Source organism: Kribbella sp. NBC_01484, from assembly GCF_036227145.1.
Lineage (GTDB): Bacteria > Actinomycetota > Actinomycetes > Propionibacteriales > Kribbellaceae > Kribbella.
Genome location: NZ_CP109437.1, coordinates 4415066 through 4525734, shown reverse-complemented (window position 1 = coordinate 4525734; position 110669 = coordinate 4415066). Strand labels below are relative to the sequence as shown.

The 110669-nt window shown below is 69.0% G+C and carries 118 protein-coding genes, 1 other RNA gene and 1 pseudogene (2 of these 120 running past the window's edge); 36 read left to right on the top strand and 84 right to left on the bottom strand.

What is annotated here, in order from left to right:
- Positions 1-449, bottom strand: partial view of a DapH/DapD/GlmU-related protein gene (locus OG555_RS22215; RefSeq protein ID WP_329474437.1) — the 5' portion only. It extends 340 nt beyond the left edge of the window; 449 of the gene's 789 nt are visible here — the first part of the coding sequence; it begins with the start codon at positions 447-449; the stop codon falls past the left edge of the window.
- Between the two features lie 94 nt (positions 450-543).
- Here OG555_RS22215 and OG555_RS22210 point away from each other — a divergent pair, with 94 nt between their 5' ends.
- Positions 544-1941 (top strand): helix-turn-helix domain-containing protein, encoded by a 1398-nt coding sequence (locus tag OG555_RS22210; RefSeq protein WP_329474436.1) that lies wholly within the window; start codon positions 544-546, stop codon positions 1939-1941.
- Between the two features lie 534 nt (positions 1942-2475).
- On the opposite strand, the gene ssrA is transcribed toward OG555_RS22210, so the two are convergent.
- From ssrA to OG555_RS22165, 9 genes are all read right to left on the bottom strand, one after another.
- Positions 2476-2850, bottom strand: a transfer-messenger RNA (tmRNA) gene (gene ssrA / locus OG555_RS22205).
- A gap of 100 nt (positions 2851-2950) precedes the next feature.
- On the bottom strand, positions 2951-3637 hold the full coding sequence (locus OG555_RS22200) for a YoaK family protein (protein ID WP_329474435.1): 687 nt from the start codon (positions 3635-3637) through the stop codon (positions 2951-2953).
- A 22-nt stretch (positions 3638-3659) separates the two neighbouring features.
- On the bottom strand, positions 3660-4220 hold the full coding sequence (locus tag OG555_RS22195) for a DUF1707 and DUF4870 domain-containing protein (RefSeq protein ID WP_329474434.1): 561 nt from the start codon (positions 4218-4220) through the stop codon (positions 3660-3662).
- Between the two features lie 113 nt (positions 4221-4333).
- Positions 4334-4810, bottom strand: a complete 477-nt coding sequence (gene smpB, locus OG555_RS22190; RefSeq protein ID WP_328523458.1) for an SsrA-binding protein SmpB — start codon at positions 4808-4810, stop codon at positions 4334-4336.
- Between the two features lie 187 nt (positions 4811-4997).
- Complete coding sequence (locus OG555_RS22185; RefSeq protein ID WP_329474433.1) at positions 4998-6431, bottom strand: M23 family metallopeptidase; 1434 nt, start codon at positions 6429-6431, stop codon at positions 4998-5000.
- Between the two features lie 87 nt (positions 6432-6518).
- Positions 6519-7430, bottom strand: a complete 912-nt coding sequence (gene ftsX, locus OG555_RS22180; protein ID WP_329474432.1) for a permease-like cell division protein FtsX — start codon at positions 7428-7430, stop codon at positions 6519-6521.
- Positions 7431-7473: 43 nt separating this feature from the next.
- Entirely contained in the window at positions 7474-8163 is a 690-nt protein-coding gene (gene ftsE / locus OG555_RS22175; RefSeq protein WP_328523461.1) for a cell division ATP-binding protein FtsE, read from the bottom strand.
- A gap of 184 nt (positions 8164-8347) precedes the next feature.
- Positions 8348-8506: a hypothetical protein gene (locus OG555_RS22170; RefSeq protein WP_329474431.1), complete on the bottom strand. Its 159-nt coding sequence runs from the start codon at positions 8504-8506 to the stop codon at positions 8348-8350.
- Entirely contained in the window at positions 8499-8879 is a 381-nt protein-coding gene (locus OG555_RS22165; RefSeq protein WP_329474430.1) for a hypothetical protein, read from the bottom strand. Before OG555_RS22165 ends, OG555_RS22170 begins: the two co-directional genes overlap by 8 nt.
- Before the next feature lie 102 nt (positions 8880-8981).
- On the opposite strand from OG555_RS22165, the gene OG555_RS22160 reads away from it, so the two are divergent.
- Complete coding sequence (locus OG555_RS22160) at positions 8982-10052, top strand: carbohydrate kinase family protein (protein WP_329474429.1); 1071 nt, start codon at positions 8982-8984, stop codon at positions 10050-10052.
- On the opposite strand, the gene OG555_RS22155 is transcribed toward OG555_RS22160, so the two are convergent.
- Entirely contained in the window at positions 10020-11198 is a 1179-nt protein-coding gene (locus OG555_RS22155) for an MFS transporter (protein ID WP_329474428.1), read from the bottom strand. The two genes, OG555_RS22160 and OG555_RS22155, sit on opposite strands and share 33 nt — an antisense overlap.
- A gap of 206 nt (positions 11199-11404) precedes the next feature.
- Here OG555_RS22155 and OG555_RS22150 point away from each other — a divergent pair, with 206 nt between their 5' ends.
- Positions 11405-12682, top strand: coding sequence for an ABC transporter substrate-binding protein (locus OG555_RS22150; RefSeq protein WP_329474427.1), 1278 nt, complete (start codon positions 11405-11407; stop codon positions 12680-12682).
- Complete coding sequence (locus tag OG555_RS22145) at positions 12682-13092, top strand: cytidine deaminase family protein (RefSeq protein WP_329474426.1); 411 nt, start codon at positions 12682-12684, stop codon at positions 13090-13092. Before OG555_RS22150 ends, OG555_RS22145 begins: the two co-directional genes overlap by 1 nt.
- A gap of 50 nt (positions 13093-13142) precedes the next feature.
- On the opposite strand, the pseudogene OG555_RS22140 reads toward OG555_RS22145, so the two are convergent.
- Positions 13143-13326 (bottom strand): annotated as a pseudogene (locus tag OG555_RS22140) (cold-shock protein); the annotation flags it as partial.
- Between the two features lie 433 nt (positions 13327-13759).
- Here OG555_RS22140 and OG555_RS22135 point away from each other — a divergent pair.
- On the top strand, positions 13760-14173 hold the full coding sequence (locus tag OG555_RS22135) for a cytidine deaminase family protein (protein ID WP_329474425.1): 414 nt from the start codon (positions 13760-13762) through the stop codon (positions 14171-14173).
- A gap of 35 nt (positions 14174-14208) precedes the next feature.
- Here the strand turns inward: OG555_RS22135 and OG555_RS22130 are convergent, their stop codons facing one another.
- Positions 14209-14541, bottom strand: coding sequence for a YciI family protein (locus OG555_RS22130; RefSeq protein WP_329474424.1), 333 nt, complete (start codon positions 14539-14541; stop codon positions 14209-14211).
- A 91-nt stretch (positions 14542-14632) separates the two neighbouring features.
- Positions 14633-15034: a VOC family protein gene (locus tag OG555_RS22125; RefSeq protein ID WP_329474423.1), complete on the bottom strand. Its 402-nt coding sequence runs from the start codon at positions 15032-15034 to the stop codon at positions 14633-14635.
- 29 nt (positions 15035-15063) lie between these two features.
- On the opposite strand from OG555_RS22125, the gene OG555_RS22120 reads away from it, so the two are divergent.
- A complete protein-coding gene (locus OG555_RS22120) occupies positions 15064-15609 on the top strand; it encodes a winged helix-turn-helix transcriptional regulator (RefSeq protein ID WP_329474422.1) in 546 nt (181 codons plus the stop codon).
- Here OG555_RS22120 and OG555_RS22115 read toward each other — a convergent pair.
- From OG555_RS22115 to OG555_RS22095, 5 genes are all read right to left on the bottom strand, one after another.
- Complete coding sequence (locus OG555_RS22115) at positions 15593-16585, bottom strand: TIGR03842 family LLM class F420-dependent oxidoreductase (protein WP_329474421.1); 993 nt, start codon at positions 16583-16585, stop codon at positions 15593-15595. The genes OG555_RS22120 and OG555_RS22115 overlap by 17 nt on opposite strands.
- Positions 16586-16594: 9 nt before the next feature.
- Complete coding sequence (gene hydA, locus OG555_RS22110) at positions 16595-18001, bottom strand: dihydropyrimidinase (RefSeq protein ID WP_329474420.1); 1407 nt, start codon at positions 17999-18001, stop codon at positions 16595-16597.
- A 76-nt stretch (positions 18002-18077) separates the two neighbouring features.
- Entirely contained in the window at positions 18078-18920 is an 843-nt protein-coding gene (locus tag OG555_RS22105; protein ID WP_329474419.1) for a nitrilase-related carbon-nitrogen hydrolase, read from the bottom strand.
- A gap of 79 nt (positions 18921-18999) precedes the next feature.
- Positions 19000-19677, bottom strand: coding sequence for a PhzF family phenazine biosynthesis protein (locus OG555_RS22100; RefSeq protein WP_329474418.1), 678 nt, complete (start codon positions 19675-19677; stop codon positions 19000-19002).
- A gap of 2 nt (positions 19678-19679) precedes the next feature.
- Positions 19680-19862, bottom strand: a complete 183-nt coding sequence (locus OG555_RS22095; protein ID WP_328523480.1) for a hypothetical protein — start codon at positions 19860-19862, stop codon at positions 19680-19682.
- An 83-nt stretch (positions 19863-19945) separates the two neighbouring features.
- Here OG555_RS22095 and OG555_RS22090 point away from each other — a divergent pair, with 83 nt between their 5' ends.
- Together OG555_RS22090 and OG555_RS22085 are read left to right on the top strand one after the other, a co-directional pair.
- Positions 19946-20365: an SRPBCC family protein gene (locus OG555_RS22090; RefSeq protein WP_329474417.1), complete on the top strand. Its 420-nt coding sequence runs from the start codon at positions 19946-19948 to the stop codon at positions 20363-20365.
- Positions 20366-20379: 14 nt separating this feature from the next.
- Entirely contained in the window at positions 20380-20910 is a 531-nt protein-coding gene (locus OG555_RS22085) for a TetR/AcrR family transcriptional regulator (protein ID WP_328523482.1), read from the top strand.
- On the opposite strand, the gene OG555_RS22080 is transcribed toward OG555_RS22085, so the two are convergent.
- Both OG555_RS22080 and OG555_RS22075 read right to left on the bottom strand, forming a co-directional pair.
- A complete protein-coding gene (locus tag OG555_RS22080) occupies positions 20891-22057 on the bottom strand; it encodes a serpin family protein (RefSeq protein ID WP_329474416.1) in 1167 nt (388 codons plus the stop codon). The genes OG555_RS22085 and OG555_RS22080 overlap by 20 nt on opposite strands.
- A gap of 136 nt (positions 22058-22193) precedes the next feature.
- Entirely contained in the window at positions 22194-23249 is a 1056-nt protein-coding gene (locus OG555_RS22075) for a serpin family protein (RefSeq protein WP_329474415.1), read from the bottom strand.
- Between the two features lie 33 nt (positions 23250-23282).
- Here OG555_RS22075 and OG555_RS22070 point away from each other — a divergent pair, with 33 nt between their 5' ends.
- The gene (locus tag OG555_RS22070; protein ID WP_329474414.1) at positions 23283-23927 is read left to right on the top strand and encodes a flavin reductase family protein; all 645 of its coding nucleotides are present in this window, start codon (positions 23283-23285) and stop codon (positions 23925-23927) included.
- Here OG555_RS22070 and OG555_RS22065 read toward each other — a convergent pair.
- Positions 23916-24821 (bottom strand): EamA family transporter, encoded by a 906-nt coding sequence (locus tag OG555_RS22065; RefSeq protein ID WP_329474413.1) that lies wholly within the window; start codon positions 24819-24821, stop codon positions 23916-23918. The genes OG555_RS22070 and OG555_RS22065 overlap by 12 nt on opposite strands.
- A 73-nt stretch (positions 24822-24894) precedes the next feature.
- Here OG555_RS22065 and OG555_RS22060 point away from each other — a divergent pair, with 73 nt between their 5' ends.
- Positions 24895-25803, top strand: a complete 909-nt coding sequence (locus OG555_RS22060; RefSeq protein WP_329474412.1) for a LysR family transcriptional regulator — start codon at positions 24895-24897, stop codon at positions 25801-25803.
- Between the two features lie 10 nt (positions 25804-25813).
- Here the strand turns inward: OG555_RS22060 and OG555_RS22055 are convergent, their stop codons facing one another.
- Positions 25814-26710: a helix-turn-helix transcriptional regulator gene (locus tag OG555_RS22055; RefSeq protein ID WP_329474411.1), complete on the bottom strand. Its 897-nt coding sequence runs from the start codon at positions 26708-26710 to the stop codon at positions 25814-25816.
- Positions 26711-26811: 101 nt separating this feature from the next.
- Between OG555_RS22055 and OG555_RS22050 the strand changes: the two genes are divergently transcribed.
- Positions 26812-28251: an MFS transporter gene (locus tag OG555_RS22050; protein WP_329474410.1), complete on the top strand. Its 1440-nt coding sequence runs from the start codon at positions 26812-26814 to the stop codon at positions 28249-28251.
- A gap of 66 nt (positions 28252-28317) precedes the next feature.
- Here OG555_RS22050 and OG555_RS22045 read toward each other — a convergent pair whose 3' ends face one another.
- From OG555_RS22045 to OG555_RS22035, 3 genes are read right to left on the bottom strand one after another with little or no spacing between them, the layout of a single operon-like run.
- Positions 28318-29034, bottom strand: a complete 717-nt coding sequence (locus OG555_RS22045) for a pentapeptide repeat-containing protein (protein WP_329474409.1) — start codon at positions 29032-29034, stop codon at positions 28318-28320.
- Between the two features lie 40 nt (positions 29035-29074).
- Positions 29075-30196 carry a peptide chain release factor 2 gene (prfB, locus tag OG555_RS22040; protein ID WP_329474408.1) on the bottom strand — a complete coding sequence of 374 codons (1122 nt, stop codon included), beginning with the start codon at positions 30194-30196 and terminating at the stop codon, positions 29075-29077.
- 18 nt (positions 30197-30214) lie between these two features.
- A complete protein-coding gene (locus OG555_RS22035) occupies positions 30215-30847 on the bottom strand; it encodes a TetR/AcrR family transcriptional regulator (RefSeq protein ID WP_329474407.1) in 633 nt (210 codons plus the stop codon).
- Between the two features lie 70 nt (positions 30848-30917).
- Here OG555_RS22035 and OG555_RS22030 point away from each other — a divergent pair, with 70 nt between their 5' ends.
- Complete coding sequence (locus tag OG555_RS22030; protein ID WP_329474406.1) at positions 30918-31721, top strand: SDR family oxidoreductase; 804 nt, start codon at positions 30918-30920, stop codon at positions 31719-31721.
- Positions 31722-31752: 31 nt separating this feature from the next.
- On the opposite strand, the gene OG555_RS22025 is transcribed toward OG555_RS22030, so the two are convergent.
- The 10 genes from OG555_RS22025 to OG555_RS21980 all read right to left on the bottom strand — a co-directional run bounded on the left by OG555_RS22025 (position 31753) and on the right by OG555_RS21980 (position 39125).
- A complete protein-coding gene (locus OG555_RS22025) occupies positions 31753-32151 on the bottom strand; it encodes a Tad domain-containing protein (protein WP_328523496.1) in 399 nt (132 codons plus the stop codon).
- 23 nt (positions 32152-32174) lie between these two features.
- Complete coding sequence (locus OG555_RS22020) at positions 32175-32639, bottom strand: TadE/TadG family type IV pilus assembly protein (RefSeq protein WP_329474405.1); 465 nt, start codon at positions 32637-32639, stop codon at positions 32175-32177.
- Positions 32636-32965 carry a TadE family protein gene (locus OG555_RS22015; RefSeq protein WP_329474404.1) on the bottom strand — a complete coding sequence of 110 codons (330 nt, stop codon included), beginning with the start codon at positions 32963-32965 and terminating at the stop codon, positions 32636-32638. Before OG555_RS22015 ends, OG555_RS22020 begins: the two co-directional genes overlap by 4 nt.
- Positions 32966-33060: 95 nt before the next feature.
- A complete protein-coding gene (locus tag OG555_RS22010) occupies positions 33061-33258 on the bottom strand; it encodes a hypothetical protein (RefSeq protein WP_329474403.1) in 198 nt (65 codons plus the stop codon).
- 14 nt (positions 33259-33272) lie between these two features.
- Positions 33273-34211, bottom strand: coding sequence for a type II secretion system F family protein (locus tag OG555_RS22005; RefSeq protein WP_329474402.1), 939 nt, complete (start codon positions 34209-34211; stop codon positions 33273-33275).
- Positions 34208-35068, bottom strand: a complete 861-nt coding sequence (locus OG555_RS22000) for a type II secretion system F family protein (protein ID WP_329474401.1) — start codon at positions 35066-35068, stop codon at positions 34208-34210. Before OG555_RS22000 ends, OG555_RS22005 begins: the two co-directional genes overlap by 4 nt.
- Entirely contained in the window at positions 35068-36345 is a 1278-nt protein-coding gene (locus OG555_RS21995) for a CpaF family protein (RefSeq protein WP_329474400.1), read from the bottom strand. The genes OG555_RS22000 and OG555_RS21995 overlap by 1 nt, the downstream gene beginning before the upstream one ends.
- 190 nt (positions 36346-36535) lie before the next feature.
- Complete coding sequence (locus tag OG555_RS21990) at positions 36536-37279, bottom strand: GntR family transcriptional regulator (RefSeq protein WP_329474399.1); 744 nt, start codon at positions 37277-37279, stop codon at positions 36536-36538.
- Positions 37280-37332: 53 nt separating this feature from the next.
- Positions 37333-38106 carry a TIM barrel protein gene (locus tag OG555_RS21985; protein ID WP_329474398.1) on the bottom strand — a complete coding sequence of 258 codons (774 nt, stop codon included), beginning with the start codon at positions 38104-38106 and terminating at the stop codon, positions 37333-37335.
- Positions 38103-39125, bottom strand: coding sequence for a Gfo/Idh/MocA family oxidoreductase (locus tag OG555_RS21980; protein WP_329474397.1), 1023 nt, complete (start codon positions 39123-39125; stop codon positions 38103-38105). The genes OG555_RS21985 and OG555_RS21980 overlap by 4 nt, the downstream gene beginning before the upstream one ends.
- A 97-nt stretch (positions 39126-39222) precedes the next feature.
- Between OG555_RS21980 and OG555_RS21975 the strand changes: the two genes are divergently transcribed.
- Positions 39223-40170 (top strand): LacI family DNA-binding transcriptional regulator, encoded by a 948-nt coding sequence (locus tag OG555_RS21975; RefSeq protein ID WP_329474396.1) that lies wholly within the window; start codon positions 39223-39225, stop codon positions 40168-40170.
- Between the two features lie 6 nt (positions 40171-40176).
- On the opposite strand, the gene OG555_RS21970 is transcribed toward OG555_RS21975, so the two are convergent.
- Positions 40177-41193 carry a LacI family DNA-binding transcriptional regulator gene (locus OG555_RS21970; protein ID WP_329474395.1) on the bottom strand — a complete coding sequence of 339 codons (1017 nt, stop codon included), beginning with the start codon at positions 41191-41193 and terminating at the stop codon, positions 40177-40179.
- Between the two features lie 103 nt (positions 41194-41296).
- Here OG555_RS21970 and OG555_RS21965 point away from each other — a divergent pair, with 103 nt between their 5' ends.
- Positions 41297-42421, top strand: a complete 1125-nt coding sequence (locus OG555_RS21965) for a phytanoyl-CoA dioxygenase family protein (RefSeq protein WP_329474394.1) — start codon at positions 41297-41299, stop codon at positions 42419-42421.
- Positions 42422-42600: 179 nt separating this feature from the next.
- Positions 42601-43602 (top strand): Gfo/Idh/MocA family protein, encoded by a 1002-nt coding sequence (locus OG555_RS21960; protein ID WP_329474393.1) that lies wholly within the window; start codon positions 42601-42603, stop codon positions 43600-43602.
- 19 nt (positions 43603-43621) lie between these two features.
- On the opposite strand, the gene OG555_RS21955 is transcribed toward OG555_RS21960, so the two are convergent.
- The gene (locus OG555_RS21955; RefSeq protein ID WP_329474392.1) at positions 43622-44317 is read right to left on the bottom strand and encodes a CTP synthase C-terminal region-related (seleno)protein; all 696 of its coding nucleotides are present in this window, start codon (positions 44315-44317) and stop codon (positions 43622-43624) included.
- Between the two features lie 77 nt (positions 44318-44394).
- On the opposite strand from OG555_RS21955, the gene OG555_RS21950 reads away from it, so the two are divergent.
- Positions 44395-45306, top strand: a complete 912-nt coding sequence (locus OG555_RS21950; RefSeq protein ID WP_329474391.1) for a LysR family transcriptional regulator — start codon at positions 44395-44397, stop codon at positions 45304-45306.
- Positions 45307-45473: 167 nt separating this feature from the next.
- Here OG555_RS21950 and OG555_RS21945 read toward each other — a convergent pair whose 3' ends face one another.
- The 3 genes from OG555_RS21945 to OG555_RS21935 all read right to left on the bottom strand — a co-directional run bounded on the left by OG555_RS21945 (position 45474) and on the right by OG555_RS21935 (position 48693).
- Positions 45474-46088, bottom strand: a complete 615-nt coding sequence (locus OG555_RS21945; RefSeq protein WP_329474390.1) for a hypothetical protein — start codon at positions 46086-46088, stop codon at positions 45474-45476.
- A 415-nt stretch (positions 46089-46503) separates the two neighbouring features.
- Positions 46504-47496 carry a sugar phosphate isomerase/epimerase family protein gene (locus OG555_RS21940; RefSeq protein WP_329474389.1) on the bottom strand — a complete coding sequence of 331 codons (993 nt, stop codon included), beginning with the start codon at positions 47494-47496 and terminating at the stop codon, positions 46504-46506.
- A gap of 18 nt (positions 47497-47514) precedes the next feature.
- Entirely contained in the window at positions 47515-48693 is a 1179-nt protein-coding gene (locus OG555_RS21935) for a Gfo/Idh/MocA family protein (protein WP_329474388.1), read from the bottom strand.
- A 122-nt stretch (positions 48694-48815) separates the two neighbouring features.
- On the opposite strand from OG555_RS21935, the gene OG555_RS21930 reads away from it, so the two are divergent.
- Entirely contained in the window at positions 48816-49850 is a 1035-nt protein-coding gene (locus OG555_RS21930) for a LacI family DNA-binding transcriptional regulator (RefSeq protein WP_329474387.1), read from the top strand.
- A 3-nt stretch (positions 49851-49853) separates the two neighbouring features.
- Here the strand turns inward: OG555_RS21930 and OG555_RS21925 are convergent, their stop codons facing one another.
- The 13 genes from OG555_RS21925 to OG555_RS21865 form a co-directional block, all read right to left on the bottom strand.
- The gene (locus tag OG555_RS21925; protein WP_329474386.1) at positions 49854-51350 is read right to left on the bottom strand and encodes a CoA-acylating methylmalonate-semialdehyde dehydrogenase; all 1497 of its coding nucleotides are present in this window, start codon (positions 51348-51350) and stop codon (positions 49854-49856) included.
- Positions 51347-52213, bottom strand: a complete 867-nt coding sequence (locus tag OG555_RS21920; RefSeq protein ID WP_329474385.1) for a sugar phosphate isomerase/epimerase family protein — start codon at positions 52211-52213, stop codon at positions 51347-51349. Before OG555_RS21920 ends, OG555_RS21925 begins: the two co-directional genes overlap by 4 nt.
- A gap of 3 nt (positions 52214-52216) precedes the next feature.
- The gene (locus tag OG555_RS21915; RefSeq protein ID WP_329474384.1) at positions 52217-53233 is read right to left on the bottom strand and encodes a Gfo/Idh/MocA family oxidoreductase; all 1017 of its coding nucleotides are present in this window, start codon (positions 53231-53233) and stop codon (positions 52217-52219) included.
- Positions 53233-54156 (bottom strand): sugar phosphate isomerase/epimerase family protein, encoded by a 924-nt coding sequence (locus tag OG555_RS21910; protein ID WP_329474383.1) that lies wholly within the window; start codon positions 54154-54156, stop codon positions 53233-53235. Before OG555_RS21910 ends, OG555_RS21915 begins: the two co-directional genes overlap by 1 nt.
- Positions 54157-54232: 76 nt before the next feature.
- Positions 54233-55114: an ATP-binding cassette domain-containing protein gene (locus tag OG555_RS21905; protein WP_328523522.1), complete on the bottom strand. Its 882-nt coding sequence runs from the start codon at positions 55112-55114 to the stop codon at positions 54233-54235.
- Entirely contained in the window at positions 55111-56166 is a 1056-nt protein-coding gene (locus OG555_RS21900; RefSeq protein WP_329474382.1) for an ABC transporter permease, read from the bottom strand. The genes OG555_RS21905 and OG555_RS21900 overlap by 4 nt, the downstream gene beginning before the upstream one ends.
- A gap of 56 nt (positions 56167-56222) precedes the next feature.
- Entirely contained in the window at positions 56223-57227 is a 1005-nt protein-coding gene (locus OG555_RS21895) for a sugar ABC transporter substrate-binding protein (RefSeq protein WP_329474381.1), read from the bottom strand.
- A 101-nt stretch (positions 57228-57328) separates the two neighbouring features.
- Entirely contained in the window at positions 57329-59272 is a 1944-nt protein-coding gene (gene iolD / locus OG555_RS21890; RefSeq protein ID WP_329474380.1) for a 3D-(3,5/4)-trihydroxycyclohexane-1,2-dione acylhydrolase (decyclizing), read from the bottom strand.
- Positions 59269-60159: a 5-deoxy-glucuronate isomerase gene (gene iolB / locus OG555_RS21885; RefSeq protein WP_329474379.1), complete on the bottom strand. Its 891-nt coding sequence runs from the start codon at positions 60157-60159 to the stop codon at positions 59269-59271. The genes iolD and iolB overlap by 4 nt, the downstream gene beginning before the upstream one ends.
- Before the next feature lie 76 nt (positions 60160-60235).
- Entirely contained in the window at positions 60236-61105 is an 870-nt protein-coding gene (locus OG555_RS21880; protein ID WP_442914535.1) for a Cgl0159 family (beta/alpha)8-fold protein, read from the bottom strand.
- Positions 61106-61491: 386 nt separating this feature from the next.
- Positions 61492-62433, bottom strand: coding sequence for a 5-dehydro-2-deoxygluconokinase (gene iolC / locus OG555_RS21875; protein ID WP_329474377.1), 942 nt, complete (start codon positions 62431-62433; stop codon positions 61492-61494).
- Positions 62433-63314 carry a sugar phosphate isomerase/epimerase family protein gene (locus OG555_RS21870; protein ID WP_329474376.1) on the bottom strand — a complete coding sequence of 294 codons (882 nt, stop codon included), beginning with the start codon at positions 63312-63314 and terminating at the stop codon, positions 62433-62435. The genes iolC and OG555_RS21870 overlap by 1 nt, the downstream gene beginning before the upstream one ends.
- A 46-nt stretch (positions 63315-63360) precedes the next feature.
- On the bottom strand, positions 63361-64359 hold the full coding sequence (locus OG555_RS21865; protein WP_329474375.1) for a Gfo/Idh/MocA family protein: 999 nt from the start codon (positions 64357-64359) through the stop codon (positions 63361-63363).
- A 145-nt stretch (positions 64360-64504) separates the two neighbouring features.
- Here OG555_RS21865 and OG555_RS21860 point away from each other — a divergent pair, with 145 nt between their 5' ends.
- Positions 64505-65242 (top strand): GntR family transcriptional regulator, encoded by a 738-nt coding sequence (locus OG555_RS21860; protein WP_329474374.1) that lies wholly within the window; start codon positions 64505-64507, stop codon positions 65240-65242.
- A 12-nt stretch (positions 65243-65254) separates the two neighbouring features.
- Here OG555_RS21860 and OG555_RS21855 read toward each other — a convergent pair whose 3' ends face one another.
- The 5 genes from OG555_RS21855 to OG555_RS21835 all read right to left on the bottom strand — a co-directional run bounded on the left by OG555_RS21855 (position 65255) and on the right by OG555_RS21835 (position 69944).
- Positions 65255-65719: a hypothetical protein gene (locus OG555_RS21855; RefSeq protein WP_329474373.1), complete on the bottom strand. Its 465-nt coding sequence runs from the start codon at positions 65717-65719 to the stop codon at positions 65255-65257.
- A 407-nt stretch (positions 65720-66126) separates the two neighbouring features.
- Positions 66127-68349 (bottom strand): HNH endonuclease signature motif containing protein, encoded by a 2223-nt coding sequence (locus OG555_RS21850; protein ID WP_329474372.1) that lies wholly within the window; start codon positions 68347-68349, stop codon positions 66127-66129.
- 516 nt (positions 68350-68865) lie between these two features.
- Positions 68866-69105, bottom strand: coding sequence for a hypothetical protein (locus OG555_RS21845; RefSeq protein ID WP_329474371.1), 240 nt, complete (start codon positions 69103-69105; stop codon positions 68866-68868).
- A gap of 60 nt (positions 69106-69165) precedes the next feature.
- The gene (locus OG555_RS21840; protein WP_329474370.1) at positions 69166-69540 is read right to left on the bottom strand and encodes an IMP cyclohydrolase; all 375 of its coding nucleotides are present in this window, start codon (positions 69538-69540) and stop codon (positions 69166-69168) included.
- Positions 69541-69602: 62 nt separating this feature from the next.
- Entirely contained in the window at positions 69603-69944 is a 342-nt protein-coding gene (locus OG555_RS21835; protein ID WP_329474369.1) for a hypothetical protein, read from the bottom strand.
- A gap of 94 nt (positions 69945-70038) precedes the next feature.
- Here OG555_RS21835 and OG555_RS21830 point away from each other — a divergent pair, with 94 nt between their 5' ends.
- Positions 70039-70698 carry a TMEM175 family protein gene (locus OG555_RS21830; RefSeq protein WP_329474368.1) on the top strand — a complete coding sequence of 220 codons (660 nt, stop codon included), beginning with the start codon at positions 70039-70041 and terminating at the stop codon, positions 70696-70698.
- Between the two features lie 47 nt (positions 70699-70745).
- Here the strand turns inward: OG555_RS21830 and OG555_RS21825 are convergent, their stop codons facing one another.
- The 7 genes from OG555_RS21825 to OG555_RS21795 form a co-directional block, all read right to left on the bottom strand.
- Positions 70746-75608: an NAD-glutamate dehydrogenase gene (locus OG555_RS21825; protein WP_329474367.1), complete on the bottom strand. Its 4863-nt coding sequence runs from the start codon at positions 75606-75608 to the stop codon at positions 70746-70748.
- A 116-nt stretch (positions 75609-75724) separates the two neighbouring features.
- A complete protein-coding gene (locus OG555_RS21820; protein ID WP_329474366.1) occupies positions 75725-75934 on the bottom strand; it encodes a ferredoxin in 210 nt (69 codons plus the stop codon).
- A complete protein-coding gene (locus tag OG555_RS21815) occupies positions 75931-77130 on the bottom strand; it encodes an NADH-ubiquinone oxidoreductase-F iron-sulfur binding region domain-containing protein (RefSeq protein WP_329474365.1) in 1200 nt (399 codons plus the stop codon). The genes OG555_RS21820 and OG555_RS21815 overlap by 4 nt, the downstream gene beginning before the upstream one ends.
- 8 nt (positions 77131-77138) lie before the next feature.
- Entirely contained in the window at positions 77139-77696 is a 558-nt protein-coding gene (locus OG555_RS21810) for a hypothetical protein (RefSeq protein WP_329474364.1), read from the bottom strand.
- Positions 77696-78604 (bottom strand): FAD:protein FMN transferase, encoded by a 909-nt coding sequence (locus tag OG555_RS21805; RefSeq protein WP_329474363.1) that lies wholly within the window; start codon positions 78602-78604, stop codon positions 77696-77698. Before OG555_RS21805 ends, OG555_RS21810 begins: the two co-directional genes overlap by 1 nt.
- Positions 78601-78915, bottom strand: coding sequence for a hypothetical protein (locus tag OG555_RS21800; RefSeq protein ID WP_329474362.1), 315 nt, complete (start codon positions 78913-78915; stop codon positions 78601-78603). Before OG555_RS21800 ends, OG555_RS21805 begins: the two co-directional genes overlap by 4 nt.
- A gap of 91 nt (positions 78916-79006) precedes the next feature.
- Positions 79007-79504: a MarR family winged helix-turn-helix transcriptional regulator gene (locus OG555_RS21795; RefSeq protein WP_329474361.1), complete on the bottom strand. Its 498-nt coding sequence runs from the start codon at positions 79502-79504 to the stop codon at positions 79007-79009.
- A gap of 95 nt (positions 79505-79599) precedes the next feature.
- Between OG555_RS21795 and OG555_RS21790 the strand changes: the two genes are divergently transcribed.
- Positions 79600-80595: an NmrA/HSCARG family protein gene (locus OG555_RS21790; protein ID WP_329474360.1), complete on the top strand. Its 996-nt coding sequence runs from the start codon at positions 79600-79602 to the stop codon at positions 80593-80595.
- 190 nt (positions 80596-80785) lie between these two features.
- Here OG555_RS21790 and OG555_RS21785 read toward each other — a convergent pair whose 3' ends face one another.
- The gene (locus tag OG555_RS21785; RefSeq protein WP_329474359.1) at positions 80786-81595 is read right to left on the bottom strand and encodes a hypothetical protein; all 810 of its coding nucleotides are present in this window, start codon (positions 81593-81595) and stop codon (positions 80786-80788) included.
- Positions 81596-81937: 342 nt separating this feature from the next.
- Between OG555_RS21785 and OG555_RS21780 the strand changes: the two genes are divergently transcribed.
- The 3 genes from OG555_RS21780 (at position 81938) to OG555_RS21770 (ending at position 84011) form a co-directional block, all read left to right on the top strand.
- Positions 81938-82897 (top strand): sigma-70 family RNA polymerase sigma factor, encoded by a 960-nt coding sequence (locus OG555_RS21780; protein ID WP_329474358.1) that lies wholly within the window; start codon positions 81938-81940, stop codon positions 82895-82897.
- Positions 82898-82992: 95 nt separating this feature from the next.
- On the top strand, positions 82993-83571 hold the full coding sequence (locus OG555_RS21775) for a dihydrofolate reductase family protein (RefSeq protein WP_329474357.1): 579 nt from the start codon (positions 82993-82995) through the stop codon (positions 83569-83571).
- On the top strand, positions 83568-84011 hold the full coding sequence (locus OG555_RS21770; RefSeq protein ID WP_329474356.1) for a nitroreductase family deazaflavin-dependent oxidoreductase: 444 nt from the start codon (positions 83568-83570) through the stop codon (positions 84009-84011). The genes OG555_RS21775 and OG555_RS21770 overlap by 4 nt, the downstream gene beginning before the upstream one ends.
- Before the next feature lie 9 nt (positions 84012-84020).
- Here the strand turns inward: OG555_RS21770 and OG555_RS21765 are convergent, their stop codons facing one another.
- The 3 genes from OG555_RS21765 to OG555_RS21755 all read right to left on the bottom strand — a co-directional run bounded on the left by OG555_RS21765 (position 84021) and on the right by OG555_RS21755 (position 86120).
- On the bottom strand, positions 84021-84314 hold the full coding sequence (locus tag OG555_RS21765) for a hypothetical protein (RefSeq protein WP_329474355.1): 294 nt from the start codon (positions 84312-84314) through the stop codon (positions 84021-84023).
- Positions 84315-84989: 675 nt separating this feature from the next.
- The gene (locus OG555_RS21760; protein WP_329474354.1) at positions 84990-85484 is read right to left on the bottom strand and encodes a DUF4265 domain-containing protein; all 495 of its coding nucleotides are present in this window, start codon (positions 85482-85484) and stop codon (positions 84990-84992) included.
- A gap of 213 nt (positions 85485-85697) precedes the next feature.
- On the bottom strand, positions 85698-86120 hold the full coding sequence (locus tag OG555_RS21755) for a hypothetical protein (protein ID WP_329474353.1): 423 nt from the start codon (positions 86118-86120) through the stop codon (positions 85698-85700).
- Positions 86121-86251: 131 nt separating this feature from the next.
- Here OG555_RS21755 and OG555_RS21750 point away from each other — a divergent pair, with 131 nt between their 5' ends.
- The gene (locus tag OG555_RS21750; RefSeq protein WP_329474352.1) at positions 86252-87160 is read left to right on the top strand and encodes an alpha/beta fold hydrolase; all 909 of its coding nucleotides are present in this window, start codon (positions 86252-86254) and stop codon (positions 87158-87160) included.
- Between the two features lie 9 nt (positions 87161-87169).
- Here OG555_RS21750 and OG555_RS21745 read toward each other — a convergent pair whose 3' ends face one another.
- Positions 87170-87862, bottom strand: a complete 693-nt coding sequence (locus OG555_RS21745) for a TetR/AcrR family transcriptional regulator (protein WP_329474351.1) — start codon at positions 87860-87862, stop codon at positions 87170-87172.
- A 130-nt stretch (positions 87863-87992) separates the two neighbouring features.
- On the opposite strand from OG555_RS21745, the gene OG555_RS21740 reads away from it, so the two are divergent.
- The 4 genes from OG555_RS21740 (at position 87993) to OG555_RS21725 (ending at position 90594) form a co-directional block, all read left to right on the top strand.
- On the top strand, positions 87993-88367 hold the full coding sequence (locus OG555_RS21740; protein ID WP_329474350.1) for a YrdB family protein: 375 nt from the start codon (positions 87993-87995) through the stop codon (positions 88365-88367).
- Between the two features lie 165 nt (positions 88368-88532).
- The gene (locus OG555_RS21735) at positions 88533-88805 is read left to right on the top strand and encodes a twin-arginine translocation signal domain-containing protein (RefSeq protein ID WP_329474349.1); all 273 of its coding nucleotides are present in this window, start codon (positions 88533-88535) and stop codon (positions 88803-88805) included.
- 14 nt (positions 88806-88819) lie between these two features.
- On the top strand, positions 88820-90199 hold the full coding sequence (locus OG555_RS21730) for a DUF4331 domain-containing protein (RefSeq protein ID WP_329474347.1): 1380 nt from the start codon (positions 88820-88822) through the stop codon (positions 90197-90199).
- A complete protein-coding gene (locus tag OG555_RS21725) occupies positions 90196-90594 on the top strand; it encodes a hypothetical protein (protein ID WP_329474346.1) in 399 nt (132 codons plus the stop codon). The genes OG555_RS21730 and OG555_RS21725 overlap by 4 nt, the downstream gene beginning before the upstream one ends.
- Before the next feature lie 12 nt (positions 90595-90606).
- Here OG555_RS21725 and OG555_RS21720 read toward each other — a convergent pair whose 3' ends face one another.
- Positions 90607-91380, bottom strand: coding sequence for an SDR family oxidoreductase (locus OG555_RS21720; RefSeq protein ID WP_329474345.1), 774 nt, complete (start codon positions 91378-91380; stop codon positions 90607-90609).
- A 146-nt stretch (positions 91381-91526) separates the two neighbouring features.
- Here OG555_RS21720 and OG555_RS21715 point away from each other — a divergent pair, with 146 nt between their 5' ends.
- Both OG555_RS21715 and OG555_RS21710 read left to right on the top strand, forming a co-directional pair.
- Entirely contained in the window at positions 91527-92771 is a 1245-nt protein-coding gene (locus tag OG555_RS21715) for an ATP-grasp domain-containing protein (protein ID WP_329474344.1), read from the top strand.
- Positions 92768-94000: an MDR family MFS transporter gene (locus tag OG555_RS21710; protein ID WP_329474343.1), complete on the top strand. Its 1233-nt coding sequence runs from the start codon at positions 92768-92770 to the stop codon at positions 93998-94000. The genes OG555_RS21715 and OG555_RS21710 overlap by 4 nt, the downstream gene beginning before the upstream one ends.
- A 12-nt stretch (positions 94001-94012) precedes the next feature.
- Here the strand turns inward: OG555_RS21710 and OG555_RS21705 are convergent, their stop codons facing one another.
- The 3 genes from OG555_RS21705 to OG555_RS21695 all read right to left on the bottom strand — a co-directional run bounded on the left by OG555_RS21705 (position 94013) and on the right by OG555_RS21695 (position 97012).
- A complete protein-coding gene (locus OG555_RS21705) occupies positions 94013-94936 on the bottom strand; it encodes an aminoglycoside phosphotransferase family protein (protein WP_329474342.1) in 924 nt (307 codons plus the stop codon).
- Positions 94937-95001: 65 nt separating this feature from the next.
- On the bottom strand, positions 95002-95775 hold the full coding sequence (locus OG555_RS21700) for a CoA transferase subunit A (protein ID WP_442914437.1): 774 nt from the start codon (positions 95773-95775) through the stop codon (positions 95002-95004).
- Between the two features lie 28 nt (positions 95776-95803).
- Complete coding sequence (locus tag OG555_RS21695; RefSeq protein ID WP_329474341.1) at positions 95804-97012, bottom strand: acetyl-CoA C-acetyltransferase; 1209 nt, start codon at positions 97010-97012, stop codon at positions 95804-95806.
- 71 nt (positions 97013-97083) lie between these two features.
- Between OG555_RS21695 and OG555_RS21690 the strand changes: the two genes are divergently transcribed.
- The gene (locus tag OG555_RS21690; RefSeq protein ID WP_329474340.1) at positions 97084-97977 is read left to right on the top strand and encodes a LysR substrate-binding domain-containing protein; all 894 of its coding nucleotides are present in this window, start codon (positions 97084-97086) and stop codon (positions 97975-97977) included.
- A 10-nt stretch (positions 97978-97987) separates the two neighbouring features.
- On the opposite strand, the gene OG555_RS21685 is transcribed toward OG555_RS21690, so the two are convergent.
- The 4 genes from OG555_RS21685 to OG555_RS21670 form a co-directional block, all read right to left on the bottom strand.
- The gene (locus tag OG555_RS21685; RefSeq protein WP_329484756.1) at positions 97988-99295 is read right to left on the bottom strand and encodes a sensor histidine kinase; all 1308 of its coding nucleotides are present in this window, start codon (positions 99293-99295) and stop codon (positions 97988-97990) included.
- Positions 99296-99297: 2 nt separating this feature from the next.
- Complete coding sequence (locus OG555_RS21680) at positions 99298-99987, bottom strand: response regulator transcription factor (protein WP_329484755.1); 690 nt, start codon at positions 99985-99987, stop codon at positions 99298-99300.
- Positions 99988-100003: 16 nt separating this feature from the next.
- Positions 100004-100615 (bottom strand): hypothetical protein, encoded by a 612-nt coding sequence (locus OG555_RS21675; RefSeq protein ID WP_329484754.1) that lies wholly within the window; start codon positions 100613-100615, stop codon positions 100004-100006.
- Between the two features lie 141 nt (positions 100616-100756).
- The gene (locus OG555_RS21670; protein ID WP_329484753.1) at positions 100757-101578 is read right to left on the bottom strand and encodes a tryptophan 2,3-dioxygenase; all 822 of its coding nucleotides are present in this window, start codon (positions 101576-101578) and stop codon (positions 100757-100759) included.
- Between the two features lie 81 nt (positions 101579-101659).
- Here OG555_RS21670 and OG555_RS21665 point away from each other — a divergent pair, with 81 nt between their 5' ends.
- Together OG555_RS21665 and OG555_RS21660 are read left to right on the top strand one after the other, a co-directional pair.
- Positions 101660-102121 (top strand): hypothetical protein, encoded by a 462-nt coding sequence (locus tag OG555_RS21665; protein ID WP_329484752.1) that lies wholly within the window; start codon positions 101660-101662, stop codon positions 102119-102121.
- A 68-nt stretch (positions 102122-102189) separates the two neighbouring features.
- Positions 102190-103653 carry a glycoside hydrolase family 76 protein gene (locus OG555_RS21660; RefSeq protein WP_329484751.1) on the top strand — a complete coding sequence of 488 codons (1464 nt, stop codon included), beginning with the start codon at positions 102190-102192 and terminating at the stop codon, positions 103651-103653.
- Between the two features lie 7 nt (positions 103654-103660).
- Here OG555_RS21660 and OG555_RS21655 read toward each other — a convergent pair whose 3' ends face one another.
- Positions 103661-105478, bottom strand: a complete 1818-nt coding sequence (locus OG555_RS21655) for a heparinase II/III domain-containing protein (RefSeq protein ID WP_329484750.1) — start codon at positions 105476-105478, stop codon at positions 103661-103663.
- Between the two features lie 117 nt (positions 105479-105595).
- Between OG555_RS21655 and OG555_RS21650 the strand changes: the two genes are divergently transcribed.
- Together OG555_RS21650 and OG555_RS21645 are read left to right on the top strand one after the other, a co-directional pair.
- Complete coding sequence (locus tag OG555_RS21650) at positions 105596-106081, top strand: DUF2505 domain-containing protein (RefSeq protein ID WP_329484749.1); 486 nt, start codon at positions 105596-105598, stop codon at positions 106079-106081.
- An 86-nt stretch (positions 106082-106167) separates the two neighbouring features.
- Positions 106168-106365, top strand: a complete 198-nt coding sequence (locus tag OG555_RS21645) for a hypothetical protein (RefSeq protein ID WP_329484748.1) — start codon at positions 106168-106170, stop codon at positions 106363-106365.
- A 1-nt stretch (position 106366) separates the two neighbouring features.
- Here the strand turns inward: OG555_RS21645 and OG555_RS21640 are convergent, their stop codons facing one another.
- Positions 106367-107233: an alpha/beta fold hydrolase gene (locus OG555_RS21640; protein ID WP_329484747.1), complete on the bottom strand. Its 867-nt coding sequence runs from the start codon at positions 107231-107233 to the stop codon at positions 106367-106369.
- 173 nt (positions 107234-107406) lie between these two features.
- Between OG555_RS21640 and OG555_RS21635 the strand changes: the two genes are divergently transcribed.
- Entirely contained in the window at positions 107407-108039 is a 633-nt protein-coding gene (locus OG555_RS21635; RefSeq protein WP_329484746.1) for a TetR/AcrR family transcriptional regulator, read from the top strand.
- 56 nt (positions 108040-108095) lie between these two features.
- Here the strand turns inward: OG555_RS21635 and pruA are convergent, their stop codons facing one another.
- The 3 genes from pruA to ku all read right to left on the bottom strand — a co-directional run.
- A complete protein-coding gene (gene pruA, locus OG555_RS21630) occupies positions 108096-109724 on the bottom strand; it encodes an L-glutamate gamma-semialdehyde dehydrogenase (RefSeq protein WP_329484745.1) in 1629 nt (542 codons plus the stop codon).
- Positions 109725-109918: 194 nt separating this feature from the next.
- Positions 109919-110395, bottom strand: coding sequence for a VOC family protein (locus OG555_RS21625; protein WP_329484744.1), 477 nt, complete (start codon positions 110393-110395; stop codon positions 109919-109921).
- A protein-coding gene (ku, locus tag OG555_RS21620; protein ID WP_329484743.1) for a non-homologous end joining protein Ku crosses the window boundary here: on the bottom strand, positions 110392-110669 show its final stretch. It continues 652 nt past the right edge of the window; 278 of the gene's 930 nt are visible here — the last part of the coding sequence; the start codon falls outside the window, past its right edge; the stop codon is at positions 110392-110394. Before ku ends, OG555_RS21625 begins: the two co-directional genes overlap by 4 nt.

The window sequence follows — 110669 nt, the reverse complement described above, 5'->3', positions numbered from 1 at the left end:
GTCAGGTTCGCCGCTAGCTGGCTGCCGGCGCCGACCCTGACGTTGGTACGTAGCAGTGTGTTATGCCCGATTGTGGTGTCATCACCGATGGCGGCGCCCGCATAGATCACGGCCCCGGCGCGCAGCACCACCCCAGCGCCAACCGCCGTAGGTGCGCCAGCGCCCTGGTAGACCCGGCGTACGGCGTATCCGTACTCTGGCTCGCCTACCACGGCCCGGTGCCCGATGCGGGTATCCCGGCCGATCGTGACGCCGCCGTGCACGATCGCGAAGGCGCCGACGGTGACGCGGTCGCCAAGCACGCTCGGGCGGATGGTGCCGAGCATGTCGGTCGGGAGGAACACTGCCGACGGATGAATCTGGCAGCCGTCGCCAAGCTCCAGCAGCCCGGCCCGGACCAAGTCGGTGACGGTGGCCGGGGTGGCGCTCGGTGTGGTGAGGTGCATCATCGCGGGACTCCCCTGTCTTCGGCGGTTTCGATGCCTCCAGCACACCGGCAAGTGAGCCCGGATCGAAGACATGACTACTCGGGGTGCAACCGGCTTGCACAACCTGCAAACATCGGTCACGCTCAAACTCCCGCCATCGTGGATGGAGGTGACCATGAGCACCCACCCCGCCTGGACCACGATGCCGTCCATCATGCAGGCGGCCACCAGCGGCGACTTCGGCAAAGTGCTGCGCACCGCCAGGGTGGCCGCCGGGCTGAACCTGCAGGACGCCGCCAGCCTCGCTGGCGTATCCGCCTCGACATTGAGCCGGATGGAGACCAAACCCCACCGCGCCTGGGACGTGCGCGACCTTCGCCGTCTCGCCGAGGTGTTCGCCATCCCCGCGCACTTGTTCGGACTGTCGCGACCGATCTTCGACTCCCGCACCGCTAGCCTGAGCACAGGTGCCGATGAGGATGGTGATCCGATGCGCCGACGCGACCTGCTCGCGACGACCGCCGCCGTGGTGACCGGAGCAACGGTGCTTCCCCTAGACCAGGCAGCCGCTGCGAGGGGGATGGCTGACACCATTGAGGACGTGCTCTTCGGCCGCGGCAGTGCCGCGCCTATTCTGGGACACCAGCTCGCCGCGCAGCTCGCCGCCGCGCGGGCTGACTTCCGCGCGACCCGCTACAGCCAACTCGCCCGCCGCCTGCCCCGGCTGCTCGCCCAAGCTGTTGCCGGCCGCGATGCCGCCACCATCAGTGATGCGCCGCTGGCGGCTGCCCGGCTGGCGCAGACCTACAGCCTTGCCACCGAACTGCTGGTCAAGCTGCATGATAACGGGATGGCATGGGCCACTGCGGACCGCGCGGTCCAGGCCGCCCGTACCGGCGACGACCCGGTGGTCCTTGCCGAGGCCCGTCGCCTCGCGGCCACCGTAATGCGACGTACCCACCACCGGGACGGCGCGCAGCGGCTCATGCTTGATGCCGCCAGCCGACTGCACGCCGACACCGCCCTCGCTAACACGGCCGCGGCCGCGATGTACGGACAGCTCCTCGCAGCCGCCTCCTACACCGCTGCGCTGCGCGATGACCGCGACAGCGCTTGGACGCTGCTCGGCGAGGCCGAGGACGCCGCGCGCCGTATCGGCGCCACCAAGAATGACCGGTTCAACATGCTCGAACTGGCCGTCTACAAAATCAGCGTGTCACGAGTACTCGGCGACTTCGGTGCCGCCGTCGACTACGCCCGACTGGTCGACCCGACCCTTATCACCTCCCCTGAACGCCGCGCCCGCTACTGGGAAGACACCGCCCTCGCCCTACACGGTCGCGGCCGCTCACAAGCTGCATTCCAGGCACTCGTCGCCGCCGAACGCGACACACCACAGGAAGTCCGATTCCGGCCCTGGGCGCAGCAACTGACCCGCGACCTGCTAACCGGAGATCGCCGCAACAGCCTGCCTGGGGTGCGGGAGTTCGCCGGCCGCGTCGGCACCCTCTGAACCAGGCGAAGCCGTGCAGCGCGCCGGCGTCACAGTCCGAGCGACGTACACGCGCCGGGCGTCAACCAAGGGATCGGGTCTTCATGTAGTCGACGGCGAGCGCCTGCAGCCTGCTCCCTCGGACAGGTCCTCCATCGCGGCGTTCACGGTAGGTCGGCGTGAGGTCGTCGGGCGTCGGGCGTCGGAGAACCTCGTGCGGTTCCCCAGTGCTGGCGCCCACCAGGACATGCAGCGCTGCCATCAGAGCGGCGTCCGGACCGGCGAAGGAGCCGGTAGCGGCGCGGACTTGACCGACTGAAGCAGGGATCCGACGTCGGAGGGGGCGCTGGTACTCCCGGCTAGATTCACGCTCAGCACCGCGCATCGGTCGATACGTGCCCTGAACACTCGCCGACACCTCCAGAGTCGGCCGGCTGATGTTCGGAGGTCCCGGGTGCGGGCAGACACAGAGAAACCTCCCTGCGGATGACACTAGGCAGGGAGGCCTCATTGTGACGGACCGACACACCTCGCATGAGGGGTATCGAATCCGGCGTGTGGAGGTGGCGGGAATCGAACCCGCGTCCTTCAGCGTTGCTCCAAGACTTCTCCGGGCGCAGTCTGTTAGGCGATTTTCTCGGCCCCAGCGCTCTCACAGACACGTCGCTGACAGGCTCAGTCACTGTAAATGTCCCGTACTAACCCCGTGACCGGGCTAGCACAGCAAGCTTCCTAGCTGAGGCCAGGAACCGGGTCGGAAGCATCCCCGGGCTGACCCTTCGTTTACCTCAGGCCGTCAGGCGGCGAGAGCGAAGTTAGTGCGCGTGTTATTGGCACTTATTGGTTTCCAGAGATCGTTAACGAGATAACCCTGGATCCTCGGCCCGCTTCCCTTGGAACTAACGTCCAAAGTCGAAACCGTTCACCCCCTGTTGAGTTGTCAAACTCCCACCAGCCCCGAAGGGTGGTGGAAGATCCACACTACCAAGTCCAACAGACCGCCCGCACCTCACATTCCCGGCGGCAGCGCTCACGCGGCCGGATCCGGGGCCGGGGCGGGCGCGAACAGGAAGACGAGCGCCGCGGCGGCCACCACAGCGCCGGCCAGAGCGATGACACCGGAGACGGTCTTCTGGAGCAGCAACGCCCCGATCGCCGCACCCACGAACATGGCCGCGATGGAGCCCAGCCGACGGTGCGGCTTGGCCGAGCGACCGGTGCCCAGCACGCTGTCCGCCGCCAGCCCGGTCAGGGTCAGCGTCAGCACAGTCGTGGTCAGATCCCGCGGCGCCGCATGCCGCACCGTCGCGTTCTGCAACCCGAAACAGCTCGCCAGCGCCACGATCAGCACGTACGACGTCCCGCCCGTCTCCCGCAGTACGCCGACACCCACCAGCAGCGCGCACACCCACAGCACCACCGCCTGCGCCCCGAAAGCAGTCCCCAGCCACCGCCGCGGCCGTCCATCCAGCACACGAGCCGCCCGCCCGCCACCAAGTGACCCGAGCACGAACCCGAGCACCGCCGCCACCGGCGGCCCGAAGCGAAACCCTGACGCCGGCACCACGGCGAACCCCAGGAACACGACGTTCCCCGTCATGTTCGCCACGAACGTGTGTCCGAGCGACAGATAGCTCACCGCATCGATCAGCCCCGTGGCCCCGGTCAACCCCAGGAACCCGGCAACCTCCCAGCGTGCCGTGACTGGAACAGCCATGCCGCCTAGCGTAAGAGACGAGCTACTTGATCAGCCGCAGCGTGAACGGGTAGCGGAAGTTCGCGCCGACCGCGGTAGCGAGGCCGCCGATCCCCGTGAGGACGAACCACAGGATGCCGAGCAGCGGGAAGAGGAATCCCAGGAACCCGTGGGTCACGCCGGTCGCGATGCCCAGCAGCGCGAACGCGCCGAACGCGCTCAGCTGGAAGTTCAACGCCTCGACCGCATGCTTACGCACCGCCGGGTTCTTCTGACCCGTCGTCGCGACCACGATCGCCGGCCCGACGAAGAACGTCGGGTACCCGAGCCAGTGCGCCACCGTCCCCATCCCGCGGCCGCTCGAGTCGTACCGCTGGAGCTGCGCAGGCCGGGTGAAGGCGGCGGGTGCGTACGTCGGGACCGGCCGGGAGACGAGTCCGTCGAACGTGCTGTTCAGCTCGGCTCGGGTGCGGGCCTTCAGCGCCAGCTCGAGCCGGGTGTCGAACTCGAAGTGGTCCAGCCGGCCGTCGGCGTACATCTCTTTCAGGATCTCGACTGCGCGGTCCCGTTGGGCCGGCGTCACCAGCAGGTCTGAAGTGCTCATGCCTCCACTCTGCGCGCCGGACGCCGCTCGCCCCATCGGGTTCAGCCCCCAGCCACCCCTGACCGGACCCCAGGCAGCACTCGGGTACGCCGGTCAGCGGCAACGCGACCGGATCAGCGGCCGCGGGTCCGCTCCGACAGGGCGCGCCGGGCCTCGCGGTCGGCCTGGCGCTCGGCCAGGGCGTGCCGCTTGTCGTAGTCCTTCTTGCCGCGCCCGGTGGCGAGTTCGACCTTCGCGTAGCCGTCCTTGAAGTACAGCGACAGCGGGATCAGCGAAACCCCCTGCTGCTCGACGGCCTTGATCAGCTTCTGCACCTCGTCCTTGTGCAGCAGCAGCTTGCGGGTCCGCCGCGGCTCGTGGTTGGTCCACGTCCCGTGCTTGTACTCGGGGATGTGCATCCCCTGGAGCCAGAGCTCGTTCCCCCGGACCGCGGCGAACGCGTCGACGAGGGAGGCCCGGCCCTGCCGCAGGGACTTGACCTCGGTCCCCGTCAGCACCAGCCCGGCCTCCACCACGTCCTCGATGTGGTAGTCGTGTCGCGCCTTCCGGTTCTGCGCGATCGGCTTCTGCTGGCCGGTCTGTTTCACCATCCGACCAGTATCTCAGACTGCCAGGCGGTCGGCGTTGCCATTTCCTTCAGTGCCAGCGGCGTCCAGGTGGGTGCATCGCAAGGCGGAGGCCGGGCCTCGATGCGGTGTTCATCGTGGCCCGGCCTCCAACGCCGCGAGGTGCCCGCCTGGACGCCGCTGGTGCGAAGGAAATGGCAACGCCGACCGCTTACAACCACTTCATGGGATTAACCACGTTGCCGTCCTGGTAGACCATGAAATGCAGGTGGCAGCCGGTGGAGTAGCCCGTGGTGCCGACGTACCCGATGATCTCGCCCCGGGAGACGCGCTCGCCGACGTGGGCCTTGTACTTCGACAAGTGGTTGTAGACGGTGGTGATGGAGGAGCCGTCGATCACTCCGTGTGAGACGAACAGCCGGTTCCCGTAACCACCGTTGTAGTACTTGTCCGTGACGACCCCGCTGGCGGCCGCGCGGATCGGCGTACCGCAGCCGGCGCCGAAGTCGGTGCCGTCGTGCAGCTTCCAGTAGTGCAGGATCGGGTGGAAACGCATCCCGAACGGCGACGTGATGTAGGTGTCGATCGGCTTGCTCAGCCGCCCACCGTTGTCGGACGGCTCGTCCGGTACGTTGCGCGGCGCCCGGTGCTCCTTGCGCGCCCGCTCCCGCTCGGCCTTCTCCCGGGCCGCCTTGCGGCGCGCGGCAGCCGCCTTCTCGGCGCGAGCCCGGGCGATCAGGATCTGCTGGACCCGGGTCCGCTCGCGCAGCAGCGAGTTGTACTGCGCCAGTTCGGAGTTCTTCTCCTTCTCGGCGGCCTTGAAGGCGACCAGCTTGACCTGCGCGACCGCGGCGGCCTCGGCCTTGTCGGCCGCGACCTGCTGGGTCAGCTCGGTGACCTGCCGGACCGTCTGGGCCGCCTCGGCCCGCGCGGCCGCGGCGGCCTGCTCGGCCACCGCCACCTTGGCGCGCTTGCTCGCGAGTTGCGCCTGCGCGTTGTTCAGGTTGGTGATCGCGTTGCCCTGGATGCCGAACACGTTCCGCTGCACCTGCATCCCGGTGGCGATGTCGGCCGGCGCCGCGCCACGCAGCGCGATCGACAGCCCGACCAGGCTGTTCTGCTGCTGGTACGCCGATCGCACCGCCCGGCCGGCCACTGCCCGCTTCTCCGTGATCAGCTGCTCACCCGCCGCGACATCGGAGATCGCTGTACGCAAGGCTTGTTCGGCGCTCGCGAGCTTGCTCGCGGCAACCACATCGGCGGCCTTCGCGGCGGCCAGCCTGCCCTGGGCGGCGGCGTACCGGACCTGGACGGCCTGGTATTTCACCTCCGCCTGGTTGTAGGCGGCAACGGACTTGCCGAGCTGGTCGGACGCCTCGGCGAGATCAGCCTTCTGCTGGTTGATCTGCGAGTCGAGTTGTTTCTTCTTGGCGGCTGGATCGGGCGGGTCCGCCTGGGCGGACGGGACCGCCGCCAGGACTCCGGCGGACAGGGACAGGACAAGGCAGCAAGCGGCGACCACCGTCGGCCGGCCCCGCGGTCCGGTACGTGATCGCGGGTACGGCGGTGCGGAGGTGCCGGTGCTGTCGTCTCGCTTGATGCTCCCCCGCGGACGCGGGTTCGCACCGGGGAAGTGCGGGACCACAGGTCGACCCCTTGCTCTGGATGAAGTTGTCGCGCGGTACAGGAGTTACTGCTGTGACTCCTGATACTGCACGATAAGTCACCCGGGTCAGACTTTGAGGTATTTCCGCGTTGTCAGGAATGTCGGGACCACGGCCAGGATCAGGCCGACCACGACCATGATCAGCGTGGCCCGGAAGGTTTCGCTCGCGCCGACCCACTGCCAGACCCGGAAGGTCTCCTGGGCCCGCTGCATCACCACGAAGTAGACGCCGACCCACAAGGTGCCGCAGGCGAGGACCGCGCCGATCAGGGCTGCCAGCACCGCCTCGAGCAGGAACGGTAGCTGGATATAGAAGTTCGACGCGCCCACCAGGCGCATGATGCCGATCTCCCGTCTCCGCGCGTACGCCGCCAATCGGATCGTGTTCGAGATCTGCATCAGCGCGGCGACCAGCAGCAACCCTGCGGCGACCAGGGCGCCGACTTGCAACCCGTTGAGTGCCTTGAACAGCGGATCGAGGTACTGGCGCAGGTCCTGGACCGTGTCCACGCCGGGCAGGCCGGCGACCGCGCTGACCAGATTCTGATAGCGCTGTGGATCGCGCAGTTTGACCCGGAAGGACTCCTGCATCTGGTCCTCGGTGACCGTGCTGACGATCGGCGAGTCCTTGTACAGCTTCTTGAACGAGTCGAACGCTTCCTGCTTCGACTCCGAGAACACCCCGTCGGGCGCGGTGTCCGGGTTCGCGGAGATCACCTGCTGGATCCGGTTCTTCTGCTCCTGCGTCACCTCGGCGCCGGTGCAGCCGCGGCCGCCGGAGTCCTTGGTGCACAAGAAGACCGAGATCTGGATCTTGTCGTACCAGTTCCCCTTCATCAGGTCGACCTGCTCGCGGGCGAGCAGCGCGCTGCCGAACAGCGACAGCGAGACCCAGATGGTGACGACGACCGCGATCGTCATCGAGAGGTTCCGCTTCAGCCCGATGCCGAGGTCGGAGAGGATGTAGTTCAAGCGCATTCTTCAGTCAGTCCCTGTGTCAGCCCGGTGTCAGGCAGCCGTCTCAGTGCTGGTAGCCGTAGACGCCGCGCGACTCGTCGCGGACGACATGACCGTTCTCCAGCTCGATCACGCGCTTGCGCATCTGGTCGACGATCGACACGTCGTGAGTGGCCATCACGACGGTCGTTCCGGTCCGGTTGATCCGGTCCAGCAGCTTCATGATGCCGACCGACGTCCCCGGGTCGAGGTTTCCGGTCGGCTCGTCGGCGATCAGGATCATCGGCCGGTTCACGAACGCGCGGGCGATCGCCACCCGCTGCTGCTCGCCGCCGGACAGCTCGTCCGGCATCCGGTCCTCCTTGCCGTCCAGGCCGACCAGCTCCAGCACCTCGGGCACCGTCTTGCGGATGTGCGAGCGGGGCTTGCCGATCACCTGCAGCGCGAACGCCACATTCTCCGCGACGGTCTTGTTCGGCAGCAGCCGGAAGTCCTGGAACACGGTTCCGATCTGCCGCCGCATCTGCGGGATCCGCCAGCTGGCCAGCCGGTTCAGATCCTTGCCGGCGACCATGATGTGACCCTTGGTCGTCCGGTGCTCACGCAGGACCAGGCGAAGGAACGTCGACTTGCCGGACCCGGAGGTGCCGACCAGGAAGACGAACTCGCCCTTCTCGATCTCGACGTTGACGTTCAGCAGAGCGGCCTTGGACTGGCCCTCGTACGTCTTGGACACATTCTCGAAGCGGATCACGGGATCATCCGGCCGTGGTCGGGAACAGGGAGCGACGCGACGGTAACCACGTTGTGCACCGTACGCCACCGGAGCGGCCGTCGATCAGTGTAGGTGCTCCACGGCGTGCCGCCGACCTGACGGGCCGGTCCGTACGCGCGCGTCCGATAGACGGTGCACGACGTACGACGAACGACGCCTGGGATCAGGCCGGGCTGGGAGCCGCGCCGTTGTCCGGGCGGGCGTCGGCGATGCGGGCCAGGACCGGCTCGGGTTTGCGGCCGGCACGGCGGGCCGCCTCGACGTGCAGCCGGGCCAGCTCGACGGCCTGGCGGGAGACCTTCAAGGTCCTCTTCTCAGCCATTCTCACCGTCTCCCTCGACGATCTCGACGTCCAAGTCCGCAATATCAGCGTACGCGGCCGGGCCGACCCGGTCGATCGCAACGGCGCCGGTCAGCGCGGCGACCAGTTCGTAGTCCTCGGGTTGTAGCAGTTCGGATCGCATGAGCGAACGCAGCGTGACCACGCCCGCGTCCGTGCCCGCGTCCGAACCCTCGAGGATCTGCTCGACCGCCCACCGGACCATGCGCATGGTCTCCTCGCGATGCCGCCAGGTGTTCAGCTCGCGATCGGACTTGCGGACCATGTACGAACCCAACGCGACGCCACCGAGGACGAGCAGCGGACTGAGGGCGGCCATGATGATACCCACCACACCGATCCAGGTCGGAATCACGGACACACCCCGGCACTCATCAATGTTCTCCCAATTCCGTGGTGCTGACCGGTCGATGATGCTACGAAGGAGCATCCCACCGGCCACCGACAGAACCGCAGCATGACAAGGAGCAGTGTCATCGTGATGGACAAGTCCGACGCCTACGACGTGTTCGTGCAGGGGACCGTGTTCCTCGACATCGTGATGACCGGTCTGGAGTCCGCCCCGACCACCGGCACCGAGATCTTCGCCGAGGGGATGGGCTCGTGCCCCGGCGGCGTCGCGAACTTCGCCATCGCGGCCGCGCGGCTCGGCCTGAAGAGCGGCCTGGCCGCGGTCTTCGGCGACGATGTGTACGCCGACTTCTGCTGGCGGACCCTGGCCGACCAGGAAGGGGTGGACCTGTCCCACTCCCGCCGGATCGGCCACTGGCACTCCCCGGTGACGGTGTCGATGTCGATCGACCGGGACCGGGCCATGGTCACCCACGCCCACGAGGCGCCCGGCGATCCGAGCAAACTGGTGGGTCCCGGCCTGAAGACCCGCTCGGCGATCGTCCCGGTCGCCGACGAACTGCCCGACTGGACCATCGAGGCGATGCAGTCCGGCACCCTGCTGTTCGGCGACGTCGGCTGGGACCCGACCGACGAGTGGTCGCCCGCGGTGCTCGACGTCCTCGAGGGCTTTCACGCCTTCACGCCGAACGCGACCGAAGCGATGGCCTACACCCGCACCGACACGCCGAAGGCCGCGCTGCACAAGCTGGCCGAGCGTGTCCCGCTGGCGGTCGTCACCAACGGCGCCGACGGCGTACTCGCGATCGACTCCGCGACCGGCGAAGAGGAGCAGGTGCCGGCCCTGCCGGTCCGCTCCTACGACCCGACCGGCGCCGGCGACGTCTTCCTCGCCTCGCTCGTCCTCGGGACGCTCCGCGGCTGGCCGCTCGCTCACCGACTCGCCTTCGGCAATCTCTGCGCGGGACTGTCCGTCCAGCACTTCGGTGGCTCGCTCGCGGCCCCCGGCTGGGGCGACATCATCGACTGGGTCCGCGACCACAGCCGCCACCGGCCCGGCGGCATCGATCCCGACATCCTCCGGCACTACACCTTCATCGGCGACGTCCTTCCCGAAGGCCCTGTCCCGATCGTCCGCCGAGCCTCAGCCACCATCGCCCGCCTGTCGGACGCCTGACACCCACACGATCGCGGCGACGAGGGTAAGCAGTACGCCGCCCGCCAGGAACCCGTGCGACGGCGTGGTCCGCTGGATCAGCAGCCCGGCCAGCGCGGAGCCGGCCGACGAGCCGAGGTTGTTGGCGGTGTTGATCCACGTGCTCGCCTCGGTGCGCTGGTGCGGCGGAGTGACGTTGTCCGCAGCCAGGTAGGACACCACGAACAGCGGCGCCACGGCGACACCGGCCGCACCCATCACCACTCCGAGCACGAGCAGATTGGTCGCGAACGAGGCCGCGAGCAGACCGGCAGCCAGTACGGCGATCAGCCCGCCGAGGTGTGTCGACCACGAGCGGGTGTGGCTGCGACGAGCCCACAGCAGCCCACCGGTGACACTGCCGAGCGCGATCGCGGCCTCGACGTACCCCGCCGCGCCGGGACGGCCCGCGCGCTGAGCGACTCCGGCCACGCAGAGGTAGGCGAGACTGACCCCGGACGCCGTGACCATGATGACGACCAGGATCCGTCGCAGGCCCGGGATGACCAGCGGTCCCAGCGGATGGCGGGTCGCTGGTGCCACTGTGGTGTGTCGCGTGACCGGACTGGTCACCATGGCGATGGTGCCGACGACCATCAGGCCCGCAGAGCAGCCGAGCGCGGCGGGCGCGGACGCCACACTGATCAGCGCGCCGGCGAGCAACGGACCGCCGAGGAAGAGGCATTCCTCGCTGACCGCGTCCAACGCATAGGCCCGTTCTTTGAGGGCCGATCCGTCGGTGAGCAGTCGCCAGTTGGACCGCATCGACGGTCCCAGCGGGGGTGCGAGCAGTCCTGCCGCAGCCACGAGTACGAGGTTGCTCGTCGTACTCGCAATGACAACCAGAGCGGCGGAACAGCCGACGGCGAGGGGCGGGAGCACCCGGCGCTGGCTGAAGCGGTCGACGAGCCGTGCCTTGTAGGGCATCGACAGCGACGCGAGCCCGAAGATCGCGACCGCGGCACCCGCGGTGGCGAAAGAGTTGGTGGACTGCTGGACGGTGAAAAGCAACGACAGCGGGAGCAGACCGTACGACAGTCGGCCGAGCAGCGCCGGCACGAACGTGCGCAGCGCGAACGGCAACAACAGCACATCACGGTAGCTCCCAGCACGAACTGTGCCGGACAAGAGAACACTCCTGGAGATCGACGACGCCCCAACCGGACGCCGCACCACGAATTCGGCCTCGACCGCGCAAACCACGCGCAGGAGCGATCCCTAGTCACAGAAGCAGAACATGCCGGCCAGCATACGTGATCCGACGACCCTCCGGAGTTCGTAGGGTCTGGGTGGTGCGCGGGCTGTGGGACTGCGCGGGATGGAGGTACGGCGGGATGACTGGGGTTACCAGGCGGCGGTTGCTCGCGATGGGTGGCGGGCTCGCGGCGATGGCGGTGGCTGGGTGTGGATCGAACACCGGGCGGGCGGACGCGGGGTCGGGCGGCTCGTCGGGAGACAAGCCGGCGTTGGCGCAGTGGTATCACCAGTACGGCGAAGCCGGCACGCAGCAGGCGGTCGAGAGGTATGCGAAGGCCTACCCGGACGCGACCGTGACCGTGCAGTGGTCGCCGGGCGACTACGACAAGAAAATGTCGACCGCGCTGCTCACCGACCAGGGTCCGGACGTGTTCGAGTCCGTCAACGGGCCGACCATCGACATGATCAAGGCCAACCAGGTGGTCGAGCTGACCGATTTGCTCGGTGACGCCAAGTCCGACTTCACGCCGTCGCTGATCGACCGGATGACGTACCGAGGCAAGCTGTACGCGGTCCCGCAGGTCACCGACATGCAGCTGCTCGTCTACCGCAAGAGCCTGCTCAGCGCGGCCGGCGTCCAGCCGCCCGAGACCGTCGACGACCTGCTCGCGGCCGCTCACAAGCTGACCACCGACAAGGTGAAGGGCCTGTTCGTCGGCAACGACGGCGGCGTCGGCGTCCTCGGCGGACCGGCGCTGTGGTCGGCCGGGCTGGACTACCTGACCGAGGACAACCAGTTCGGCTTCGACGACCCGGCCGCGATCGAGTCGCTGCACAAGCTGCGCGAGCTGTTCACCTCGAAGACTCTGTTGCTCGGGGCACCGACCGACTGGTCCGACCCGTCCGCGTTCACGCAGGGCCTGACGGCGATGCAGTTCACCGGCCTGTGGACGCTGCCGGCCATCCAGAAGGCGTTCCCCGACGACTTCGGCGTACTCCCCTGGCCGAAGCTGAACGCGACCACCGGCAAGCCGAGTGTCCCGGTCGGCGCCTACGGTTCGTGCGTGAACGCCAAGTCGAAGAACGTCGACGCGGCGAAGAAGTTCGTCAAGTGGCTGTGGGTCGACCAGACCGACGACCAGCTCGACTTCGCGCAGTCGTACGGCTTCCACATCCCGGCCCGCAAGAGCCTGGCCGCGAAGGCGGACAAGCTCAAGTCCGGCCCGGCCGCCGACGCGGTCGAGTTCGTCAACGAGAACGGCCACGCGCAGACGCCGATCCTCTGGTCGCCGAAGTCCAGTACGGCGTACTCCGACGCACTCAACCGGATCATCCGCAGCGGCGCCGACCCCGCCACCGAGATCAAGACCGTCAAGACCGCAGTTGACGCCGAGCTGAAACGGATCAACAACTGATGGACATCCAGCCCTTGACCGACGACGACCGCGAGCTGATCGAACTGGCCCGCCGGACCGTGGACGCGAACACCGACGGACCGGACGGCGTCCACACGATGGGCGCCGCCGTACGCGGTGTGGACGGCCGGATGTACGCCGGAATCAACCTCGCCCACTTCACCGGCGGACCCTGCGCCGAACTGGTCGCCCTCGGCCGCGCCCGCGCCGAAGGAGCCCGCGACCTCACCACAATCGTGGCCGTAGGCAACGAAGGTCGCGGCGTGGTCGGCCCGTGCGGACGCGACCGGCAGATCCTCGTCGAATACCACCCGACGATCCGCGTCATCCTCCCCACCCCGGACGGCCCCGGCTCAGTCCTCGCCACCGACCTACTCCCAGGCCCCTACCGCTGGACCCCCAACCCGTAGACCTCGCTGCCCGACCGCCGCCGCTCGGCTCCGGTCAGGCCAGGTGGATACTCCGTCTGCTGACCCTTCGGGCCCTGGGCGATGTCGAACTCGACGCGCTGATTCTCTTCGAGCCTACGGAAGCCGTCGGACTGGATGGCGGAGAGTGCACGAACACGTCCGCGCCGCCCCGTCCACAGTGATGAAGTTGAAGCCCTTGTCAGCGTTGAACCATTTCACAGTTCCCTGTGCCATGTTGTTGCTCCTTTGTCGGAGATGGGGCACGCCGCGGACGGCGCTTCTGCTGGATGTGTTGGCGAAGTGAGCGAGGTCGGCTGGTGTGCAGCTCGACAGGAAGTGTCGGTCCAGGGGTACTGGTCGGGCGAGGCATTCACGCCTGGCCCGGCCGGCTCGTCCGGGGCCAAGGCGGACACCTCCTGTCGAGCTGCCCCCCAGCCACCGTCCGCACCCGAGCGGCCCGCACCGGCGGGCAGGCGCGGTGACAGGACGCGCTCGTCTTGCCGGTCGGCGGGGGTACCGAACCCGCGACCTCGGACACCATCTGGGGATCTCGGACAGGCTGTGGCGTGTCCGAGGTCTCCACTACCTGTCCGGGGTCGCGGGCTCGCCAGCGCCTGCACCAGGTCCCGTCAACCAGTTGGGCTACTGCGCGTGACAGGCTAAGGGGGTGATCACTGTGCAGCCCTTGACCGACGACGACCGCGAGCTGATCGAATTGGCCCGCCGGACCGTGGACGCGAACACCGACGGACCGGACGGCGTCCACACGATGGGCGCCGCCGTACGAGGTGTGGACGGCCGGATGTACGCCGGGATCAATCTGTACCACTTCACCGGCGGCCCCTGCGCCGAGCTGGTCGCACTCGGCCGCGCCCGCGCCGAAGGAGCCCGCGAGCTCACCACGATCGTGGCCGTAGGCAACGAAGGCCGCGGCGTCGTCGGCCCCTGCGGCCGCGACCGCCAGATCCTCGTCGACTACCACCCAACCATCCGCGTCATCCTGCCGACCCCCGACGGCGTCGGCTCGGTCCTCGCCACCGATCTACTACCGGGGGCCTACCGCTGGACTCCCAACCCGTAGACCTTGGCTGCCCGACCGCCGCCGCTCGGCTCCGGTCAGGCCAGGTGGATTTCGCCGGTGCGGAACCACCAGGTGATTGGTTCGGCCTCGAGGAGGCCTGCCTGGACGGCCGGGTCGTCCGAGGCGTGGCGGCGGGCTTCTTCGATGCCGGTTCGGTAGACGCACAGGCCGCGGAGGGTCTCGTCGGCGTGGTCGCGGAACGGGCCGGCCGCCCCCATCACGCCTTCCTTGCGGAGTCTGTCGAGGAAGGCGAGGTGGGCTTCCTGGACCCGGTCCTGCTCGTCGTCGGGCAGGATCGGCTGCTCGGCCAGGCGGCGGAGCAGGACGAGGGTCAGGCTCTCCATCCCCGGCCGCGGCGGCGTGCTCACGACTCCCCGTCGAGCGGCCGGGATCTCATGATCCATTGGCCGTCGGGGCGCCGTGTGCTCACGACTCCGTGGCCGTCGGGCGGGCGGGGGCTCATGACTCTCTGGCCGTCGGGCGTGGCACTTCGACGAGCCGCTGGGCGAGCATGAACGTGTTGCCGTCCGGGTCGTAGAACGTGGCGAGGCGCACCTCGTCCGCGATCTGGCGGGTCTCCCCGTCGAAGCGCGTGCCGACCGACTCGAGGTGCGCGCGGGCCTTGTCGATGTCGTGGACCCCGAACGTGACGACGACCCCGCCCTCGGTCTTCGGCTTCTCGGTCTGGCCGATCCCGATCGAGATCCCGGGTAGCGGCGTACTCAGCTCGGCCCAGCCCCAGGACTCCAGCCGGTGGACGACCTCGAATCCCAGCGCCTGCTCGTACCACCGGAGCGACTGCTCCAGGTCGGCGACCTCGAGCGCGCAGACGGCGCGCCCGTCGTACTCGATCCCACTCATGGTCCTGTTTTTATACTAAGCTTACTTTCGTGTCAACGCTGGCGACCCTGGTCCACCTCCGCTGGGCCGTCCCGGTGCTCGCCGAACTGCACCGCGGCTACGGCGGGCGCTTCGTGAACCTGACCCACAACCTCGGCGTCGGCCGCGAGTCCCTCAGCCGGACGCTCGCCTTCCTGACCGAGGCCGGCCTCATCCGGCGCAACCCCGGACACGGTCACCCGCTGCGACCGGAGTACCTGCTGACCGAGGCAGGTGCGCAACTCGCCGAGCCTGCCGCCGCGCTGACGGACCTGCTGCACGAGCTCGGCGCAAGCGAGGTCGGCCTGAAGAAGTGGTCCCTGCCGATCCTCGTGCTGCTCACGGCCGGCGAGCGCCGTTTCTCCGAGCTGCGCAACGCCTTGCCCGGCACCTCGAACCGCGCGCTGACGCTGGCCTTGAAGGACCTCGAGTCCGCCGAACTGGTCACCCGGACCGTGACCACGGGCTACCCGCCCACGACGTCGTACGGCGCGACGCGGACCGGACTGCGGTTGGCACACGCCGCCGAGCAGCTCCAGCTCAGAACGCCGGGATGATGTCCTTGCCGTAGGCGGCCAACGTCTCTTCCTTCGCGTCGTGCTGCAGGTACAGCGCGAACTGGTCGACGCCGAGCGCCTTCAGCTCCGCCAGCCGGGCCAGGTGATTCTCGACCGGGCCGAGGATGCAGAACCGGTCGACGACCTCATCCGGGACGAAGGCGGTGTGGGTGTTGCCCGCCCGCCCGTGCTCGGCGTAGTCGTAGCCCTTGCGGCCCTCGATGTAGTCCGTGAGCGCCTTCGGCACCGCACCGGAAGTCCCGTACCGCCCGACGATGTCGGCCACGTGGTTGCCGACCATCCCGCCGAACCACCGGGTCTGCTCGCGCTGATGGTCCAGGTCGTCCCCGACGTACGCCGGTGCCGCGACGCAGAACTTGATCGCCGCCGGATCACGGCCGGCCTGCTCGGCAGAACGCCGTACGGCGGTGATCATCCACTCGGCGATGTCAGGGTCGGCCAGCTGCAGGATGTAGCCGTCACCGACCTCGCCGGTCGCGGCCAGCGCCTTCGGTCCGTACGCCGCGACCCAGACGTCCAGCGCACCATGGTCGACCCAGGCGAACTTGAGCTGCTGACCGCGGTACTCGACCGTTTCGCCGCGGGCCAGCGAGCGGACGATCTCGACGCACTGCTTCAGCTCGTCGATCGTGCCGGGTTTGGCGCCGAGCGTCCGCAGCGCGGAGTCGCCGCGGCCGATGCCGCAGATCGTCCGGTTGCCGAACATCTCGTTCAGGGTGGCGAACTGGGACGCGATCACGGTCCAGTCCCGGGTGCCCGGGTTCGTCACCATCGGGCCGACGATCACCCGTTGCGTCGCGGCCAGGATCTGGCTGTAGATGACGAACGGCTCCTGCCAGAGCAGGTGCGAGTCGAACGTCCACACGTAGCCGAACCCGGCGTCCTCGGCCTTCCGCGCCAAGTCCACGACCGTGGACGCGGGCGGATCGCACTGGAACACCACACCGAAGTCCACGATCTCCCCCTACATCAAGTACGACGACAGGCCACGCTTCAGGAACTTCCCCCGGCCCTTGCGGCCATGGTAGTTGCCGTCAGCCACGATCACCTCGCCGCGCGAGATCACGGTGCCCACCCGGCCCTGGATCTCGACCCCTTCGTACGCCGAGTAGTCCATGTTCATGTGATGCGTCTCGACACCGATCCGCGTCGTACCGTCCGGGTCGTAGACGACCAGGTCGGCGTCCGAGCCGGGCTGGACGATCCCCTTCTGCGGGTAGAGCCCGAACATCCGGGCCGGCGTGGTCGAGATCGTCTCGACCCAGCGCTCCAGCGAGAGCTTGCCGTCCACGACGCCTTGGTAGATGAGATCGACGCGGTGCTCGACACCGCCGATCCCGTTCGGGATCTTGGAGAAGTCGCCGATGCCCAGCTCCTTCTGGTCCTTCATGCAGAACGGGCAGTGGTCGGTCGACACGATCGCCAGATCGTTGCTCCGCAGGCCCTTCCACAGATCCTTGGCGTGCGACTCGTGCTTGCTGCGCAACGGTGTCGAGCAGACCCATTTGGCGCCCTCGAAGCCGGGCGCGCCGAGCTGGTCCTCCAACGTCAGATAGAGGTACTGCGGGCAGGTCTCGGCGAACACGTTCCGGCCGTTGTCACGCGCCTGGGCGACAGCCTCCAGGGCCCCGCTCGCCGACAGGTGGACGATGTAGAGCGGGCAGTCCTGGGCGACCTCCGCCAGCGCGATCGCCCTGCTGGTCGCCTCGGTCTCGAGCGCCGGCGGGCGCGTGATGCCGTGATAGATCGGGTCGGTCTCGCCGCGAGCCAGCGCCTGCTGCACGAGGACGTCGATCGCGATGCCGTTCTCCGCGTGCATCATGATCATCGCGCCGTTCTCCCGCGCGGTCTGCATCGCCCGCAGGATCTGCCCGTCGTCGGAGTAGAAGACGCCCGGGTAGGCCATGAACAGCTTGAAGCTGGTGATGCCCTCGTCGGCGACCAACTGGTCCATCGCCTTCAGCGCGTCGGTGTCGACGCCGCCGAGGATCATGTGGAACGCGTAGTCGATGTGACAGTTGCCTTCGGCCTTGGTATGCCAGGCGGCGAGTCCGTCCTGCACCACTTCACCGGTCCGCTGGACGGCGAAGTCGATGATGGTCGTCGTACCGCCCCAGGCGGCCGCCCGGGTGCCGGTGTCGAAGGTGTCACTCGCCGCGGTGCCGCCGAACGGCAGCTCCATGTGCGTGTGCGCGTCGATCCCGCCCGGGATCACGTACTTGCCGGTGGCATCGATCACCTCGTCCGCGGTGACCGCCGGGGTGAACGACGGGTCCAGTACGGCGACGATCTTCTCGCCCTCGACCAGGACATCCGCGACCCTCGTCCCGGTCGGTCCGATGACAGTTCCACCCTTGACCAGCAAAGACATCTATGCCACTCCTCGTTGAGCGGAAAGAAGGAAGATTGACCCTTAGAGGTACGGAAGGGGTTCGAGCGGTTGGGTTCTACGGTTTCGTCACGTCTCCGTAGGCGTCGGGGCGGCGGTCGCGGTAGAACTGCCAGCGGTCGCGGACCGTGTCCAGCAGGCCGAGGTCCAGGTCGCGGACGATCAGTTCCGGATCGTGGTCGTGGCCGACGTCCCCGACGAACTTCCCCTCCGGGTCGACGAAGTACGACGTACCGTAGAAGTCGTTGTCACCGAAGTCGGACTCGATCCCGACCCGGTTGATCGCGCCGATGAAGTACTCGTTGGCCACCGCACTCGCGGGCTGCTCCAGCTTCCAGAGGTACGCCGAGAGCCCACGGCTGGTCGCGGACGGGTTGAACACGATCTTCGCGCCGGCCAGGCCGAGCGCGCGCCAGCCCTCGGGGAAGTGCCGGTCGTAGCAGATGTAGACGCCGATCCGGCCGACCGCGGTGTCGAAGATCGGGTAGCCGAGGTTCCCGGGACGGAAGTAGAACTTCTCCCAGAACCCCTTCACCTGCGGGATGTGGTTCTTCCGGTACTTGCCGAGGTACTTGCCATCGGCATCAATGACGGCGGCGGTGTTGTACAGCACGCCCGGCTGCTCCTGCTCGTACACCGGGAGCACCATCACCATCCCGAGTTCCTTGGCCAGCGCGGCGAACCGCTCGGTCGTCGGCCCCGGCACGGACTCGGCGTACTCGTAGTACTCGGTGTCCTGGAGCTGGCAGAAATACGGCCCGTAGAACAGTTCCTGGAAACAGATCACCCGCGCTCCGGCGGCCGCCGCCTGCCGCGCGTACTCCTCATGCGCCTTGATCATGGACTCTTTGTCGCCGGTCCACGACGTCTGCACCAGCGCCGCCCTGACAACCTCAGCCACCAGAACCTCCCCAACTAGCCGAGCACCCATCCTTCATCCGCTCCCCCACACCCGTCAACGGATGCCGGATTCCGTGCGGTCAGATCGTGATGGTGCGCGGCTCGGCGGGGTGGACGTGGCCGCCTACGGTGGCGTGGGTGGGGGGATCGTAGGTGGTGTGGAGGTGGGAGCCTGCGCCTTGGACGACCAGGAGGTTGCGGGCCAGGTGGGCGGTTAGCTGGGTGACGGCGGAGCCGGTGGCTTGGTCTTCCTCGATGCCCATGGCGGGGGCGAAGGCTCGGGCTCGGATGATGCCGTTGGGTTCGTCTTGCCAGGACCAGATGAACGTATGGCCGGCCGAGTAGGACGTGAAGGTGGCGGCGAGGACGTCCTCGGGGGTCGACAGTTGGCGCCAGTCCCAGTCGCTGCCCCAGGTGGTGTTGGCGCGGACTGAGATCAGGTCGCCGTCTCGCGTGACGGGGATGTCGCCGGCCGGGACGCGGAGGGTGTCGACGGAGTGACCCTGGGAGTGGAGCCACCAGGCGACACCGACGGTGGGGTGGCCGGCGAAGGGCATTTCGGTAGTGCCGGAGAAGATCCGGATCGTGCCGGTTGCCGCGTCGTCGACGTACACGGTCTCACTGAAGCCCAGCGCGGCGGCCACGCGCAGCCGGTCGGCGGGCGGGACGAGAGCGCCGTCGATGATGCCGAGGGGGTTGCCGAACCGGCCGTCAGGGTCGGTGAAGACCCGGACGACCGCGACCTGAACCTCGGTCAAGCTCAGAAGACGGCGATCGCGGCGATGACCGCGATCAGGACCACCGCGGCGCCGACGACGGCCAGGACGCGGCCGTTCAGCTTGGGTTCGGCGGTGGCCTCGGTCTGGCCCTCGTTCACGAAGGCGCGGAACATCTGCGTGTTCGCGCCCGGGTCCTGCTCGTTCTGCACGTTCTGGTCAGCCATGGCCCCAGACCCTACCTGGCCCCTGCGGACACCCGACGGACACCCAGGGAAGCCTGACGAAGACCTGATGTACCATTTGGTACATGCGCTTCGATCATTCCAGTACGATTCAGGCCCCACCCGAGCGGGTGTGGCAGGTGTTCAGCGACGTCGAGCGGTGGCCCGAGTGGACCCCGACCGTCGATTCGGTCGAGCGGCTCGACGCCGGCCGGATCCACATCGGCGCCAAGACCCGCATCCGCCAGCCGAAGCTCCCGGTCGCGATCTGGGAGGTGACGGAACTCAAAGAGGGCGAGTACTTCGAGTGGGTCTCCAAAGCTCCCGGCATCAAGACCACCGGCGTCCACCGGGTCACCAGCACGCCGGAAGGCACGGTAGCGACGGCGACGATCATCCAGGAGGGCCCGCTCGGCTGGCTGTTCGGCAGGCTGTACGCCGGTCTCACCAAGCGGTACATCGCCACCGAGACGGAGAAGCTGAAGCAGGTCAGCGAAGGCCAGTGAGCCGCCAGAGCCTCTTGACGGATGCCGTTGAGCACTTTGCGAAGAACGGCATCGGAGACGCCAGCCTGCGGAGCATCGCCGGCTCGATCGGCACCAGCCACCGGATGCTGATCTACCACTTCGGCTCCCGGGAGGGACTGCTCGCCGAGGTGGTCCGCACCGTCGAGCAGCAACAACGCGACCTGCTTGCCACGCTCAGCCGGACCGACCGGCCGATCGCGGAGCAGGCCGACGAGTTCTGGCGCCGCGTCACCGAGGCCGCGTTGATCTACGGCCCACTGTTCTTCGAACTGAGCGCCCACGCGATGCAGGACCTTCCGCACACCGAGGCACTCAAGGGCGACCTGATCAGCGTCTGGCTGCCGCCGCTCATCGATTTGTGCGTCCGAGCGGGCATCCCGCCCGACGAGGCCCCGGCGTACGCGCGGCTCGGTCTGGCAGCCTCACGCGGCCTGCTGTTCGACCTGCTCCTCACCGGCGACCGCGTAGGGGTCGACGAGGCGTCCGCGCTGCTCAACCGGCTGTTCAGTCTCCCGGCACAGTAGGTGTCGCGACCCAGCCGGCCACGATCGGCAGGCGTGACTCCCGCAGTACGGCGGCGAACGCGAACGGCTGGTCCAGCGCGACCTCGAGCCGGCGCGCCTGCCGCGTCGGCATCGAGGTCCGCATCAGCGCCATCGAGGTGACCGCCGCGGCCTCGAACCCGGTCGCGTAGAACCGCGCGAGCACCTTCTGCTTGGCCTGCCCAACCGCGAGCGGCGTCGGACTGATCGCACTGAAGTGACCGTGCTCGCCGGGATCCGTGGTGACAGCGCTCAGCCCGAACAGCTCACGCAACGCCAGCAGATCGTGCTCCGCCTCGACGTTGAACGCCGGCAACGTCAGCTTCAGGTCCTGTCGCAGCGCCGTGGTCTGCCCGACCTTCACCCCGGGCGCGAGCTGCGTGCCGGGCTGACCCTCGTCGATCAGCTGACTTCCGGGTACGCCGTCAGCCGGCCGAGCCGCGGCCCCGAGCAAACCCGTGAGTACGTCGGCCTGCCCACCCGAGCCGACTCCGAGCAGTACGTCGACATCCGCGTCGCCGCGCACCGTGATCACGGTCAGGTCGTCGTAGCGCCGTACGGCGTCGAGGTCGTTGTCGACGCGCTCCAGCCAGTGCCACGAGCCGCCGGACCACGGACCATTGTGCACACGCTTGATCTGCTCGGTGAACGGGCGGACCCAGGTCGTGCGCAGCGACAGGGCCGACGCGAGGACGAGCATGACGTCGGGGGTGATCTCGAGCGGCATCTCGCGGATCAGGTCGTTGGTGTGCTCCGCGGCCCAGGCGTCCAGCTTCGGCTTGTCGACCGCGGACTTCCCGGTGAGCATGCCGACCAGAGGAGCCGGCAGCACGCTGTCGAAGGACTCGGCGAGCTTGAGGTGCTCGCTCACCCACACGGCCAGCGCCGCATGGAGATCGGCCGACCCGTCGATCGCCTGGATCAGTGCCAGCGCCTGCGCGGAACCCTGGTCAGCGGGTAGACCAGCGGCTGCGGCGAGCTCGGCGCGGCCTGGTTCGTCGGCGGCTGTCGCCAGGATCGCGAGCAGCGGCCAGAGGCCGAGCCCCGACACGACGGTGTTCCCCGCCGGGAGTTCCCGAGCCCAGCGGGTGGTGAGGTCGTTGACTGCGCGCACCACGTCGGCATCCATACCGTCCACCCTGCCACCTGGCTGGCTGCAGCGCGGACGCGCAGGCCATCACAATCTCCCCAACGTTCGCCAGTCCCGCCTGGAGCCTCGGGACACCAGGCCTTTGTGATGGCCTGGCGGTCCGAGCCACCTGTCGTCATGCACCGGCGACCCACCCGGCGACCACGGGGATTCCGGTCGGCCGATGGACCGCGATGAAGCCAAACGGTCCCTCCAAGGAGACGAGTAGGGCCTTGGCGCCTGGTGTTGGGGCGGACCCGGCGGCCATGGCCATTGCGGTGACGGCGGCTGCCTCGAAGCCGGTGGCGGAGAAGCGTGCCATGACGGCCTGCTTGGCCTGGTCGACGGCGAGGGGCTGCGGACTCAGCCCAGGGAAATGTCCTTGGCTGCTGTCCATCGCCGTTCGCAGACCGAACACCCCGGGATGCTCGAGCAAATCGTGCTCCGCGTCGACCTCGAAGTACGGCAGCGACAGGATGACGCTCGGCACCGGCGACATCGACGCGATCACCTCCAGAGCCGGCGCGGACCCTTCCCGGGCCAGCAACTCCGCCCCACTCACCCCGTCCCCGCTCAGCTCGAGCGCAGCCGCGAGTACGGCGCCCCGACCGGCCTCGCCCGCCACCAGGCGTACGTCGAACTCCCCGGTGCCGACGACCGTGACGACGGTGAGCGGACCGGCCGGACTCTCGAACACGCGAACCGTGTCGAGGTCATAGTCGGTCCGGCTCAACCAGCGACGCTCGCCGCGCGGGTACCCGACAAACGGCAGCGCCCACTTGGTCCTCAACGCCAACGCGGACGCCAGCACCAGGAGCACATCCGGGTTGAGCTCGATCGGCATCCGCCGTACCAGACCGTCGGTGTGCTCGACCACCCACGCGTCCAGCGCTGCCTGATCGGTCAACGTGCCCCGGACCTCCGGCGGCAGGAATCGGTCCACACCCGGCTGCAGCTCGATCTCCGGTCGCGTCCACAGGCCCAAGGCCATCCGGAGTTCGGGCGTCTGCAGGAGTCCGCCGTACCGTCCACCGGCGGCTTCGGCGAGCTCGGTGCGCGCGGGGTCGTCGGCGAGCTCGGCGAGGATCGCGAGGAGTGGCTGGACTCCGAGACCGGAGACGACGGTGCTGCCCTCGCCGGGGAGGTTCTCGATCCAGCCTGCGGTCAGTCGGCTGACTTGGTGAGGGTCCACTCACACATCCTGGCGCACCGACGTTCCATCAGCGTGAAGCGAACCGTTGAACCCAAGGTCCTGTACTTCGGCACGCCGGTCGTGCTGATCAGCTCCCGCAACCCGGACGGCAGCACGAACCTCAGCCCGATGTCGTCGGCCTGGTGGCTCGGCTACACCGCGATGCTGGGGATGGGCACCAGCGCCCAGGCCGTCAAGAACCTCACCGAGCGGCCCGAGGTGGTCCTCAACCTGGTCGATCCGGACATGGTCGCCGCCCTCGACCGGATCGCGTTGCTCACCGGGTCGGAGCAGATGTCCGACGCCAAGCGCGCCCGCGGCTATCGCTACGAGCCGGACAAGTTCGCGGCGGCCGGGCTGACCCGCGAGCCGGGTGACCTGGTCGATGTCGACGCGGTCCAGGAGAGCCCGATCAACCTCGAGGGCCGGATCGTGAACATCCACGACATCGGCGGACCCGACTCGCACCTGTGTGCTCTGGAGATGAAGGTCGAGCGCGTGCACGTCCGCGAGGACCTGTTGATGAGCAACGACCGCTACATCGACCCGCTCCGCTGGGATCCGCTGATCATGAAGTTCACCGAGTACTTCGCCGGCGGTGCGCCGGCGTACGAGTCCTCGCTGGCCCGCGGCTGGCAGATGCCGCCGATGCGGCTGCCTGTCGGATCAGACAGCTGACTCCACCACGACCCGCTCGCCGGACGCCGCCGCGCGCGGGGTCCGGCGCCGGATCACCGTGCACGCCATCCCACCGATCACCAGGACCGCCGCGATCCCCTGCTGCAGGCCGACTGCCTCGCCGCGCAGCAGCCAGGCAGCCGCCATCCCGACGATCGGCACCAAGAGGGAGAACGGCGCCACGGTGCTGGCGTCGTACTGGCGCAGTAGATAGCCCCAGACGCCGAAGCCGAACAGCGTGGCAGCGAAGGCGACATAGGCGATCGCACCGACGCCGGTGAGCCTGATCCCGTGCAGCGCGTCCAGGTCCGCCTGCGCGCCCTCGGTGAGCAGGGACAACAGCAGCAGCGGCACGACGGCTACCGCGCTGACCCAGATCATGAAGCGCAACGTGTCCTGCGGCTTCGCGTAGCGGGTGATCGTGTTGGAGACTCCCCAGAACGCGCCGGCCGCGATCACCAGCGCGAGTGCACCCAGCGGAGCGGACAGCCCGTGATCGAGCATGATCAGGACCATGCCGAAGCAGGCGATCAGGATGCCGGCGATCTGCGCCAGCCGCGGCCGTTCGCGCAGTACGACGATCGCGAACAGGACCGTGAAGATCACCTGGCACTGCAGCACCAGCGACGCCAGGCCGGCCGGGACGCCGTTCTTCATCGCGATGAAGAGCAGCCCGAACTTCGCTACCCCGAGCGCGAGGCCGACGCCGATCACGTACCGCCAGGCCACCCGCGGCTTGCCGAGCAGGAAGATCGCCGGGACGGCGGCGAAGAGGAAGCGCAGCGCGGAGAACAGCAGCGGCGGGAAGCCTTCCAGCCCGACCTCGATGACGACGAAATTGACACCCCAGACGACAACGACGGCGAGCGCGAGCAGCAGGTCACGAGGCTTCATGCGGTCCAGTCTGGGCGGGACTACACTTAAGGACCAGCACTGATTGCTACCGCCTTCGATGTAGGAGTGCTACATGATCGATCTCGGCAGGCTCCGCGCTCTGCACGCCGTCGCTCAGTACGGCTCGGTCAATCGCGCGGCCGAGGTGCTCGGATACACACCGTCGGCGGTGTCGCAGCAGCTGGCCAAACTGGAGCGGGAGACGCGCACGACGCTGGTCGAGCGCCAGGGACGCGGGATCGTCCTGACCGACGCGGCGCGGGAGCTGGCAGCGACGGCATCGCGCATCCTCGAGCTGGTCGAGGATGCCGAGCTGACCCTGGAGGAGCAGCGCGGGCAGGCGATCGGCACGCTCAGCGTCGCCGCGTTCCCGACGGCCGCCCGAGGATTGTTGCCGCCGGCCCTGGCACGGTTGATCGACGACAATCCGGGACTCGACGTCCGCGTCGTCGAGACCGATCCGTTCGAGGCCGTTGCCGCGGTCAACCGTGGCGAGGTCCACGTCGCAGTCGTCCACGACTGGCACAACGCGCCGCTACGCCTGCCGGAGGGCTTGTCGCGCGTGAAGCTCGGATCGGATCCCGCTGACGTGCTGATCCCCGCGACGCATCGCCTGGCAGGCAAGGAGTTCGTCCGCGCGGAGGATCTGGTCGGCGAGCGGTGGATCTGCCAGCCGGCCGGGTCGATCTGCCACGAATGGCTGGTCCGGACGATGCGTCGCGCCGGCGTCGAGCCGAACGTCGCCTACTCGGTCGCGGAGTACCAGACCCAGCTGGCCATGCTTGCCCGCGGCATCGGTATCGGCCTGCTCCCCCGGCTCGGCCGCGGCCCGATCCCCGACGGTGTGGTCGTCGTACCGCTCCAGCCCGCCCCGAGCCGCCGCCTGTACGCCGTCTGGCGCACGACCACCGCCCGCCGCCCGGCGATCGCCGTCACCCTCCAGACCCTCAAGGCAGCCTGGCCGGCCCGCGACACCGCCTGATCGGATCTGCTCAGTCGGTCCCGACGAGGACTCGGAGTTTGGCTTCGGTGGCCTCGTCGGCGGCGGTGTAGACCGTCGCCCGGATCTGTCCGAGCTGCGACAGCCAGAGGTTGACCGGCTCGATCCGCAGTACGCCGGCCTTCGCGTTCTCCAGCAACTTGATCCGGGTGCTCGGCGCGGCCACCTCGTACCGCTCCCACAACTCCGCGAACAGCTTCGACCCCGCGAGCAGCCGCGCGACCATGTCCTGCCAGGCCGGCTCGCCCACGTGGTCGGCCATCGCCGCCCGGAACCCCGCGACCATGTGCAGCTTCATCGACTCGGACTCGACGAAGTTGCAGCGCCACTCGTTCGACACGAACGTCACCCAGAGCATGTTGCGTTCCTCGACCGGGATCTCGTGCAGGTCCAGCACCACGCGGCAGTACGCCTCGTTGAACGCGAGGATGTCGTAGCGCGCGTTCAGGACCAGCGCCGGGTACGGCGAGACTGCGTCGAGCGTCTTCTGGAGCGACGCGGGCAGCACCGCGCACTCACCCCGCGCCGGACCGAGCTGAAGCCCCGCCAAGGTGAACAGGTGATTGCGCTCCTGCCGGTCGAGCCGCAACGTGTTGGCCACCGCTTCCAGCACCTGCGCCGACACGTTGATGTCCCGCCCCTGCTCCAACCACGTGTACCAAGTCACGCCCACCCCCGCGAGCAGTGCCACCTCTTCCCGCCGCAACCCCGGCGTCCGCCGCCGCCCACCTGGCGCAAACCCAACCTCGTCCGGCTGAATCCGCTCCCGCCGGCTCCGCAGGAACACCCCGAGCTCCCGCCGCTGCTCACCCTTGTCCACAGCAGGGCCCGCAGACACCCCCCGCAGCACGCGAACAGAACTGTCGGTGGCGGCTGGAACAGTTGTCATGGCACCATCATGCGTGCAAGCGCATCCTGGTTCCAGGTGGTGGCAATACCAGGATAAACAGACTCTTAGTACCCGGCTTCCGGCGGGCGCAGGGTGGAGGCATGACAGACCAGCTCCAAGCCGCCACCACCCCGGTCGCCGCCCGGCCGCGTGCCGCCGCGTCGCCGCTGGGGCCGGTGGCCTTGACCACCTTGCTCTTCGGCGCCTTCCTGCCGATGCTCTCCTTCTTCATCATCAACGTCGCCCTGCCGGCCATCGGCTCGGACCTGAGTGCGTCGTCCGGCGAGCTGCAACTCGTCGTCGGCAGTTACGGCATCGCCAACGCCACTCTGCTGGTCGTCGGCGGTCGCCTCGGCGACGGTTTCGGCCGCAAGCGCCTGTTCCTGATCGGCCTGACCGGCTTCACCGTGATGTCGCTGATCTGCGCCATCGCCCCGACCATCGGCGTACTCCTCGCGGCCCGCGTCGTCCAGGGCGCCACGGCCGCCGCCATGACCCCGCAGGTCCTCGCGTCGATCTCCAGCCTCCTCACCGGCGAACACCGCGCCCGCGCGATGGCGATGTTCGGTGTCGCCGGCGGTGCCGCGGCCGCACTCGGTCAGATCCTCGGCGGCGTACTGGTCGAGGCCAATGTCTTCGACCTCGGCTGGCGGGCGGTGTTCCTCGTCAACGTCCCGGTCGGCCTCCTGGCCGTCGTAGCCGCGATCCGGCTGCTGCCAGAGACCAAGGCCGACAAGGCCCAGCGCGTCGACCTCGTCGGCGCCGCACTGCTCGCACTGACCCTGGTGCTACTGCTGCTGCCGCTCACCGAGGGCCGACCGCTCGGCTGGCCACTCTGGACCTGGGTCTGCCTCGCCGCGACGATTCCGGCCGTAGTGGTGCTCGGCCTGCACCAGCACCGCTCAGAGCAAGCCAGCAAGTCCCCACTGATCCCGCCGACCGTCCTGCGGCTGCGCGCGATGCGGATCGGCCTCCTGCTGGCGGTGGCGTTCTTCACCACCTTCGGTGGCTTCATGTTCGTGTTCGCGCTCGCCACCCAGGGCGAGGCGCATATGTCGCCGCTGGAAGGCGGTCTGAGCCTGCTGCCGATGGCGGTCGGGTTCCTGATCACCTCGATCTACGGCCCGCGTCTGCAGGTGCGGTACGGCGCCGGCCTGATCCTGCGCGGGTGGATCATCCAGGCCGTCGGCTACTCCCTGCTCGCGATCGTCGCCCTCACCATCTGGCCGGACGTGAACCCGTGGAAGCTCGCCGTACCGATGCTGGTCGCCGGCTTCGGCTCCGGACTGGTCATGGTGCCGCTGATCGGCGTCGTGCTCGGTCAGGTCCCGGGGGCCCAGGCAGGCCTCGGTAGCGGCATCCTGCTCACCAGCCAGCAGACCTGTCTCGCCCTCGGCGCGGCCACGGTCGGTACGGCGTACCTGTCACTGGCCGGCACGTCATGGGGCCAGGGCGGAGCACTCGCCGCAGTGGCGATCGCCGTCACCGCCATCTCCCTCCTCATGACGCCAGTCACCCACCAACTGCGCTCCCGCCCCTAAGAGCTCCTTACGTCCGAAGAATCGTGGCCTATAGACCACAGTTCTTCGGACGTAAGGGATTGTCGGTCACCAGTGGGAGGGGCGGGTGACGGACGGGGGTAGCTTGGTGGTGCGGTCGCCTCGGCCCGCGTTGACCTGGGACTGCGTGAGGAAGAGGGCGCCGGTCAGGTCCGCGCCGCGGAGGTCGGCGTCGCGAAGATCGGCGCCGATCAGGTCCGCCTGGCGAAGGTCCGCGTCACGCAGGTCGGCGGCGATCAGGTACGCGCCGCGCAGGTTGGCCTTCGCGAGGTCGGCACCACGGAGACGGGCGCCGATCAGGTCGGCGCCGCGGCGGTCCTTCTTCTTGCTCTGCTTGCCACGGACGAGCTGACTCGTCTTCAGCAGCAACTCGTTGACCGCGGCCCGCTCCGCGTCCACATCCACCGTGGTCAGGTCCGCCGTACGACTCACACCTTCAACCCGGTCGATCGCGGCGCGCACCTCGGCCTCGAAAGCCTTGTATTCAAGGGCCTCCGTGAGATACCACAGCAGTTCGTGCAGCTGGCGCAGGATCGGCAGGGCCGCGAACATCGCCTGCCCCGGCTGCTCCCGCCAGCTCGTGCCGGCGCGCCGGGAGATCTCCTGACCGGCGCCGAAGCAGTCGTAGACCGTGCAGCCCGGGAAGCCCTTCGAGCGCAGCCGGCTGTGAATGCCGCACCGGAAGTCGGTGGACAGATTCGGGCAGGCCTCGCCCGCGGGCTTGTCGATCGCGAAGTCCGCCGACCTGCTGAACGTCAGCGCCACACAGCAGAGGCCGAAGCAACTACCGCAGTCGGCGCGGAGGTCAGTTGTGCTCGGCAACCGTTTGGCCGGTGCGGCGCCAGCGGATGCCGGCCTCGATGAAGTCGTCGATCTCGCCGTCGAAGACGCCGGACGTGTTGCCGGACTCGTACTGCGTCCGCAGGTCCTTCACCATCTGGTACGGGTGCAGCACGTACGACCGCATCTGGTCACCCCACGAGCCCTGCACGTCACCGCGCAGCGCGTCGATCTGGGCCCGCTCCTCGGCCTTCTTCAGCGCCAGCAGCTTGGCCTTCAGGATCACCATCGCGGAAGCCTTGTTCTGCAGCTGGGACTTCTCGTTCTGGCAGGAGACCACGGTGCCGGTCGGGATGTGGGTGATCCGGACCGCGGAGTCGGTCGTGTTGACGCTCTGACCACCCGGGCCGGACGACCGGTACACGTCGATCCGCAGCTCTTCCTCGGGTACGTCGATCTCGTCGGTCTGCTCGAGCACCGGGACCACCTCGACCGCCGCGAACGACGTCTGCCGGCGGCCCTGGTTGTCGAACGGCGAGATCCGGACCAGTCGGTGCGTACCCGACTCCACACTCAGCGTGCCATACGCGTACGGCGCCTTGACCCCGAACGTGGTCGACTTGAGCCCGGCCTCCTCGGCGTACGACGTGTCGTAGACCTCGGTCGGGTAACCGTGCCGCTCGGCCCAGCGCAGGTACATCCGCTGGAGCATCTCGGCGAAGTCCGCCGCGTCCACACCGCCCGCGCCGGAGCGGATCGTGACCAGCGCCTCGCGCTCGTCGTACTCACCGGACAGCAGCGTGCGGACCTCGAGGGACTGGATCGCCTTGCTCAGCGGACCGAGATCCTTCTCCGCCTCGGCCATGCTGTCGGAGTCGTTCTCCTCGCGGCCGAGCTCGATCAGTGCACCGAGGTCGTCGAGGCGGCCGCGCAGCGTGGTCACCCGCTCGACATCGGACTGCAGGCTGGACAGCCGGGACGTCACCTTCTGCGCGTTCGCCTGGTCGTCCCACAGGTCGGGTGCCGCGACCGCCTCACCGAGCTCGGCGATCTCCTTGCGCAGGGAATCGAGATCGAGCACCTTCTCGATCGAGGTCAGCGTCGCGTCGAGCTGCTTGAGCTCCGCGTCAAAATCCAGTCCAGCCACAACCAAGCAGCGTACCCGCTAGGCGGTGATTGCCGGTAAACCTAGGCCATGCCGCAGTACGCCGAAGACATAGGCGACCGCCTTCTCGAGCTCGACCCGCACCTGTTCGAGGTCGGCCGCGGACGCCGTGTCGGGCAGTAGGCGCAGCAGTTCTTCTTCCAGGACCTTCAGCGCGCCCGCGAACTGAGCGGCGATCAGCCGGTTCCGCAGATGCTCGGGGCGCCGCTCGTCGAGGGCGGCGGTCAGCAAAGTCTCGAGTTCCGCCGCGTTCAGGCGACGACGGGCCAGCAGGGCCGGGCTGTCCTCGATCGTGCGAACGAACTGCTTCCAGGTCGCCAGATGCCCGACCTCCAGCCGGTCCCGGATCCCGGCCAGATAGCTCGCCTCCAGCACATCGACCGGATCCGCGTCGGCCGCCGCCTCCCGGATCGCCCGCGCCGGACCGCGCCACCACCCCTGCTCGTCGAAGAACAGGTCCTCCTTGGTCGGGAAGTGATTGAACACCGTCTGTACGGCGACATCCGCTGCGCGCGCCACCTCCGCCACGGTCACCGCGTCGAAGCCGCGCTCCAGGAACAGCGTGGTCGCGACGTCCGAGATGACCTGCCGGGTCTGCCGCTTCTTCCGCTCCCGGCGCCCGCTGTTCTCCATTGCACCGAGGGTAGGGCATCTGCTTTACTTCCTCCAATCTTGTAGTCACTACATTTTTGGAGCACATCCAATGACAATTCTCGTCACCGGCGGCCGCGGCAAGATCGCCCGCGCCGTCGCCACCGGCCTCACCGCCGCCGGTCACGACGTCCGCGTCGCCTCCCGCGAACCCTCGACCCTGGGAGCTGCTGCGGTCAGCTATCACCCGGCCGACCCCGGTCCCGCGCTGCACGGCATCAGCCAGGTGTTCCTGTACTCCGATCCGTCCTCGGCGCCGGCGTTCGCCGCGGCCGCCGACGCCGCCGGGGTGAAGCAGGTGGTGATGCTCTCGTCGCTGTCGTCGCTCGGCGGTCCCGAGGACCCGCATGCAAGGACCGAACGCGTCATTGCCGGCGGGTCCTACGCGACCACCCGGCTGCAGCCCGGCGCGTTCATGAGCAATGCGAAGTTCTGGTCACACCAGGTCCGCGCGACCGGGCAGATCCGGCTGCCGTACCTCGACGCCGAAGAGGCGCCGATCCACGAGCAGGACATCGCCGACGCCGCGCTCCGTGTCCTGCTCGACGGACCGGGCAACGGCCACGACGGCCGCGGCTACCCGCTCACCGGCCCGGAGTCCATGACCCGGCGGCACCAGATCGCGCTGATCACCCAGGTCACCGGGGCGCCGATCGAGGCTGTCGATCTCACCCCTGACCAGGCCCGGGCCGAGCTGCAGCTGCGCGACCCCGGCCAGCGCGAGACGTTGCTCGCCTACTGGGCTTCCCAGGTCGGCAGGCCGCAGCCGATCAAGCCCGGCGTCGAACTACTGACCGGCCACCCGGCCCGCACCTTCACCACCTGGCTGAACGACAACCCAGGCCTCTTCGCCTGACCGAGCAAACCCACGGCATGATCCGCGGACGTCAACGGATCGGCACGACGGCGGCGGCTTCCGAGGCGATGTCGGAGGAGCCGGGCCAGCCGGGCGGCTCGAACGGCAGGTCGACGGACGACGTGAGCCGCACGGTCACCGTCGTACCGGCGACGTCGGCCGACCAGTCCAGGCCGTCGAATCTGTTGCTCGCGGCAACCTGATCCAGATACTCGGCGGTCAGCCGGCGCGCCTCGTCCGGGTCGAGCTCGGCGTTCCCGTCCGCGGCCGGCTGAGCGTAGATCGCCGCCAGCCCGTTGGCCGCCGCCAGCACTGCCCCGTCCGCGGTCGCGTCCAGGTCCCGGCGGACCAGGAACACCTTCGAGATATCGGTGACCACGACGATCATCAGCAGGATGATCGCGGTGAACCCGATGATCAGGACGGTCATCTGACCCTGCTCGTCCCGGCGCCTCATCCGTCGCCCTTGGCTTCGCGGTAATCGCCGTACGGCTCGGTGTGGGAGGCGCTGATGTGGATCGCCGGGGGTTCACCGCCGAGGGCGTCCGGGATCAGTGGCAGGCGTACTTCGGTGTCTAGGGTGACCGTCACGGTCGAGCCGGGCTCGAGGCAGGCGGGATCGCAGGTGATCCGGAGTTGGTCAGGGCTCAGCTCCATCCCCTGGTCCTTCATCGCCAGGCGCGCCGCGTCGAACGCCCGCGCGCGAGCGTCGTCCTCCGACAGCCCGGCCGGCACGATGATGAACGCCCGCCCGGCCGCCCGGGTTGCCGCGGTCGCGCCGTACGAGGCCCGCTGTACGTCGAAGACCGCGAGCATCACGTACACCAACGGAACCATCAGCAGGATCGCCAGCCAGGAGAACTCCACCACCGCGCTCCCGCGCTCGTCGCGCCGGCGGAAGATCCACCAGGTGCTCATTCGCCGGTCTCCTTCACGGCGTGCCCTTCGACGCTGAAGTCGATCCCGGGACCCCACAGACCGAGCGGTGGCATGTGCGCCTTGACCACGACCAGCACACCCGGCTGCCCGTCGACGTCGGTCTCCTCGGCGGACACCGAGTCGATCAACTGGTCCCGCACCACGCCGCCGACCAGCTCCCGTGTCCGCGATTCACCGTCGGCAGGCACCCGGTTGAGTACGGCCGCATAGTGCGCGCCCTCCGATGCCGCGGCCGTCACCGTGTTGCGCACATACAGGTACAGCCCGACCTGCAGGATCCCCAAGAACAAAGGGACTACGAGCATCGAGACCAGCACGAAATCCACCACCGCCGACCCACGCTCGTCGCGTGACCGCGGCGCAGACCGGCCCGCGGCCGAGCGGGGGTGGGCGGAACGCATCACTTGTTGCCGACGGAGTCCAACGCGTCTTGGAGCATTCGCTGCAACTGCGTGCCGGCGAGCTGCCAGATCGCGACGACCAGACCGGCCGTCATCACCGTGATGAGCACCCAGCCGGGGACATCGCCGCGTTCCCTGCGGGCCTCGCGTGGCTTCAGCAGCACCGCCAGGAACAGTCTGGTCAGGAGTAGGGACATGAGTTCTCCTCAGTTCATCCGGCGATCAGCCGGATTCCGACAGCGCCTGGATAGAAGGCGAAGGCGATGGTCACCGGCAGGACCAGAAAGATCACCGGGACCATCATGGCTACCTCGCGGCGTGCGCCGGACTCGATCAGCTCGCGCCGCCCCGCCTCACGAATGTCACCGGCCTGCGCCCGCAGGACGTCGGCCAGCGGCGTACCGCGTTCGAGCGCCACCGCCAGCCCGTCCGCGAACCGCGAGAGCGCCAGCAGACCGGTGCGATCGGCCAACCCATCCAGCGCGCGGACCAGCGTCTCCCCTGCCCGGGTCTCGGCCAGGACACGTTTCAGTTCGTCCGCCAGCTCACCCCGGCACGATCGCGCAACCCGGTCGAGGGCCCCGGCCGGACCCTCACCGGCGGCCACCGACAACGCGAGCAACTCGGCCACGGTCGGCAGCTCGACGAGCAGCCGGCGCTCGCGACGCCGTACCTGCGAGGTGAGATAGGTGTCTCGGGCAAGCACTCCGAGGACACCGAGCAGACTGCAGAACACCAGCATCCCGATCGGGTTGCCGGTGCCGAGCGACAGTGCGACGACCGAGACGACCAGCGCGCCGCCGAACGCGACGGTCCCCCACAGCAACTGCTCGATCCGGAATTCCTCGACCGTCCGCTCCACCCCGGCCCGCGCCAACCGCCGGCGGATCGAGTTCGCCCCGCCGAGCAGACGCTCCAGCCGCTGCGCACCCGACCGCAGCGACGGCCCGAACAACCGCAGGATCGCGTGGAACGGCGAACCCGAGTTCACCACCCCCACGAACGCCTCGGGCCCGCCGAGATCACGCAGGTACGGCGAGATCCGCTCGTCGGCCGTCGGCCTCCGCAAGAACGGCAACCGCCGTACGACGACCAGCAGGCTGGCACCGAACAGCGCCCCGACGAGACCGCCCATCAGCAACGGACTCATCGCAACACCCGCTCGGGCTCGGGCAACCGGCCGATCCGCAGCATCAACCGATACGCGACCACACAGACCACCGCGCCCGCACCGATGATCACCGCGCCCATCGCGGAGTTGTAGCGCTGGATCACATCGCCCTGGAAGGACAGCAGCGCCAGCACCAGCCACGGCGCGGCCACCGCGACGCGGGCGCCGTTGACCGACCACGACTGTCGCGACTCGAGCTCGGACCTGGTCCGGGCGTCGTCGCGCAGGAATGACGACAGCGACCGAAGCAACCGGCCGAGATCCCCGCCACCGACCTCGCGCGCGATCCGCAACGCCTCGACCACGCGATCGCCGACCGGATCCGCGAGCCGTGCCTTCAATCGATCCAGCGACTCCGCGAACCGGCCCGTCGACGCGTAGTCCGCTCCGAACCGCCGGAACGGTTCGCGCAATGGCAGCGGCCCCCGCTCACCCACCTGAGCCAGCGCCTCGGACAGCGACAGTCCGGCCCGCACCGCCGACGCGATGTTGTCCACCACGTCCGGCCACAGCTCCCGGAACTCGGCCAGCCGCTTCCGCGCCCGGCTCCGCACCAAGGCGATCGGCATCCCGCCGGCCATCAGACCGAACACCACACCGACCGGCCACGCCCCCGACACCACGAGCATCAGCAGGAATCCGGCCAGTCCAGTGATCACGCACGCGCCGATGAACGCGGCCGGCGTCACGCCTTCGATCCCCGCGCTCGCGAGCAACTCCCGGCTCCGGGCGATCAACCGCCCGTCCGTGGCCGGCTGGGAATCCCCCGGCGCGACGAACGCCGCGATGATCAGCAGCAACCCGATCCCGAAGAACAACCCCAGCAGGAGCCCCATCAGCCGACACCTCGCGGCAATTCGGTCAGCAGCCCGGCCAGGTTGTACCCGGCCTGCAGGAACCGCTCGGGATGCGGCAGATGTCCCTCGGCCCGGCGGAGATGCCCGTCGACGGTGCCGAACAGCGTCTCGGTCTCGATCGCCTGCTCCTCGATCCGCCCGCTCACGCCCACGATCTCCCGCACTCGCCGCTGCCCGTCCGCCCCGATCCCGAGGTGTACGACGAGATCCACGCAGCCGGCCACCGTCGGCAGCACGAACCGGGATCCGATGTTCTCTCCCGCGAGCAACGGCAGCGTGCACATCTTGGTCAGCGCCTCGCGCGCCGAGTTCGCATGGATGGTGCACATGCCGGGGAGGCCGCTGTTCAAAGCCAGGAGCAGATCCAGGCATTCCTCCCCGCGCACCTCGCCGACGATCAGCCGCGACGGCCGCATCCGCAGCGACTCCTTGACCAGGTCGCGCAGCCGCACCTCGCCGGTGCCCTCCAGACCTGCCTGCCGGGTCTGCATCGACACCCAGTCGGGGATCGGCAGCTTGATCTCGAAGACCTCCTCGCAGCTGATCACCCGCTCACTGCCGGGGATCGAGCCGGCCAAGGCGTTCAGCATCGTGGTCTTGCCGGCCTGCGTGCCGCCGGAGACGAGGACGTTGAGACCGACCGCGACCGCGGCCTCCAGCACCGCACCCGCATGCGGTGTCAGCGAGCCGAGCGCGACCAGATCGCTCAGCCGGGTGGCGCGGACGGTGAACTTGCGGATGTTGATCGCCGCATACCGCTGGGTGATGCCACCGAGCACGATGTGCACGCGGCTCCCGTCCGGCAGCCGGGCGTCCGTGAACGGCTGGGACACGTCGATCCGCCGGCCGGTGGTCTTGAGCATCCGCTCCACCAGATCGCTGACCTCCTCCTCGGTCAGCACGGTCGTGGTCAGCTCGTGCCGGCCCTCGCGGGCGATGAACACCCGGCTCGGCTCGTTGATCCAGATCTCTTCGACGGTCGGGTCGTCCAGGAACCGCTGCAACGGCCCGAAGCCCGCGACCCGGTCGTGCACCTCCCGGCTGACCGCCTCCAGGTCACCGATCGGCGGCACCACACCGGTCAGGCTGCGCTCGTCGTACTCGCGGACGACGGTGGCGACGATCGCGTTCACCGCGCCCGGATCACGGAGCGGATCGATGCCCTCCCGGCGCACCACATCGCGCACCTGGGCGTCGATCAGCTCGACCGCGCCGTCCCAGCCCGACCGGCGCGCGGCGAGTCTGTCGGCTGTCATCGGTCTCCCCGTGTATGTCCCGTCTGGCGACCACGCGGTCACCATGCGCGACCATCCTTTCAACCGTGGGGCACCCCGCGCCACTCGCATCCGGCGCCCTGTGGACAACCGTGACATGCGAGAGGCTCACTGACCGTATCCATCGCGTCACGACGAGGTCCAGAAACTTGCAGCTTGTTGCAATCCCGCCTCAGCGGTGGACGAGCGTGTGTTCGAAGGAGTAGCGGCTGGCGCGGTAGAGGTGGGAGCCGTACTCGACCGGCTGGCCGTGGTCGTCGTACGTGATCCGGGTGGTCGCCAGGAGTGGTGCGCCGGGCTCCTCGGACAGGAGCCGGGCCTGCTCGAGTGAGGCGGGGACGGCGGAGATGGTCTGGTGCGCCACCTTCAGCCGCACCCCTTCGGCCCGCAGCAGTTGGTAGAGACCCCGCTCGGCCAGAGTGGCCGGGTCCGTCTCCAGGAGGTCAGGCGGGAGCCAGTTCCGCATCAGCGCCAGCGGCTCGCCGTCCGCCCGCCGCAGCCGCTCCAGCCGGAGCACTCGGTCCCCCTCCTCGCACTGCAGCGCGGCAGCGACCTCAGCAGTGGCCGGAGCGACGCCGAAGCGCAGGACGTCGGTCTCCGGCTTCCGGTGCGCCGCGGCCAGGTCGTCGTACAGGCTGGTGAGCTCGAGAGAGCGCCGTACTTGGCCGGAGTTCCCCACTACCTGGGTGCCGACGCCGCGTTTGCGCACGAGCAGGCCCTGGTCGACCAGGCGGGCGATCGCCTGCCGGACCGTCGGCCGGCTCAGCCCGTACGCCTCCGCCAGGTCCACCTCGTTGCTCAGCCGGGATCCGACCGGCAGCTCACCGCCCTGGATCGCCGCCTCGAGTTGCAGCGCCAACTGCACGTGCAACGGCGTACGGCTGTTCCGATCGACCCGGACCTGGACGGTACTCATGCGCACATCCTGAAGCCTCGGCCCGATTCCGTCGACCCACCACCCGGATTTGATCAGATGGCTTCCTTTGTGAACGCGTCCCGGAAACGGCGCAGCGCGAGATCGGTGTCGACCGAGGCGAACGCTTCCAGCCCGACCGTGCCGTCATAGCCGAGCTCCCGCAGGGCGGCCGCGATCATCGGGTAGTTGATCTCCCCGGTCCCCGGCTCACAGCGGGTCGGTACATCGGCCACCTGGATCTCGCCGAGGTACGGGAACGCCTTGCGGATCAGCTCGATCAGGTTCCCCTCGCCGATCTGCGCCTGGTACAGATCGAGCATCAGCCGCAGGTGCGGATGCCCGACCGCCTCGACCAGCGCGAGCGTGTCGGCCGCCTTCCCGAACGGCACGCCGGGATGGTTGACCTCGGTGTTGAGGTTCTCCAGCACGAACATCACGCCGTACCGCTCGCCGAGCTTCGCCAGCCGCTCCAGCGTGCGCGCGGCCGTCAGCCACATCGCGCCGGTGACCTCGTACGCCGGTGTCACCGGCAACCCATCGAGCCTGAGCTCGGTGCCGTGCAGATTGAGGCGCGGGCAGCCGAGTTCCAGGGCGACATGGACGGACTGCTCGGCGGTCACCAGCAGCCGATCCTGCTCGTGGGTCAGCGAACCACCGACGTACCCGGTCATCGACGAGAACACCGCTCCGGTCTTCTTCAGCGCGGCGATGTCCTTGGACATCCAGGTCCAGATCTCGACGTCGAAACCGGCGGCGTCGATCCGCTCCACCCGTTCGGCGAAGGGCAGGTCGACGAACATCAACTCAGCACAGACAGCCAGCCTCATCGGACCTCCTCGATGCGCACCGCACGGCTCTCCTGGTAGGACGTCATCGCCGCCAGCGCGACCCGCAACGCGTTGCGTGCGTCGTGGCCGGTGACCGGCGGTACGGCGTCTCCGCGCACGACGCCGGCGAACTCCGCGAGCTCCCGCACGTAGGCGTCGTGGAACATCTCCTCGTCACTGCGGAACGTCTGCTGCTGCAGGCCGCTCACGCCGTACCGCACCAGCGGACTGCTCGGCAGGCCCCCGGCGATCACCATGCCCTTGCTCCCGAACACCTCGCCGCGGACGTCGTAGCCGTAGAGCGCGGAAAAGTTCGCCTCCGCGGTCGCGATCGCGCCGTTGTCGAAGGTGATCAGCACGACCGCGGTGTCGAGCAGCCCGTCCTCCTTGTACTGCGGGGCCACCAGCGCATCCGCCTTCGTGAAGACCTCGACCGGCCGGGCCCCGGGGTTGAACCACAGGAGCGTGTCGAAGTCGTGGATGAGCGTCTCGCGGAAGATCGTCCACGGCGGGATGCCGGCCCGCAGACCAGCCGGTCCGCCGGGGTCCCGGGTGATCGAGCGCATCAGCTGCGGCGTACCGATCTCGCCGTCCACGACGGCCTGGTGGGCCGCGGCGAAGTCCTTGGCGAACCGTCGGTTGAAGCCGACCTGGAAGGGGACGCCGGCTGCCTCGGTCGCGGCGATCGCCTGGTCGATCTCTTCGAGCGTCAGTGCGGCCGGCTTCTCGCACCAGACCGGTTTCCCGGCCGCTGCCGCGCGTTGGATCAGGTCCGGGTGAGCGGCGGCGATCGAGGTGATCACCACGCCGTCGACGTCCTTCAGCAGGCTGTCCACGTCCTGGGCCTCCGTGCCGTACCGCTCCGCGAGCTGCTGCGCCGCCTCCGGTCTGGCGTCGGCGACCGCGGCCAGCTCGGCGCCGGGGACGTCCCGCGCGATGTTGCCGGCATGCATGGTGCCGATCCGGCCGGTTCCGATCAACCCGAGCCGTACGACCGGCAGGCCGTGGTCTGTGCGCATCGGCAACCCCTTCGCGAGCAGGGACTAGAGCGCTCTAGTCATCGCTAGGGAACAATGCTTTGATGGTCCCGGTCAAGACCTTGGGAGAATCGGCGAGATGAATCACCGACCGACGATGGAGGATGTCGCGGCCCGTGCCGGCGTCTCCCGCGCCCTGGTCTCGATCGTCTACCGCGACGTGCCGGGGGCGAGCGACGAGACCCGGGCCCGCGTGTTCGCGGCCGGCGACGAGCTCGGGTACCGCCCCGACCATCGGGCCCGGCTGCTCGGGCGGCAGCGCACGCGGCTGATCGGCGTGGCCTTCGACGTTCGCCAGCCCTTCCACGGTGACCTGGTCGAGGCGCTCTACCCGGCGGCCGAGGCGCTCGGCTACGACCTCACGTTGAGCGCGGTGACCGGTTCCCGTCGGGAGGCGGTCGCGATCCAGTCCCTGCTGGACTACCGCTGCGAATCGCTCGTACTGCTCGCTCCCACCGCGCCGCCGTCCGTGCTGACCGCACTCGCCGAAGCTCAGCCGGCTGTCGTGATCGCCCGCAAAGTACGGGCCGCCGGCGTTCACGTCGTACGCACTGACGACTCGGCCGGATCTCGCCTGGCCGTGGAGCATCTGCTGTCGCTCGGCCACGCCCGAATCGCTCATGTCGACGGTGCCCGTGCTCCCGGCGCAGCCGAACGTCGGACCGGCTACACCCGGGCGATGCGCCGCGCCGGGCTCGAACCACTCGTCATCCCCGGCGGCCCGACCGAGTCCGCCGGTGCGGCAGCCGCCCGCGAGCTGCCGTCCAAGGTCACGGCCGTTGCCGCCTTCAACGATGCCTGCGGCATCGGCCTCCTGCACGCCCTGCGGGGCCGGGACGTTTCGATCATCGGGTACGACGACTCGACGCCGTCGCGCCTGGAGCACATCCAGCTGACGACCATCGCCCAGAACGCCGATCGACTCGCGGCGGCCGCACTCGGCCTCGCCATCTGCGAGGACGGTCCGCCACAAGAGGTCGTCACCGATCCGGATCTGGTCGTGCGGGCGACCACCAGGTCGCACTAGGTCAGATCATCCGGGCAGGTTGTACGGCGTGATCGGCTGCAGGTTGCTGGGCGGCGTACGGACTGCGGGGAGCAGGTGGTGGGCCTGCAGGAGGTGCTGGCAGGCGTGGTGAAGGTCGGTCGGGAGATCGTGGTGCAGGACCACGGAGAGCGCGCCGGCTCGGAGGAGTGAGAGGTTGTCGGCGTCGAGGTCGTGGGCGACGAAGCAGCGGTACTCGCGGTCCAGGTCGGCGAACGCCCGGACGATGGCGCGGTTGCCGCCGCCGATTGAGTAGACCGCGTTGATCGCCGGATCGGCGGTGAGCGCGGCCAGGGCCTGTCCGTGGATGGTGGTGTCGAGGCCATCGGTCTCGGCGAGTTCCACCACCGCGCGGCCCGGTGCCAGCCGGCGCAGGGTGGAGCGGAAGCCCATCTCGCGTTCCTCCTCACCACGGAACGAGCCACGGCTCAGCGTGACGAGCACAGTGCCGGGCTCCGCGCCTAGCCATTGCGCGAGGAAGTACGCCGCTGTCGCACCGGCGGACCGGTTGTCGATGCCGACGTACGCGAGGCGCTGACTGCTGGGCAGATCGGTGACCAGGGTGACGACCGGGATGCCGGCGGCGACCAGGCGGTCGACGGCTTCGACGACCTCGGGCTCGTCCGGCGCCTTGAGGATCACGCCCTGCGAACCGCGTTTCCGCAGCTTGTCCAGGGTCGCGACGACGTCGGCGGCGGAGGCGGTTTCACTCAGGTCGAATCGGGCCCGCAGCACCGCCGGGCGCAGTCCGGGCAGTGCCGCTTCGAGGGCGGCACGGACGGATCCGGAGAACCGGGTCGGGGCCTGCATGACCAGGTCGATCACCAGCGTGCGACCACCGAGCCGGATCTGGGCGGCTTGCCGGTCGAGGTCGTGCACGGCCTGGTCGACCTGGCGGCGCGCGCGGGCGCTGACGCCGGCGCGGCCGTTCAGCACCCGGTCGACGGTCGTCTCGCTCAGACCGGCCTGGACCGCGATGTCGCGGACCCGATGCTCGCGTCCCATCGTCGCCCTCCACTCCGAATGACGGGTTTTTGGTGGATCCTGGGGATTCCGAACCCGTCAAGAAGACCCCAGGCTAGAACAATCACCCCGAGAGGAGCCAGCCATGTGGTTGAAACCGTCCGACGTTCAGCTGGAAGACCTGCTGACGGTGCTCAAGCAGCAGACGGACCCCGCGGACTACCCGTACGCCGAGCGGATCGAGCAGCAGGTGCCGCTGTACGACGCGGCGCGGATCCGGCGCGAGGACCCGCGGGCCGTGCAGGCCGAGTTCGTCCGGGCGTTCGCCGACGGACCCGGGATCGTCGTCCTGAAAGGGGCCTTCAGCAACGATGCGGTCGACGCGGCGACGGCTGAGTTCAACCGGCTGATCGCCCAGCAGCACGAGTCCGGGACCGCGGCCGGTGACCACTTCGCCAAGCCAGGTGCGAACGACCGGGTCTGGAACGCGCTCGAGAAGCTCGCGATCGCGGCACCGGACGTGTTCGCGGCCTACTACGCCAACGACCTGCTCGCGCTGGTCGCGTCGGCTTGGCTGGGGCCGGCGTACCAGGTGACGTCGCAGGTGAACGTGGTGAACCCGGGCGGCGAGGGGCAGACGGTGCATCGGGACTACCACCTCGGATTCCAGTCCGATGAGGTGGCAGCGCAGTACCCGGCGCATGTGCATCGGTTGTCGCCGGCGTTGACGCTGCAGGGGGCGGTGGCGCACTGCGACATGCCGGTCGAGTCGGGGCCGACGCTGTATCTGCCGCATTCACAGAAGTACGAGCTGGGGTACCTGGCGTACCGGCAGCCGTCGTTCGCCTCGTATTTCGTGGAGAACCACGTGCAGTTGCCGTTGGACAAGGGCGACGCGGTGTTCTTCAACCCGGCGCTGTTCCATGCGGCCGGCAGCAACCACTCGGCCGACATCAAGCGGATGGCCAACCTCCTGCAGGTCTCATCCGCCTTCGGGCGCGCGATGGAGAGCATCGACCGGGCCCGGATGATCGAGGCCGTCTATCCCAGCCTGCTCCGCCTGACCGATCCGGTAACCGTGGACAACGTCATCGCCGCCACGGCCGAGGGCTACGCCTTCCCGACCAACCTCGACCGCGACCAGCCCATCGACGGCCTGGCACCCCAGTCGCAGGCCGGCCTCCTCCGCCAGGCGGTCGCCGAGAGCTGGACCGCGGACCGGTTGACCGGCGCCCTCGCGGACCACAGCACCCGCCGCGAGACCCACTGAGCGCCCACAGCAGGGACATGAACGTTGGGTGAACCCGGTCCGGATCACGGGCAGGTGCTGTCGGGGCCGGGTGCTCGTCAGGCAGGATGGCACGTTCGCCGTCGGTGCGTCGGGCTACGCTTACCGGCGCGCCACCCCGCCGTACGCCGCCCGTACGGCCGACCATCGAGGGAGAAGGCATGGAACCGCTGCGTATCGGGATTCTCGGCGCCGCCCGGATCGCGGACCGGGCGATCGTCGCGCCGGCCCGGTCGACCGGCGCCCGGCTGGTCGCGTTGGCGGCCCGGGACTCCGGCCGGGCCGAGGCGTTCGCGGCGGAACACCAGGTCGAACGGGTGCACGCGTCGTACCAGGACGTGCTGGACGACCCGGACGTGGAGGTCGTCTACAACCCGCTCGCCAACGGCCTGCACGGCCCGTGGAACCTGCGGGCGATTGCCGCGGGCAAGCATGTGCTGACCGAGAAGCCGTCGGCCAGCAACGCCGCGGAAGCCGCCCAGGTGCGCGACGCCGCCCATGAGCGCGGCGTGGTCTTCATGGAGGCCTTCCACTACGCCTACCACCCGGTGATGCGCCGCCTGCAGGAGCTCGTGGCCAAGGGCGAGCTCGGCGACCTGCAGCACGTCGAGGCAACCATGGTGATGCCTCCGCCGCCGGACCAGGACCCGCGCTGGTCACTCCCGCTCGCCGGCGGCGCCGTCATGGACGTCGGCTGCTACGCAATCCACGCGCAGCGGATGCTGGCGCCGTACGCCGGTGGTGCCCCGAAGCTGACCAACGCCCGCGCCGGCGAACGAAAGCGGCTGCCCGGCGTCGACGAGTGGCTCAACGCCGACTTCGAGTTCCCCAGCGGCGCAACCGGCGCAGTCCGCACGAGCATGGCCGCCGAGAACGTCGAGTTCAGCCTGAAGGTCATCGGCACCCGCGGCGAGGCCTTCGCCCCGTTCTTCGTCCTCCCCCACAACGACGACCGGGTCATCGTCACAACCAAGGAGGACACCTGGGTCGAACACCTGGGCACCCGCACCTCCTACACCTACCAGCTCGAGGCCTTCACCGCGGCAGTCCGCAACGGCGCCCCACTCCTCACCGACGCCAACGACGCCCTGGCCACCATGCAACTAATCGACACCTGCTACCAAGCCGCCGGCCTCCAACCCCGCCCTACCTCCCAGATCTAGCTCCGTCCGCCAGTCACGGTCACTTTCCGCCGGCTGCGCGGGCGAATGCTTGGATGAGGGGATGCGGGCGGGTGCCGTCGCCTGCGAGTTCGGGCTGGAAGAGGGTGGCCAGGTAGAACGGGTGGTCGGGGAGCTCCGCGATGCGGGGCTCGCCGGCGTCGTCGTACCCGCTGAAGACCATGCCGTGGTCGCGCAGCAGGTCCATCCGGCTGCTGTCGAGGCCGTAGGAGCAGTGGTACCGCTCCAGCGACCGCTCCACCCCCAGCAACTCCGCGGCGCGGGTCCCCGGTGTCACCTGGACCGCATCCTCGTGACCGACGAGTGAGCACGCCAGCGGGACGATGAGCAGGTCCTCCGCGTCCGGATCGCTCTCGCCGTTCTGCGCATCCGGCCGCCCGCACACGTTGCGAGCGAATTCGAGCATCGCGTGCTGGAACCCAGCACATGTGCCGAGGAACGGGATCCCGTTCTCCCGCGCGATCCGGACCGCGGCGATCGCTCCGGCCTCGTCTCGATACGGGCTCCCCGGAACCAGCCAGATCCCGTCGAACCCCTTCAGATCCTCGTCGACCTCCTCTGTCGGGACCCAGTACACGTCGAGGTCCAGGTTGTCGCGATCCTTCAACCGATCCAGCAGACCGGGCACCCGTCCATGCGAACGGACGTGCGGTGAGCGGTCTCCGACCACGGCGATGCGTCCTGAGTAAGCGTTCATGCCGTCCATCCTGGGTGTCAGGCCGGTATCAGCGCCAACGATGATCTCTGCAGTCCGCATAAGCGATACTGATCGGCGTGGATCCCCACCTGCTGCGGACGTTCGTGGCTGTCGCCGAGTGCGGTTCGTTCTCCGCGGCCGCGGACCGCCTTGGCTACACCCAGTCCGCCGTCTCCCAGCACATCGCCGCCCTCGAACACGACCTCGGTACGCCGCTCCTTCGCCGGCGTCCCGTGGTCCCGACCCCAGCCGGCGAGCGCCTGCTCGAACACGCCGCGCCCATCCTCCTCCGCCTCGACGCCGCCCGGGCTGACGTCCGCCGTACCATCGCCGACCCGCCGGGCACCCTCACCATCGCCGCCTCCCCCTTGGCCGCAGCCGACGGCCGCCTGGCCATCGCTCTCCGCGAGGTACGACGCTCCCGCCCGGGCACCGAGGTCACCCTGACGGTCTGCGGCCGCGAAGCGGTGGCAGAGGGCGTAGCCGCCGGTGAGTTCGCCCTGGGTCTGGTCGACGGCGTCGCCGCGCCGAGCGATCCCTTGCGGCTGTCTGACGCCGGATCACTACGCACCACCGCCGTGGCCCACCAGCAACTGGTTGTGGGGTTTGCCGCGGACCACCCACTAGCACGCCGCCGCGGCATCAGCCTCCACGACTTGACCAACGCCCGCTGGATCGACGCCCCCGACCTCGCCGCTCCGCTGCCCACACTCCGCACCGCGACCGGTTCCGACGCCCTGCGCCCAGCCCTCGCCTACGCCGGCACCGACCTCAAAACCCTCCTGACCCTCATCGCCGCCGGCCACGGCCTCGCCGTCCTCCCCCACTCCGCCACGCAAATCCCCGCCGACCCGCACAGTTCGACGGCCTTGCCCGGGATCGCGGCCGTTCCGGTCACCGCGCCGCGGCTTGTGCACCGGATCGAGCTTCTGCACGGCCACCTCACGGAACCGGCCGCGTCCGCGTTGGCCGCCGTACTCTCCCACTGACCTCGGACACCTACTCGGGACCTCGGACATCTCACGTCCTGTCCGAGGTCCCCACGTCCTGTCCGCGGCCCCGTCAGACGTCGAGTAGTTGCTCGAGGCCCACGGTTTGCCCGCCGCACGAGCTCGATCGCGCAACTCATACCAATCGGCTTCCGGGCGGCGTGAGATCACGTACGGGCTGATGGGCGAATCGCTGGGAATGGCCAACGCGTGCAGCGTCCCGAGCGTCGTACCGGCCCGGCGCGCCAGCGCGGTCGAGACCGGCAACACCGGCGACGGGCCGACGTCGATCCACTCGTGAACGCGCCAGCTCTCGCCGAGAACTCGCTCGACCAGTTGTCCTTGCGGACTCCGCACGGCGACTGGTGCCACCACGCGGGCCGCGACCGCGGCGTCCCCAGCCGAGCACCGAGCTCGGCCTGCTCCGCCGTGATCCAGTCGAAGACCGTGACCGCGAGCCACCGACCTCGATCGGTCGTGATCCCCCAGCACCGCCCCATCGGCGTGAACGAGACCGGCGTGGCCGCGGCGGTGACGTCGCCCAGGCCGAAGGCGCCGGCCAGCGCCTCCGCCAGCCCGTCCGGCGCGGCGGGCGTGTCCGCGAGCCGTCGCTCGACCTCGGCCTTCAGCGCAGGCCAGTCCCGTTCGCCGTACTCAGCGGCCAGGGCGCGCTGCGCATCGGCGAGCGACGCTCCTGGATCGGATTCGCGCAGGACGCCAAGAAGGTCCTTGGCCTGTTTGCGCAGGTACTCGATACTCGGCCGATCCGGCAGCAGTCCCATCACGCGTCCTCTCGCGCCCGGACTCGCACGGGCCACAAGAGAGCGTCACCCACCGCACTCGACTCATCGATCGTGAGGTGGCTTCCAGCCTTCCGGCGAGTCTCGGCGCGCCCTCAGCACGCCCGCGTGACGCTACCCAACCTTCCTCCGCGGGTCAACGGCGCCCGCGCCTACTTCCGGCCCTGCTTGGTGGGCGGGATGATCGAGCTGTCGCTCGGGTTGGGTTTCGGCTGTTTGGGTTGCTTGGGTTTGCGGACTTCACGCCCGCCTTTGTTCTTCGACATGACGCACTCCCGGAGCTTGAAGATCGCTGACATCGCACAGGCCGACGGCCGTCGTACGCCGCGGTACTCCTCATGCCCCGGGGGTCGTCTTCGACGCTACACCCAAACCGCGGCTTTCAGTCGTGGATATGTCAGCCGGCGGCCGCGGTCAGGAGGGTCTTGGCGGCGTACTCGAGGCCTTCCAGCTGGCCCAGTTCCTGGTCCTCGTGCTCGATGTTGACGGCCATGTCCGGGTCGATGCGCCTGATCGCGCCGAGGAAGTCGGTCCAGAACGCGACGTCGTGACCACGGCCGACCGCGACGAAGTCCCAGGAGGAGTTCTCCGGCCAGCGGCTGAGCGTGTCCTTGCCACCCAGGCCGACGGCGCCGGGATCCGTCGGAAGCACCCGGCCGAAGCGGTCGTCCAGTACGCCGTTGACCTTGGCTGCCGCGTTGATCCGGGTGTCCTTCGCGGCCGCGTTGTAGACCAGGTCGCCGAGACTGTCCAGGGCGGCGACCGGATCGATCCCCTGCCAGAACAGGTGACTCGGGTCCATCTCGGCCCCGACGTGGGTGGCGCCGATCTCCTCGGCGAGCCGCACCATGGTGGCCGGGTTGTAGACCAGGTTGTGCGGATGCATCTCGATGCACACCTTCACGTCGGCGTCGGCGGCCCGGGCCTGGATGTCCTTCCAGTACGGGATCGCCACCTCGTTCCACTGGTAGTCGCGGGCGTCGAGGTACACGCTGTCCCAGGGCAGGACCGTCCAGGACGGCGCCGTACCACCGGCGTGCGCCTCTGGCAGGCCGGACATGGTGACGACCCGCTTGACTCCGAGCAGGGCGGCGAGCTCGATGGCGTCGACCACGTCCTGGCCGTGCTTGCGCCGTACGTCCGGGTCGGGGTGCAGCGGATTGCCGTTGCAGTTCAGAGCTGTGAGCGCGACGCCGGCGGCGTCGAACTGGGCGAGGTACTCGTCACGGGCGTCTTTGCTCCCGCGGATCGCGTCGATCGGCAGATGCGGCGCGGGCAGGAAGCCGCCCGAGTTGATCTCCGCGCTGTCGAGGCCGAGTCCGCGCAGCGTCGTCAACGCCTCACCGATGGGTAGGTCGTGCAGGCAGGCCGTGTAGGCACCGAGCTTCATGGTGATGGTCCTTCCGGATCAGTCGATGGTGACGGCCGCGCCGCCGGTCTGGGCCGAGGTGACAACGGCGCCCAGCAGCCGCAGGTTGCGCAGTCCGTCCTCGAAGGTCGGGCAGGGCGAGAGTCCCTCGACACCGGCCACCTGGCCGAGGAATGCCCTGGCCTGGAAGGCGAACAGGTCGTTCTGTCCGTGGCCGACGCCGGGGAAGTCCATCGGCAGGCCACCGGTGATGTAGGGGTGTTCCGGGCCGACGAGCACCTGGCGGTATCCCTGGGTCGCGAGTGGTGCCGTGCCGTCGACGAAGCCGAATTCCGACGCCCGGGCGAGCTCGAAGGTGGCCGAGCCCTTCTCGGCGAAGACCTCGAAACCGAGCCCGTTCGGGTGACCGAACGAGGTCCGGGACGCCGACAGCGTCGCGGTGGCTCCGGACGCGAACCGCGCGGTGAAGCTGACCAGGTCCTCGTTCTCGACCGGCTCAGTCTCGTCGCTGACCGCCGCCAGGGCATGCCCCACGACCGCACCGACCGGAAGGTGCCGCTCGGTGACGTACGTCGCCAGCACCGCACCGCCGACCGACTCGATCGGGCCGCCGAGGAACTCGGCCACGTCGACCAAGTGAGCGCCGATGTCAGCGAGCGCACCGGAACCGGGGCCGCCCTTGTACCGCCAGCTCATCGGCGCCATCGGGTCACAGCCGTAGTCGCACCAGTAGTGCCCGTCGAGGTGCAGCGGCCGGCCGATCGCCCCGGACTCGAGCTGCGCGCGGATGGCGTTGATCGCCGGCGACCGCCGGAAGGTGAAACCCGTGGCGGTCTGACGACCCGACGCGCGTGCGGCCGACACCATCGCGGCCGCGTCCTCGACACTCGGCGCCAGCGGCTTCTCGCACAGCACATGCTTGCCGGCAGCAAGCAAACCCTCGACGATCTCGCGGTGCAGCGTGTTGGCGACCACCACGCTGACCACGTCGATGTCAGGTGCCTCGGCGATGGTCTGCCAGCTGGTCTCGGCCCGCTGGTACCCGAACCGGTCGGCGGACTCCTTCGCGACGCCGGCGTTGACATCACCGACGGCGACGAACCGCACCTCGGGCAGCCCGGCGCCGTGGATCGCGGTCGCGGCCCGATACCCGGCCAGGTGCGCGCGGCCGGCCATCCCCGCACCGATCACCGCCACGCCGATGGACGAAGGTGACATGACTGCTCCTCACCTGCACAGATCCGGATTCCCTGCGTCTGTTGAATTTCAAGCGCTTTAAGACTCTGCTACCATGCTTGTCCTGACAAACCCTTGTCAAGGGCTCGCCACCGGGAGATTCCGTGACCACTCGCGATCGACGTTCGGCCGGCGTGACCCGGCGCCCACGGCTGGAGGATGTGGCGGCCGCGATCGGGATGTCACCGTCGTCGGTCTCGCTCGCGCTCAGCGATCGGCCGGGCCCGAGCGAGGAGACCCGGCGCCGGGTGCGGGAGGCCGCCGACCGGCTCGGCTATCGGCCCGACCGGACCGCGAGTCTGCTGGCGCGCCGTCGTACCCGGTTGCTGGGCGTCATGCTCGACATCCGTAGTCCGTTCCATGCGGAGCTGGTCGAGGACCTGCATCGGGCCAGCGCGGGCCGCGGCTACGAGCTGGTCCTCAGCACCGTGACCGCCGAGCGGGACGAGCGGCGCGCGGTCGAGACCCTGCTGGACTTCCGCTGTGAGGCGCTCGTCCTGCTCGGCGCGGCCGGACCGGTCGCGGACCTGACCGGCGAGCAGCTGCCGGTCGTCGTGATCGGGAAGCACGCCGGCGCCGGCCTGGACGTGGTCCGGGCCGCGGACGACCTCGGGGTGGCGCAGGCGGTCGCGCACCTGGTCGAGTTCGGTCACCGCGACATCGCCTTCGTCGACGGCGGCAAAGGCCCGATCGCGGCCCTTCGTCGCCGGGGCTACCGCGACGCGATGAACAGCCACGGCGCCCGCGCCTCGGTGCGGATCGTCCCCGGCGGGCACGACGAGCGGGCCGGTGCCCAGGCCGGCCGGGTCCTGCTGGAGTCCGGACCGCTACCGACCGCGGTGGTCGCGTCGAACGACATGTGTGCCGTCGGCCTGCAGGACACGTTCCTCCGGGCCGGCGTCGACGTACCCGGGGAGGTCTCGCTCGTCGGGTACGACAACAGCACCCTGGCGCGGCTCGCGCACATCGACCTGACGTCGGTCGATCAGAACGCCGCGGAGCTCGCCGCCCACGCGGTCGAGGCGGCGGCGGACCGGCTGGAGAACGGCCGGACCACCGCCGAGGAGTTCGTCCTCACGCCCCACCTGGTCATCCGCGGCAGCACGGCAGCCGCGCGCGACCAGGCGGAGCGCCCGTGACGCTCAGTCGTGGGTGGGGAAGCCCAGGTTGATCCCACCGTGGCTCGGGTCGAGCCAGCGGGAGGTGACGACCTTGCCGCGGGTGAAGAAGTGGACGCCTTCCATGCCGTGGGCGTGGGTGTCGCCGAACAGGGAGTTCTTCCAGCCACCGAAGGAGTAGTAGGCCATCGGGACGGGGATCGGGACGTTGATGCCGACCATGCCGACCTCGACCTCGTTCTGGAACCGGCGGGCGGCGCCACCGTCGTTGGTGAAGATCGCCGTGCCGTTGCCGTACGGGTTCGAGTTCACCAGGTCGAGGGCGGCGTCGTACGAAGGCTCCCGGAGGACCGACAGCACCGGCCCGAAGATCTCGTCGGTGTAGATCGACATCTCCGGCGTCACCTTGTCGAACAGTGTCGGCCCGAGCCAGAACCCATCGGCCCCACCGTCGAACTCACCGTCGCGGCCGTCCACGACCAGCTCCGCGCCTTCCTCCACACCGGCGGCGACGTACCCGGCGACCTTGTCGCGGTGCGGGCCGGTGACCAGCGGGCCCATGTCGCAGCCGCGGGTCCCGTCGCCGGTCTTGAGCTTCGCCATCCGCTCCTTGATCTTGCCGATCAGTTCGTCGGCGATCGGCTCGACCGCGACCAGCGCGGAGATCGCCATGCACCGCTCACCGGCCGAACCGAAGCCGGCGTTCACCGCGGCGTCCGCGGCCAGGTCCAGATCCGCGTCGGGCAGCACGATCATGTGGTTCTTCGCGCCACCGAGCGCCTGCACGCGCTTCCCGTTCTTTGTACCGTTCTCGTAGACATAGCGAGCGATCGGGGTCGAGCCGACGAACGAGACCGACTTGATGTCCGGGTGCTCGAGCAGCCGGTCGACGGCCTCCTTGTCACCGTGGACGACGTTGACCACGCCGTCCGGCAGACCGGCCTCCTTCCAGAGCTCGGCCATCGCGTTCGCCGCCGACGGGTCCTTCTCGGACGGCTTGATCACCACACTGTTGCCACAGGCAACCGCGATCGGGACGAACCACATCGGCACCATGGCCGGGAAGTTGAACGGCGAGATGACCGCGCTGACGCCGAGCGGCTGGCGGATCGAGTACACGTCCACCTTCGTCGACACGCCCTCGCTGAACCCGCCCTTGAGCAGATGCGGGATGCCGCAGGCGAATTCGATCACCTCCAGGCCGCGAGTCACCTCGCCGACGGCGTCGGACAGCACCTTGCCGTGCTCGGCGGTGATCAGCGCGGCGATCTCCTCCTTGCGCTGGTTCACCAGCTCGCGGAACGCGAACAGCACCTGGGTCCGCTTGGTCAGCGAGGTCTGCGCCCAGGTACGGGACGCCTCGTGGGCGACCTTGACGACCTCGTCGACGGTCGCGGCCGAGGCCAGGTCGAGCTCGCCGGTGACCTCACCGGTCGCCGGGTTGTAGACCTTGCTGATGCGCTCGGAGACCCCGGTCCACGGGCTCCCGCCGATCAGGTGGGTGATTCGCTGAGTACTCACGTCTGGATCCCTTGTTTGGTCAGTAGCTCCGTGATCTTCTCCCGCATGAACGTGCTCGACTCGCGAGCGCGTTCCTCCCAGGCGAAGACACAGGTCGTGATGGTGCCATTGAACCCGGCCGCGGCCAGGCACGCGAACAGTTCGTCGAAGTCGACCTCGCCCTGGCCGATGTCCAAGTGCTGGTGCACCCGGACCGTCGATCCGGGCGGGTTGACGATGTAGCGGAGCCCGGACGAGCCGGTGTGGTCGAACGAGTCCGCGACGTGGATGTTGGTCAGCAGGTCACCTGCGTACTCGATGATCCCCTGCGCGTCATTGCCCATGTGGAAGGTGTGCGGAGCGCAGTACAGGAAGGTCACCAGTGGACTGTTGATCCCCCGGATCAGGTCGACCGCCGCCTTCCCGTCCTCCTCGAAGTCGTCCGGATGCGGCTCCAGCGCGAGTTTGATCCCCTCCCGTTCGAAGACCGGCAGGAGTTCCTCCAGCGAGCGCCAGAACTGCGCCTCGCTGCGGGCCGCCTGCTCCGGCCGGCCGTTGAACTCGGAGTTCATCGTGTCGACGCCGAGCGCGGCGGTGATCTCGATGGCACGTTTCCAGTACCGCACGGCCGCCTGCCGGTCGTCCTCGTCGGGGCCGGACCACTTGAACAGCGGCAGCACCGAGGACACGCCGACTCCGGCCGCGGCCAGCTCCTTCTTGAAGGCGGCCACGGTCCCGTCGTTCACCCGTGGGTGGTTGAAGAACGGGATGAAGTCGTCCCGGGGTGACAGCTCGATCCACTCGTAGCCGAGCTCGGCGACCAGGCGCGGCAGCTCGAGCAAGGGCGTACTGCGGAACATGTACGGATCGAGGGCGAGTTTCATCCGTCAGCCCTTCGCGTAGAAGTCGGGGCGTTCGTGCGAGGCGACCTCGACTCGCGTTCCGGTCCGCAACGCCTCGAGACAGCTGTCCGATACGACCGCGGCGGCATGGCCGTCCCAGGCGCTCGGGCCGGTGAACCCGCCGGAGGCCACCGCGTCGATCCAGTCCTGCAGCTCGACGTCGTACGCCCGGACGAACCGCTCCTGCCAGGACGCCGGCACGCGGCCGGCGTACCGGCCGTCGCTCTTGACCACTGCGCCGGAAGTCTCGGCCAGTGCCGCCGTACCGATCTCGCCGACGACTTCACCACGGATGTCGTACCCGTAGCGGATGTTGAGCGACACCTCGACGTCCACCAGCACCCCGCTGGCCATCTCGAGCAGGATGATCAGCGGATCCTGCAGGTCGTCCCCTGCGTTGCTGTTGCGCCGCGGCTTGAGCACCGTGGTCGCCACGACCTCCTCACCGAACATCCACCGCACCAAGTCGATCTCGTGGATGGCGGAGTCGGTGATGATCATCTCGGTCGTGAAGCCGTACGGCGGCACCGACGGGTTGCGGTGTGCACAGTGCATCAGCAGCGGTGCGCCGATCGAACCGTCGTCGACGGCCGCCTTCACCGCCTGGTACGGCGCGTCGTACCGGCGCATGAAGCCCACCATCACGAGCCGCTTGCCACTCGCGACCTCGGCGTCGACGATCCGGCGGCAAGCCTCCTGCGTGGTGGCCAGCGGCTTCTCGCAGAACACCGGCTTGCCCGCCTCGATGGCCGCCAGCACGAACTCCTCGTGCGTCGGTCCCCACGAGGTCACCAGTACGGCGTCGACCGCATCGTCACCGATGAGCTCCTGCCCGGTCGCGTGCACCGTGCAGCCGGTCAGTCCGTCGGCGATCGACTGGGCCCGCGCCGGGTCCACGTCCGTCACGGCGACCACCTGAGCACCGGACAGCACCTGTGTCAGCCGCCGGATGTGGTCCTGCCCGATCATGCCGACGCCGATGACTCCGACCCGGACCGTCATCACTGGTCACCTCCGATTCCCACACTGCGCAGGTACTCATACGTCCGCCGGGCGATCGGCTCCGGTACGTCGAAGTCGCACGGGTACAGGTCCTGCTCGACGATGACGAAGACCTCGTCCCGGTCGAGCGCCCGCAGCGCCGCGGCGATCGGCTCGATCTTCGGCTCGGCGTTCGGCGGTTCCGCCATCACGCCGCGCTTGACGGCCTCTCCGAACGGCAGGTCCTCCGCGTCGACCACCTTCAGAACCTCCGGATCGACGCCCTTGATGTGCAGGAACCCCAGCCGCTCCGGGTACTTCTCGATGATCGCGACGTTGTCGCCGTGCCGGTAGGCGAAGTGCCCGGTGTCGAGACACAGGGAGACGTAGCGCGGGTCGGTGTCCTGCAGGAATCGCTCCACTTGCGGTTGCGTCTCCACGTGGGAGTCCGCATGCGGGTGGAGCGCGACCGTGAGTCCGTACTCCTCGCCGATGATGCGGCCGAGCTCGTTGTTCTGCCGGATGAACGTGTTCCAGTCGTCGGCGTCGAGCTCACGCACCGCCTTCGACGCGCCGGTCCGCTCGTCGCGGTAGGACGACGGGAGGACGACCATGAAGCGCCCGCCGACCGCGGTCACGAGCTCCGCAACCCTGCGGGCCTGGTCGAGTGTCGACTGCCATTGCCCGGCGTCGTGCAGGGGCGCGCCGACGGTTTGCCCGGAGACCTTCAGCCCACGCTGCTCGAGCTCGTCGGTCAGCCGGGCGGGGTCGGTCGGCAGGTAGCCGTACGGTCCAAGCTCGACCCAGCGGTAGCCGACGCCGGACAGCTCGTCGAGGAAGCGCTGCCACGGGGTCTGCAGCGGGTCGTGGGCGAACCAGACGCCCCAGGAATCGGGACAGCTACCCAGCGCCAGGCGAGGGCCGCTGCTTGGACTAGTGCTCATCAAGTGGGGTCCTTCCAGGTGGGTGGGTCTCCGGGCGGTTCCGCCGCCGCCCCGTCCAGGCGGCGGAACCGGCTGGTCAGGAGGCGGTGGGCCGTTCGGTGATGCCGAGTTCCTGGACCTCTTCCGACAGCACCTGCGCCGCCTCGGCGACCGCACCGCCGCCCTGCTCGAGCTCGTGGTGCAGTTCCTCGAGTTCGGCGCCGCCGGCCATCAACGCGGTGAGTTCGTCCCGGGTGATCTCGTCCTTCTTGTAGTACCCGAGCGTCTTGCCGCGCTTGAGCAGCAGGAACCGGTCGCCGACCGGGTAGGCGTGATGCGGGTTGTGGGTGATGAAGATGACGCCGAGGCCGCGGTCCCGGGCCTGGACGATGTACTTCAGCACCACTCCGGACTGCTTCACCCCGAGCGCGGCGGTGGGCTCGTCCAGGATCAGCACCTTCGCCCCGAAGTACACCGCCCGGGAGATGGCGACACACTGCCGCTCGCCACCGGACAGCTGCCCGATCGGCTGGTCGACGTCGCGAAGGTCGATGCCCATGTCGAGCAACTCCTTCTTGGTCGTCTTCCGCATCAGGTCGATGTCCATCCGGCGGAGCGGCCCGACGCCCTTGCTGACCTCGTTGCCGAGGAAGAAGTTCCGCCAGACCGGCATCAGCGGTACGACGGCCAGGTCCTGGTAAACAGTCGCGATCCCCCGCTCGAGCGCCTCCCGGGGCGACCCGAAGGTGACCTCCTCCCCTTCGACCTCGTAGGAGCCGTGGGTCGGCTGGTGCAGACCGGCGATGATCTTGATCAGCGTCGACTTGCCGGCCCCGTTGTCCCCGAGCACGCAGGTCACTTCACCGGCGTCCACTTCGAGCGAGATGCCGCCCAGGGCGATGATGTTGCCGTAGTTCTTGTCACAGGCGCTGAGCCGAACCAGCGGCGCCTTGGCGGGAGCTTCCGTGGTCACAGTCATCGTGATGCCTCCGCACGTCGACGGATATAGGTGTTGAGCAGGATGGCGCCCAGCAGCAGCACGCCCAGGAAGAAGTACTTCCAGTCGGGGTTCCAGCCGGCGTAGACGATGCCGAGCTCGGCCATGCCGTAGATGAAGGCGCCGATCGCGGCGCCGATCGCGGAACCGTACCCACCGGTGAGCAGGCAGCCACCGACCACGGCGGCGACGATGTAGATGAACTCGTTGCCCACCCCGAGGCCCGACTGCACCGTGTTGAAGGCGAACAGCGTGTGCATGCCGATGAACCAGCCCAGGAAGCTGACGCCCATGAACATCCCGATCTTCACCCGGTTGACCGGCACGCCGACCGCCCGGGAGCTCGGGGCCGAACCGCCGACGGCGAAGATCCAGTTGCCGATCTTCGTACGGAGCAGGAGCCACGTCGCCAAGACAATGAAGAGGAGCCACCACAGCAGGGTGATCTTGATCGTCGCGCTGCCGACGGTGAACTGGGACGAGAACACGTTGTGGGCCGAGCCGAACCCGTCGATGTTCGACACGTCGTTGGTCGCGACGTTCCCGGTGACCTGCTTGGTCAGCGCCAGGTTGAGGCCGCGCAGCATGAAGAACGTGCCCAGTGTCACCAGGAAGCTCGGAATCCCCGTCCTGACGACGAGATAGCCGTTCACGAAGCCGATCCCGAGCGCGACCACCAGGGACACCACGACCCCGAGCCACATGTTCACGGTGAACTGGTAACTGAACATCGAGGCGACGAGGGCCGAGCTGGTGACGGCGACACCCGCCGACAGGTCGAACTCACCGCCGATCATGAGGACCGCGACGGCGATCGCCGGGATGCCGTACACGGAGCTCGAGTAGAGGACGGTGGACAACGATGTGGCGTCCCGGAACGGCGGGGCCACGATGAAGAAGACTACATAGATGACGATCGCGCCGACCAGCGCCCCGAGCTCGGGACGGGCCAGCAGCCTGGAAACGGCGGACCTGCGGCCGACGCGCTCGTCCTGTGCCGGTGGTGCCGGACTGGCAGCCAGTGTCTGGGTCATGGAGACCTCCTAGTCTCAGTCCCGACTGGGCCACCGCAGGCGGTGGCCCGATCGGACTACCGGGTCCCGCCGGCAGCGAACTTGCCCACGAAGTCGACGTTCTGCTTGTCGACGAGGAACGGCCCGGTCAGCGTTGGCTTGCCACCGCCGATGATGTTGCCGTTGTTCTTGTACAGCCACAGCGAGTCGACCGATTCGTAGCCCTGCAGATAGGGCTGCTGGTCGATCGCGAACTGCAGCTCACCCGACTGGATCTTCGCCGGGATCTGCGGGTTGAAGTCGAAGGTGCCGACCTTGGCCGTGCTGCCCGAGTCCTTCACCGCGTTCATCGCCGCCAGCGCGTCCGACGCGCCCAGGGTGATGATGAAGTCGATGCTCGGGTCCTGCTTCAGCTTCGCGGCGATCGTGGACTGCTCCGACGGCCGGTCCGAACCGTTGACGTAGATCTTGGTCCACTGCCCCTTGAAGGTGTTCTTCACACCGTTGCAGCGATCCTCGAGCTGAACCTGACCCTGGAACTGGATCACGCACAGCAGGTGCTTGTAGCCACCCTCGGTGGCTCGCTGACCGCCGGCCTCTCCGGCCACGGTCTCGTCCGAACCGAAGTACGACAGCGCGCCCGACTGCTCGAACGAACCGATGCCGGCGTTCAGCGCGACCACCGGGATGCCCGCTGCGATGGCCTTCTTCACCGCGGGGATCAGGGCCGGCGGGTCCGGCAGAGTGACCGCGATACCGTCGACCTTGCTGTCGATGGCGCTCTGGATCAGGTTCGCCTGGTTGCCCGACGACGGGTCGGACGAGTACTTCAGATCGACGTTGTCCTTCGCCGCCGCCGCCTTGGCACCCTTCTGGATGATGTCCCAGAAGGTGTCACCGGGCGCGCCGTGGGTGATCATCGCGACCGTCATCTTCGGCGTGTCGGCCTGACCGGCCGCCGCGCCGCCGGCGGCCGCCTGCTCCGCCTTCTTCCCCCCGCTGCTGCTGCACGAGGCCGCTGTGACCACCAGACTCACAACGACCGCGGCGGTCAGCAGCCGCCGCCTGCCAGATCTGAACATCTCTCTTCCCCTTCTTCCACGACTTCTCCTACCTGCAGAGCCGAAGCGCCTCCAGCCCGTGGATTCGCGTGTCCCCGAAAAGTGAGTCTGTCCGCCACCGATCAGTCCTCCGTCTCCCGTGTGTACGTCACCGGTGCCACGTAGGCGCGCTGGCCGGCCTTGAACTCCTCGTACGCCGTCCGCGCGGCAGTCGTCGACTCGAGCGTCGACACCTCGCTGACCGGGACGTCCCACCACGACTCGCTGTCCGGGGCACCGATCAACGGATCGGTCCGGACGTGGATCAGCACCGGCCCGGCCGCGGCCTTCGCGATCCCGATCGCCTTCTCCAACTCGGCCCGGCTCTCGACCTCGATCACCTCGACACCGAGACTGCGGGCGTTCGCGGCCAGGTCGACCGGCAGGTGGTCGCCGTCCAGCCGGCCGTCTCCGGTGCGGTAGCGGTACGACGTACCGAACCGCTGGGAGCCGAGCGACTCCGACAGCGCGCCGATCGAGGCGAACCCGTGGTTCTGGACCAGTACGACGATCACCTTGACGTTCTCCTGCACCGCGGTGACCAACTCGGTCGACATCATCAGGTAGGAGCCGTCGCCGACCATCACGAACACGTCCCGGTCCGGGGCGCCGAGTCGTACGCCGATCCCGCCGGCGATCTCGTAGCCCATGCAGGAGTAGCCGTACTCGACGTGGTAGCCCTTGCCGTCGCGGGTCCGCCAGAGCTTGTGCAGGTCGCCCGGCATCGAGCCGGCCGCACAGACGACGACGTCGCGTGGATCGGACAGCTCGTTCACAGCGCCCAGCACCTCGCCCTGGGTGAGCAGTCCGGCGGCCAGCTTGCCGGTCACCTCGGCCGGCGGGTTGTACGCCTGCTCCACGATCGCGTCCCACTCGCTCGCCAGCCGCGCGGTCTCCGCCCGGTAGTCGTCGTCGACCGACCACCCGTCGAGCGCGGTCGTGAGCGCGGTCAGCGCCTCCCGGGCGTCGGCCACCACCGGCAGACCGGCGTGCTTGCCGCCGTCGAACCTGGCCACGTTGATGTTCACGAACCGCACGTCGGGGTTCTGGAACGCGGTCCTGGATGCGGTCGTGAAGTCGGCGTAGCGGGTGCCGATGCCGATCACGAGGTCGGCCGACTCCGCGAGTGCGTTCGCCGCGGTCGTCCCGGTCGAGCCGATCGCTCCGACCGACTGCGGGTGGTCGTAGCGCAGTGATCCCTTGCCTGCTTGGGATTCCCCGACCGGGATCCCGGTCGCCTCCGCGAACGTCCGCAGTACGTCGTTCGCCTCGGCGTACGCCACGCCGCCACCGGCGACGATCAACGGACGCCGCGAGATGCGGATCAGCTTCGCCGCCTGATCGAGGACGCTTGCCTCGGGCAACGGCCGCCCCACATGCCACTCGCGCTCGGCGAACAGCTCCTCCGGCCAGTCGTACGCCTCCGCCTGCACGTCCTGCGGCAACGCCAGGGTGACCGCGCCGGTCTCGACCGGGTCGGTGAGCACGCGCATCGCGTTCAGCAGCGCGGACGGCAGCTGCTCGGGCCGGCTGACGCGGTCGAAGTACCGCGACACCGGTCGGAACGCGTCGTTCACGCTGATGTCGCCGGCGCCGAGGTTCTCCAGCTCCTGCAGTACCGGGGTCGCGACCCGGGAGGCGAACGTGTCCGACGGCAGTAGCAGGACCGGCAGCCGGTTGACCGTCGCGAGCGCGGCACCGGTCAGCATGTTCGTCGAGCCGGGCCCGATGCTCGCCGTACAGGCGTAGGTCCGCAGCCGGTTCGTGGTCCGCGCGTACGCCGCCGCGGTGTGCACCATGGCCTGCTCGTTGCGGGCCAGGATGTAGGGCAGCGCCTCGGGGTCGGCCAGCTCGGACTGCAGCAGCGCCTGGCCGACACCGGCGACGTTGCCGTGCCCGAAGATGCCGAAGCAGCCGGCGAAGAGCTTCGGCCGCCGGCCGTCGCGCTCGGAGTACTGCACGCTCAGGAAGCGCACCAGTGCCTGGGCGACGGTCAGCCGCACGGTCCGGGACAGCCCTGTCGTCATCGCTGCTCTCCAAGGGGAAGTCTGGGGTCGACCTGCTGGGTGTTCCACAGCTCGCGGACCCACGCGTGCTGTGGGTCGTCGGTGATCAGCCACTGGCGCTCGGTGCCGGGGCCGGCCATCACGTTCAGGTAGTACATGTCGTAACCGGGCGGCGCCATCGCCGGGCCGTGCCAGCCGTGCGGGACCAGCACCAGATCGCCGCTGCGGACCTCGGCCAGCACGTCGATGGGCCGGTCCTCGGTGCCGTAGACCCGCTGGTAGCCGATCGGATCGTTGCCCTTGACACCTTCCGGTGCATCGTCCGAGAGCTGCAGCTCGAAGTAGTAGATCTCCTCGAGCTCGCTCTCGTGGCCAGGCTTGTGCTCGTCGTGCTTGTGCGGTGGGTACGACGACCAGTTGCCGGCCGGGGTGAGCACCTCGCAGGCGATGATCGAGTCCGCCTCGAGGACACCCGGCGTACCGAAGTTCCGGACCTGCCGGGAGGCGACGCCGGCACCGCGCAGCTCCGTCTCCACCTGCTCGACGCCTATCCGGCGGAACGGGTAGTCCCGGGCTGCCTTCGCGTTCGGGAAGGCGACCCGGGCGCCACCGGCGCTGACGACCGCGAACGTCGTACCGCGGGGCACGTAGGCGAGGTCGGTCGGGCCGGCGAAGACGTCGGCGCGCCCGCCGAGGGGCACGGTCTCGCCGTCGACGATCACCTCGGCCGAGCCACTCAACGGGAGGACGAGGTACTCGCAGTCGCCGGTGTCGATCTCGACCGATTGGCCAGGAAGCAACGTGCGGATCGACAGCCCGGTGTGGTGCCAGTCCCGCTCACCGGGCCGGACCATCACCTCGAAGCCGTCGCGCCCCGTGGAGCCGCGAGGCCGGAACCACCGACTCATGGACGTCCTCGCTTCGCTCCGGGCGCCCATGAGGCACAAGTCGGACTGTGTCTTCTGATGCCCTCGCTACGCTCGGTCATGCGGCACCTCCGTGGACGAGGGCCGCGGCGTGGTCGACCGCGGCCGCCACGTCACCGTCGGGCGGGAACAGCAGCGCCCGGCCGACGACGAGGCCACGGACCGAGGGCAGGATCAGCGCCTTTCCCCAGGCCGCGTACGTCGCCTCCGGCGCGCCGGTCGGGTCACCACCGAGCAGCAGCGTCGGCAGGGTCGTCGCCTCCATCACCCGTTCGAGGTCGTCGACGACCGGCAGCTTGAGCCAGGTGTACGCGCTGGTCGCGCCCAGACCGGAGGCGATCTGGATCGACTTGATCACCGAGTCCGGGTCGAGCAGATTCGTCACCCGCCCGTCGTCGGTGCGGGTGGACCAGAACGGCTCCACCATCGCCATCAGCTTGTGGTCGGCCAGCCCGGTGACGGCGGCGGCGCTGTGATCCAGCGTGGCCACCGTGCCCGGGTCGGCCAGGTCGATCCTGGTCAGCATCTTGCCGCCGTCGAGCCTGCGGGCGGCGATCTCCTCCGCCGAGCGGTAGGCGGTGAAGCGGTCGTCGAGTTCGAAGGACGCGCCCTGCAGGCCGCCGCGGTTCATCGACCCGATGACGACCTTGCCTTCGAGCGCGCCGAGCAGCAACAGATCCTCGAGTACGTCGGGGGTCGCGAGGACACCGTCGACACAGGGCCGTTGCAAGGCGGTCAGCAGCCGGTCGATCAGGTCGGGCCGGCTGGCCATCGCCATCCGGTCACCGCGGACGCCGAGCGCGCCCCGCGCCGGGTGGTCGGCCGCCACGATCAGCAGCCGGCCGTCGTCGCCGACCAGCGCGCGGGTCCGGCGCTGCTGCCAGGCTTCGGCGACGCGCTCCGGATGGCGGACGCGGATCTCGGTCAGCTCCGCGAGCCGGCTGCCGAATCCTTGCGCGGCCGGATACCCGGCCTGCGGTACCGATTGCTCGGTCGGCAGGTCGAGGTCCGCGATGACCGTCGTCTGGCCGTCGGGAGAGGTGGGATACACACCAGGTGCCGGCCGGCTCCGCGTCGGGGCGGACTGCACGACCACGGTCGGGTCGTCCGGGCCGGGGCGGCGGGCCGCGATCGTCGGGTCGTCCGGGCCGGGGCGGCGGGCCGCGATCGTCGGGTCGTCCGGGCCCGGGCGGCGGGCCGCGATGGTCGGGTCGCCGGGGCGGGCGATGACGGTCGGCTCGTCGTCGGGGCCTGGAGCGTGGTCCGCCCGGCGGATGGGGATCTGCCGGCGGGCGTCGGGATTCGGGTCAGAGGTCATGCTTCATCACCCATGGAGGAGAGGACTTCGGCGGTGGTGGGCATGGCGGTGGAGCACTCGAGGCGGGAGGCGACGATGGCGCCGGCGGTGTTGGCGAAGCGGATGATCTTCTCCAGCGGCCAGCCGGACAGCAACCCGTGGCAGAGCGCGCCGCCGAACCCGTCGCCGGCACCGAGACCGTTCACGACCTCGACCGGGAACGGCGGTACCTCGACCCGCTCGTCCCGGGTCCGGGCGAGGGTGCCGCGCGGACCCTGCTTGACGACAGCCAGGTCGAGCCCGCGGTCCAGCAGCGCCTGGGCGGCCTTGTCCGGATCGGTCTCGCCGACCGCGACCTCGCACTCCTCACGGTTGCCGACGGCAACGGTGCAGTGGTCGAGCGCGCGGCTCACCTGCTCGTGCGCCTCGCCCGGATCAGCCCAGAACATCGGCCGGTAATCCAGGTCGAGCACCGTGATCGGCCTGCGTCCGCGCGCCTCCCAGGCGGCGAAGTGCGCCGACCGGGACGGCTCCGCCGACAGCCCGGTCACGGTCGACCAGTAGATCCGGGCGTCCCGGATCGCGTCGAGGTCGAGCTCGGACGGGTTGATGACGAGGTCCGGCGCCTTCGGGAATCGGTAGAAGTACAAGGGAAAGTTGTCCGGCGGGAAGATCTCGCAGAACGTGATCGGCGTCGGCAGCCCGTCGACCGGGGCGACGAACTGATCGTCCACGCCCAGCTCGCCGAGGGTCCGGTGGATGAAGGTCCCGAAGGGATCGTTGCCGGTCCGGCTGATCACCGCCGACGTGCGCCCGTGCCGTGCCGCAGCGACCGCCACGTTCGTCGCACTGCCGCCGAGGAACTTCCCGAACGACGTCACGTCCTCCAGGTGCGTACCGACCTGCAGCGGGTACAGGTCGACCCCGATCCGCCCGATCGTGAGTACGTCGTGCGCCATCAGACCCCACCCGCGATCGCCTGCAGGTGCTCGATGCTGCCCCGGACGTCGGCCACCGGTCCCTCATCGGCCGGCGGACCGGCCAGGATCGTGTCCTGCTCGAGCACGTACCAACCGTCGTACCCGGCGTGCTCCAGCGTGGTCACGATCGTGGCGAGGTCGATGTCACCCGCGCCGAGCGGGCGGTACATGCCCTGGCGGACGGCGTCGGTGTAGCTCACCTCGCCGGCCTGGACCTTCGCGGCCCACTGGGCGTCGACGTCCTTGAGGTGGGTGTGCTTGATCCGTCCCGTGTTCCGCAGCGTCAGCTCGACCGGGTCGACGCCGCCGATCAGGAGATGCCCCGTGTCGAGGGTGAGTCCGATCGACGAACCGCGCAGGACGCGATCGACGTCGTCGGCGTTCTCGACCATGGTGCCGACGTGCGGGTGGATCGTGGCCAGCACGCCGCGATCCGCGGCCAGCGCGGACAGCTCGTCCAGGTTGGCCAGCAAGGTGTTCCAGCCGGCCTCGTTCAGCACCGGGCGATCGTCGTACCCCTCCTGGCCGGTCGCAGCGGCGAGGACCAGGGTCGTCGCGCCGGATGCAACGAAACCTTCGAGGGCCTCGGCCACCTCGGCGGACGGATCGTGCGCCGGGTCGTGCAGGACGACCGGGACGAAGCCGCCGACGGCTCGCAGGCCCAGGTCGGCCAGGGTCTTCGCCTTCTCGGCCGGATCATCGGGCAGGAACCCGTCCGGGCCGAACTCGGTCGCCGCGATACCGACCTCACGCATCTGGGTGAGTACCGTCCGCGGGTCGTACTGCCAGCCCCACCCCGGGACCTCGCAGACGCCCCAGGAGATCGGGGCTCCGGCGATCCGGAGAGCAAGGTCAGTCATCGGCCGATCTCCTCTGGTGTCGATGCAGGCTTCGAGCGGTCGTGGCTCATGCGATCTCGTCGAGGGTGACGACGCGGTTCTCGCGGCGGGAGAGTTCGCAGGCGTCCGCGGTGCGGAACGCCTGGTAGGCGTCGCGGACCGTGCACGGCACCTCGCGGGTGCCCGCCACAACCTCGGTGAAGGCGGTCAGCTCGGCGACGTACGCCGGGCGGAACCGATCCATGAATGTCGGATGCGACGCTCCGCCGGGGAAGGTGACACCGGCCTCGGCCGAACGCAACGCGGTGTGCTCGTCCAGACCGACTGCGATCGAGCCGAGGCTGCCGAGGATCTCCATCCGGACGTCGTGGCCGGCGGCGTTGTACCGCGTACCGCTCACGGCGACGAAGGTGTTGTCGTCGAGGGTGAGCAGGGCGGCGGCCGCGTCGACATCGCCGTAGTCGCTGAAGAACGACTCGCCGCGGTTCGCGCCGGTGGCGAAGACGCTGACGACCTCGCGGCCGGTGACGTACCGGATGATGTCGAAGTCGTGCACGGTGCAGTCGCGGAAGAAGCCGCCACTGGTCGCGATGTACTCCTTCGCCGGCGGGAACGCGTCGTTCGTGTTCGCCCGGATGTGGTGGATGAACCCGAGTTCTCCGGACCGCACCTGGGTGGCGGCCGCCTGGTACCCGGCGTCGAAGCGGCGCTGGAAGCCGATGTGCACCGGTACGTCGGAACCCTCGACCAGCTCGACCACCCGTCGGGTCTCGGCGAGGTCGATGGCGACCGGCTTCTCGCAGAACGTCGGCAGGCCGGCCGCGACACCGGCGGCGATCAGGTCCGCGTGCGCCGTGGTCGCGGCCGCGATCACGAAACCGTCCAGCCCGGTCGCCAGCAACGCCTCGACATCCGGCGCGAACTCCACACCCTGGTCCTTGGCCACCAGTTCGGCGCGGCTCGCATCGGCGTCCGCGACCACCAACTGGTCCACCGCCGGCAACGCCTTCAGCGTCGCGGCATGGAACGCCCCGATCCGTCCTACCCCGACCAACCCGATCCGCATCTGTAGACCTCTCTGCTCATGCTGCCGCGGTACGGCCGTGTGCTCGTTGCCCGCAACTTTCCCGGCCGACGGAAGAGGTGTCAATAGTTTGTTAACACATTTTCACGTCGAGACATACATACCTTCCTCATGTAACATCCCCGCCATGGTTGCCCTTCCGGTCAGCATCGATCGGACCAGTCCGGTGCCGCTCTATCACCAACTGGCCGAGCAACTGACGGCTGCCATCACCGGTGGCTCACTCCACCCGGGCGACGCGTTCGAGAACGAGATCGCCATGTCGGACCGCCTCGGCCTGTCCCGGCCGACGGTGCGGCGGGCGATCGCCGAGCTGGTCAACCAGGGCCTGCTGATCCGCCGCCGCGGCATCGGCACCACGGTCGCGAACCAGATGGTGCATCGCAAGGCCGAGCTGACCAGCCTGTACGACGACCTGGAGCGCGAGGGCCGGACGCCGCGGACCGAGGTGCTCTCGCTCGACTGCGAGGCCCAGGACGACCGCGCGGCCGCGGTTCTCGAGCTCCCGACCGGAACGCCGCTGGTATCGATCGTCCGGCTCCGGTACGCCGACGACCTCCCGCTCGCGATCATGCGCAACTGGTTGCCTCCGGCACTCAAGGACCTGAGCCTCGAGGAACTCACCAGCACCGGCCTGTACGCCGTACTCCGGGCTCGCGGGATCCGGCCCACGGTCGCCCGCCAGCGGATCGGCGCCCGCAACGCCACCGCCGACGAGCGCCGCACCCTGCACATGTCCAAGGCCGAACCCCTCGTCACCATGACCCGCTCCGCGTACGCCGCCGACGGCTCCCCGGTCGAGTACGGCAACCACTGCTACCGAGCCGACCAATACTCAGTAGACGTGGTCGTCTCCGAACGCTGACCGGGGTATCGCTCAGGTCAGCACTACATACAGACTGGACGCGTCCACGGTCGACTCGGCGTAGATCTGCACCGGCACCGGATCAGGTGTGACCTGGACCTCGGTGGTGGCGGCCGACAGCGCGTCCGAGATGTTCAGTACGCCGCTCTTCACCTCGAGCTCACCGGAGAAGATCTGGCCGCCGGCGGCGTCGCCTGGCGAGTCGACGACGCGCACGGTCACCTCGCCCCCGTCCGCGCCATCGCCCTCGTCCTCGCCCTCGTCCTCGCCCTCGTCCTCGCCCTCGTCCTCGTCCGCGTGCCGGACGCGGACGACCAGCGCACTGGCGGCGACCGCGACCGGCTCCTCCGGCGAGTCCCAGGATGGGATCTGCTCCGTCGACTCCGCGTCGGTGATGAGCAGCACGCCATACGGGAACTCGGCCTCCAACTCGGCCTTCAGCACCGGGAACTCCTTCTGATCGTTGTCGAGGTTCACCGTTTGCCCTGCCGGACCATGTTGATCCACAACCCCTGCGCGTTGCTGCAGGCCTGACAGTGCGGATACAGGACCTGCGGAGTACCCGCCGGAACCGTGCGGGAGACCGGCTGGTGATCACCGATCCAGTTGCAACTCTTGGTCCCCGGCGGGCTCGCGCCGCAGGAGTGACAGCCGACTGGTTGCCGGCCGGGTCCCAGCTGTAGGTGTCGTCCTGCGCGGCCTGGGTCTACGCGACTGAGCAGTGTCTGAGGCCCTCCGATCAGCGTGGTGAGCATCAGCCGGATCCAGGCCTGCCTGCAAGCCGGTTGCTGTCGGCCGGGCTGCCGGCGGCTGATGCGAGCCCGGCGCAGGGCTCGCGGGCCGGGTGTCCCAGCACAACCTCGCTCCTGGGCCTGCCGCCGGGCTTACGCCGCGGTGGTGGCAGCGCCACGAACCTCCGCGGAGTCGCCCCATGGGTCGAAGGCGCCACGGGTATCTGTGCGGGGCTTGCTGCCGCGATCAGCGTCCGGGATCGGATCCAGGGCATCGCCCCAGACATCGACGCCTGTACTCACCAGCCGATTGTCGGCCGGCTCGTTCTCGGCCGGCTCGTTCTCGGCCGGCTCAGTAGGTACGCCGCGAATCCTGTCGCCGGATCCTTCGCCCCACGGATCGACGTCGGTGGCGGATGAGCGCGGCCGGGCGCGCATGGGTCGTTCGTCGGGGGTGTCGCCCCAGGGGTTGAGGCGTGCGGTGTCGTCGGGGGTGATCCAGGGTGGGTCGGTGTCGCGTGGCCAGGCGCGGGTGACTGGGCCGCCCGCGGCTGCGCCGGTCGTGGGTGCGTGACCGGCACTGGCGCTGGTTGTGGGTGTGTGACCGGTAGTGGCGCTGGTTGTGGGTGCGCAGCCGGTAGTTGGGTTGGTTGTGGGTGCGCAACCGGTAGTTGGCTCGGTTGTGCGTGCGTGACCGGTAGTTGGGTCGGTTGTGGGTGGGTGACCGGTGGTGGTGCTGGTTGTGGGTGTGGCCGGGGGTGGGTGGGGTGTGGTGGTTGGTGGTCGGTATGTGTTGCGGGGGTTGGGGTTGGGGGTGGCCCAGGCGGGGCGGGCGACCTCGACGGTGCCGTTGGTGATGTGTATGGTCCAGTGGCCGGCGTGGAGGTCGCGGTGGCAGCGTTTGCAGAGTAGGGCGAGGTTGGTGATTTTGGTTTCGCCTCCGTCGATCCAGCTGATGATGTGGTGGGCGTCGCAGTAGATGGGTGGGGCGCCGCAGCAGACACAACCCTTGTCGCGGGTGATGAGGGCTTTGCGGATCGGGCCGGTCGCGAGCCGCACGGTGGTGCCGACGTCCAACGGCTGGGAGTTCGAGCCGAGCACGATCGGGAGGATGTGGGCGTCGCAGGCCAGGCGGCGGATGGTGGCCGCCGACAGGGCGTCGCCGTAGATCAGGTGGCCGAGTTTGTCGGCGGTGGCGGCCTTGAGGTCGTTGTAGTCGATGGTGACGGTGATGTGCGGCTTCGAGCCGTGCCCGGGAGTGAACCCGGGTCCCTGACGGTTGCCCGCGCTGCCCGCGCTGTCCGCGCTGTCCGCGCTGTCCGCGCTGTCCGCGCTGTCCGCGCTGTCCGTGGTGGTGGTTCTCGCGGGCGCGGTGTCGGTGGTGGCGGCAGTGTCCGTGGGCTCACTGGCGCCCGTGGAGGCGCTCGCGGAGGCGGCCGTGGCGGTGTCTGCGGGCGCGGTGGCGCGTGTGGCGGCGGCGGTGGTGGTGGTGGTGGTGGCTGTGCCCGTTGTGGGGCTGGTGGTGGTGAGGAGGGTGGTGAGGGCGTCGGCTTGGCGTTTGGTGCGGGGGCGGGGGTCGGGGGCGCCGTCGATGGTTTTGTGGGGTTTGGCGTGGGTGTGGATGAGGGTGCGGAACAGTTCGGCGTTGTCGTTGGCCAGGTAGCCGGTGAACGCGACGCCGTTGGCGGCGTTCTTCAGGGTGAGGGTTTCGCGGTCGTAGGCTTTTTGTTCGGCGGGTTCGGGGCCGCCGGTGTCGAGGCGGTCGCGGACGAGCCGGCCGGCCTTGCGCAGGTCGAGCGGGCCGTGGGTGCGGCCGAGTTCGACCAGTTGCTGTTCGGCGACCCGCAGGTCGTCGGCCGGAACCGTGGCCGGGACCTTGTCCAGCGCGGACACGATCGCCTCGGCCTGCGCCGGGTGCAGCAACACCCCCACCCCCGCACCATCCACCCCCGCACCATCCGCAGCCGCGCCGTGCTCGCCCGCATCGTGCTCGCCGTCGTTCCCATTCCTGCCGCTCGGGTCGCTGCCGCTCGCGTCGTCGGTCAGGTCGCCGTCGCTGGCGCCGGTATCGGTCGTTGGGTTGTCGGTCAGGGGGTTGGGGTCGGGCAGGGCGGCGGCGACGGCGGGGTATTTGGGCAGGGTGGTGAGGTGGACGTCGCGGCGGGCCTTGGTGGGGTCGATGCGGTAGCGGAAGGTGAGTAGCCGGGCGGTGGTGCCGGCGCCGAGTTCGTGGGCGTGGCCGGTGGTGTCGAGGCCGGCGATGAGGTGCAGGGCGAGGGTTTCCAGGCGGGCGATCTCGGCGTAGGCGGCGTCGAGAGTGGACAGCATGTCGCTGCCGCTCATCGACCACACCGGTCGCTGTCCGAGAATCTCCATACACAAACTGTAGACAGCCTCGCCGACAGTTTTCAAACCCGGATGCCCTTGTTTTCAAGGGATTCCGTTCACAAGAGGTTGTCCACAACCGCCCCGGGCTGTGGACAACCGCTGGAGTGACACGAGCTATTGCGTTACCGCTGGTGCCTCGCCAGGAAACGTCGAGGTCGTTACCGCACTCGCCCTCCGCCCGGGTCAATTTCAGGGGAGAACCTCGCAAGTGCACCCTTCTACCCACCGCATACCGGGGGTGAAGGGACCAGATCAGGGGTGAACCCCGCACCTGGCCGCCAGGACGGGCTTCGGGGTGGTGGTCACTCCGGATTATGTCCCCAATCTTGCTTGACGCGGCACTAGAAACGCACGGCCGACATGACTGTTGTCGTCGGCAACAACCTTGGCCAGTGCACCGATGTGGGTTCATCCCGGTCAACCAGCACACCACGATGGTCAGGCGCACGTCGTCGCCTTCTCTGTCCTGAGTGGCTCGCGTCCGACCTCGACAGGCCGCACCGGTCAGCGCTGGATCGCGTCCGCGAAGCTCGGAGCGTCGAGCGGCACTACGAACAGGGCGACGCGCAGTCCCGGGTCGAGCCGGCCCCAGACGAGATCGGCGACCGACGTCCAGGCGGTGTCGGTGGACACGACTTCCGGGATGCCGGAGGTGATCACGCCGGCGGCGGTTCCGGCGTACGTGCTGATGGTGACGGCCGTGGCAGGTGGCAACTCGGGGATGTACAGCGACGGATGCTGCACCAGGTCCTCCGCGCCAGGCAGGGAGCGGGCCGAACCGATCGTGATGCCGGTCCCGTCGGCCTACGCGGTCGCGAAGATTCGCGGAGTCCGGATCGGCGGATCCGGCTCGTAGGCTTGGTCGCGCAGGGCCAGCTGCAGGTCGCGTCCGGCCGCGCGCGCCTCCGCCAGTTCGCTGACCTGTGTGCCGTTGCCGACGACGATCCAGCCGTCGCCACGGACGGCGGCGGTGTAGTGCCGCAGGTCGTCGGTGGATCCGCCCGAGACGTCCTGTACGACGATCTCGTCCGCGGACACGACCAGTTTCCGTCGCTTCGACGCCGGACTGCGCCCGGTCAGCCAGTACGCGGCGAACCCGGCACCGTCCCGGTCCCGACCCAAGGCGAGACCGCGCCCTGGATATTCAGCCGCGCCAACCAGGTCCTCGAGTCTTCGCACACCCGCATTATCGCAAGCCGGGCGACGAGGTCGGCGCGGCGACGGTCAGGCCTGATTCGCGATCAGGTCCGGACCAGGCCACCGAGCCGACCGCGCCCCAGGCCACCGTCTCGGCCTGGGTCGGGCTCAGCGCCTGGTCCCATGCGGGCGAGTTCGGCGCGGAGGCCGACGGAGAGCTGGGCCAGCTCCGAGCCGTCGGTGTCGACAATCTCCTCGAGCATCGACGCGGCCCTCGAAAGGGCGATCGCGTTCTGGTCCTGCCAGGTGATCACCCGGTCCTCGGGCTCGGCCGAGGCGTCGGTCGTGGCGTCGGTCGTGGCGTCGGTCGTGGCCAGCACCTGACGGGTCAGCCGGGCGTGCATCGCATGCAGGTCGTCGCGCAGCGCGGCGCGCAGGTAGATCATCGCCGTACCCGAAAGCCGGCGAACGTTCCTGTGTTCGTGCTCTGAGGTCTAGCGTCGATGCTGAACCGAGCAGTGAGCCAGGAGGGGGAGAACCATGGACCATACGCAGGAACTACGGCAGTACGACCGCCTGCACGATCCGGCCCGGGTGTTGGCCTTGAGCGATGGGGTCATCGCTATCGTCATCACGCTGCTGGTGCTGGAGATTCACGTGCCGGAACTCACAGGGGGTCAGGACCTCGCCGAGGCGTTGCACGAGATCCGACCTTCACTCACAGGGTTTGTCATCAGCTTCATCGTGACCGCGATCGCCTGGGCGGGACACCGCGACCTCTTTGCGCTGATCCGGAGGACGGACCGCACCCTGGTGTGGCTGAACATCCTGTATCTCTTTCCGCTCTGCCTGTTGCCCTTCGGTGCGGCACTCATCTCTCGCTACGACCGAGAGCCCGTAGCGCTCCGGCTGTTCGGGCTCCTGCTCGTGCTGATAGCGATTACGCGGCTGATCATCTGGTTGTACGCAACGAACCGACGGCACCTGCTGTACGAACCCATCAGTCGTCGCACCAAGACGGCGGTGGTACTGATCGTTGGCGTGCAGATAGTGCTGTACGTGCTCGCAGTCCTGATCTCCGAAAGCGCACCGGTGGCCAGCTTGGTGATCTACGCGGGGGTCCCCATCCTCTACTTCATCGCCATGTTCGTCGATCGTTCGACGGCTCCTCCAGGGGCGGTGGAGGACGACTTCACCTGAGTTCGGCCTGATTGGGCTGGTCGAGGGTGATCCACCTGTGGTTACTGTCAGGCCTGATTCGCGATCAGGGTCCGGACCAGGCGGAGGCCGACGGACAGCTGGGCCAGCTCCGGGCCGTCGGTGTCGACAATCTCCTCGAGCATCGACGCGGCCCTCGAAAGGGCGATCGCGTTCTGGTCCTGCCAGGTGATCACCCGGTCCTCGGGCTCGGCCGAGGCGTCGGTCGTGGCCAGCACCTGACGGGTCAGCCGGGCGTGCACCGCATGCAGGTCGTCGCGCAGCGCGGCGCGCGCCATCGTCTGCCACCGGTCGGTGCGCGGCAGGCCGATGATGCGTTCCAGGAAGCGGCCCAGCTGCAGCCGCTCGCCGAGCGCGAAGTGCACTTTGGCGACCTCGAGGATGTCGATGTCGTCGCGCGACGCGGTCTCGACCACACCAAGTCCCGCGTACGCCGGTGGCAGCACAGCGATCCGGGTCGCGAAGTCGGGCGAAACCCCCTTCTGCACCAGGGCTTCCCGGCGCTGCTCGAACAGCGCCAGCTCGCGGCCGCGCAGCAGCTCGGGCAGTGCCGCGGTGAGCTTGGCGATGCCGGGACCGAAGAACTCGATCAGGTCGTCGATGTCGAGCGGTGGGCGCCGGTTGCTGACCAGCCAGCGGGTCGCGCGCTCGACCAGCGTCCGGGTCTCCAGCCGCATGTGCGTCTGGACCGCCGCGTCGACGATGTTGTCCAGCTCGGCGTTGCGGGACATCAGCTCGGGCTGCGAGAAGATCCGCGACGCGGCCAGATTGCAGCGCACGACGTCCTCGACCGACCCACCGGTCTCCAGCGAGAGCCGGTGGAACGCCGTGATGCCGGAGGTGTTCACGAACTCGTTCACCACCTGGGTGGTGATGATCTCGCGCCGCAACTGGTGGCCCTGGATCTGCTCACCGAACCGCTCCTGGATCGCCTTCGGGAAGTAGCTGGCCAGCTTGTGCGCCAGGAACTCGTCGTCCGGCAGCGACGTCTTGAGCAGCTCCGCCTCCATCACGATCTTCGTGTACGCGATCAGCACGGACAGCTCCGGCGAGGTCAGCCCGCGACCCTCCGCCTTGCGCTTCTTGAACTCGGCCACGCTCGGCAGGAACTCGAGCTGCCGGTCCAGCAGTCCTTGCCGCTCCAGCCGCCGTACCCAGTCCTGATGGACGTGCAGCAGGGCCGGCGCCTGCGCGGTCGCATTGGCCAGCGCGATGTTCTGCCGGTAGTTGCTCTTCAGCACCAGCACGCCGACCTCGTCGGTCATCGAAGCGATGATGTCGTTGCGCTGCTTCTCGGTCAGGTCGCCGTCGGCGACCACCTTGTCCAGCAGGATCTTGATGTTCACCTCGTGGTCGGAGGTGTCCACGCCGGCCACGTTGTCGATGAAGTCGGTGTTGATCCGGCCACCACCGGCGGCGTACTCGATCCGGCCGAGCTGGGTGAAGCCCAGGTTGCCGCCCTCACCCACCGCGCGGGCACGCAGCTCGGCGCCGTTGATCCGGATCGCGTCGTTGGCCTTGTCGCCGACGTCGGCGTGCGACTCGGCGGTCGACTTGACGTAGGTGCCGATGCCGCCGTTCCAGAACAGGTCGACCGGCGCCTTCAGGATCGCGTTCATCAACTCGGCCGGCGTCAGCGTCGCCGGGCTGCCCTCGAGACCGAGCACGTCGCGAACCTCGGCCGAGATGTGGATCGCCTTGTCGGTCCGCGGGAAGATCCCACCACCGGCGGAGATCAGCGACGCGTCGTAGTCGGCCCACGACGACCGCGGCAGGTCGAACAACCGCCGCCGCTCGACGAACGACGTGGCCGCGACCGGGTCGGGGTCGAGGAAGATGTGCCGGTGGTCGAACGCCGCCACCAGCCGGATGTGCTCGGACAGCAGCATCCCGTTGCCGAACACGTCACCGGACATGTCGCCGACGCCGACGACGGTGAAGTCCTCGGTCTGGCAGTCGTGGCCCAGCTCGCGGAAGTGCCGCTTGACCGACTCCCACGCGCCGCGTGCGGTGATGCCCATCGCCTTGTGGTCGTAGCCGACCGAGCCACCGGAGGCGAACGCGTCACCCAGCCAGAAGCCGTACTCCTTCGCGACCCCGTTCGCGATGTCGGAGAACGTCGCCGTGCCCTTGTCGGCGGCAACCACCAGGTAGGCGTCGTCGCCGTCGTACCGGACCACGTCCTTCGGCGGAACGATGTCCCCGGCAACAATGTTGTCGGTGATGTCGAGCAGCCCGGAGATGAACGTCTTGTACGACGCGATGCCCTCGGCCAGCCACGCGTCCCGGTCGACGGCCGGGTCGGGCAGCTGCTTGGCGTAGAACCCGCCCTTCGCACCGACCGGCACGATCACCGAGTTCTTCACCATCTGGGCCTTCACCAGGCCGAGCACCTCGGTGCGGAAGTCCTCCCGCCGGTCCGACCAGCGCAGCCCGCCGCGCGCGACCGCGCCGAAGCGCAGGTGCACACCTTCGACGTGCGGCGAGTACACGAAGATCTCGTACGCCGGCCGTGGCTCCGGCAGCTCCGGGATCGCCTTCGGCTCCAGCTTCAGCGAGATGTAGGACCGCGGCCGGCCATCCGGGCCGGGCTGGTAGTAGTTGGTCCGCAGCGTCGCCTTCATCACGGTCAGGAAGGACCGCAGGATCCGGTCCTCGTCCAGGCTCTTCACCGTGTCCAGCGCGGCCAGGATCTCCTTCTCGAGCTGATCCGTGCGCATGGTCCGGTCCGGGTCGTCGGCCGCACCGCGGGCCGGGTCGAAGCTGGCCTCGAACAGGTGGACCAGAAGACTCGCGATGTCCACGTGGGTCAGGAACGCGTTCTCGATGTAGCTCTGGCTGAACGGCGTACCGCCCTGCCGGATGTACTTGCGGTAGGCGCGCAGGATCGACACCTGGCGCCAACTCAGGCTGCCACGCAGTACCAGCGCGTTCAGCGCGTCGGACTCGGCCCGGCCCTCCCAGACCGCCTGGAACGTGTCGGAGAACAGGCGGCGCAGCTCCTCGCGCTCCTCGGTGTCCTCCGGCGCCTTCAGCCCGAAGTCGTAGATGTACGCCGCGGTGCCGTCGTCGCAGCGGATCTCGTACGGGCGCTCGTCGATCACCTCGACACCCATGTGGGTCAGATGCGGCAGTACCTGCGACAGGGAGAGCGCCGTACCGGTCCGGAAGACCTTGAAGCGGCGTTCGCCCTCCCACTCCTCGTCGATCGGGCTGTAGAGCGACATGGCCAGGCCGTTCTCGGCCGGGAGGCTCTGCAGCACGTTGACGTCGTTGACCGCGACGCGGGCGTCGAAGTCCTCCTTGTAGGCCTCCGGGAACGCGTTCGCGTACCGCCGGGCCAGCTGGGTGACCGCACCGTCGCCACCCTGCGCGTGCAGGGCCGCGGTGAAGTCGTCCGCCCAGGCGCGGGTCGCCTCGATCACCTTCTGCTCGAGCAGGTCGGCGTCGTACTCACCGACCGTCTCGCCCTGGCTCATCCGGACGACGAAATGCACGCGAGCGAGCACAGACTCGGTCACGTAGGCGGCGTAGGTGACGGTCTCCGCGCCGATGGCGTCCTTGAGGATCTGCTGCATCTTCAGCCGAACCGCGGTGGTGTAGCGGTCGCGCGGCAGGTACACCAGGCAGGACAGGTACCGGTTGTAGACGTCCCGCCGGACGAACAGCTTGACCGCACGCCGCTCCTGCAGGTGCAGCACCGACTGCACGATCGGGAGCAGGTCCTCGACCGGCGCCTGCAGCAGCTCGTCGCGCGGGTAGGTCTCGAGGACGTCGAGCAGACCCTTGCCGCTGTGGCTGTTGGGGTCGAACCCGGTCATCCGGAACAGCTCCAGCGCCTTGCGCCGCAGCACCGGCACCTGCATGACGCTCTCGGTGTACGCCGTCGACGAGAGCAGACCGATGAACCGGCACTCCCGGACCGGCTCGCCGTTCGCATCGAACTGCTTGATGCCGACATAGTCCAGGTACGTCGACCGGTGCACGGTGGACCGCGAGTTGGCCTTGGTCAGGATGAGCAGCTTCCGCTCCTGCGCCCGCGCGCTCGCCTCCGGCGGGAGCTTGCCCGACCCCGGCTTGGGGTCCGGCCGGAGGATGCCGAGCCCGGTCCCGGGCCGGCCGCGCAGGATGCCCTGGTCACCCTCCATGGTGAAGTCGTACTCGCGGTAGCCGAGAAAGGTGAAGTGTTCGTCGGCCAGCCACTCGAGCAGCTCGCGCGCCTCCTCCACCTCGTTCTCGCCGACCGGCAGGTCGGCCGCGTTCAGCGACTCGGCGATGGAGACCGCCTTCTCGTGCATCTTCGGCCAGTCCTCGACCGCCTCGCGCACGTCGTGCAGCACCTTCTGCAGCTCCTGCTCGAGGGCGCGGTGCTCGGCGGAGTCCGCGATCCGCTCGACCTCCAGGTGCATCCAGCTCTCCCGGACCAGGTCGTGCCCGTCCGTCGCCTCGGTGTCGTCGAGGACCTCGTGCAGGGTGCCGGCGATGTCGCGGCGGACCACGAACTGGGGATGGATCAGCAGCAGCAGCTCGATGTTGTGTTCGGCGATCGCCATCGCGGCGCTGTCGACCAGGAAAGGCATGTCGTCGATGACGATCTCGATCACGGTCCGGCCGTTCGCCGACCAGCCGTACTCCTCGAGGGTCGGCGTGAAGACGTGCACCTTCGCCGTACCCTGCGGGCGGGACATCGCGGTCTTGTAGTGATGCCGTGCCGCGCCCAGACAGTCGTTCGGCTGCCGCTCGGCCACGTCCTCGGCGGCGACGTACCGGTAGTACCGCTCCAGGAAGGTTTTCAGCTTCGCCGGATCCACCGACTTGTCGTGCCCATGTGTCCCCGCGGCCACCGCCTTGGCGAGCACATCCGCCTTCTGGACGTCCAGCTTGCTCTGCATTCCCCACCGTCTCCACACGTGACCTCGGCGCGGCTCGTCGCCGGACCGCACGACGTTGTGCGGTCACTCAGAGACTAGTCCACCTTTGTCACTGGTGTGATGTCGGGACGAGCCTGTCACACCCGCTTGACCGGTCCGTTCAGCCGCAGTGCCAGGGCCGGGCAGGCCAGGACTGCGCGGCGCGCATCCGGCACCTCACCGGCGGTGAGCTCGCGACCTCTCAGGAGCGGGAATCCCCACTCGTCGAGGACGATGTCGTCCGGCAACAGGGTCGCGCAGAGGCCGTGCCCGTCGCAGCGCGTCCAGTCGATCTCCAGCTTGTTCACCACGCACCTCCCGGGACCGGCAGGACTCCCCGGACCGGCCTTCCGCAACCGCCACCGGCGAGGTGCAGCCGCACGTCTTCACCGAACACTTCGAGTGCCGATCCGAGGAACCGCGCCGAGCCGTCCGGGTGCGCACAAGCGCCCCGGCCCGGGATCAGCCCCAGGTGCCGATGGGCGTCGTACCAACCGGCCGGATCGCCCTTGACCAATCTGTCGAAGTCGTCGACAAGCGACGCCAGTCCGAACACACACGGACCGCACTGCCCCGCCGACTGACTTGCGAGCCACCGAGCGACCCGATGCACCTCACCGAGCGGGCAGGTGTCCGCGCCGAGCGCCAGGATGATGCCCGCGGACACTTCCGGTCGCTGCAGTGTCAGACCATCGGTCCGCGGCAGCCAGCGGCCGTGGTACCCGCCGAGCAGCACCGGCCCGGGTTCCGCGCCGGCGAACTGCAGCACTGTGTCCAACGGCACACCGGTCGGGGTCTCGATCACACCAGGCCACTGCACAGCCCCGTCGATCGTCAGCAGCTGCGTGCCCGGCTCGCTGATCAGTCCGGTGTCACTGAACCCTCTGGCGCCGAGCCGCGCCAGCACGGCGAGCTGCGCGAACGTCTCCACGTTCGACAGGAAGGTCGGGCGCCGGTGGTAGCCCTTGCGCGTCGGCAGCACCCTCCGACCGGGCGGTACGGCGGGACCGCCTTCCAGCGCACTCAGCACCGCACGGGCCTCGCCCGCGACGAAGCGGCCTGGCGTGTCGGTCACCTCGATCGCCAGACCGTCATCACGCTCCATCAGTGCCTCACGCACGGACATGGCCGCGGCCGCGTCGTGGACGGCGATCAGCACGTGGGGCGCGCCGAGCGCGTGAGCCAGGCTGGTGGCGCCGTCCAGGACGAGGTGTGGCGCGAGGGTGAGGAGCAGGCGGTCCTTGCGGCTGACCGGCTCACTCTCCGAGCCGTTGACGACGACAGCCTCGACGCCCTTGGTCGGCAGGTCCGCGAGCTTCAGGGCGACCGGGAAGGCCGCGCCACCGCGTCCTCTGAGCCCGACTGCTTCGGACAGCGTTGTGTAGTCCTCGCGAGTGAGGTCCGGCTGGACTCCGTGGATCCACAGGTGACGCTGCCGGTCCAGTCGGCCCTGGTCGAGTCCGGCCAGCACTCGGGCCTGACCGATGACTCTTGTGTCTTGCATGGTCATCGTCATTGGGCCCTCCAGGCACGGGCAAGGTTCGGAGACGTGGTGGCGCGGACGCGGTAGGCACCGGCTGCACCGACCGCGGTCAGGCAGCCGATGGTGATGGCGAGCATCCACGGCGTACCGCGGTCAGTGCCGGCCAGGAGTGCGTGCCCGATGGACAGCAGCCAGCCGACCGACGCGGCGATGTGGATCGTCCGCCAGTGCTTGGCGAAGGACGCTGACCGAGCCAACCGGCCTCGTGCGGCCCCGACGACAGATGTGAGCACGATCCCGTAGAGGGCGAGCACGCCGACCACCATCGCGAACGGCCGATAGCCGGCACCGAACGGCCAGAGCAGGACCGTCGGACTGATAGCGACGAAGCTGTCGGTGATGACAGCTATGACGTGAGTGGTCAGCAGGACCAGCCCGGTGGCGGCGGCCGAGCGGTGCACGTACTGCAGCCAGAACCGGCGCTCCGGCCGCCGACTGCCTGACATGACCATGCCGAGGGCGGCCGACAGGGTGAACATGATCATGGCGACGATTCCGGCTGCGCGGGCCAGGTACCAGAGCGTCATCAGGCGGCCCTGCTCGCAGCCGGCCAACCCGACAGCTCGGTGGCCTCACCGTCGTCGGCGACAAGCCGGGCCGGGTGACCCGCCAGGGTCAGTCGCCCCACGGCCGCCTCGCCAGTGGCGACAAGCGCCGTACTGAAGGTGTTCGCGCGTACGGCGGTCGGAGCCCAGACGGATGCGGTTCGCCAAGGGCCGTCCGCGGGGCGTCCGGTGCGCGGGTCGATGACGTGGTGCCCGTAGCCGGTCGGGGTCTGCCAGCGGCGTACTGTCCGGGTCGACGTGGTCAGGCCGCCGTGCGCGAGGCTGACGAGGACTCCGGAGTCTCCGGCGCGCTCGGCGACGGTGATGATCCAAGGCTCGGCCGGCTTGCCCGCGGCTCGCAGGTCACCACCGATCTCGACGAGGACTGCACAGCCGTAGCGCTTGCTGAGTACCAGGGCCGCCCGATCGGCGGTCCAGGCCTTGGCGGTGGCGCCGAGGTCGAGCGCGGAGTCCTTCGGTACGCCGAGCAGGGCGAGCTTGCGGTTGAGCTGGACGCTTTGCCAGCCCGGGACCGGCTTCGCGTCACCGGTCGGCTGCGGGAATCTCCGCCGTACCGCCTCGATGTCTTCGTCGTAGCCGGCGGCGATCAGGGCCGAGCCGACGGTCGGGTCGACCGCGCCGCCGCTCATCGAGCCGGCCACCAGGCTCACGTCGACGAGGTCGACGAGCAGCCGCGAGACCGGCACGAGGGCGCCGGCCCGGTTGTTGACAATCGACAGCTCGGAGTCCGGACGGAACCGGCTGGCCGCCTTGTCGACGCGATCCATCAAGGCCTTCAGGTCGCCGCACGCGGCGCCGAGGACGGCGGGGTCGTCAACCGTCAGGCGGACCGTGCAGCTCCAGGCCGACCAGGTCCGGGACGCGGTCATGATCCGTTGCTCCCACCCTGCGACGTGGAGCCCGAGCCCGCCGAGCCCAGCCCACTGCCCGAGCTGTTGGAGTCGTCGGAGCTCGAGCCGGAGCTGCTCGAACCCGAACTGCTGCTCGAGCCGGAGTCGTCGGAGCCGGTGGCCGTCGTACCGGTGTTGCCGGAGTTGCCGGAGCCGGAGTGTCGCGCGGACACGACGGCGACGGACAGCCCGGTACCGCCGATGCCGAGGACCGCGGTCGCGATCGCTGCGGCCGACGCCCGGCGCAGCCAGCGCCGGCGGGGTGAGGAGAAGGGATCTGTGGTGACCATGGCCTCAGCCTCGCCGGAGGCGCCTCAGCCGCACTCCAAGAGAAGGTCAAGCGACCATCAAGTCCTGCTGAAAGCTCTCTGAGAGCTCTCCTCAGGATGCGTCGAGACCGCTGACCGCCGGCGGGCAGTCGGTGTGGCAGTGCTTGCCGATCGCCTCGACGATGTCTTCCGACACCTCACCGAGCACCGCCAGCCGGTCCGGGCCGAAGACGTCGACGAAGAACTCCCGGACCCGGGCCGCGTGGGCCGGTGCGCAGGCCTTGATCGCGGCCCTCCCCGCCTCGGTGATGGCGATCTCGGGGTACCGCGAGTCGCAGGACTCCTTGCTGATCAGGCCGCGCTTCTCCATCCGGCTGAGGTGGTGCGACATCCGGCTCTTCTCCCACTGCGTCAGCTGACCCAGCTCGAAGGCGCGCATCCGGCCGGTCTCGGACTCGGACAGGTTGACCAGGATTTCGAAGTCCGACTTGGACAGGCCGAACTCGCGCTGGAGATGCCGCTCGAGGTGCGTCTCCAGCGTTTTGTGCATGAGCAGATAGCTGCGCCACGCCTTCTGCTCGTCGTCGTCGAGCCACGGTTCCTTGCCCACGACCCCCATCCTACCTGGTCGGGTTGACACATCAACCAGACGAGCTACGATCGATCGAGTTGACACATCAACCCAACCTCTGGGAGTTGCTGGATATGAGTGAGAAGAAGCTGATCGCCGTCGTCGGAGCCACCGGAGCGCAGGGCGGTGGACTGGCCCGGGCGATCCTCGACGATCCCTCGCACGAGTTCGCCGTACGGGCGCTGACCCGGAACCCGGACTCCGCCAAGGCCAAGGAACTCGCGGCCGCCGGCGCCGAAGTGGTCGCGGCCGATCTGGACGACGAGGCGAGCGTGCGGGCCGCCTTCGACGGCGCGTACGGCGCGTTCGTGGTGACGAACTACTGGGTCGAGCGGACTCCCGAGCAGGAGGCGGCCCGGTCGCGCGCCGAGATGGAGCTCGCCCAGGCCGAGGCCGCCGCGCAGGCCGCGCGCGACGCCGGCGTCAAGCACCTGATCTGGTCGACGCTCGAGGACACCCGGCCGTTCTTCGCCGGCCGACACGACGTACCGAGCCTCGACGACGGCCGCTACAAGGTCCCCCACTTCGACGCGAAGGGCGAGGCGGACGCGCTCTTCACGAAGTACGGCGTACCGACGACCTTCCTCCGTACGACGTTCTACTTCGACTCGCTGATCAGCGGGATGGAGCCGGTCCGCAACGCCGACGGCAAACTGATCCTCAACATGCCGATGGCCGACCAGCCCCTCAGCGGAATCGCCTCGGAAGACATCGGCCGCACCGCACTCGGCGTCTTCCGCCGCGGCCCCGAACTGATCGGCCAGACCGTCAGCATCGCCGGCGACCACCTGACCGGCGACCAGTACGCCGCCGCCCTGACCGCGGCCCTCAAGGACACGCTGGGCGAGGACATCACCTATCAGCCCCTCACCTGGGACGAGTTCCGCGCCCTGCAATTCCCCCTGGCAGTAGAAATCGCCAACATGTTCCAGTTCTACGCCGAAGACTCCACCCGCTTCACCGGCGACCGCAACCTCACCGAGGTCCGCAACCTCAACCCTGGTTTGCAGTCCCTCGAAGACTGGCTCACCAAGCACAAGCGCGACTTCAAACTCGAGCCCACACTGTAAGTCAGCTGGTGCGAGGGCAGCTCGACGAGGTGCCCTCGGACCAGTCGCCCGTGCTCACGAAATCGCGACGCTGACCGTCGTTCAGCAGCAGTCCGTGGAGCAGCGACGGAGCCAACGGCAGATGAAACGACCAGGTGGCAACCGGCAGCCCCTGGAACCGTGGAGACTTCCACGCCTGGCTGGTGATCAATCAGCCGGCGTTGGAGTCGAGCAGGTATGTCGTCAACCGGTCGTGGCGCCGCTGCCGCAGTCGGCCGGCCACCCACAGTCCGAGCCATCCGACCACGAGCGCCGTCGCGCAGATCATCAGGGCGTCTGCGACGAACTGCGGCTGCGTCAGCGGACGCTCGGGGGCGTCGAAGAGCCAGTGTGCCGCGACAATCGACGGGAGGACGACCGTCGCCGCGATCGCCGGCACGACCAGGTACGGAGCGACCAACAGGATCCCCCAGCGTATCGTCGTCCGCCGATCGCTTCGATGCTGCCGGCGCCATCGCAGCGGTCGCGGGTTGTACGGGAACACGAGGCCGAGCCAGGCTGCCACGGGCAGGATCCCGAGCGGCAGGATCACCAGAACTACGCAGGCGGCGACGACCTTGACCGGGTGCTGGCCCTGGACGCCGATAACGAGAGCGATCAGAGCGCACGGTAGCCCGACGAGCGATGCGAGCACGAGGCAGCGGGCGGTGAGCCACGTCCGGAACGCCGCGCCATCGTTCAGGACCGACACCGCCTTTCTGTGATCGTCGCCCACAACGTTTGTGGACGGCGTATCCGCAAGCATCCAGGTAGCCAGGAGGACCGGAAAGGCCAGCGGCCCGTGCAAGGCAAACAGCCAGTCGTGAACCTGAGGTGGCAGGAGGAACCAGGCCGCCGTCATCAGCAGCGCGTTGCCGATCAGCGCGGCCGGCAGCTCCCACGGCGGCCGGAACACACGGCGGTATGTCTCCGTCACCGCACGCCTGAACGACACATGCCCGAGCGCTGAGGGACCTCGCATGCTACGCATCATGCCGCTGCCGACCTGGATGACGCCATCACGGACGGATAAGCGGCGATCGGCGGTCGAAGTCGAAGCTGATGCACGGCGGACAATGGGCTCGCCAGCCTATTGCCTGCTATCCGGTCGCGACGCTGAAATATCGCTGTTGCCGAAGTTCGCAGGGGCACTTGCCCAGCGGCCACGGTGCGGACAGCGCTACATGGCCGACGTTGATGAATGCTCCGTCCTGGAACTCTCACGACCATCGGCTGCGTGCGTTGGCCGGCCCCCACGGCCTCGCCGAGCTGCCCTCGAACGGTCGGTCCATGCCCACCAGATCGCGACGTAGCCTGGGAAGCTGTGACGACGAGTGTCGAGTTCACCGAGCTCACCGGGACGTACCGCCGCGAGTTGCTCGCGCATTGCTACCGCATGCTCGGTTCGATCGACGAGGCCGAGGACGTGGTGCAGGAGACCTACCTGCGGGCGTGGCGGTCGTACGACGGCTTCGAGGGCCGGTCATCGGCGCGGACGTGGCTGTATCGCATCGCCACGAACGCCTGCCTGACCGCGATCGAGCGTCGTGGCCGCCGGCCGCTGCCATCGGGTCTCGGCGCCCCGAGTACCGACCCGGATGTGCCATTGGTGGCCGGACCGGAGGTGGCGTGGCTTCAGCCGTACCCGGACATTCTCCTCGGTGACCTCCCGGACGACCCCGCGGCGGTGGCGATGTCGCGGGCGGGGATCCGGCTCGCGTTCGTCGCCGCGTTGCAACATCTCTCGGCCCGGTCCCGCGCCGTACTGATCCTGCGCGATGTCCTGCAGTGGTCGGCTGCCGAGGTTGCCGAGTTGCTGGGGACAACCCCGACCGCCGTGCACAGCGCGCTGCGGCGTGCTCGTGCCGACGTGGCCCGCTCGACGCCGGCCGTCGACGACGTCGCGGAGCCGGACGAGGCGGAGCGGCGTGGACTCGTCGAGCGGTTCGCGGCAGCGATGGAGCGTGCGGACGCCGCCGCGGTGGCCGAGCTGCTGCGCACGGACGCCACCCTGGAGATGCCGCCGCTGCTCACCTGGTTCGCCGGCCGCGATCCGGTGGCCCGCTTCCTCGGCGCCAACCTGCTGCTCGAGCCCGGTGGTCTGCGCACCGTCCGGATCCGGGCCAACGATCAGGACGCGCTGGGCGTGTACTCACGCGGTCCCGATGGCGTCCACCGCGCGCACGCGGTGATCGTGCTGACCGTCTCTCCCACCGGCATCACGCGCATGGTCGCGTTCCAGGATTCCGCCCTGTTCCCGGCGTTCGGACTGCCGTCCGAATAGAACTTTCGCTGCGCACGACGAATCGGCGGACCGGTGCGGGTCTGTCTGTGTAGGTCGTCCGACGATGGGCGGCCGCACAGCAGACGGAGGACGCAATGCGCAAGCTCATCGCCGCCATGAAGATGTCGCTCGACGCGAAGGTGGAAGGCCCGGACGGTACCGCCGACTGGGTCGAGGCGTGGTCGGACGACTACGGCCTGACGCCGCAGATCGACGCCTGCCTGCTCGGCGGAGGCATGTACCCCGGCTACGAGACGTACTGGACCGGGATCCAGACCAAGCCGGAGACGCCGGCGTGGCTCACCAGCGAGCCGCCGACGCCGGCCGAGCGGGAGTGGGCCGACTTCATCAAGCAGACGCCCCACTACGTGCTGTCCAGCACCCTGCAGACCACGTCGTGGCCGAACACGACCTTCCTGCGTTCGGTCGACGACGTGGCAGCACTCAAGCAGCAGCCGGGCAAGGACATCTACCTTGTCGGTGGAGCGCGCATCACGGCGTCCCTGATCGACGCCGGCCTGGTCGACGAGCTGCGGTTGATCACGTACCCGCTCGTCGCCGGTACGGACAGCACCGCGCTGTTCGCGACGTCACCACGCCGCAGTGCCGAGCTGCTCGACGTACGGCAGCTCGACCGTGGCAAGGTGGCGCTGACCTACGGATTCGCCTCATGACAGCTGCGGACAACAGCCAGGTGGTCGCCGAGTTCCGCGCGAACGGCGGCCGCCTGGGCGGCCCGCTGGCTGGAACGCCCGTCCTGCTCCTGCACCACGTGGGGGCGCGAACCGGCGCGCGGCGGGTCACGCCCTTGGTGTACTCCTGCCATGCCGGCGACCGCGTGGTCGTCGTCGCGTCCAACGGAGGCGAGCCGAGCGATCCCGCCTGGCTGCACAATCTCCGAGCTCATCCGGACGCCGCAGTCGAGATCGGCACCGATGTCGTTGCGGTGCACGCGGCGGAAGCGGGCGGGGCCGAGCGCGACGAGCTCTGGCAGGAGGTGGTGGCCCGCTACCCGGATGTCGGACGCTTCGGCTCGCGGACAGACCGCCCGATCCCGCTCGTCGTCCTGCGGCGAATCGCGGCACCCACCGCCCGCGTCATCGACGTTGCCTGACGCAACTGATCAGGACGGCCGGTCGTAGTACTTGCAGACGGGCGCGACCGTCGGGGTGGCTGTCGTCGTCGTGCCGTCGCGGGAGGTCCTGGTGTACGGAAGCGTGCATTCCCGGGTGTCCGGGGGATCGGTGGTCGCGTAGACCTGCCGGTCGTTCGCGTCGTACCCGCGGACAACGTAGTCCTTGCGCGCGGGATCGTCCGCGTCGTAGGGACCCCACTTCGTGCGGCCCTCGGTGGGTGCGAACCAGAACCCGTCCTGGACCGGCAACCCATCCGATCCCCCCAGCACCACCGTCGTCACTCCGCCACCTCCAGATCGTCCGCCACGAGGGGCTCTCACCGGATATGTCGCGACCCCGGAACCGGAGTTCCGGCAACCGTCAGAGGCACGGGTCGAGGCGTGCGCTGAGTACGCCGAACGCAACCATCGCGAAGGTCGCCAGGCCAGCCGGAACGAAGACGGCTGGAAAGCCAGAAGGCCGAGGCCGCCCGCACAGAACAGGAAGCCTCGGCCCCTGACTCACAGACCGCGGATGTAGAAGGTGCGGCTGAGTCCTGCCTGGTATCTGTGGCAGGTCGGGAAGTAGACGCGGTACGGGATCAAGCCCTTGTACCCAGGACGCGTCGCGGACGTCGTACCGGCATGGTCGACGATCCTGCCTGGTGCCGCGTCAAGCTAGGTTGGGGAGGTAATCCGCAGTGACCACCACCCCGAAGCCCGCCCCGGCGGCCAGGTGCGGGGTTCACCCCTGATGTACTCCCTTCACCCCAGGTATGCGGTGGGTAGAAGGGTGCAGCTGCGAGGTTCTCCCCTGAAACTGACCCAGGCGGAAGGCACGCGCGGTAACGACCTCGACGTTTCCTGGCGCGGCGCTAGTTCGAGCCACACCTACCGAGGCATCCAGATGGCGACGCAGTCATGGAGGCTCTCGAATGTGAAGCGTGCCCCGTGCCGGCACCGAGGTGGCCTGGAGGCTCAGATACGGAACCGCTCGACGTCACTCCATTCCCAATACAGGTGAGCCGCAGCCTCCCCTCTCTCGAAGTAGTCCATCATTGATTCCGCATCGGCACCGGGTGGTACGTCGATCGCCACATGCCGATCACCACTCCACTCGAACAGCAAGCCTGCTCGCGAGATCCGAGCATCAATTTCTGCCTTGATCATCCGGATCTGCTCTGCATCCGCCTCCGCGAGCAGAGCCCTCAAGGCTCGATGTCCTGAACGTCTGACGAGTTCGATCACAGTGCTTTCGGCCGAGATCCGAACCGTGTCGCGCAATGCGAGGCCGTAGGCACGGAACGGAATACAGCACAGCACGGCCTCACCGTCGTCGCCCGTTCGTTGCAGCCAAACCTGCTCGATCTGACCCTCGAACTCGAAGGGAGCGAGGTCGATCCTTGCAATGTAATTGCTCTCGCCGCGAAGGGCGGGCGCATCATGCACGATGAAGTTCACCACGTCCGGCACCACAGCACCTTAACCACGGAGGAGGCGGTCGGATCAGCATTCCTTCCCTGCATCGGCTGCTGGACCGTGACCGGCCGGCCAGAGCTCGGGGCCGAGCCGACGCTGTGACCCGGTCGAGGCGCCGCGGGTTCTTCACTTCCTCACCGGCCGCAGCTCGACAAGCTGCCCTCGAAACAGGTCTTCAGTGCTGGGCGCCGGCACGGGAGATGCCCGTCAGGCGGCGTCGAGGGCTTCTGTGATTTTGCGGATCATTTCGGTCATGGCGGGGCCGGTGCCGCCGCGCTCGGCTCGGGCGCCGGCGTCGATCGAGGTGACGACGGTGCTGCGGAAGTTGGCGGCCTCGGCCGGGTCCTGCTGATTGAGCAGGCTCATGGATGCCGTCAGGGCCGGCAGTACCTTGTCGGCCAACTCGGCAGTGGACTTGCCGTTCAGTTTCACGCCCTTCTGCTTCTCGGCGAGCGCGTGCCCGACCGGGCCGGTCGCGGAGGCCAGGGCGAGGGCGCCGGCGACGGCGACCTTGCCGGCCGATTTCACGCCGGCGGCGGCGATGAGTGCGACAGCGCCGTGCGCGGCGGTCGCCAGGGTGAGCTTGTCCTGGTCGGTCAGGGTGATCGAGGAAGTGCTGTTGTTCGTCATGCAGACAACCATCCCGGTCTGCCCTGACACCACTCCGCCGCCAGCCTGACACGACCTGGCCACCGGCCCGGCTGGGTGTCAGTGAGAGGCTGATGGAACTGGGCAGCAGTCGATCGACGAGGAGGACCTCGATGGATCCGAGCGGTGTGAACAAGTCGGGAACCGTCTCGACACCGGTCCTGGACATCGCCTACGACGCAGCAGGGCCGGCAGACGGTCCGACCGCCGTACTCCTCCATGGCTTCCCCTACGACGTGCGTTGCTACGACGAGGTGGCCTCAGTCCTCGCCGATGCGGGGATGCGCGTTGTGACCCCGTACCTCCGGGGATTCGGGCCAACCCGGTATCGGAGCGCCGACATCTTGCGCTCTGGTCAGCAGGGTGCGCTCGGCCAGGATCTGCTCGACCTGCTCGACGCACTCGAGATCGAACGCGCCGTCGTGGGCGGCTTCGACTGGGGCGGCCGGGCGGCCTGCATCGCGGCGGCCGTGGCGCCCGAGCGGGTCACCGGCCTGGTCACAGTGGGCGGGTACAACATCCAGGACATCGCCCGGTCCGCCGAGCCGGCGCCGCCGGAAGCCGAGAGCGCTGCCTGGTACACCCACTACTTCCTCACCGAACGCGGACGTGCCGGACTGGAGCGCTACACCGACGAGCTCTGCGGGCTGTTGTGGCGACAGTGGTCGCCGACCTGGGCAGACTGTGCCGCCGCCTTTGCTGCGACCTCGCCCAGCTTGCACAATCCCGACTTCGTCAGCACCGTGATCCACTCCTACCAGCACCGTCGCGGCGCGGCCGCCGGCGACCCCCGCTACGACGACCTCGAGAAACTGCTGGCGACCACGCCCGCCATCACCGTGCCGACCATCGCGCTCGACGCCCTCGCCGACGGCCTCGGCGCCGACGACTCGAGTGTCGACGAGCCGCTGTTCATCGGTGGTTTCGATCGGCGCGAACTGCCAGGCATCGGCCACAACCCGCCGCAGGAGGCTCCGGAAGCGTTCGCCCGCGCAGTCCTGGACGTCGCCGCATTTGAATGAGCAGCTTGGTCAGGCTGGGTCGGGGAGGCCGAGTACGGCGCCGAGGCGGGCTAGCTGGTGATCGAGGTGGCCGGCGAACTGGGTGACGGTGTTGGTGAACTGGCCGAACAGTTCGAGGCTCACCAGGCCACACAGCGAGGAGAACGCCAGTAGACCGCGGGCGAGCACCTCTGGGGCCAGCTCGCCGGGCAGGCCTGGGCGCAGCCGGTCCAGTTCGCGGTGGAGTGCGGCTGTCATCGGGGGATCCTCGGGCCTCGGCTTGATCTTTGCGTCGGCGAGCAGACGGAGTATCAGGAGGGGTACGCGGCTTCCGGCGGCTGTGGTCCGCTCCGGGGGCGCGTGATAGCCGGGGACCGGGCTGCCGTAGAGCAAGGCCCATTCGGCTGGGTTCGCGACCGCCCAGCGGCGTACCGAACGGCCGATGGCCAGCCAGCGGCGACCCAGGTCGTCGCGGCGGCAGCGGGACTCCGCCGCCTCCACGGCGTCGCCGAACGCGTTGTACGACTCCTCGATCAGCAATGTCAGCAGCTCGTCCCGGCTCGGCACGTAGCGGTAGATCGCCGACGAGACCAGGCCGAGCTCGCGAGCGATCGCCCGCAGGGACAGGGCGGCGGCGCCCTCCCTGGCGAGCTGCTGGTGCGCGATCCGGAGGATGTCGGCCATCGTCTGCCGGTGCTGGCGCTGCCGCGTGGTCTCCGTCATCGCCTCATTGTCGTCGCGGCCGAGAGCGGTGGCAACTTTCGAGAGCAGTGCTCTTGCTTTCCGAGCAGGAATGACCCACACTGGACATAAGAGAGAGCACTGCTCTCGGAAATGTGAGGAGCGTACGGCGATGCACGAGATCTGGCGCTGGAGCAACCTCGGCGTGGCTTTCGGGATGGAGCTTGCCGGCCTCGGCATCTTCGCCTGGTGGGGCTGGCGCACCGGCGACCACCTCGCGCTGCGGGTGTTGCTGGCGATCGGCCTGCCGGTGACCGCGGCGATCGTGTGGGGCCTGTTCGCCGCACCGACTGCGGACTACGGCAGCCCGGTGGTGACGACCATCGTCAAGATCGCGTTCTTCGGCCTGGCCGGTCTGGCGCTGTGGAGCCTCGACCACCGGGTCGTGGCCGCCGCCTTCGTCCTCACGGTCGCCGCGAACCTCCTGATCATCCACGCCGGCAACCTCAGCCCCGACACCCCGGCGGCGGTCTCCACCACCCGCTGACCGGACAGCACCAACACAAACGATCGCTTCACGAACCCTGACCTTCGGACGGTCAGGGTTCGTGGCGATTGCCTTCTCCTCCAGGCCTATCCAGGCGGCGGACCGCGTCGAAGGACACTCGACGGCCGGTGGACGCCGGTGGTCACTGGACAAGGAGGAACAGTCATGAGTGACGCCACACGCCGCGGATTCCTGGTGTTCGCGGGCGCTGGAACCGCGGCCGCGGTCGGTGCGGTCGCAGCACCGAAGATCTTCGGTGAGCATTCCGCAGATGCCGCGAAGCCGCTGCAGCCGGCCGACCTGGCCAGCGCCGAGTCGTTCGTCGTCCACGTCAAGAACGTGAAGAAAGGGCAGCTGGCGATCCTGGTCGGCCAGCGCGAGGTCCTGATCACCGATCGCGAGCTGGCCGCGCGCCTGGCCGGCAAGACCACAGCCTGAGGAAGGAATCTGTCATGTCTTCGCACCGCGAAGCGCCGGAGATCTCGAAGGATCCGGTCGCCGACAACACCGACGTGTACGCGTTCGTGTCCCCGGACAAACCGGACACGGTCACGATCATCGCCAACTTCATCCCGTTCCAGCTCCCGTACGGCGGCCCGAACTTCTACGAGTTCGGCGACGACGTGCTCTACCAGCTGCACATCTCCAACAGCGGCACCGGCCGCGCCGACATCAGCTACCAGTTCCGCTTCCAGGCCAAGATCCGGAACAAGAAGACGTTCCTGTACAACACCGGCCCGATCACCTCGCTCACGGACCCGAACTGGAACCGTCCGCAGTTCTACTCGGTCACCCGCGTCGAGAACGGCCAGGCCCGGATCCTCGCGCGTGACCTGGCCGCTCCCCCGGTCAACGTCGGAGTCCGCAGTACGCCGAACTACGCCAAGCTGGCGCGGTCGGCGATCCACACCATCGGCCGCAATCGCCAGGTGTTCGCCGGGCAGCGCGCCGACGGGTTCTTCGCCGACCTGGGCAGCATCTTCGACCTCGGCACGCTGCGGCCGTTCCAGATGGCCCACCTGATCCCGTCCGCGGCCGCGATGGGCGTCAACGGGCTGCAGGGATCCAACGTGCACACGATCGCGCTCCAGGTCCCGATCAGCGACCTGACCCGCGACGGCAAGACTCCTAAGGACGTGCTGGATCCGAAGTCCGTCATCGGCGTCTACGCCAGCGCGAGCCGCCAGGAGTCCCGGATCCTCGACGACCTGGGTGGCGCCCCGATCTGGCACGGCCCCTTCAGGCAGGTCTCCCGGCTGGGCAACCCACTGTTCAACGAGGTCATCGTGCCGATGGCGGAGAAGGACCGGTGGAACAGCCGCGCGCCCAAGGACGACAAGGCCTTTGCCCAGTACGTCACCAAGCCGGAGCTCGCGGGACTGCTGCCGGTGCTCTACCCGGGTGTGTTCCCGCGGCTGGCGGCGTACAAGAAGGCGCGGGCCGATCTGGCCGCGATCCTGCTGACCGGTATTCCGAAGGGCGTCGTACCCGGCTTCCAGAACTTCACCGGCACGGTCCAAGCCGACATGCTGCGGCTGAACGTCGCCGTACCGCCGGCGAAGAAGCCGAATCCGCTCGGCCTGGTCGCAGGCGACGCCGCCGGCTTCCCGAACGGGCGTCGGGTCTTCGACGACGTCGTCACCGTCGAACTCCGCGCGATCGCCGGCCTCACGATTCCGCTGGTCGATCCCGGCTTCAAGCCCGACGACGCGGCCGGGGCGATCAAGGACGGCACGTCGAACACGAACTCCGACTACCTCAACTGGTTCCCGTACCTCGGTACTCCGGCCGGCGGCTACTCGTCCAAGCCGGGCCTGCCCGCAGTGTCATGACCAGGCCACTGACGAACGCCGAGGAGAATCCCCACGCCGGCAAGGGTTCCTCGGTCCTGCTCGATATCGGCGACGGCGTCGGCGCGATCGTCGTCACCACCCCTGCCGACCTGGACGACGCCGAGATCGAACGCCGCCCGGCCGGGGATCCACCACCCGCACACGAAGACGAAGAGCGCACCCACGGACACGGGCGCGCGCACGGGGGCCATCGTCTTCCGCACGTGGCGGTGGTTCCCCGGTCATCCCCCGACGGACAACTCGTCCATTCGGCAGTCTTCGCCGACGTCCCCACGGGCCGTTACGACCTCTACGTCCTGCCGGACGGACCCGTCCGCCTCACCGTCGACGTACTCGGCGGCCAGGTCACCGAGGCAACCTGGCCCGTCCGGTAACGAACGCACGCCTCAGATGGTGGGTGTCAGACCGCCGTCGATGATGATGTCGGCGCCGATGAGATTGCCGGCGCGATCGCTGGCCAGGAACACCACCACGTCGGCGACCTCCTCGGGCCGCGTGAACCGACCCGAGGGGGACGCGGCCGCCGCCTGAGCCGCGACGTCGCCCGGGTGGGCACCAACCGCACCGCCGACGGTCTCCGCGACGCCTCCCGTGCCCAGCCACAGATCCGTCGCCACCGGGCCGGGGCTGACCGTGTTCACGCGGACGCCGCGTGGCGCGAGCTCCTTGGACAACGACTTGAAGAAGCTCAGCGAGGCGGCCTTCGCAGCGCTGTAGTCGATCACCAGAGGATCCGGAAGCGTCGCGTTCACCGAGCACACGGTGACGATGGCGCCCGCCCGCTCGACCAGGACGGGTACTGCGGCCCGGGTCGTCCGGACCGCTGACAGCAGGTCGAGAGTCAGCGTCTCTAGCCAGTCCGCATCGGTCACCGAGGTGACTCCGGCCGGCCGTGGCCGAACCGCGCCGACGTTGTTCACCAGGATGTCGAAACCGCCCACCCGCGAGATCGCCTCGTCCACGAGACGTCCCGGGCCCTCCGTCGTACTCAGGTCGACGGCAACGGCCTCGACCGGTAACGCGCCGAGCTCTCCGTCGACGGTCCGGGCAGCCGCGACGACTTTGGCGCCCTCGGCCAGGAGAGCACGTGTCGTCGCCAATCCGATGCCCTTGCTCGCACCTGTGACGAGTGCCGTCTTACCACTCAAGTGAAGATCCATGTCCCCACCATGCGCCATGAGCCGTTCCCCGGACTCCCTAGGGACCTGCTGACGAGCGCGGATAGGGAGGACTTCCGATGTGTGGGCCTACCTCAGACCAGCAGATTCGGGGCATCGGCAGGTAGACCCGTAGCGGAAGGAAGTAGATGGTCAGCACCGGACGGCCTCGCGTTCTGCTTGTTGGCGGCAAGCTCGCACAACTGCGAAAGGCTCGGGAGCTCGGACTGGAGGTGGTTCTCGTCCAGTTTCCGGACGCGTTCGAGCATTCGCCGTACGTCGATCAGGCGCTACTACTCGATTACGGCGACATCGACCGGCTCCTGCCGCTGGTCCGCGCGTTGCACGAGGCGTGCCCGTTCCAGGCGGCCGTGTCGCTGTTCGAACTCGGACTGCTGCCGGCGGCGCGGATCAACGAGGCCCTCGGCCTCGGCGGCGAGTCCGTCGCCACCGTGGAACTCCTGCTGGACAAGTGGCGGATGCGCCGGCACCTGGCCGCGAGGGGCATCAGCCCGGTGGCCTCGGCGGTCGGCCGGTCCGGGCGGGACGTTCGGGAGTTCGTCGACGCGCACGGGCTCCCGATCATCGTCAAGCCGATCCGCGAATCGGGCAGCCTCGGAGTGTTCCGCGTCCGCGACCGGGCCGACGTGGACGTGGTCGCCGAACGGTACCGATCCCTTGACGACGGGCACTGGGTCATCGGGGACCTGTCCGACGCCGAATCCTTCGACGAGTTCCTCATGGAGGAGTTCCTGGACGGCGCGGAGATCAGCGTCGAAACCCTGTCCTTCGACGGCCGGCACGTGGTCGTCGCGGTGACGGACAAGGAGGTCGGCGGCTCTGGTTTCGTCGAGATCGGGCACTCGCAGCCCAGCGCCTGCTCGGCCGATACGCTGCGCGAGGTCACCCGGTTGGTGACGGAGTTCCTCGACGCGGTGGGACTGCGCAACGGCCCCGGGCACACCGAGGTCAAGCTGACCTCGCGCGGCCCACGGATCGTCGAGTCGCACAACCGCATCGGCGGCGACCGGATCAACGACCTGGCCGAGATCGCCTACGGCGTCGACATGGAGCGCTACGCGCTGGGCGCCGGATTCGGCCTCGTGGAGCCACTGACCACGTCGCCCGAGCCTCGAGGTGGGGCGGCCGTCCGGTTCCTCACGCCGGAGCCCGGACGGGTGGTGGAGGTGACCGGCGTCGACGCCGTACGCGCGGACCCGGCGTTCGTCGACCTGCAGTTGAAGGTGGGGCCGGGTGACGTAGTACCGCCGCTGACCTGGAACGAGGACAAGGTCGGTCACGTCGTCGCCCGCGGTGCAACCGCCACCGAAGCGATCGCCCATGGCAGGCGGCTGGCCGCGGCGATCCACGTGCGCACCGAGCCCATCGCGTGAGCACCGCGCCGCCGGACCGGTCGGACGTCGGCGAGCCGCGATTCCGCGACGCGCTGCGCGGCCTGCCCGGCCGGGTGTGGATCATCAGCCTCGGCATCCTCGTCAACCGGGTCGGCAACTTCCTGCCCGTGTTCATCGTGCTTTACCTGACCGAGCGCGGCTATTCCGCCGGCGCCGCGGGGTTGGTGCTGGGCGTGTCCGGTCTGGGCAACGTGCTCGGCAACGCCGTCGGTGGTTACCTCGCCGACCGGATCGGCCGGCGGTGGACCATCGTGCTGTCCGCCGTACCCACCGCCGGGCTGACGGCGATCGTGCCGTCCCTCGGACCACTATCGGCCATCGTCGCGGTGGTCGGTCTCATCGGCGTGACGTCGCAGATCTACCGGCCGGCCGCGGCCGCGGTGCTGCTCGACTCCGTCTCGACCAACCAGCAACGGCTCGCCGCCTTCGCGGTGTTCCGATTCGCGATGAACATCGGCGCTGCCCTGGGCGGCGTCATCGGCGGTGTGCTGGCCAGCACCTCCTATGCAGAACTCTTCCTGGGTAATGCCGCCGCATGCCTGCTGTTCGGCGTGGTCGTGGCGGTGCTGCTGCGGGATGCGCCCCACCCGCTGTCCGACCAGGACGATGCGGAAGAACAGGCGGACCAGACGGTGGGGTACCGGCAGGCGCTCGCCGATCGCGCCCTGGTGCGATTCCTGGTGATGACCCTGGTCGGCGAGTTCGTCTACATCCAGTCCACCGTCGGCCTGCCCCTGCACGTCAGCGACGTCGGTCTGAGCGCGCGCGACTTCGGTCTCCTCATCGGGCTCAACGGTCTGGTGGTGCTGGTGCTGGAGCTGCCCACCACCGGCGTGGTCTCCCGGTACCGGCCGGAGTACGTACTTGCCATCGGCAACCTGCTGATCGGTGCCGGTCTCGCGCTGACCGGATTCATGAACGGCATGGTCCTGCTGTCGGCGACGGTGCTGATCTGGACGCTCGGCGAGATGATGTCCAGCTCCGTCGCGGCCGCCTACCTGGGAAGTCTGGCTCCGCCTCGGATGGCGGGGCGCTACCAGGGCCTGTACGGCGTCGCGTACACGATCGGCACGGGCGCCGGACCGCTCATCGGCGGCGCCGTGTACGCGATCGGCCCCTGGGCGCTGTGGGTCCTGGTCGGTTCTGCCGGGCTGCTCGCCGCGCAGCTTTGTCTGCCACGTCGTACGGCGACCGAACCGGCATCATGACCTAAACGTGGGTCACTGCTCCGCAGCGAAGTCGGCGAGGATCTCGGCGATGAAGGGCTGGGCATCGCGCACCCTGGCGGGATCGCGGGTCCGGTAGTAAGGGATCGCGATCATGACCAGGGACAGGACCCAGCCGCGGGCTCTGGCCCAGGTGTCGTGGTCGACATCCATCGCGTCCCGGAACGCCTGTCGTGAGTCGCCCTCGAACAAGTACCACGCCGCGAAGAGATCACCCGCTGGGTCGGCAGCCCGCGCCGTACCGAAGTCGATGACCGCGGACAGCTTGCCGTCGGCAACCAGTACGTTGCCCGGCATGAGGTCGCCGTGGATCCACCTGGGTGGACCGTCGTAGGTGTCCGCGGCCAGCGACGCCTCCCACGCGGAAAGCACGAGTCCGGTATCGAACTCGTGCTTTCCGCGCAACTCCTCCAGCGCCTCGCGGAAGAGCGTGTCCCGCGGCGCCAGCGGCGTACCCCGGCTGAACGGATCGTCCGGCGGAACCGGAGCCCCGGTCGTGTCGACCGTCTGCAGACAGTGAACGAACTCGGCGAGCTCACGCGCCGCGGTCATCGGGTCGGGGAGCTGATCCAACTGGAAGGGCTCGCCCTCCAGCCACCGGTACACGCCCCAGCTGAAGGGATAGCCCGCACCGGGCACACCGAGCGCCAGCGGCTCGGGCACCGCCAGGGGAAGGTGCGGGGACAGCCGCGGCATCCAGGTCAGGTCCTTCTCCACCTGACCCTGCGTCGACTCGGTACGAGGCAGCCGGACAGCCAGGTCAGCACCCACCCGGAACGTCACGTTGTCCGTGCCCGACGATGCGACGACCTGAACCGGAGCACCGGCCCACTGCGGGAACTGCTCGGCCAGCAGGCGCGCCACCAACGACGCGTCGATGTCCACCTCGTCGTCATGCAGCTTCGCGACCTCGGACACGACACGGAGTCTCACACCCACCTGACCGACGGTCAATCAAGTTAAATCGCGAAGCTCAGGGCAGGTCAGGCCTTGGACCGCGGTCGGGTCGTGCGCTTCTCGATGCTCTTGCGCGCGGCCTGTTCCGGCGTGAGCGGTACGACGCGTTGGACGAAGACACCGGGCAGGTGGATCGCGTCGGGGTCGAGTACGCCGACGTCGACGACCTGCTCGGCTTCGACGATCGTCAGCCGGCCGGCCATCGCCGCCACCGGGTTGAAGTTGCGCGCGGCCGCGTGGAACACGCAGTTGCCGGCCCGGTCGGCGACCGCGGCCCGGACCAGCGCGACATCGGTGACGATCGCCTCCTCGAGGACCATCTCGCGACCGCCGATCGTCCGGACCTCCTTGGCCGGCGACGCCACAGCCACGGTCCCGTCGGCGCCGTAGCGCCAGGGCAGTCCACCCTCGGCGACGACCGTGCCGACGCCGGTCGGGGTGAAGAACGCGCCGATGCCCGCCCCGCCCGCCCGCAGCCGCTCGGCCAGGGTGCCCTGCGGTGTCAGCTCGACGTGCAGTTCCCCGGCCAGGTACTGACGGGCGAACTCCTTGTTCTCCCCGACGTACGACGCGATCACGCGGCTGATCCGGCCTCGTTCCAGCAGCAGGCCGAGGCCGGCGCCGTCGACCCCGCAGTTGTTCGACACCACGGTCAGATCACCGGCGCCCTGGTCGAGCAGCGCCTCGATCAGGAACCACGGGATGCCGGCCAGCCCGAAGCCCCCGACCGCCAGGCTGGTCCCGTCGGCGATGTCGGCCACAGCGTCGGCGGGTGTCGCGACGACCTTGTCCACACTCATACGTTCTCCTGAAAGTGAGCGATCGCGGTCATCGGACTGCTTCGAAGACCGCGGCGATGCCCTGGCCGCCGCCGATGCAAAGGGTCTCCAGGGCGTAGCGGCCGCCGCGCCGGTGCAGGTCGTGGGCCAGCGTGGCCAGGATGCGCGCGCCGGTCGCACCGAGTGGATGACCGAGCGAGATGCCGGAACCGTTCGGGTTGAGGCGCTCGTCGTCCGGATCGACCTTCCACTCGCGCAGGCAGGCGAGGACCTGGGCAGCGAAGGCCTCGTTGAGTTCGATCAGGTCGAGGTCGTCGAGGGTGAGGCCGGCTCGGTCGAGGGCCGCGGCGGTGGCGGGGACGGGTCCGATGCCCATCACCTCGGGGCCGACACCGGCGACCGCCCACGAGCGAAGTGCGAGCAGCGGGCGGAGACCGCGGCGCTCGGCTTCGTCGCGCGTCGTGACCACGCAGACGGCGGCGCCGTCGTTCTGACCGCTCGAGTTGCCGGCCGTGACGGTCGCCTGATCGTCGATGGCCAGGCGGACCGGCCGCAGCGCCGCGAGCCCCTCGAGCGTGGTGTCGGGGCGGGGGTGCTCGTCAACGGCCACAAGTGTGGTGGCGCCACGCCGTCCGGGCACCTCCAGCGGGACGAGTTCGCCGGTGAACCTGCCGTTCGCCTGAGCAGCAACAGCTCGCTGGTGAGATCGCAGGGCGAATTCGTCCTGCTCCGCGCGCGAGATGCCGTACCGGCGCCGGACGTTCTCCGCCGTCTCGACCATCCCGCCCGGGACCGGATGATGCTTCCCACCTGCGGTCTCCCGGGCACGGACCAGGCGGTCCATCAGTTCGACGCCACCGCGAACACCCGTCCGCAGCCCGAGCGCGTAGTGCTCGACCTGCGACATGGATTCGGTGCCTCCGGCAACAACCAGCCTCGCCGCACCGGTCGCGACCATGCCGGCCGCGTCCAGCACCGCCTGCAGACCGGAGCCGCATCGGCGATCGACCTGGCGACCGGGCACCGAGATCCCCAGTCCCGAGTCGAGCGCGGCGATCCGTCCGATCGCCGGCGCTTCCCCGTTCGGATAGCACTGCCCCAGGACGACGTCGTCGACATCACCTTCGCGCAGACCGGTTCGCCGTACCAGTTCGGTGAGCGCGGCGGTGGCCAGGTCGGCCGCGGACAGCGCGGACAGCGCGCCGCCGAAGCGTCCCACCGGAGTACGGATCGGCTCACAGATCACCACGTCGCTCATGCCTTCGACGGTAGGCCGGTATGACCGATATGGAGAAATACTCATTTGCGCTCGATCGAGACTCTGCAAGTATGAATAACGTGGAGCTGCGTCATCTGCGGTACTTCGTCGCCGTCGCCGAGGAGCGGCACTTCGGCCGTGCGGCGGCCCGTCTGCACATGGCCCAGCCGCCGTTGTCCCAGCAGATCCGCCAACTGGAGTCCGAGCTCGGCCTGCAGCTCCTCCGCCGTACGACGCGACGCGTCGAGCTGACCGCCGCCGGTGAGGCCTATCTGATCCGGGCCCGGCAGATCATCGCGGCGGTCTCGTCGGCCGCGGGCGAGGCGCAGCGGGTGGCGGCCGGACTACAGGGGCGATTGGTGATCGGGTGCGTCGGCTCGGCGACGTACAGCCTGCTTCCGCAGCTCGTCCGAACGTTGCGCGACGAACTGCCCGACGTCGAGGTCTCGGTCCAGGGCGAGATGCTCGCGCCAGATCAGGTCGGCGCGCTGCTCGACGGGCGGATCGATCTCGGACTGCTGCGTCCACCCGTCGACGAGGATTCGCTGCGGCTCGAGGTCCTGCGCGCGGATCGGCTCATCGTCGCACTCCCCGACGGGCATCGGCTGGCCGCGCGGGCACGCCTGCGGTTGAAGGAGCTGGCCGGCGAGGACTTCGTGATCCATGCCGGCGGTGGGCGGTCGGTGATGCACGACACCGTGGTCGCGCGCTGCCGGGAGGCGGGGTTCGAGCCACGGGTGCGGCACGAGGTCGCGGAGACGTCGACGCTGGTCACGTTCGTGGCGGCCGGGCTCGGGATCGCCGTGGTGCCCGCGCCCGTGGCGGAACTGATGGTGCCCGGGGTGACGTATCGCCCGCTCGTCGGCAAGGCCACCGTCGACCTGGCCGCCGCGACCCGGGCCGACGACGAAGCGCCACACCTCCAGCGAGCGCTCGCGGTCGTGACCGCGCAGACACGGCCGTAGGAGACACGCCTTAGGGCGTGGCGAGGGTCAGCACGACCTCGTTGCGGTGGATGGTGAGGTCACCGCCGGCGGCTTCGGCGCAGCGGCGGGCGATGTCGAGGCCGAGGCCGGTGGAGCCGCGGTCGCTGCGGCCGCGCTCCCCCGCGCCGAGCGGGATGCCTGGGCCCTTGTCCGCGACGACGATCCGTACGCCGTTCTGTTCGCGAGTGAGCGTGATCCGGGCCGGGGTGCCGTCGGGCGTGTGGGCGACGACGTTCTCGACCAGCGCGTCGAGTGCGGCGGCGAGATCCTCGGCCGACGAGCGGACCATCGCGGGTGGGGTCGGGAGGTCGAGGGAGAGCTCCCGGCCCTGGTCCTCGAAGAGGGGTTCCCAGAAGGCAGCGCGGCTGCGGGTGACCTCGACGGCGTCGCAGTGCGGGACCCGCCCCTCACGCTGCGGTCGGCGGGCCGCGCTGATCACCGCGGTGAGCGTGCGTTCCAGGCTGGTCACCTGGGTGTTGAGTTCCTCGGCGCTCTCCCGGTCCGGCAAGGCCTCGACCTGCAGCCGGAGCGCGGTCAACGGCGTACGGAGTCGATGGGACAGGTCGGCGACGGCTTCGCGTTCGACCGCGATCACCTCGTCGATGCGGTCGGCGAGACGATTGAGTGCGGCGCCGACCTTCGCCACCTCGGCCGGACCGGTCGTCGGGGCGCGGGCCTCCATGTCCCCCTTGGCCAGGCGTTCCGCCGTACCGGCCGTCTCCTCCAAGGGGCGGGCCAGCCGGCGGGAGACGAGTTCGGCGCCGACGATGCTGAGCAGCAGGACGAGCAGGCTGACACCGATCAGGATCAGCACCCGTGGGACGAGGCCGGCGTACAGCTCGTCGGCGGTCAGGAAGAGACAGACCGACGCCGGGCCGGCCGGGGTGCCGACGGCGACGTCGACCGCCATCCCGCCACCGACCTCGCGGTAGTCGGCGTCGCCGACCGTCGGCGGTCCCCTCCGGCCGTCGTCATCGCCGTCGTTGTAGCCGGCGGGCAGCGGCTTCGGCGCCGGGACCCCGCCGGGTGGGGGTTTGCCGAGCGTCGTGCCGTCCGGCAGCCGGACCGAGATCGTCCCCGGGCCGTTGTTGGTCAGGCCGTCGATGTACGCCGTGATGTCGTCGGCCGTGTGGTTCGCGTCGCCGACGTAGTACGCGGCAGCCTCAGCCCGGTACCGCGCCTGGTCCTTAGCCTCGTTAGCCGTCGAAGTACGCAACAGGATGATCAGCGGTACGGCGAACGCCAGCACGACCAGCGTGGTCATGCCGACCGAGAGCAACAGGATCCGGCGGCGCATCGTCAGCCACCCTCGGGCGCCGCGAGCTTGATCCCGACTCCGCGGACGCTGTACAGGAACCGCGGCTCGGCCGCCGTCTCCCCGAGCTTCCGCCGCAACCAGGACAGATGGACGTCGACCGTCCGGTCGCCGCCGCCCCACGGCAGACCCCAGACCTCGGCGAGCAGTTCGCGCTTGGTGACCACCGCACCCGGACGGCGGGAGAGCGCGAGCAGGAGGTCGAACTCCTTGCGGGTCAGATCGACCGGGCGCCCGTCGACGGTGACCTCACGGCTGCGTGGGTCGATCCGGAGCGCGCCGAGGTCGACCATCGACTCGCCCTGCTGGTCCGGTCCGAGGCGGCGCAGGACCGCGCGGATCCGGGCGTCGATCTGGGCCGAGCTGAACGGTTTGATCACGTAGTCGTCGGCGCCGGCATCGAGCAGCTTGACCACGCTGGCGTCGTCGTCGCGGGCCGTTGCCACGATCACCGGTACGTCGCTGACCGACCGGACCATGGCCAGCACGTCCCGGCCGTCCAGGTCGGGCAGACCGAGATCGAGCAGCAGCACCTCCGGCCGCTCCCGCGCGACCAGCGCAACGCCGTCGGCACCGGCGGCCACGGCCGTGACGACATGCCCGGCCGCCGTCAGGGACTTGCCCAGCGACGTCCGGATCGCGTCGTCGTCCTCGACCAGCAACACCCGTGCCATGTCGTTGAGAGTAGCTTCAGCCTGGTCGCGGGGCCTTCAAACCCGTACTGCGGAGCTCGAGATCGGCGAGCTGCGCGATCACCGTGGTGTCGCCCTCCCGCCAGGCGGCGACGGGGTCGTCGGAGATCTTCGCGAGCTTGTGCATGGGCTGATTGGCCATCGCCCGCAGCGCGAACAGGTCCAGGTCAGCGGCATTGTCGATGAACTTCTGGGCCGCGGTGGCGCGGCGGGAGAAGCGGATCCGGTGCGGCAGCCAGATCAGCAGCGCGAACAGCACGGGCAGCGCGATCGTCACCCCGGCCAACACGTACGCCAGCTGTTCGACCGCATGCGCCTCATCGCGCCCGGCCTGCGCCAGCTTCCCCGCAGCCCCGGCCGCTCCGTCGATGGGCGATCTCAACTGGTCGCCGACCGCCGGGACCTTGCCGATCGGTTCGGACAGCTTCCGCAGGTCTCCGGCCAGGCCGTCCCCTGCCTCGGCCGCCTTCCGCCCCGGCGCGCCCAACGCGTCCGTGATCCGGTACACCAGCAGTCCGAGTTCCACACACACCCAGACCCAGACAACCAGCATCAGGTCGCCCAGGAACTGCCCGAACCGCTGTGTTCCCACGTCGGAGTAGAGCTTCACACCACGTCCCTTCGCCGAGCCACCCGGTGCCCGCGACCGTGCGTCGTGACACTAGCGCCCAGCCTGGCCGGTCACGATCTTTGGGGAAAGAAACTGCCGCCAGGTGCAAGTTTCTTACCCCAAACCGCGCGGGTGCGGCAGTCAGAGGGTGGTGCGGAGGTCCCAGAGGAGGGGGTAGTAGCGGAGGTCGAGGCGGCTGCGGAGGTAGCCGGCGCCGGACGAGCCGCCGGTGCCCGGCTTGGTGCCGATCATCCGCTCGACCATGACGACGTGGCGGGCCCGCCAGGCGGCGGCGAGCTCGTCGTGCTGGAGCAGCGCCTCGGCGAGCTCCCAGATGGCGGCGTAGTGGCCGCGGTCGCCGGCGACCTTGCGGAGAGCGTCGCGAGTGGCGTCCTCGGTGTCGGTGTCGAAGCCGGCCTTCTGCAGTACGACGAGGAACGCGTCCCAGAGGGTCGGGTCCTCCAGGCGCCGGCCGAGGCGTTCCTTCTCGGTCTCGGTCAGCCCGCGGAACCGCCGTACGAAGGACGGGTCCTTGGCGCCGGAGAGGAACTCGATCTCGCGGAACTGCACCGACTGGAACCCGCTCGCCGGCGACAGCCGGTGCCGGAACTCGCCGAAGTCCTGCGGCGTCATGGTCTCGAGGATGTCGACCTGCTGGGTCAGCACGCGTTCGATCGTGTGCACCCGGCGGAGCAGGTGCTCGGCCAGCCAGAGCTCACCGGACAGCATCGCGTCCCGAGAGGCGGTCAGCTCGTGCAGGACCTGCTTGAACCACAGCTCGTACACCTGGTGAATCGTGATGAACAGCAGTTCGTCGTGGGCCGGCGGATCCGACTCCAGCCGCTGCTGATCGAGCAGCTCGGCCAGCCGCAGATAACTGCCGTACGTCAGCCGCCCGCCGGCCTCACCGAAGTGGACGTCGACCCCGTCCCACCGCCCCGCAACCCCGTCCTCTGTGCTCATGGGCCCGAGAGTAACCGACGCGTTCGTGACCGGTCAGGGATTCGTTCGTTGGACCTGGGATACGCCGATACAAGGAGTTGCATGTCCGCCACGGTCCGAACCCGGCTTGTCCCGGGACCTGTCCAGGGGCCCACGCGTGAAGAACCGCGGCTCGAGGCACTGCTGCTCGACGACTATTCGTCCCTGGTTCACCTGGCGTATCTCGTTCTCCCGCCGTCGGTCAGCCGGCAGCGGCGGGTGACCGCGGCCCACACCGTCGTGCAGTGCGCGCTGCCGCCGGGCGTGACTCTGCCGACCGGCGATCCGCGGGAGTTCATGCGGCATCGCGTCGTCCAGGAGGCGACGAGGCAAGCGTCACAGCGTAGTGCGTTGGCACGGCTGAGCGGGGTCCTCGCGCGTGTGGACGAGCTGGGCTTCGAGCCGTGCGCCAGGCACGTCGACCACACCGCGATCCGGCGCCGCACCCAGTGCGGCCGGCGGGTGGCGATCGCCTTCACTGTGCTGCTCACCCTCGGGATCCTGCTGGGCTTGCTGACGTCTTGACGCCGCGGTGAGCGCCCACCTACCTTCGGTGACACCGCTCTCTTCCTACCGCCCCAGGGAGATCCGTGATGGTCGTTGGAATCGTTTCCAGCCTCAGCCTGCTCACCTCGCCCCTCGGCGCACCACCTCCGGCCCCGGCCCCTGAGACCCCGGCGGTGAACATGTCCACCCAGGCAACGATCTGCAACAAGTACTGCGACGCCCGCGACCCCGCGCTCTCCCCCGGCGACCGGGCGCCCGTGTCGGCGACGCTGTTCGGCCGGACCGTCTCGCTGCACTTCGACGACGCGGACGCGATGGGCTGGGCCTCGATCGAGAACGGCAATCCCGGCGACGAGGTGTGGCTGGACCGCTCGATGGACGGCGGCCGCACCTGGACCGACGGCAGCCGCCTCGGCAACACCGCGATCCCCGCCGGGCAAAGCGGTTGGCGCACACTGATGTACAACGTCGACGACTGGAACAACCTCGGCGTCGGCGCCCTGCGCGCCTGCGGCAAGGCCCGCGACCGCCCCGACATCGCCTGTACGCCGTGGGCGCGGACCACGTGGAACGCCTGGGATCGCCGTACGGCGGCGGCCACCGCGCAGATGCAGTACTACAACCGCTCGACCGGGCTCTTCGACACCACCGGCTGGTGGAACTCGGCCAACGCGTTGAACGCGGTGATCGACAACATCCGGGTCAGCGGGATGGACAGCTACAAGTACGCGATCGCCCGGACCTACGACCTCAACCTCAACGCCGCGGAAGGCCAGTTCCGCAACGACTACCTCGACGACACCGGCTGGTGGGGTCTCGCCTGGGTCGCGGCGTACGACGTGACCGGGGAAGCGCGTTACCTGCAGACTGCTCGGGCCGACGCCGACCACATGGCGGCGTACTGGGACAACACCTGTGGAGGCGGCGTGTGGTGGAGTGAGGCGAAGACGTACAAGAACGCGATCTCCAACTCGCTCTACATCCAGCTCAGCGCGGCGCTGCACAGCCGGATCCCCGGCGACTCGACCTATCTCCAGCGGGCGCAGGCCGGCTGGACCTGGTTCCAGCAGACCGGGATGATCAACGGCTCCCAGCTCGTCAACGACGGGATCGACCTGTCCACCTGCAAGAACAACGGCGACACCGCATGGACCTACAACCAGGGTGTGCTGATCGGCGCGCTTACTGAGTTGGCCAAGGCAACGAACAACACGGCGTACCTGACCAGCGCCCGGCAGCTCGCCGACGCCGCGACCACCGCGCCGTCACTGCACACCGCCGACGGGATCCTGCGCGAGCCCTGCGAGTCGGGTGACTGCGGCGGCGACGGGCCGTCCTTCAAGGGCGCCCACGTGCGCGGCCTCGGCAAGCTCAACGCGGCGCTGTCCGATCACCCGTACACGGCCTACCTCCAGCGGCAGGCCGACCGCGCCTTCGCCGCCGACCGTACGCCGATGGACCAGTACGGACTGCGGTGGTACGGCCCGGTCGACAAGCTCGACGCCGCCCGGCAACAGTCCGCGCTCGACCTGCTCAACGCGGCCCCGTGAGGTCGCGTCAGTCACGAGCACTCGTCACGGTCAGCTCGAAGGAGTTGCGGTCGGGCGTGATGACGAGGCGATGCACGATCGAGCCCCAGACACCTTCCAGGAGCTGGTCTTCCACCGCTCGTCTCTCCAGCCGTGCGGCGCCGGCGTCCCACCTGAGCTGGACGTGCCCGCCGGTGAGGGTCTGGATCCGGAGCCGGCCGGGCGCGTGATCGAGCGGCGTACCGGCGATGACGAAGTGCTGCTCGGCCGAGCCGTCCCACTCGTCGGCGATCCTGATTGCCCCCGCCTCCAAACTGGCCACCCGGCGGTAGCGCAACACCTTCGGATAGGCGTGCGACAGGTCGAGTGCCAGCGAGTTCTCTTGCGCCTCAACCTCGGTGGCGCGGTACTGCGCGCCAGGGAGCTGCTCCTGGCCGTCGATCAACGGGACGTTGTGCCAGTCGCTCCGGACGACCCAGTGCTCGTAGCGGCGGTCGGAGAAGGACAGCGCGGTGTACGTCGGCTGGCCGAGGTCGATCAGCACCGGGGTGCCGTCGAGGGCCGCGATGAACGAGCCGACGTCGTTGTGGTTGTGGTTCTCGTTGTTGTGGCCGCCCTTGATCGCGAGGGTCAGGCCGTTCGACGTGCCGGCCGTTTCGCGGACGACCAGGACCTGCAGCTCGGCGAGATAGGTCGAGCGTGGCAGCGGCAGATCGGCCTTGGCACTGGCCCACCAGGCATCGTCGGTGAACCCGATCAGCGCTCGGCCGAGGCCGGCGACCGGCGCGATCGACTGGTCGCGATGCGCGGCGGCCTGGGCCAGCACGCCGGCGTCATCGTGATGGCGGCCCCAGCGGTGCAGGAGGTGCCAGGGCTGGTTCGGGTCCGGGCGGGCGGAGCCGTCGGCGACGTTGACGTACCAGCCGTTGCCCAGCGCCATCCGTTGCGGATAACGGGCCAGTTCGGCGAGCGGCGTACAACTCCACGGTGCGAAGGCGCCGTTGGTGATGGTGTCGAGGAGGTCGAGGGCTTGGGCCAGGCGGGCGGGACCGTTCCACCAGTAGGCGTAGCCCTCGTCGCAACCGCCGTCGGCCGGGAGTGAGTTCAGATATCTGTCGAGGCCGTCGATGACGAGGTCGGCGACCTCGAGCTGAGCCTCGGGGTCGTCCTCGAGGAAGAGCGTGGCGGCGAGGACATGGCCGTGGACCCACGGGTTCCAGTTGCTCAGGTGACCGGTCAGGCCGAGCCAGTGCCAGCGGCGATCGGTGCGGAACGGCTGGATGACGCGACGACGGACCTCCGCGCGAAGGCGCCGCCGCAGTCCCGGCACGCGGTCGTCGAGCGCCGGCCCGAGCACGAGGTCGGCCCAGGCCAGGATCTCCGCAGTCTCCGCGGCACCCAGATCCAGGTACGGCTGGTCGGGATCGCCCAGCACCTCGTGTCTCTCGGTCGCGAAGGACTCGTGCGCTGCCCAGCACCAGGTGGTCTGCTCACACAGCAAGAGCAACCCGTCGGCGGCCTGATCGACGTACGCCTGGTCAGCGGTCAGCGCGGCGGCCACCACGGCGGTCGACGTACGACGCCGTAGCTCGCCGGCCGGGGTCTCGTAAGGAGTCCGGGCACCGTCACGCCAGAAGCGGGCGTAGTCGGACAGCAAGGTCTGGGGCCAGGGCCGGGCGCGGTCGGCGTCCGCCTCGGCCAGGATCGCCTTCACCGCGGCGGGGTCACGGGTCCCCCACGTCCCGCGGGCCGTCAGGTCCGGTACACCGGCCCGCTCGCGTGCCGAAGCGACCGCCTCGGCACGACCCTCCACCCCAACCGCCATCCACCGCTCGGCGAGCCCCATCGGTCCTCACTCCGTCCGGCAATCGCTTGCCCAGGCACCGTAGCAGGGGAGCCCGCACCGGCGAACGAGTGCGGCGGAGGGGTCCGGTGACCGAGCGGCAATGCCATGATGTGCGGCATGGAGCTGAAGCTGTCGGCGTCGTACGACGCCACCCCCGAGGAAGTGTTCGCGATCGTCACGGACGCCACCTTCCGCGAGCAGGCCTGCGAGAAGACCAAGGCGCTGTCGTACGACGTGCAGGTGACCGAGTCCGGCGGCGACACGATCGTCCGGGTCAGCCGGGAGATGCCGGCCAACGACGTCCCGGACATCGCGCGCAAGTTCGTCGGCCAGACGCTGACCATGGTCCAGACCGAGACCTGGCACGCGGCCGCCGCGGACGGATCCCGGCGGGCCGACGTGGTCGGCGAGATCAGCAACACCCCGGTGACCCTGAAGGGCACCGCGAGCATCAGCGGCGACGGCCAGGCGGTCCAGGCGATCGACCTGGACGTGAAGGTCGCGGTCCCGCTGATCGGCAAGAAGATGGAGCCGTTCGTCGTCGACGCGATCCGCTCCGGCCTGCAGAAGGAGCACGAGCTCGCCCGCGACTGGACGCACTGACCCGGCCGGGCCGAGTGTCGCTACCGTGACGGGCCCGGCTCCGGTGGCAACCTGAACGGAAGAGTTGCTCCGGAGGTGAGCCCGTCATGCGGAAGAAGCGCCAGCGCGTGGAGCCCATGGGTGAGGATTCGCAGTACTGCGTGTTCTGTGCGGCGGTGATGCCGTTCGAGCGGATCGAAGCCGGGGATCACCTGGTCGACGAGCCGGATGAATGGATCTGCGTGAAATGCGGATCCGCGCTGCTCGTCGACCCTCCGCTGCAGGAGCTCGACCGCACCGCCTGACTTACAGCGGCGGGCCGAAGGCGCACAGCACGCGGTTCGCGTGCGCCGGGTCGAGCGCGCTGGCGACCAACTGAGCGACGGTCGGGTCGAAGGCGAGACCGACGTGGCCGACCGGGTCGAGTGGGCAGGTGTCCTGGACGTACTGGTTCGTGACGCCGGGCTCGCGGATGAAGGATGTTTCGTGCGGTGTCACCAGGGCGTCGAAGCGGGACGCGATCACCGTGTACTTCACGCCGGGCTGGGCGATCGGGCCGGCGGTCAGCTTCTGTACAGCCGCGCCGCCGACGAGGAGTTCGTCGCAGGCCGGGCAGCCGAACTGCTGCAGGACCTGGTCGACCAGCGGGCCGAGTCCGAGGTAGTCACCCACGCTCACCAGGCCGGCGAACGTCGTACCGTGCGTCGGTGGCGCGAGGGCGATCACCTTGCCCACTTGACCGGCGTACCCGCGGATCTTGGGGCCGTACAGGCTCTGGAAGGCGCCTTCGGAGTGCCCGACGATGTCGACCCTGGCCGCGCCGGTCGCCTGCCGGACGCGCTGGACGAAGGCCTGGATCTCCGCTGACGACTGCGCGATCGAGACCGTGCCGCCGACCGGGATCGCGGGCGTGGCCTGCCCGTAGGTGAGGGTGAAGGCGCAGTAGCCCTTCGCGGCCAGGAACGGGCCGAGGTACGAGTAGTTGCCCGGGCCGTTGCCGCCCAGCCCGTGCAGGAGGACGAGCGGGTCGGGATGCGCGGCTGACGGCTTGCAGGACCAGTCGTCGAAGCCCGATGACGGCGCGGCGACGGCGGTCCCCGCAGTGGTTGCCGAGGCCGTCAGCAGGACAGCGGCGATCAGGCCGGCCGCGGCCCGGCGCAGGCGGATTTTCATGTGCAGCTCCCCGTTGAAGACACCCGCCGCCGAAGACGGCGCCCTGTCATTGTATCGTTCAGTGACAGTGAGATCACGGACAGTTGAACATGGATGCCTGGTTACAAACAAGAGGTCGTGTTCGAAACAGCTTGCTCCGGTTATGAATCCGCCACAGGGGTAACGTCCAGCGCATGAGTAGGACCATACGGGGACTGGACGCCGAGCAACGCCGGGCGGAACGACGCGAGCAACTGCTGGACGCGGCGCTCAAACTGTTCGCCGCCAACGGCTATCTCGGCACATCGATCGAGCAGATCTGCACCACGGCGTACATCGGGACGAAGAGCTTCTACGAGCTGTTCTCCAGCCGGGAGGAGTGTTACCTCGCCCTGCTGCGGCGGACCTCGGCGCGCCTGGAGGAGCAGGTGGCCGACGCCGCGGCGCAGGCGACCGGCAACGAACGGCAGGAGGCGCCGCGGCTGCTCGCGACCTTCGTGCACGCGCTGGTCGACGACCCGCGCGTCACCAGGGTCACCTTCGGCATGGCCTCTGGGATCTCGGAGACCGTCGAGCGTGAACGCCGGACCAACCGCCGCTGGGCGGCCGGCTTCCTGGTGCAGCTCTGGGACCGGTACGACGGCCCGCCACCCGAGGAGCAGCGAGCCGTCCGGCACAGTGCCGCGATCGGCCTGGTCGGCGGGATGTTCGACCTGATCTCGGACTGGCTGCAGGACGCCGACCTCACCAACCAGAACCAGGTCGAGGCCCTGCTGGACGACCTCACGACCTTCTACATCACCGTCCGCCGGGGCCTGGCGACCTAGGCCGTCGCCGCCTCAAGCCCTGGTCCCCCACCACCGTCTTTCTTTTGCTTCTCTCGTCAGCCCTGGTGCGGGTAGCGGTAGTCGGTCGGCGGGGCGAAGGTCTCCTTCATCGACCGCGGCGAGACCCAGCGGATCAGGTTCCACATCGAGCCGGCCTTGTCGTTGGTGCCGGACGCCCGCGCACCACCGAACGGCTGCTGACCGACGACCGCGCCGGTCGGCTTGTCGTTCACGTAGAAGTTGCCGGCCGCGAAGCGCAGGTAGTCCGAGGCTTCGGCGATCGCGTGCCGGTCCTGCGCGATGACCGCACCGGTCAGCCCGTACGGCGCAGAGTGCTCCATCTCGCGCATCACGGTGTCGTAGTCGGCGTCGTCGTACACGTGCACACCGAGGATCGGGCCGAAGTACTCGGTGCTGAAGATCTCGTCGGTCGGGTCGGCCGAGACCAGCAGCGTCGGCCGGACGAAGTACCCCTCGCTGTCGTCATAGGTGCCACCGGCAACGACCTCGATGGAGTCGGTCGCGCGGGCCCGGTCCAGGGCCGCCTTGTGCTTGGCGAACGCGCGGTCGTCGATCACGGCGCCGATGAAGTTCGACAGGTCGGTGACGTCGCCCATGGTCAGCGAGTCGGTCTCGGCGACCAGGTCGTCGCGGATCCGGTCCCACACCGAGCGAGCGACGTACGCACGCGACGCGGCGGAGCACTTCTGGCCCTGGTACTCGAACGCGCCGCGCACCATCGCGGTCTTCAGCACCGCCGGGTCCGCGGACGGGTGCGCCAGGATGAAGTCCTTGCCGCCGGTCTCGCCGACCAGCCGCGGGTAGGTCTTGTACGACGCGATGTTCGTGCCGACCGTGCCCCACAGCGAGTGGAACGTCCTGGTCGAGCCGGTGAAGTGGATGCCGGCCAGATCCGGGTGGGTCAGCGCGGCCTTGCTCACCTCGAGGCCGTCGCCGGTGACCAGGTTGATCACGCCGGCCGGCAGGCCTGCGGCCTCGAGCAGCCGCATCGTCCAGTGCGCGGCGAACTGCTGCGTCGGCGACGGCTTCCAGACCACGGTGTTGCCCATCAGCGCCGGCGCGGTCGGCAGGTTGCCGGCGATGGCGGTGAAGTTGAACGGGGTGATCGCGTAGACGAAGCCCTCGAGAGGCCGGTAGTCGACCCGGTTCCACACCCCCGGGGACGAGATCGGCTGGTCGCTGACGAGCTGCCGCGCGAAGGCCACGTTGAAGCGGAGGAAGTCGATCAGCTCACAGGCCGCATCGATCTCGGCCTGCTGGATCGTCTTCGACTGGCCGAGCATGGTGGCCGCGTTCAGGGTGTCGCGCCACGGGCCGGCCAGCAGATCGGCGGCCTTCAGGAAGATCGCGGCGCGGTCGTCGAACGACAGCGACCGCCACGACGGAGCAGCCGCGAGCGCCGCGACCACGGCCGCCCGGCCATCGGCCTCAGTCGCGTTGCCGAGGGTGCCGAGCACGTGCGCGTGCCTGTGCGGCTGCACCACCTCCACCGGCGTGCCGCCACCCAGCTTCTGCTCGCCGCCGATCGTGCAGGTCAGGTCGATCGCACCCGCCGCGCTGAACTCCTTGAGCTTCGACTCCAGACTCGCGCGCTCGGCCGAACCGGGCGCATACCCCTTGACGGGCTCGTTGGCAGGCGTCGGAACGGTGGTGACGGCATCCATAGTGCGAGGCTCCTCGATCGTGTGGTGGACCGTGCTGCGGGCGCCGCTGCGGGTGGGCGGCGCGCGCTGCCACTAGGTGACACGAGCATCGTGCCACGCCGAACCCCCGGACCACGAACCCGACTGGTCCGCTCTCACGGCGACCTCATTTGTAGCATACGTTTCACCTGAAGAGGTCCCCGAGCGGGCGTAGGTCAGGGACGCCAGGGCATGTGCTGGAGGGCCCAGGTGTTGCCGTCGGGGTCCTCGAACCAGGCGTAGAAGACGCCGCCGAGGTCTTCGGTCTCGCTGACGTCGACGCCGCGCCTGATCAGCTCCTCGCGAGCGGCCTCGATGTCCTTGACCACGAGGTGCAGGCCGCGCAGGGTGCCGGGTGGCATGTCGAGCTGGGGCAGGCCGGTGACCAGGGTGATCGAGCAGTAGGAGCCCGGCGGGGTGAGCTGGACGATGCGTACGCCGTCCGCCGGGGAGACGTCGACGTCGACGTGGAAGCCGGCCTGCTCGGAGTAGAACCGCTTGGCCCGGTCCACGTCCGTCACCGGGACCGGGACGAGCTCCAGCAGGAAGGCGCCCGGTGTGACCACCGCCGCGGTCGGATCCGCCGGGATCTCCGCGGCGTCCTTCGGGATCTCGGTCTGGGTCGGCGGCGGGGTCGGCAGCTGATCGGTCATGCGGACTTCTTCGCGGCCTTCTTGGCGGTCTTCTTCGCCGGCGCCTTCTTGACCGCTGCGGCTTTCTTCGCGGGAGCCTTCTTGGCGGCGGCCGCCTTCTTCGCCGGGGCCTTCTTGGCCGGCTCAGCGTCCGCGGAACCTCCCGCGCGACGGGCCTTCGCGGCCTCGACCGAGGCGCGGAGCGCGGCGACCAGGTCGACGACCTCGGCGCCCTCTGTCTCCTCCTCCTCGGACTCCGGCAGCGGGACACCCGCCGCCTTCGCCTCGACCACCT

Bases quoted from the DNA above. Each gene is read 5' to 3' on its own strand.
- OG555_RS22200 (WP_329474435.1), bottom strand. From the start codon at position 3,637: ATGGCTGTTCCAGTCACGGCACGCTGGGAGGTTGCCGGGTTCCTGGGG.
- OG555_RS22195 (WP_329474434.1), bottom strand. From the start codon at position 4,220: ATGAGCACTTCAGACCTGCTGGTGACGCCGGCCCAACGGGACCGCGCA.
- smpB (WP_328523458.1), bottom strand. From the start codon at position 4,810: ATGGTGAAACAGACCGGCCAGCAGAAGCCGATCGCGCAGAACCGGAAG.
- ftsX (WP_329474432.1), bottom strand. From the start codon at position 7,430: ATGCGCTTGAACTACATCCTCTCCGACCTCGGCATCGGGCTGAAGCGG.
- OG555_RS22170 (WP_329474431.1), bottom strand. From the start codon at position 8,506: ATGGCTGAGAAGAGGACCTTGAAGGTCTCCCGCCAGGCCGTCGAGCTG.
- OG555_RS22160 (WP_329474429.1), top strand. From the start codon at position 8,982: ATGACAAGGAGCAGTGTCATCGTGATGGACAAGTCCGACGCCTACGAC.
- OG555_RS22150 (WP_329474427.1), top strand. From the start codon at position 11,405: ATGACTGGGGTTACCAGGCGGCGGTTGCTCGCGATGGGTGGCGGGCTC.
- OG555_RS22145 (WP_329474426.1), top strand. From the start codon at position 12,682: ATGGACATCCAGCCCTTGACCGACGACGACCGCGAGCTGATCGAACTG.
- OG555_RS22125 (WP_329474423.1), bottom strand. From the start codon at position 15,034: ATGAGTGGGATCGAGTACGACGGGCGCGCCGTCTGCGCGCTCGAGGTC.
- hydA (WP_329474420.1), bottom strand. From the start codon at position 18,001: ATGTCTTTGCTGGTCAAGGGTGGAACTGTCATCGGACCGACCGGGACG.
- OG555_RS22095 (WP_328523480.1), bottom strand. From the start codon at position 19,862: ATGGCTGACCAGAACGTGCAGAACGAGCAGGACCCGGGCGCGAACACG.
- OG555_RS22090 (WP_329474417.1), top strand. From the start codon at position 19,946: ATGCGCTTCGATCATTCCAGTACGATTCAGGCCCCACCCGAGCGGGTG.
- OG555_RS22080 (WP_329474416.1), bottom strand. From the start codon at position 22,057: ATGGATGCCGACGTGGTGCGCGCAGTCAACGACCTCACCACCCGCTGG.
- OG555_RS22065 (WP_329474413.1), bottom strand. From the start codon at position 24,821: ATGAAGCCTCGTGACCTGCTGCTCGCGCTCGCCGTCGTTGTCGTCTGG.
- OG555_RS22060 (WP_329474412.1), top strand. From the start codon at position 24,895: ATGATCGATCTCGGCAGGCTCCGCGCTCTGCACGCCGTCGCTCAGTAC.
- OG555_RS22055 (WP_329474411.1), bottom strand. From the start codon at position 26,710: ATGACAACTGTTCCAGCCGCCACCGACAGTTCTGTTCGCGTGCTGCGG.
- OG555_RS22050 (WP_329474410.1), top strand. From the start codon at position 26,812: ATGACAGACCAGCTCCAAGCCGCCACCACCCCGGTCGCCGCCCGGCCG.
- OG555_RS22035 (WP_329474407.1), bottom strand. From the start codon at position 30,847: ATGGAGAACAGCGGGCGCCGGGAGCGGAAGAAGCGGCAGACCCGGCAG.
- OG555_RS22030 (WP_329474406.1), top strand. From the start codon at position 30,918: ATGACAATTCTCGTCACCGGCGGCCGCGGCAAGATCGCCCGCGCCGTC.
- OG555_RS22025 (WP_328523496.1), bottom strand. From the start codon at position 32,151: ATGACCGTCCTGATCATCGGGTTCACCGCGATCATCCTGCTGATGATC.
- OG555_RS22020 (WP_329474405.1), bottom strand. From the start codon at position 32,639: ATGAGCACCTGGTGGATCTTCCGCCGGCGCGACGAGCGCGGGAGCGCG.
- OG555_RS22015 (WP_329474404.1), bottom strand. From the start codon at position 32,965: ATGCTCGTAGTCCCTTTGTTCTTGGGGATCCTGCAGGTCGGGCTGTAC.
- OG555_RS22010 (WP_329474403.1), bottom strand. From the start codon at position 33,258: ATGTCCCTACTCCTGACCAGACTGTTCCTGGCGGTGCTGCTGAAGCCA.
- OG555_RS22005 (WP_329474402.1), bottom strand. From the start codon at position 34,211: ATGAGTCCGTTGCTGATGGGCGGTCTCGTCGGGGCGCTGTTCGGTGCC.
- OG555_RS22000 (WP_329474401.1), bottom strand. From the start codon at position 35,068: ATGGGGCTCCTGCTGGGGTTGTTCTTCGGGATCGGGTTGCTGCTGATC.
- OG555_RS21995 (WP_329474400.1), bottom strand. From the start codon at position 36,345: ATGACAGCCGACAGACTCGCCGCGCGCCGGTCGGGCTGGGACGGCGCG.
- OG555_RS21990 (WP_329474399.1), bottom strand. From the start codon at position 37,279: ATGAGTACCGTCCAGGTCCGGGTCGATCGGAACAGCCGTACGCCGTTG.
- OG555_RS21985 (WP_329474398.1), bottom strand. From the start codon at position 38,106: ATGAGGCTGGCTGTCTGTGCTGAGTTGATGTTCGTCGACCTGCCCTTC.
- OG555_RS21980 (WP_329474397.1), bottom strand. From the start codon at position 39,125: ATGCGCACAGACCACGGCCTGCCGGTCGTACGGCTCGGGTTGATCGGA.
- OG555_RS21975 (WP_329474396.1), top strand. From the start codon at position 39,223: ATGAATCACCGACCGACGATGGAGGATGTCGCGGCCCGTGCCGGCGTC.
- OG555_RS21970 (WP_329474395.1), bottom strand. From the start codon at position 41,193: ATGGGACGCGAGCATCGGGTCCGCGACATCGCGGTCCAGGCCGGTCTG.
- OG555_RS21965 (WP_329474394.1), top strand. From the start codon at position 41,297: ATGTGGTTGAAACCGTCCGACGTTCAGCTGGAAGACCTGCTGACGGTG.
- OG555_RS21960 (WP_329474393.1), top strand. From the start codon at position 42,601: ATGGAACCGCTGCGTATCGGGATTCTCGGCGCCGCCCGGATCGCGGAC.
- OG555_RS21955 (WP_329474392.1), bottom strand. From the start codon at position 44,317: ATGAACGCTTACTCAGGACGCATCGCCGTGGTCGGAGACCGCTCACCG.
- OG555_RS21945 (WP_329474390.1), bottom strand. From the start codon at position 46,088: ATGGGACTGCTGCCGGATCGGCCGAGTATCGAGTACCTGCGCAAACAG.
- OG555_RS21940 (WP_329474389.1), bottom strand. From the start codon at position 47,496: ATGAAGCTCGGTGCCTACACGGCCTGCCTGCACGACCTACCCATCGGT.
- OG555_RS21935 (WP_329474388.1), bottom strand. From the start codon at position 48,693: ATGTCACCTTCGTCCATCGGCGTGGCGGTGATCGGTGCGGGGATGGCC.
- OG555_RS21920 (WP_329474385.1), bottom strand. From the start codon at position 52,213: ATGAAACTCGCCCTCGATCCGTACATGTTCCGCAGTACGCCCTTGCTC.
- OG555_RS21915 (WP_329474384.1), bottom strand. From the start codon at position 53,233: ATGACGGTCCGGGTCGGAGTCATCGGCGTCGGCATGATCGGGCAGGAC.
- OG555_RS21910 (WP_329474383.1), bottom strand. From the start codon at position 54,156: ATGAGCACTAGTCCAAGCAGCGGCCCTCGCCTGGCGCTGGGTAGCTGT.
- OG555_RS21905 (WP_328523522.1), bottom strand. From the start codon at position 55,114: ATGACTGTGACCACGGAAGCTCCCGCCAAGGCGCCGCTGGTTCGGCTC.
- OG555_RS21900 (WP_329474382.1), bottom strand. From the start codon at position 56,166: ATGACCCAGACACTGGCTGCCAGTCCGGCACCACCGGCACAGGACGAG.
- OG555_RS21895 (WP_329474381.1), bottom strand. From the start codon at position 57,227: ATGTTCAGATCTGGCAGGCGGCGGCTGCTGACCGCCGCGGTCGTTGTG.
- iolD (WP_329474380.1), bottom strand. From the start codon at position 59,272: ATGACGACAGGGCTGTCCCGGACCGTGCGGCTGACCGTCGCCCAGGCA.
- iolB (WP_329474379.1), bottom strand. From the start codon at position 60,159: ATGAGTCGGTGGTTCCGGCCTCGCGGCTCCACGGGGCGCGACGGCTTC.
- iolC (WP_329474377.1), bottom strand. From the start codon at position 62,433: ATGGCGCACGACGTACTCACGATCGGGCGGATCGGGGTCGACCTGTAC.
- OG555_RS21870 (WP_329474376.1), bottom strand. From the start codon at position 63,314: ATGACTGACCTTGCTCTCCGGATCGCCGGAGCCCCGATCTCCTGGGGC.
- OG555_RS21865 (WP_329474375.1), bottom strand. From the start codon at position 64,359: ATGCGGATCGGGTTGGTCGGGGTAGGACGGATCGGGGCGTTCCATGCC.
- OG555_RS21860 (WP_329474374.1), top strand. From the start codon at position 64,505: ATGGTTGCCCTTCCGGTCAGCATCGATCGGACCAGTCCGGTGCCGCTC.
- OG555_RS21850 (WP_329474372.1), bottom strand. From the start codon at position 68,349: ATGGAGATTCTCGGACAGCGACCGGTGTGGTCGATGAGCGGCAGCGAC.
- OG555_RS21835 (WP_329474369.1), bottom strand. From the start codon at position 69,944: ATGATCTACCTGCGCGCCGCGCTGCGCGACGACCTGCATGCGATGCAC.
- OG555_RS21830 (WP_329474368.1), top strand. From the start codon at position 70,039: ATGGACCATACGCAGGAACTACGGCAGTACGACCGCCTGCACGATCCG.
- OG555_RS21825 (WP_329474367.1), bottom strand. From the start codon at position 75,608: ATGCAGAGCAAGCTGGACGTCCAGAAGGCGGATGTGCTCGCCAAGGCG.
- OG555_RS21815 (WP_329474365.1), bottom strand. From the start codon at position 77,130: ATGCAAGACACAAGAGTCATCGGTCAGGCCCGAGTGCTGGCCGGACTC.
- OG555_RS21810 (WP_329474364.1), bottom strand. From the start codon at position 77,696: ATGACGCTCTGGTACCTGGCCCGCGCAGCCGGAATCGTCGCCATGATC.
- OG555_RS21805 (WP_329474363.1), bottom strand. From the start codon at position 78,604: ATGACCGCGTCCCGGACCTGGTCGGCCTGGAGCTGCACGGTCCGCCTG.
- OG555_RS21800 (WP_329474362.1), bottom strand. From the start codon at position 78,915: ATGGTCACCACAGATCCCTTCTCCTCACCCCGCCGGCGCTGGCTGCGC.
- OG555_RS21790 (WP_329474360.1), top strand. From the start codon at position 79,600: ATGAGTGAGAAGAAGCTGATCGCCGTCGTCGGAGCCACCGGAGCGCAG.
- OG555_RS21785 (WP_329474359.1), bottom strand. From the start codon at position 81,595: ATGCGAGGTCCCTCAGCGCTCGGGCATGTGTCGTTCAGGCGTGCGGTG.
- OG555_RS21775 (WP_329474357.1), top strand. From the start codon at position 82,993: ATGCGCAAGCTCATCGCCGCCATGAAGATGTCGCTCGACGCGAAGGTG.
- OG555_RS21770 (WP_329474356.1), top strand. From the start codon at position 83,568: ATGACAGCTGCGGACAACAGCCAGGTGGTCGCCGAGTTCCGCGCGAAC.
- OG555_RS21755 (WP_329474353.1), bottom strand. From the start codon at position 86,120: ATGACGAACAACAGCACTTCCTCGATCACCCTGACCGACCAGGACAAG.
- OG555_RS21750 (WP_329474352.1), top strand. From the start codon at position 86,252: ATGGATCCGAGCGGTGTGAACAAGTCGGGAACCGTCTCGACACCGGTC.
- OG555_RS21745 (WP_329474351.1), bottom strand. From the start codon at position 87,862: ATGACGGAGACCACGCGGCAGCGCCAGCACCGGCAGACGATGGCCGAC.
- OG555_RS21740 (WP_329474350.1), top strand. From the start codon at position 87,993: ATGCACGAGATCTGGCGCTGGAGCAACCTCGGCGTGGCTTTCGGGATG.
- OG555_RS21735 (WP_329474349.1), top strand. From the start codon at position 88,533: ATGAGTGACGCCACACGCCGCGGATTCCTGGTGTTCGCGGGCGCTGGA.
- OG555_RS21730 (WP_329474347.1), top strand. From the start codon at position 88,820: ATGTCTTCGCACCGCGAAGCGCCGGAGATCTCGAAGGATCCGGTCGCC.
- OG555_RS21725 (WP_329474346.1), top strand. From the start codon at position 90,196: ATGACCAGGCCACTGACGAACGCCGAGGAGAATCCCCACGCCGGCAAG.
- OG555_RS21720 (WP_329474345.1), bottom strand. From the start codon at position 91,380: ATGGATCTTCACTTGAGTGGTAAGACGGCACTCGTCACAGGTGCGAGC.
- OG555_RS21715 (WP_329474344.1), top strand. From the start codon at position 91,527: ATGGTCAGCACCGGACGGCCTCGCGTTCTGCTTGTTGGCGGCAAGCTC.
- OG555_RS21700 (WP_442914437.1), bottom strand. From the start codon at position 95,775: ATGAGTGTGGACAAGGTCGTCGCGACACCCGCCGACGCTGTGGCCGAC.
- OG555_RS21695 (WP_329474341.1), bottom strand. From the start codon at position 97,012: ATGAGCGACGTGGTGATCTGTGAGCCGATCCGTACTCCGGTGGGACGC.
- OG555_RS21690 (WP_329474340.1), top strand. From the start codon at position 97,084: ATGAATAACGTGGAGCTGCGTCATCTGCGGTACTTCGTCGCCGTCGCC.
- OG555_RS21685 (WP_329484756.1), bottom strand. From the start codon at position 99,295: ATGCGCCGCCGGATCCTGTTGCTCTCGGTCGGCATGACCACGCTGGTC.
- OG555_RS21680 (WP_329484755.1), bottom strand. From the start codon at position 99,987: ATGGCACGGGTGTTGCTGGTCGAGGACGACGACGCGATCCGGACGTCG.
- OG555_RS21670 (WP_329484753.1), bottom strand. From the start codon at position 101,578: ATGAGCACAGAGGACGGGGTTGCGGGGCGGTGGGACGGGGTCGACGTC.
- OG555_RS21665 (WP_329484752.1), top strand. From the start codon at position 101,660: ATGTCCGCCACGGTCCGAACCCGGCTTGTCCCGGGACCTGTCCAGGGG.
- OG555_RS21660 (WP_329484751.1), top strand. From the start codon at position 102,190: ATGGTCGTTGGAATCGTTTCCAGCCTCAGCCTGCTCACCTCGCCCCTC.
- OG555_RS21655 (WP_329484750.1), bottom strand. From the start codon at position 105,478: ATGGGGCTCGCCGAGCGGTGGATGGCGGTTGGGGTGGAGGGTCGTGCC.
- OG555_RS21650 (WP_329484749.1), top strand. From the start codon at position 105,596: ATGGAGCTGAAGCTGTCGGCGTCGTACGACGCCACCCCCGAGGAAGTG.
- OG555_RS21645 (WP_329484748.1), top strand. From the start codon at position 106,168: ATGCGGAAGAAGCGCCAGCGCGTGGAGCCCATGGGTGAGGATTCGCAG.
- OG555_RS21640 (WP_329484747.1), bottom strand. From the start codon at position 107,233: ATGAAAATCCGCCTGCGCCGGGCCGCGGCCGGCCTGATCGCCGCTGTC.
- OG555_RS21635 (WP_329484746.1), top strand. From the start codon at position 107,407: ATGAGTAGGACCATACGGGGACTGGACGCCGAGCAACGCCGGGCGGAA.
- pruA (WP_329484745.1), bottom strand. From the start codon at position 109,724: ATGGATGCCGTCACCACCGTTCCGACGCCTGCCAACGAGCCCGTCAAG.
- OG555_RS21625 (WP_329484744.1), bottom strand. From the start codon at position 110,395: ATGACCGATCAGCTGCCGACCCCGCCGCCGACCCAGACCGAGATCCCG.